The sequence below is a fragment of the Streptosporangium sp. NPDC023825 genome, from assembly GCF_040639575.1.
In the GTDB taxonomy this organism is placed as follows: Bacteria; Actinomycetota; Actinomycetes; order Streptosporangiales; family Streptosporangiaceae; genus Streptosporangium.
Genome location: NZ_JBFAAE010000007.1, coordinates 1 through 114645, shown reverse-complemented (window position 1 = coordinate 114645; position 114645 = coordinate 1). Strand labels below are relative to the sequence as shown.

Annotated in this window: 97 protein-coding genes (1 of these 97 only partly in view); 40 read left to right on the top strand and 57 right to left on the bottom strand. The window is 71.6% G+C overall.

Annotated features, from left to right (window positions below; all coding sequences use genetic code 11):
* From AB0G15_RS09165 to mshB, 3 genes are all read right to left on the bottom strand, one after another.
* Positions 1-135, bottom strand: the 5' end (the start) of a protein-coding gene (locus AB0G15_RS09165) for a hypothetical protein (RefSeq protein WP_362836907.1). 300 nt of this gene lie to the left of the window's left edge; 135 of the gene's 435 nt are visible here — the first part of the coding sequence; its start codon is at positions 133-135; its stop codon lies beyond the left edge, outside the window.
* 120 nt (positions 136-255) lie between these two features.
* Positions 256-756, bottom strand: coding sequence for a DUF6113 family protein (locus AB0G15_RS09160; protein WP_362836905.1), 501 nt, complete (start codon positions 754-756; stop codon positions 256-258).
* Positions 757-788: 32 nt separating this feature from the next.
* The gene (mshB, locus tag AB0G15_RS09155; protein WP_362836903.1) at positions 789-1838 is read right to left on the bottom strand and encodes an N-acetyl-1-D-myo-inositol-2-amino-2-deoxy-alpha-D-glucopyranoside deacetylase; all 1050 of its coding nucleotides are present in this window, start codon (positions 1836-1838) and stop codon (positions 789-791) included.
* 105 nt (positions 1839-1943) lie between these two features.
* Between mshB and AB0G15_RS09150 the strand changes: the two genes are divergently transcribed.
* Entirely contained in the window at positions 1944-4004 is a 2061-nt protein-coding gene (locus tag AB0G15_RS09150; protein WP_362836901.1) for a prolyl oligopeptidase family serine peptidase, read from the top strand.
* A gap of 42 nt (positions 4005-4046) precedes the next feature.
* On the opposite strand, the gene AB0G15_RS09145 is transcribed toward AB0G15_RS09150, so the two are convergent.
* Positions 4047-4427 carry a hypothetical protein gene (locus tag AB0G15_RS09145; RefSeq protein ID WP_362836899.1) on the bottom strand — a complete coding sequence of 127 codons (381 nt, stop codon included), beginning with the start codon at positions 4425-4427 and terminating at the stop codon, positions 4047-4049.
* A gap of 309 nt (positions 4428-4736) precedes the next feature.
* Between AB0G15_RS09145 and AB0G15_RS09140 the strand changes: the two genes are divergently transcribed.
* On the top strand, positions 4737-5678 hold the full coding sequence (locus tag AB0G15_RS09140; protein ID WP_362836897.1) for an SGNH/GDSL hydrolase family protein: 942 nt from the start codon (positions 4737-4739) through the stop codon (positions 5676-5678).
* Positions 5679-5748: 70 nt separating this feature from the next.
* Here the strand turns inward: AB0G15_RS09140 and AB0G15_RS09135 are convergent, their stop codons facing one another.
* Both AB0G15_RS09135 and AB0G15_RS09130 read right to left on the bottom strand, forming a co-directional pair.
* Positions 5749-7494, bottom strand: coding sequence for an ABC transporter ATP-binding protein (locus AB0G15_RS09135; RefSeq protein WP_362836895.1), 1746 nt, complete (start codon positions 7492-7494; stop codon positions 5749-5751).
* A complete protein-coding gene (locus tag AB0G15_RS09130; RefSeq protein ID WP_362836893.1) occupies positions 7491-9182 on the bottom strand; it encodes an ABC transporter ATP-binding protein in 1692 nt (563 codons plus the stop codon). Before AB0G15_RS09130 ends, AB0G15_RS09135 begins: the two co-directional genes overlap by 4 nt.
* A gap of 113 nt (positions 9183-9295) precedes the next feature.
* Between AB0G15_RS09130 and AB0G15_RS09125 the strand changes: the two genes are divergently transcribed.
* Both AB0G15_RS09125 and AB0G15_RS09120 read left to right on the top strand, forming a co-directional pair.
* Positions 9296-9529 carry an RNA polymerase subunit sigma-70 gene (locus tag AB0G15_RS09125; RefSeq protein ID WP_362685234.1) on the top strand — a complete coding sequence of 78 codons (234 nt, stop codon included), beginning with the start codon at positions 9296-9298 and terminating at the stop codon, positions 9527-9529.
* Positions 9530-9531: 2 nt separating this feature from the next.
* The gene (locus tag AB0G15_RS09120) at positions 9532-10092 is read left to right on the top strand and encodes a Clp protease N-terminal domain-containing protein (protein ID WP_362836891.1); all 561 of its coding nucleotides are present in this window, start codon (positions 9532-9534) and stop codon (positions 10090-10092) included.
* Between the two features lie 138 nt (positions 10093-10230).
* On the opposite strand, the gene AB0G15_RS09115 is transcribed toward AB0G15_RS09120, so the two are convergent.
* The 4 genes from AB0G15_RS09115 to AB0G15_RS09100 form a co-directional block, all read right to left on the bottom strand.
* A complete protein-coding gene (locus tag AB0G15_RS09115; protein WP_362836889.1) occupies positions 10231-10923 on the bottom strand; it encodes an SUMF1/EgtB/PvdO family nonheme iron enzyme in 693 nt (230 codons plus the stop codon).
* 114 nt (positions 10924-11037) lie between these two features.
* A complete protein-coding gene (locus AB0G15_RS09110; RefSeq protein WP_344749257.1) occupies positions 11038-11775 on the bottom strand; it encodes a succinate dehydrogenase/fumarate reductase iron-sulfur subunit in 738 nt (245 codons plus the stop codon).
* Complete coding sequence (locus AB0G15_RS09105; protein WP_362836887.1) at positions 11772-13700, bottom strand: fumarate reductase/succinate dehydrogenase flavoprotein subunit; 1929 nt, start codon at positions 13698-13700, stop codon at positions 11772-11774. Before AB0G15_RS09105 ends, AB0G15_RS09110 begins: the two co-directional genes overlap by 4 nt.
* Positions 13701-13806: 106 nt before the next feature.
* Positions 13807-14571 (bottom strand): succinate dehydrogenase cytochrome b subunit, encoded by a 765-nt coding sequence (locus AB0G15_RS09100; protein ID WP_362836885.1) that lies wholly within the window; start codon positions 14569-14571, stop codon positions 13807-13809.
* Between the two features lie 354 nt (positions 14572-14925).
* Here AB0G15_RS09100 and AB0G15_RS09095 point away from each other — a divergent pair, with 354 nt between their 5' ends.
* From AB0G15_RS09095 to AB0G15_RS09065, 7 genes are all read left to right on the top strand, one after another.
* Positions 14926-15858 (top strand): LysR family transcriptional regulator, encoded by a 933-nt coding sequence (locus tag AB0G15_RS09095; protein WP_362836883.1) that lies wholly within the window; start codon positions 14926-14928, stop codon positions 15856-15858.
* A gap of 391 nt (positions 15859-16249) precedes the next feature.
* Positions 16250-17404 (top strand): SpoIIE family protein phosphatase, encoded by a 1155-nt coding sequence (locus AB0G15_RS09090; RefSeq protein ID WP_362685214.1) that lies wholly within the window; start codon positions 16250-16252, stop codon positions 17402-17404.
* 122 nt (positions 17405-17526) lie between these two features.
* The gene (locus AB0G15_RS09085) at positions 17527-19158 is read left to right on the top strand and encodes an ATP-binding protein (RefSeq protein ID WP_362836881.1); all 1632 of its coding nucleotides are present in this window, start codon (positions 17527-17529) and stop codon (positions 19156-19158) included.
* Complete coding sequence (locus tag AB0G15_RS09080) at positions 19151-19600, top strand: response regulator (RefSeq protein WP_362685208.1); 450 nt, start codon at positions 19151-19153, stop codon at positions 19598-19600. Before AB0G15_RS09085 ends, AB0G15_RS09080 begins: the two co-directional genes overlap by 8 nt.
* A 441-nt stretch (positions 19601-20041) precedes the next feature.
* Positions 20042-20827, top strand: a complete 786-nt coding sequence (locus AB0G15_RS09075; protein ID WP_362685205.1) for a hypothetical protein — start codon at positions 20042-20044, stop codon at positions 20825-20827.
* A 9-nt stretch (positions 20828-20836) separates the two neighbouring features.
* Entirely contained in the window at positions 20837-22744 is a 1908-nt protein-coding gene (locus AB0G15_RS09070; protein WP_362836879.1) for a fumarate reductase/succinate dehydrogenase flavoprotein subunit, read from the top strand.
* A gap of 2 nt (positions 22745-22746) precedes the next feature.
* A complete protein-coding gene (locus AB0G15_RS09065; protein ID WP_362836877.1) occupies positions 22747-23508 on the top strand; it encodes a succinate dehydrogenase/fumarate reductase iron-sulfur subunit in 762 nt (253 codons plus the stop codon).
* 60 nt (positions 23509-23568) lie between these two features.
* Here AB0G15_RS09065 and AB0G15_RS09060 read toward each other — a convergent pair whose 3' ends face one another.
* Positions 23569-24051, bottom strand: a complete 483-nt coding sequence (locus tag AB0G15_RS09060; RefSeq protein ID WP_362836875.1) for a MarR family transcriptional regulator — start codon at positions 24049-24051, stop codon at positions 23569-23571.
* A 124-nt stretch (positions 24052-24175) separates the two neighbouring features.
* Here AB0G15_RS09060 and AB0G15_RS09055 point away from each other — a divergent pair, with 124 nt between their 5' ends.
* Positions 24176-25618: an MFS transporter gene (locus AB0G15_RS09055; protein ID WP_362836873.1), complete on the top strand. Its 1443-nt coding sequence runs from the start codon at positions 24176-24178 to the stop codon at positions 25616-25618.
* A gap of 34 nt (positions 25619-25652) precedes the next feature.
* On the opposite strand, the gene AB0G15_RS09050 is transcribed toward AB0G15_RS09055, so the two are convergent.
* From AB0G15_RS09050 to ychF, 11 genes are all read right to left on the bottom strand, one after another.
* On the bottom strand, positions 25653-27143 hold the full coding sequence (locus tag AB0G15_RS09050) for a hypothetical protein (protein WP_362836871.1): 1491 nt from the start codon (positions 27141-27143) through the stop codon (positions 25653-25655).
* Between the two features lie 118 nt (positions 27144-27261).
* Complete coding sequence (locus AB0G15_RS09045; RefSeq protein ID WP_362836869.1) at positions 27262-29310, bottom strand: hypothetical protein; 2049 nt, start codon at positions 29308-29310, stop codon at positions 27262-27264.
* A gap of 128 nt (positions 29311-29438) precedes the next feature.
* The gene (locus tag AB0G15_RS09040; RefSeq protein WP_362685190.1) at positions 29439-29852 is read right to left on the bottom strand and encodes a (deoxy)nucleoside triphosphate pyrophosphohydrolase; all 414 of its coding nucleotides are present in this window, start codon (positions 29850-29852) and stop codon (positions 29439-29441) included.
* A 14-nt stretch (positions 29853-29866) separates the two neighbouring features.
* A complete protein-coding gene (locus tag AB0G15_RS09035; protein ID WP_362836867.1) occupies positions 29867-30964 on the bottom strand; it encodes a bifunctional lytic transglycosylase/C40 family peptidase in 1098 nt (365 codons plus the stop codon).
* Positions 30965-31127: 163 nt separating this feature from the next.
* On the bottom strand, positions 31128-31784 hold the full coding sequence (locus tag AB0G15_RS09030) for a hypothetical protein (RefSeq protein WP_362836865.1): 657 nt from the start codon (positions 31782-31784) through the stop codon (positions 31128-31130).
* Between the two features lie 2 nt (positions 31785-31786).
* Complete coding sequence (locus AB0G15_RS09025) at positions 31787-34222, bottom strand: type IV secretion system protein (RefSeq protein WP_362836863.1); 2436 nt, start codon at positions 34220-34222, stop codon at positions 31787-31789.
* Between the two features lie 77 nt (positions 34223-34299).
* Positions 34300-36792: an ATP-binding protein gene (locus AB0G15_RS09020; protein WP_362836861.1), complete on the bottom strand. Its 2493-nt coding sequence runs from the start codon at positions 36790-36792 to the stop codon at positions 34300-34302.
* 355 nt (positions 36793-37147) lie between these two features.
* A complete protein-coding gene (locus AB0G15_RS09015; protein ID WP_362836859.1) occupies positions 37148-39811 on the bottom strand; it encodes a TcpE family conjugal transfer membrane protein in 2664 nt (887 codons plus the stop codon).
* 47 nt (positions 39812-39858) lie between these two features.
* Positions 39859-40134 (bottom strand): hypothetical protein, encoded by a 276-nt coding sequence (locus tag AB0G15_RS09010; RefSeq protein ID WP_329093688.1) that lies wholly within the window; start codon positions 40132-40134, stop codon positions 39859-39861.
* A 151-nt stretch (positions 40135-40285) separates the two neighbouring features.
* Positions 40286-41308: a conjugal transfer protein gene (locus AB0G15_RS09005; protein WP_362836857.1), complete on the bottom strand. Its 1023-nt coding sequence runs from the start codon at positions 41306-41308 to the stop codon at positions 40286-40288.
* Between the two features lie 706 nt (positions 41309-42014).
* Positions 42015-43103 (bottom strand): redox-regulated ATPase YchF, encoded by a 1089-nt coding sequence (ychF, locus tag AB0G15_RS09000; protein ID WP_362836855.1) that lies wholly within the window; start codon positions 43101-43103, stop codon positions 42015-42017.
* Positions 43104-43271: 168 nt separating this feature from the next.
* On the opposite strand from ychF, the gene rmuC reads away from it, so the two are divergent.
* A complete protein-coding gene (rmuC, locus tag AB0G15_RS08995; protein ID WP_362685602.1) occupies positions 43272-44576 on the top strand; it encodes a DNA recombination protein RmuC in 1305 nt (434 codons plus the stop codon).
* Positions 44577-44718: 142 nt separating this feature from the next.
* Positions 44719-45252, top strand: a complete 534-nt coding sequence (locus AB0G15_RS08990; RefSeq protein WP_362836853.1) for a DUF6542 domain-containing protein — start codon at positions 44719-44721, stop codon at positions 45250-45252.
* Between the two features lie 96 nt (positions 45253-45348).
* Here AB0G15_RS08990 and AB0G15_RS08985 read toward each other — a convergent pair whose 3' ends face one another.
* On the bottom strand, positions 45349-46317 hold the full coding sequence (locus AB0G15_RS08985) for a 4-hydroxy-3-methylbut-2-enyl diphosphate reductase (protein ID WP_362836851.1): 969 nt from the start codon (positions 46315-46317) through the stop codon (positions 45349-45351).
* A 112-nt stretch (positions 46318-46429) separates the two neighbouring features.
* Between AB0G15_RS08985 and AB0G15_RS08980 the strand changes: the two genes are divergently transcribed.
* A complete protein-coding gene (locus AB0G15_RS08980; protein WP_362836849.1) occupies positions 46430-48037 on the top strand; it encodes a hypothetical protein in 1608 nt (535 codons plus the stop codon).
* A 27-nt stretch (positions 48038-48064) separates the two neighbouring features.
* Positions 48065-49273 carry an exodeoxyribonuclease VII large subunit gene (xseA, locus tag AB0G15_RS08975; protein WP_362836847.1) on the top strand — a complete coding sequence of 403 codons (1209 nt, stop codon included), beginning with the start codon at positions 48065-48067 and terminating at the stop codon, positions 49271-49273.
* Here xseA and AB0G15_RS08970 read toward each other — a convergent pair.
* Positions 49251-49718 carry a GNAT family N-acetyltransferase gene (locus AB0G15_RS08970; protein WP_362836845.1) on the bottom strand — a complete coding sequence of 156 codons (468 nt, stop codon included), beginning with the start codon at positions 49716-49718 and terminating at the stop codon, positions 49251-49253. The two genes, xseA and AB0G15_RS08970, sit on opposite strands and share 23 nt — an antisense overlap.
* A 190-nt stretch (positions 49719-49908) precedes the next feature.
* On the opposite strand from AB0G15_RS08970, the gene AB0G15_RS08965 reads away from it, so the two are divergent.
* On the top strand, positions 49909-50139 hold the full coding sequence (locus AB0G15_RS08965; RefSeq protein WP_362836843.1) for an exodeoxyribonuclease VII small subunit: 231 nt from the start codon (positions 49909-49911) through the stop codon (positions 50137-50139).
* A 246-nt stretch (positions 50140-50385) separates the two neighbouring features.
* On the opposite strand, the gene AB0G15_RS08960 is transcribed toward AB0G15_RS08965, so the two are convergent.
* Positions 50386-50919, bottom strand: coding sequence for a DUF4245 domain-containing protein (locus tag AB0G15_RS08960; protein ID WP_362836841.1), 534 nt, complete (start codon positions 50917-50919; stop codon positions 50386-50388).
* A 38-nt stretch (positions 50920-50957) separates the two neighbouring features.
* Positions 50958-51563, bottom strand: a complete 606-nt coding sequence (locus tag AB0G15_RS08955) for a TetR/AcrR family transcriptional regulator (protein ID WP_362685143.1) — start codon at positions 51561-51563, stop codon at positions 50958-50960.
* Positions 51564-51645: 82 nt separating this feature from the next.
* Here AB0G15_RS08955 and glpX point away from each other — a divergent pair, with 82 nt between their 5' ends.
* Positions 51646-52680: a class II fructose-bisphosphatase gene (glpX, locus tag AB0G15_RS08950; RefSeq protein WP_362836839.1), complete on the top strand. Its 1035-nt coding sequence runs from the start codon at positions 51646-51648 to the stop codon at positions 52678-52680.
* Between the two features lie 93 nt (positions 52681-52773).
* Here the strand turns inward: glpX and AB0G15_RS08945 are convergent, their stop codons facing one another.
* Complete coding sequence (locus AB0G15_RS08945; RefSeq protein WP_362685137.1) at positions 52774-53376, bottom strand: DUF1707 domain-containing protein; 603 nt, start codon at positions 53374-53376, stop codon at positions 52774-52776.
* A 310-nt stretch (positions 53377-53686) separates the two neighbouring features.
* Between AB0G15_RS08945 and AB0G15_RS08940 the strand changes: the two genes are divergently transcribed.
* Positions 53687-54853 carry an MFS transporter gene (locus tag AB0G15_RS08940; RefSeq protein ID WP_362836837.1) on the top strand — a complete coding sequence of 389 codons (1167 nt, stop codon included), beginning with the start codon at positions 53687-53689 and terminating at the stop codon, positions 54851-54853.
* A gap of 81 nt (positions 54854-54934) precedes the next feature.
* Here the strand turns inward: AB0G15_RS08940 and iolD are convergent, their stop codons facing one another.
* From iolD to AB0G15_RS08905, 7 genes are all read right to left on the bottom strand, one after another.
* A complete protein-coding gene (gene iolD, locus AB0G15_RS08935; RefSeq protein WP_362836835.1) occupies positions 54935-56776 on the bottom strand; it encodes a 3D-(3,5/4)-trihydroxycyclohexane-1,2-dione acylhydrolase (decyclizing) in 1842 nt (613 codons plus the stop codon).
* Positions 56777-56795: 19 nt separating this feature from the next.
* The gene (gene iolB / locus AB0G15_RS08930; protein ID WP_362836833.1) at positions 56796-57614 is read right to left on the bottom strand and encodes a 5-deoxy-glucuronate isomerase; all 819 of its coding nucleotides are present in this window, start codon (positions 57612-57614) and stop codon (positions 56796-56798) included.
* A 124-nt stretch (positions 57615-57738) separates the two neighbouring features.
* Positions 57739-58620, bottom strand: coding sequence for a deoxyribose-phosphate aldolase (locus AB0G15_RS08925; RefSeq protein ID WP_362836831.1), 882 nt, complete (start codon positions 58618-58620; stop codon positions 57739-57741).
* Positions 58617-59582, bottom strand: coding sequence for a 5-dehydro-2-deoxygluconokinase (gene iolC, locus AB0G15_RS08920; RefSeq protein WP_362836829.1), 966 nt, complete (start codon positions 59580-59582; stop codon positions 58617-58619). Before iolC ends, AB0G15_RS08925 begins: the two co-directional genes overlap by 4 nt.
* Positions 59579-60598, bottom strand: a complete 1020-nt coding sequence (locus AB0G15_RS08915; RefSeq protein ID WP_362836827.1) for a TIM barrel protein — start codon at positions 60596-60598, stop codon at positions 59579-59581. Before AB0G15_RS08915 ends, iolC begins: the two co-directional genes overlap by 4 nt.
* A 50-nt stretch (positions 60599-60648) precedes the next feature.
* Positions 60649-61626 carry a Gfo/Idh/MocA family oxidoreductase gene (locus tag AB0G15_RS08910; protein ID WP_362836825.1) on the bottom strand — a complete coding sequence of 326 codons (978 nt, stop codon included), beginning with the start codon at positions 61624-61626 and terminating at the stop codon, positions 60649-60651.
* A gap of 143 nt (positions 61627-61769) precedes the next feature.
* Positions 61770-63308 carry a PLP-dependent aminotransferase family protein gene (locus AB0G15_RS08905; RefSeq protein WP_362836823.1) on the bottom strand — a complete coding sequence of 513 codons (1539 nt, stop codon included), beginning with the start codon at positions 63306-63308 and terminating at the stop codon, positions 61770-61772.
* A gap of 67 nt (positions 63309-63375) precedes the next feature.
* On the opposite strand from AB0G15_RS08905, the gene AB0G15_RS08900 reads away from it, so the two are divergent.
* The gene (locus tag AB0G15_RS08900) at positions 63376-64347 is read left to right on the top strand and encodes a DMT family transporter (RefSeq protein WP_362836821.1); all 972 of its coding nucleotides are present in this window, start codon (positions 63376-63378) and stop codon (positions 64345-64347) included.
* Here AB0G15_RS08900 and AB0G15_RS08895 read toward each other — a convergent pair.
* Positions 64253-64621, bottom strand: a complete 369-nt coding sequence (locus tag AB0G15_RS08895) for a hypothetical protein (protein WP_362836819.1) — start codon at positions 64619-64621, stop codon at positions 64253-64255. The two genes, AB0G15_RS08900 and AB0G15_RS08895, sit on opposite strands and share 95 nt — an antisense overlap.
* 250 nt (positions 64622-64871) lie before the next feature.
* On the opposite strand from AB0G15_RS08895, the gene AB0G15_RS08890 reads away from it, so the two are divergent.
* Positions 64872-66524 carry a fumarate hydratase gene (locus AB0G15_RS08890; protein ID WP_362836817.1) on the top strand — a complete coding sequence of 551 codons (1653 nt, stop codon included), beginning with the start codon at positions 64872-64874 and terminating at the stop codon, positions 66522-66524.
* Between the two features lie 26 nt (positions 66525-66550).
* Here the strand turns inward: AB0G15_RS08890 and AB0G15_RS08885 are convergent, their stop codons facing one another.
* Positions 66551-68020 carry an ATP-binding protein gene (locus tag AB0G15_RS08885; RefSeq protein WP_362836815.1) on the bottom strand — a complete coding sequence of 490 codons (1470 nt, stop codon included), beginning with the start codon at positions 68018-68020 and terminating at the stop codon, positions 66551-66553.
* Between the two features lie 112 nt (positions 68021-68132).
* On the opposite strand from AB0G15_RS08885, the gene AB0G15_RS08880 reads away from it, so the two are divergent.
* From AB0G15_RS08880 to AB0G15_RS08850, 7 genes are all read left to right on the top strand, one after another.
* Positions 68133-68333: a Fe-Mn family superoxide dismutase gene (locus tag AB0G15_RS08880; protein ID WP_362837101.1), complete on the top strand. Its 201-nt coding sequence runs from the start codon at positions 68133-68135 to the stop codon at positions 68331-68333.
* 69 nt (positions 68334-68402) lie between these two features.
* Positions 68403-69587 (top strand): serine/threonine-protein kinase, encoded by a 1185-nt coding sequence (locus AB0G15_RS08875; RefSeq protein WP_362836813.1) that lies wholly within the window; start codon positions 68403-68405, stop codon positions 69585-69587.
* 35 nt (positions 69588-69622) lie between these two features.
* Positions 69623-71434, top strand: coding sequence for a protein kinase (locus AB0G15_RS08870; protein WP_362836811.1), 1812 nt, complete (start codon positions 69623-69625; stop codon positions 71432-71434).
* Positions 71435-71567: 133 nt separating this feature from the next.
* The gene (locus AB0G15_RS08865) at positions 71568-72959 is read left to right on the top strand and encodes a class II fumarate hydratase (protein ID WP_362836809.1); all 1392 of its coding nucleotides are present in this window, start codon (positions 71568-71570) and stop codon (positions 72957-72959) included.
* A gap of 112 nt (positions 72960-73071) precedes the next feature.
* Positions 73072-73458, top strand: a complete 387-nt coding sequence (locus tag AB0G15_RS08860; RefSeq protein ID WP_362685086.1) for a tautomerase family protein — start codon at positions 73072-73074, stop codon at positions 73456-73458.
* A 158-nt stretch (positions 73459-73616) separates the two neighbouring features.
* Complete coding sequence (locus AB0G15_RS08855) at positions 73617-75488, top strand: tetratricopeptide repeat protein (RefSeq protein ID WP_362836807.1); 1872 nt, start codon at positions 73617-73619, stop codon at positions 75486-75488.
* 150 nt (positions 75489-75638) lie between these two features.
* Positions 75639-76385, top strand: coding sequence for a 3-hydroxybutyrate dehydrogenase (locus AB0G15_RS08850; RefSeq protein WP_362836805.1), 747 nt, complete (start codon positions 75639-75641; stop codon positions 76383-76385).
* Positions 76386-76631: 246 nt separating this feature from the next.
* Here AB0G15_RS08850 and AB0G15_RS08845 read toward each other — a convergent pair whose 3' ends face one another.
* Positions 76632-77738: an RNA-guided endonuclease TnpB family protein gene (locus tag AB0G15_RS08845; protein ID WP_362836803.1), complete on the bottom strand. Its 1107-nt coding sequence runs from the start codon at positions 77736-77738 to the stop codon at positions 76632-76634.
* A gap of 134 nt (positions 77739-77872) precedes the next feature.
* On the opposite strand from AB0G15_RS08845, the gene AB0G15_RS08840 reads away from it, so the two are divergent.
* From AB0G15_RS08840 to AB0G15_RS08825, 4 genes are all read left to right on the top strand, one after another.
* Complete coding sequence (locus AB0G15_RS08840) at positions 77873-79849, top strand: helix-turn-helix domain-containing protein (RefSeq protein WP_362836801.1); 1977 nt, start codon at positions 77873-77875, stop codon at positions 79847-79849.
* A 149-nt stretch (positions 79850-79998) separates the two neighbouring features.
* A complete protein-coding gene (locus AB0G15_RS08835) occupies positions 79999-81318 on the top strand; it encodes an MFS transporter (RefSeq protein WP_362836799.1) in 1320 nt (439 codons plus the stop codon).
* Between the two features lie 20 nt (positions 81319-81338).
* Positions 81339-82382 (top strand): alpha/beta hydrolase, encoded by a 1044-nt coding sequence (locus tag AB0G15_RS08830; RefSeq protein ID WP_362836797.1) that lies wholly within the window; start codon positions 81339-81341, stop codon positions 82380-82382.
* A gap of 357 nt (positions 82383-82739) precedes the next feature.
* Positions 82740-83963: a tannase/feruloyl esterase family alpha/beta hydrolase gene (locus AB0G15_RS08825; RefSeq protein ID WP_362836795.1), complete on the top strand. Its 1224-nt coding sequence runs from the start codon at positions 82740-82742 to the stop codon at positions 83961-83963.
* 189 nt (positions 83964-84152) lie between these two features.
* Here the strand turns inward: AB0G15_RS08825 and AB0G15_RS08820 are convergent, their stop codons facing one another.
* Complete coding sequence (locus AB0G15_RS08820) at positions 84153-86129, bottom strand: glycosyltransferase family 2 protein (RefSeq protein ID WP_362836793.1); 1977 nt, start codon at positions 86127-86129, stop codon at positions 84153-84155.
* Positions 86130-86189: 60 nt separating this feature from the next.
* Positions 86190-86822: a lytic transglycosylase domain-containing protein gene (locus AB0G15_RS08815; protein ID WP_362836791.1), complete on the bottom strand. Its 633-nt coding sequence runs from the start codon at positions 86820-86822 to the stop codon at positions 86190-86192.
* 424 nt (positions 86823-87246) lie between these two features.
* Here AB0G15_RS08815 and AB0G15_RS08810 point away from each other — a divergent pair, with 424 nt between their 5' ends.
* The 3 genes from AB0G15_RS08810 to AB0G15_RS08800 are packed head-to-tail and all read left to right on the top strand — an operon-like array spanning position 87247 to position 90031.
* Positions 87247-87921 carry a response regulator transcription factor gene (locus AB0G15_RS08810; protein WP_344921373.1) on the top strand — a complete coding sequence of 225 codons (675 nt, stop codon included), beginning with the start codon at positions 87247-87249 and terminating at the stop codon, positions 87919-87921.
* A gap of 41 nt (positions 87922-87962) precedes the next feature.
* Positions 87963-89369, top strand: a complete 1407-nt coding sequence (locus AB0G15_RS08805; protein WP_362685062.1) for an ATP-binding protein — start codon at positions 87963-87965, stop codon at positions 89367-89369.
* Positions 89370-89398: 29 nt separating this feature from the next.
* On the top strand, positions 89399-90031 hold the full coding sequence (locus tag AB0G15_RS08800) for a hypothetical protein (protein ID WP_362836789.1): 633 nt from the start codon (positions 89399-89401) through the stop codon (positions 90029-90031).
* Positions 90032-90263: 232 nt separating this feature from the next.
* On the opposite strand, the gene AB0G15_RS08795 is transcribed toward AB0G15_RS08800, so the two are convergent.
* From AB0G15_RS08795 to AB0G15_RS08735, 13 genes are all read right to left on the bottom strand, one after another.
* Positions 90264-91607 (bottom strand): PhoH family protein, encoded by a 1344-nt coding sequence (locus AB0G15_RS08795; protein ID WP_362836787.1) that lies wholly within the window; start codon positions 91605-91607, stop codon positions 90264-90266.
* A 221-nt stretch (positions 91608-91828) separates the two neighbouring features.
* Positions 91829-92596, bottom strand: coding sequence for an isoprenyl transferase (locus AB0G15_RS08790; RefSeq protein WP_362836785.1), 768 nt, complete (start codon positions 92594-92596; stop codon positions 91829-91831).
* 79 nt (positions 92597-92675) lie between these two features.
* On the bottom strand, positions 92676-93152 hold the full coding sequence (locus AB0G15_RS08785; RefSeq protein WP_362836783.1) for a hypothetical protein: 477 nt from the start codon (positions 93150-93152) through the stop codon (positions 92676-92678).
* A gap of 88 nt (positions 93153-93240) precedes the next feature.
* Positions 93241-94248, bottom strand: coding sequence for a hypothetical protein (locus AB0G15_RS08780; protein ID WP_362836781.1), 1008 nt, complete (start codon positions 94246-94248; stop codon positions 93241-93243).
* A gap of 121 nt (positions 94249-94369) precedes the next feature.
* Positions 94370-95140, bottom strand: a complete 771-nt coding sequence (locus AB0G15_RS08775; protein ID WP_362836779.1) for a TIGR04222 domain-containing membrane protein — start codon at positions 95138-95140, stop codon at positions 94370-94372.
* Between the two features lie 205 nt (positions 95141-95345).
* Positions 95346-95885, bottom strand: coding sequence for a hypothetical protein (locus AB0G15_RS08770; protein WP_362836777.1), 540 nt, complete (start codon positions 95883-95885; stop codon positions 95346-95348).
* A 4-nt stretch (positions 95886-95889) separates the two neighbouring features.
* A complete protein-coding gene (locus AB0G15_RS08765; protein ID WP_362836775.1) occupies positions 95890-96705 on the bottom strand; it encodes a DUF692 domain-containing protein in 816 nt (271 codons plus the stop codon).
* Between the two features lie 92 nt (positions 96706-96797).
* Complete coding sequence (locus tag AB0G15_RS08760) at positions 96798-97769, bottom strand: TIGR04222 domain-containing membrane protein (protein WP_362836773.1); 972 nt, start codon at positions 97767-97769, stop codon at positions 96798-96800.
* A 229-nt stretch (positions 97770-97998) separates the two neighbouring features.
* Positions 97999-99798 carry a phosphoenolpyruvate carboxykinase (GTP) gene (locus AB0G15_RS08755; RefSeq protein ID WP_362836771.1) on the bottom strand — a complete coding sequence of 600 codons (1800 nt, stop codon included), beginning with the start codon at positions 99796-99798 and terminating at the stop codon, positions 97999-98001.
* Positions 99799-100089: 291 nt separating this feature from the next.
* Entirely contained in the window at positions 100090-100617 is a 528-nt protein-coding gene (locus tag AB0G15_RS08750) for a hypothetical protein (protein WP_362836769.1), read from the bottom strand.
* Positions 100618-100734: 117 nt separating this feature from the next.
* A complete protein-coding gene (locus AB0G15_RS08745; protein ID WP_362836767.1) occupies positions 100735-102009 on the bottom strand; it encodes a C40 family peptidase in 1275 nt (424 codons plus the stop codon).
* A 199-nt stretch (positions 102010-102208) separates the two neighbouring features.
* Positions 102209-102709 carry a transcription elongation factor GreA gene (gene greA / locus AB0G15_RS08740; protein WP_344750139.1) on the bottom strand — a complete coding sequence of 167 codons (501 nt, stop codon included), beginning with the start codon at positions 102707-102709 and terminating at the stop codon, positions 102209-102211.
* Between the two features lie 112 nt (positions 102710-102821).
* Entirely contained in the window at positions 102822-103250 is a 429-nt protein-coding gene (locus AB0G15_RS08735; protein WP_362685025.1) for a DUF4307 domain-containing protein, read from the bottom strand.
* 226 nt (positions 103251-103476) lie between these two features.
* Between AB0G15_RS08735 and mca the strand changes: the two genes are divergently transcribed.
* The 3 genes from mca to AB0G15_RS08720 all read left to right on the top strand — a co-directional run bounded on the left by mca (position 103477) and on the right by AB0G15_RS08720 (position 105056).
* Positions 103477-104373: a mycothiol conjugate amidase Mca gene (gene mca, locus AB0G15_RS08730; protein WP_362836765.1), complete on the top strand. Its 897-nt coding sequence runs from the start codon at positions 103477-103479 to the stop codon at positions 104371-104373.
* A gap of 34 nt (positions 104374-104407) precedes the next feature.
* A complete protein-coding gene (locus AB0G15_RS08725) occupies positions 104408-104608 on the top strand; it encodes a hypothetical protein (protein WP_362836763.1) in 201 nt (66 codons plus the stop codon).
* A 130-nt stretch (positions 104609-104738) separates the two neighbouring features.
* Entirely contained in the window at positions 104739-105056 is a 318-nt protein-coding gene (locus AB0G15_RS08720) for a GNAT family N-acetyltransferase (RefSeq protein ID WP_362685016.1), read from the top strand.
* Positions 105057-105318: 262 nt separating this feature from the next.
* On the opposite strand, the gene AB0G15_RS08715 is transcribed toward AB0G15_RS08720, so the two are convergent.
* The 3 genes from AB0G15_RS08715 to AB0G15_RS08705 all read right to left on the bottom strand — a co-directional run bounded on the left by AB0G15_RS08715 (position 105319) and on the right by AB0G15_RS08705 (position 107964).
* On the bottom strand, positions 105319-106479 hold the full coding sequence (locus tag AB0G15_RS08715; RefSeq protein ID WP_362836761.1) for a hypothetical protein: 1161 nt from the start codon (positions 106477-106479) through the stop codon (positions 105319-105321).
* A 103-nt stretch (positions 106480-106582) separates the two neighbouring features.
* Complete coding sequence (locus AB0G15_RS08710) at positions 106583-107452, bottom strand: cytochrome c oxidase assembly protein (RefSeq protein ID WP_362836759.1); 870 nt, start codon at positions 107450-107452, stop codon at positions 106583-106585.
* The gene (locus AB0G15_RS08705; protein ID WP_362836758.1) at positions 107410-107964 is read right to left on the bottom strand and encodes a DUF2243 domain-containing protein; all 555 of its coding nucleotides are present in this window, start codon (positions 107962-107964) and stop codon (positions 107410-107412) included. The genes AB0G15_RS08710 and AB0G15_RS08705 overlap by 43 nt, the downstream gene beginning before the upstream one ends.
* 329 nt (positions 107965-108293) lie before the next feature.
* Between AB0G15_RS08705 and AB0G15_RS08700 the strand changes: the two genes are divergently transcribed.
* Positions 108294-110345 (top strand): thioredoxin domain-containing protein, encoded by a 2052-nt coding sequence (locus AB0G15_RS08700; protein ID WP_362836756.1) that lies wholly within the window; start codon positions 108294-108296, stop codon positions 110343-110345.
* Positions 110346-110509: 164 nt separating this feature from the next.
* Here the strand turns inward: AB0G15_RS08700 and AB0G15_RS08695 are convergent, their stop codons facing one another.
* Both AB0G15_RS08695 and AB0G15_RS08690 read right to left on the bottom strand, forming a co-directional pair.
* A complete protein-coding gene (locus AB0G15_RS08695; RefSeq protein WP_362836754.1) occupies positions 110510-112696 on the bottom strand; it encodes a transglycosylase domain-containing protein in 2187 nt (728 codons plus the stop codon).
* Between the two features lie 102 nt (positions 112697-112798).
* Positions 112799-113278, bottom strand: coding sequence for an Lrp/AsnC family transcriptional regulator (locus AB0G15_RS08690; protein ID WP_362837100.1), 480 nt, complete (start codon positions 113276-113278; stop codon positions 112799-112801).
* A 102-nt stretch (positions 113279-113380) separates the two neighbouring features.
* Here AB0G15_RS08690 and hppD point away from each other — a divergent pair, with 102 nt between their 5' ends.
* On the top strand, positions 113381-114490 hold the full coding sequence (hppD, locus tag AB0G15_RS08685) for a 4-hydroxyphenylpyruvate dioxygenase (RefSeq protein WP_362836752.1): 1110 nt from the start codon (positions 113381-113383) through the stop codon (positions 114488-114490).
* The last annotated feature ends 155 nt before the right edge of the window (positions 114491-114645 follow it).

The window sequence follows — 114645 nt, the reverse complement described above, 5'->3', positions numbered from 1 at the left end:
GTAGCCGTAGGCCAGGATCAGCCCGTCGGGCCCGGCGGTCACCCGGGCACGGCCGAGGCGTGCCAGGAGGAGCCCCAGTGGGGTGGACAGGTTGACGTAGTTGAGCGTCCGCCGTACCCGATGCAACCGCCGCATACCGGGATTGTGCGTCATCCGGCCGACCGGCGACAGTGGCTTTCCCCGGCCTTTCCCCGTCCTTCCCGTCTTTTCCAGCTTTTCCGGCTTTTCCGGCTTTTCTCGCGTGTGACGAGGTCGTCAGGAAGCGGTCGGGCCCGGCGGTACGGGTGGGACCTGCGGGCCGGGCGGTGTGTGCGGCGCCTGCGGCGCCTGAGGTACGGGCGAGGACCGCGGTCCGGAGCCGTACCCGTGCGGGGTGAGCAGCCACGACCCGGCCACGGCGGCCGACGGCGAGAGCAGGACCCCCGTCACGACCGCCACCAGGCCACCGTAGAGGTAGACGTAACCGGACAGGTCGTTGGCGATGACCAGGTCCCCCTCCGGCCGTGCGGAGACCCAGATCACGGTGACCAGCGCCCAGCCCGCCGTGAACGACAGGGGTGCCGCCTTGCCGTGCGTCAGCCGGCCGGCCCCGTAGGTCACCGCGAACAGCAGGGCGAGGCAGCCGATGGCGGAGACCGGGACGGGCCTGACGTACCAGGAGTGCTGGAACCCGCCGAGGACGCCCAGCAGGAGCCCGAGCATGACGAGCACGGCGTTGGCCGCCACGGTGACGACCGTCTCCGAGGGCTCACGCACAGCCGGCACCTGCTCCATCACAAGCATCGAGGCTAGTGGATCCCGGCGAAGAGGTCGTCCTCGCGGTCGTACGGCTCGCCGAGCCCTCCCGCCTCGATCGGCGCTCCGGGACCGGCGGGCCCCGGCACGCCGGAGCGGAGGATGAAGTGCTCGACCCCGAGCACCTCCTGCCCGACGTTGTTGGACAGGGCGAACCAGGGCGGGTCCACGCTGATCTGGGTGGCGTGCGCCCGCATCGCGTCGATCTTCCGGCCGACGTGGGCGCGGGCGTCGATCTCGGTGGTGACGTCCTTGTCCTCGCAGCCGAACGGCAGGTCGTCGACCGGCTCGACGAGGAAGGGGACGCCCCTCTCGCGCATCGCCTCCTCGGTCCTGTACATCACGGACCGGGGCATGGCGGTGTGGTAGATCTTGGCGACCCGCCACGGCCCGCCCGCACCTGAGCCCGTTCCGGCCCCCGCTCCGGACACCGGCTCGGATACAGCTCCGGACACCGGCTCGGACACCGCTCCGGGCCCCGACCCGGGCCCCGGCTCGGCCTTCGGTCCGGACACCGCTCCGGGCCTCGATCCGGACGCCGGTTCGAACGCCGGGTCGGCGGCCAGCTCGACGGCCCGCCAGGCGACGCGGTGGGCCTGGATGTGGTCGGGGTGACCGTAGAAACCGTTCTCGTCGTAGGTGACGAGCACCTGGGGCCGCACCTCGCGGATGATCCTCACGAGCTCGCCGGCCGCCTCGTCCAGGTCGGCCCGCCAGAAGGCGTTCGCCCTGTGGTTGGAGGCGACGCCCATCATGCCGGAGTCCCTCCAGCGGCCGGGACCGCCCAGGAACCGGTGGTCGGTGACGCCGAGCGCCGCGCAGGCCGCGGCGAGTTCCCCGACGCGATGCCCGCCCAGGGTGTCGTCGCGGTCGGCGGCCAGGTGGGCGAGCTCCGGGGGGATCACCTCCCCCTCCTCCCCCAGGGTGCAGGTCACCAGCGTGACGTGCGCGCCCTCGGCGGCGTACCTGGCCATGGTGGCTCCGCTGCCGATCGTCTCGTCGTCCGGATGGGCGTGCACGAGCATCAGGCGCCGATCAGTCATGCGTCCGAGGGTATCGATGCCGCGCGGCGTGCAGAACGCCGGATTCCCGGTCCGTCCGCGCCTCGGAAACAAGACACTCGATGCGGAACTGGCAAGATGGCTCGTATGAGTGAGAGCTTCCCTCGCCTGCACGCCAGAACCCGTCGATTCACCCTTGGAGTGCCGCGCGGCTTCACGATCGCCCCGGGCGGTGACCGCGTCGTCTTCCTCCGGACCAGGGGCGGCTTCGACCCGGTGACCTGCCTGTGGGAGTACGACGTCCTCAGCGGCGCGGAACGGCTGATCGTCGACCCGCGCGCCCTGGCGGCCGACGACGAGAATCTGCCGCCCGAGGAGCGGGCGCGCCGCGAGCGGAGCCGCGAACAGGCCGGGGGCGTCGTCGGGTACAGCACCGACGCCGCGGTGACCGTCGCGGCGTTCGCGCTCTCCGGCGGTCTCTACGTCGTCGACCTGAAGACCGCGCATGTGCGGCGGCTGAAGACCTCCGGGCCGGTGATCGACCCCCGGATGTCCCCCACCGGCGTCCACGTCGGCTACGTGACCGGCGGCGCGTTCCACATCCAGGACCTGGAGGACGAGGTCGACCACGCGCTGGCCCGCCCCGAGTCCCCGGAGGTGACCTACGGCCTGGCCGAGTTCATCGCCTCCGAGGAGATGGACCGCATGCGGGGCTACTGGTGGTCGCCGTCCGGCGACGCCGTCCTGGTCGAGCGGGCCGACGAGTCGCCGGTGCAGCGCTGGCACATCGCCGACCCGGCCAACCCGGCCCGGCCCGCCACCGAGCAGCGCTACCCCGCCGCGGGTACGGCCAACGCCGGGGTCGAGCTCTTCGTCCTCACCCTCAGCGGGGCCCGCGTCGCCGTGCCCTTCGACGACGAGTACCTGGTCAACGCCACCTGGGACGCCCACGGCCTGTCGATCGTCACCATGACGCGCGACCAGCGGACCATGCGGCTGCTCGACGTCGACCCGGCCACCGGCACCTCCACGGTCGTGCGCGAGGACACCGACCCCGCCTGGGTCGACGTCGTCACCGGCGTCCCCGGCCACCTGTCCGACGGCAGCCTCGTCTGGGCCGCCACCTCGGAGGGCGGTCACCGCCTCATCGTCGGCGACTCGCCCGTCACGCCGCCCACCCTCCAGGTCCGCGAGATCCTCGACATCGACGGCGAGACCGTGCTCTTCCGGGCGAGCGGGGAGCCCACCGAGATCGCCGTCTGGGCCTACCGGAGGGGCCAGATCACCCTCGTCAGCCCCGCCGAGGGCGGCGTCTACAGCGGCCACACCGCGGGCGGCACCCTCGTGATCACCGGCCAGACCCTCGGCAGCGAGGGCTCGGTCACCCGAGTCCTGCACAACGGCACGCCCCGCGGCCACATCACCTCGCACGCCGAGCGCCCCGGCCTGGACCTGCGGGTCTCCCTGATCAGGGCGGGCGAGCGCGACCTGGCCACCGCCGTGCTCCTGCCCTCCGGGCACGTGCCCGGCTCCGCGAAACTGCCGGTCCTCATGGACCCGTACGGCGGACCGCACGCCCAGCGCGTGCTGGCCGCGGCCGGAGCGCACCTGACCAGCCAGTGGTTCGCCGACCAGGGCTTCGCGGTGGTCGTGGCCGACGGCCGGGGCACCCCGGGCCGCGGCCCCGAGTTCGAGCGGGCCGTCCTGCACGACCTGGCCACCCCGGTCCTGGAGGACCAGATCGACGCCCTGCACGGCGCCGCCGCGCGGTTCCCCGACGACCTGGACCTGTCGCGGGTCGGCATCCGGGGCTGGTCGTTCGGCGGCTACCTGGCCGCCCTGGCCGTGCTCCGCCGCCCCGACGTGTTCCACGCGGCCGTCGCCGGGGCCCCGGTGACCGACTGGCGCCTGTACGACACCTGCTACACCGAGCGCTACCTCGGCCACCCGGACGAGGGCCACTACGACTCCTCGTCCCTGTTCGCCGACGCGGAGAAGCTGGACCGTCCCCTCCTGCTGATCCACGGCCTGGCCGACGACAACGTGGTCGCCGCGCACACCCTGCGCCTGTCCTCCGCGCTCCTGGCCGAGGGCCGCCCGCACAACGTGCTGCCGCTGTCGGGGGTCACCCACATGACCCCGCAGGAGGCCGTGGCGGAGAACCTGCTGCTGCTCCAGGTCGACTTCCTGAAGAAGGCGCTGTCCTGAGCTCTCCTCGGTAAGGCTCTGGTCTGAGCCTTACCGAGGGCGTCAGTGGTTCTGGCCGGGAGGGAGCGGAACGGTGTAGCCCTGCTGCTGCGGGTTGTACGCCTGCGGGGCGACGTAGCCCTGCTGGAGGTTGTGGCCCTGCGGGGCGACGTAGCCCTGCGGGGCGTAACCCTGCTGAGGGTTGTGCCCCTGCGGCGGGTAGTGCTGCGGAGCCGGGGGCTGCGGAGGAGGCTGCGGAAGGCGAGCGGTCCGGCGCTCGGCGGCTCCGCAGGCGGCGCCGGCGACCATCAACGCGATGCCCCCCAGCGCGAAGACCTGCGCCCGTGGCATGTTGTGGGGGTCCTGCTCCTCCATGGCCAGCAAAAAGGCTATGCACAGCACTATGCAGCCGAAGGTGAGAAAAAGGATGCGGCCTATACCCATGGGGCGAGAGTGTAGCTTCTCGGGCTGAAGCGCTTTCGGCCATGCCAGGCACGCCTCCCCGGCCATTACGGACGGACCGCTATACCGGATTTGCCGTCTTTCAAGATTTCGTCAACACGACGGTCCTAACATAAGTGCCCAAACCGGTCGCGAGTGGTCCGTACAGCCGACGGGATTTCTTGTCTTCAGACCAGGTTCCGGACCACGGACGCACCGGCGCGAATCCACGCTTCGCAGGGGGAGGCGCCACGGGGTGGGTAGTTCCTGTCGCCGTGGCCTTCGTCGTCTTCACGGGAGGATGCACCACTGATGATGGTCACTCGCACAAGAATCGTCGCGGGCCTCACCGGCCTCGTCATGGCCGCCGGACTGACGGCGGGCACGGCGGCCCCTGCCGCCGCGGCGGCCGGTGTCACACCGTCCTTCGACGTGGTGGCGCTGGGCGACTCCTACGGAGCCGGCACGGGGGCCGGGGACTACGAGCCGGGCACCGAGGGGATCTGCTACCGCAGCCGCAACTCCGCCTCCTCGATCCTCGTCGAGCGGCTCCGGCAGCGCGGCACGAATGTGAGATTCGCCAACGTCATGTGCAGCGGCGCGGCCGTCCAGGATCTGCGGCAGCCGTTCAAGGGAGAGCCCCCGCAACTTGACGCGCTCCGCCGGAGCACCGATCTGGTGACGCTGAACATCGGCGGCAACGACGTCGACTTCGCCGGATACGGCGGCGTGTGCGTCCAGGCGGACTGCACCGGCGAGCCCACCGAGGCGATCCTCGACCGCATGCCCGCCCTGAAGCGGTCCCTTAGCGGCCTCCTCACCGAGATAAGGCGCCGCAGCCCCCGCGCCCAGATCGTCATGACCGGGTACGGCAGGGCGGTCACCCGTGACCAGAACGCCGCCGGCATACCACTCGACCCGATCTGCGACGCCGGTGTCTTCAGCGCCGAGGAGCGTCTGGCGGGGGCGAAGGTCTCCGGCGCGCTGGACGCGACCCTGTCCAGGACCGCGCAGGCCGCCAGGGCACGCGGGGTCGACGTCCGGTTCGTCGGCCCGCACCTGAACTCGACGACCCTGCGCCCCGAGTTCGCCGGGCACTCGCTGTGCGAGTCGACCGACCCGTTCTACCGGGGATTCGACGCCCTCGCCCCCGGCCAGGAGGGCGGTGTCGCGGTGCTGCACCTCAACCGCCAGGGCCACGCCGCCCTCGCCGCCCTCATCCAGCGCAAGGTCCCGATCCTCGCCGCCCCCTGACCCGGCTTCCGGAAGGCGGGCGGAACGAATCAGGCACGGCGCCCCCAGGTGAGAGCACCGGAACCCGCTCTCACCTGGACGTGCCGTGCCAGCTGCTCCACAGCGCCGCGTACGAGCCCCCCGCCGCGACCAGCTCGTCGTGGGAGCCGAGCTCGCTGATGCGGCCGTCCTCCACCACCGCGACGCGGTCGGCGTCGTGGGCCGTGTAGAGGCGGTGGGCGATGGCGATGACCGTACGGCCGTCGAGGACGGCGGCCAGCGAGCGTTCCAGGTGGCGGGCGGCGCGGGGGTCGATCAGCGAGGTGGCCTCGTCGAGGACGAGGGTGTGCGGGTCGGCCAGGACCAGCCGGGCCAGGGCCAGCTGCTGCGCCTGGGCGGCGGGGACGGGCTCGCCGCCGGAGCCGACGGCCGTGTCGAGCCCCTCGGGCAGGGCCTCGACCCACTCCCAGGCGTTGACGGCCTCCAGCACCTCGCGGACCCGCGCGTCGTCGGCGTCGGGCCGGGCGATGAGCACGTTGTCGCGCACGGTGCCCCGGAAGATGTGGTGCTCCTGGGTCACCAGGGCGACATGGCCGCGCAGGTCCTCCAGGGGCAGCTCGACCAGCGGGGTGCCGCCGACCGTGACCGCGCCGGTGCGGGGGCCGTGGACGCCCGCGAGCAGGCGCCCCAGCGTGGACTTGCCCGCTCCTGACGGGCCGACCATGGCGAGCCGCTCGCCCGGCCTGACCGTGAGGTCGATGCCGTGCAGCACGTCGTGGCCCTCACGGTAGGCGTAGCGGACGTCGTCGGCCCTCAGCTCGCTCCCCTCGGGGGTGGTGGAACCGGTCTCGCGGTCGTCGGGCACCTCGGCGACGCCCAGCAGGCGGGCCATGGAGGCGCCGCCGACCTGGAGCTCGTCGATCCACATGAGCAGCCGGTCGAGCGGGTCGATGAGCTGCTGGACGTACAGCGTGGCGGTGGTGACCTGTTCCAGCGAGGCCCAGCCCTGAACGTAGAAGAGGCCGCCGATGACCAGCGTCGCCACGATCGGGATCACGTAGCCGAGCTCGACCGACGGGAACCAGACCGTGCGCAGCCTCATCGTGTAGCGCTCGGCCGCCCACGACTCGGCGATGTCGGCGTCGGTGCGCTGGTGACGCCGCCGCTGCAGGCCCAGGGCCTCCACGGCGCGGGCGCCGTTGACCGTCTCGGCCAGGCCGTCGGTCATGTCGGCGTACGCCGCGCTCTCGCGCAGGTAGCCGTCCCTGGCCCGCTTGAGATACCAGCGGGTGGAGATCCACAGGAGGGGGACGGCGAGCAGCGAGGGCAGCATGAGCAGCGGCCCGACCAGCAGCAGCGCGCCAACGGTGATCACGCAGGTGACCAGCGCGATCAGCGTCTCGGGCACGGCGTGCCGCACGGTGCGCGACAGCGAGTCGACGTCGCGCGAGGTCCGCGAGATCAGGTCGCCGGAGCCGGCACGCTCCACCGTGGACAGCGGCAGGCCGAGCACCCGCTCGACGAACTCCTCGCGCAGCTCGGCGAGGACCTTCTCGCCGAGCCTGGAGGAGGCGTAGACGGCGAACCTGACCAGCACCGCCTGGGCGACCACGAAGCCGCCGATGGCGAGCGACACCTGGGTGACATCGACCCCGGAGCCGGTGTGGACGCCCTGGACGAGGCCGCCGAGCAGCCACGGCACCGCCAGGCCCGCGACGGCGGCCAGGGCGTGCAGGAGCAGGGCCACGGTCAGGTCGCGGGGGTACTTCAGGGTGAGCCTGCGGGCGTACGCCCGGACCTGCGCCTGGTCGGCGACGGGCAGGATCTGCCTGCTCATGACGCCTCCCCCCGGGTGACGACGGCGGTGTAACCCGGGTGGGCGGCGAGCAGCTCCCGGTGCGTGCCCTCGGCGCGCACGACGCCTCCTTCGACGTAGACGACGTGGTCGGTGCGGTCGAGCACCAGCGGGCTGGTCGTGCAGACCAGCGTGGTCTTGCCGGCGCGCGCCTTGGCGAGCCGGTCGGCGATGCGCGCCTCGCTGTGGGCGTCGACCGCGCTGGTGGGCTCGATGAGGATGAGCACCTCCGGGTCGAGGGTGAGCGCCCTGGCGAGCCGGAGCCGCTGCTGCTGGCCGCCGGAGAACTCCCGGCCCGCCTCCGCGACGCGCCCGTCGAGACCGCCGGGCAGCGACTCGACGATGTCCTCGGCGCACGCGGCGCTCAGCGCCTGGTCGAGCTCCTCGGCCGTGGCACGGCCGGTGACGTCGAGCTCCTCCCTGAGCACCCCGGCGAACAGCTTGGCGTCGTTGTCGGCGACAAGGATCCGGCGCCGCACCTCGGAGATCGGCAGGGTCTCCAGCGCCACGTCGCCGAAGTCGACGTCGCCCTCGCTGTAGCGGCCGAGCCGGTCGGCGATGGCCGCCGCCTCCTCGGGGGTGGCCGCCGCGACGGCGGTGAGCACGCCGGGGCGCACGGCGACCCCGGAGGCCACGTCGCGCAGCAGGCCTCCCTCGGAGCGGCCGGCGCCGCCCTCCACCTCGGGCCGCAGCGAGAGGATGCGCACCACCCTGCGGGCGGCGACGTGCCCCTTGGTCAGCTTGTCGGCGGCCTCGGTGAGGGTGCGCACGGGGGCGATCAGGAAGGCGGCGTAGCCGTAGAAGGCGACGAGCTGGCCGACGCTGATCTCGCCGCGCGTCGCGAGGGTGGCGCCGAGCCAGATCACGCCGGTGATCAGCAGCCCCGGCAACAGGACCTGCGCGCCCTCCAGCATGGACTCGACGGAGGCCACCCGCACGCCCGCGTGCCGCACCCGCTGGGACTCGGCGCCGTAGCGGTCGGCGAAGACCCGCTCGCCGCCGATGCCGCGCAGCACCCGCAGGCCGGTGACGATGTCGGCGGCGCGGGTGGAGAGGTCGCCCTGCAGGTCGCGGTGGGCGTTCTGGCGGCGGTGCAGCGGCCTGAGCATGGGGGCGACGGCGACCGCCATGAGGGGCAGGCCCACCAGGACCGCCAGGCCCAGCGGCGGCGAGCTGCTCATCAGGATGACGGTCACGACGGCGATGGCGACGATCGCGCCGCTGCCCCGGATCAGGATGTCGACCGCGTTGCCGATGTGGGCGATGTCGGAGTTGCCGACGCTGACCACCTCGCCGGTGGACATGCGCTTGGGCAGGGTCGCGCCCAGCCGGGTCGACTGCCTGACGGTGACCTGGACGGTCCGGTAGGCGGCGGCCAGCCAGTTGTAGACGGCCAGCCGGTGGCGCAGGACGCCCGTGACGGCCTGCGCGACCCCCAGGGCGAGCACCACCCCGCCCCAGGTCGTCAGGGACGGCACGTCCCTGGCCCTGATGGCGTCGATCCCCTGGCCCATGGCGTACGGCACGAGCGCCATCGCGAGCCACCACAGGACGGCGTAGACGATGCCGAGAAGCAGCGGGCCCCCCTGCATGCGGGCCACCCACCGCAGGTATCTGATCGGGCTGCGGGCATCGGGAACGCCGGGATCGACGGCGGGTAAGGAGCGCATAGCCCTGCAAGGGTTACAAACTCCGCGCTGACCAGGCAAATCATTTTCGGCCCTCGGGCGTGTCGCCGTCAATCAGGGTTGACAAAAGGCTCACGTCAACTTAGATTGACACCATGAGTGATACGGCGCAACTGGCATCCGACGCCGGTAGCCGCGATCCGGCCGTGGGCCTGCGAGCCGTGCGGGCACTGCGGACGCTGGTCGACCGGCTGGAGGCCCTGCAGGTGGAGAACGCACGGGACCAGGGCTGGTCCTGGCAGGAGATCGCGCACTGTCTGGAAGTGACCCGGCAGGCGGTGCACAAGAAGTACGCGGGTGGCCGAGGTTTGCTGAGACGGGAGAGATAGCGATGTTCGAACGATTCCACCGTGAGGCCCGCCAGGCGGTGACCCTCGCGCAGGAGAACGCCCGCAGGCTGCGGCACGACGTCATCGGCACCGAGCACATCCTGCTCGGCCTGCTCGGCCAGCCGGAGAGCCTCTCCGCCCGGGTGCTGGGCCGTCACGGCCTCGACCACGAAGGCGCCTACCGGTCGGTCGTCCGCCTCACCCCGCAGAAGCCGGGCGACGCGCTCGACGCCGAGGCGCTGGAGTCGATCGGCATCGACCTGTCGGCCATCAGGGAGAAGGTGGAGGCGGCCTTCGGGCCGGGCGCCCTGGACCGCAGGCCCGGCACCGAGCGGCGGGGCCGCGTGTTCGGCGGCTTCCACGTCCCCTTCAGCCCCCGGGCGAAGAAGACCCTGGAGCTGTCCCTGCGCGAGGCCATCAGCCTCAAGCACAACTACATCGGCGACGGCCACATCCTCCTGGGCATCCTGCGCGAGGGGCAGGGCCTGGGCAGCAAGGTGCTGGCCGACGCGGGCCTCGACGCCGCGAGGCTGCGACAGGAGATCGTCGCCGAGCTCGGCTAGCCGTGCCGTACGTGCCGGACCGAGCCACCGGGCCAGAACGGCCGGGTACGCGGCCGGCGATCGGGCGCGTCCCCGCTCACCGCGTACCGTCCCCGCTCACCGCGCACCGTTCTCCTTTCGGCGCCGAGCACTCAGCGCTCAGCGCGATCGGGCGAGCCGGAACCCGAGGTCGTCGACGCGGAAGGTCGGGTGGCTCTTGCGGCGGCACGACGCCCGGCATCCCCGGGGGAGGTCGTACGCGCCTCCGCCGCGGAACACGCGGTACGGGCCGTAGACCTCGGGGTCGTAGACGTCCCAGCACCACTCCCACACGTTGCCGATCATGTCGTGGAGGCCCCACGCGTTCGGCGCCCTGGTCGCGACGTCGCGCACCTCGCCGCCGGAGTTCCCCCGGTGCCAGGCGATGTCGTCCAGCTCCCCGTAGCGGACGCCGGAGGTCCCGGCCCTGCACGCGTACTCCCACTCGGCCTCGGAGGGGAGGCGATAGCCGTCGGCACCCCGGTCGCAGACCACGTCCCGCCCGTCGCGGTCGTCGCCCGTCGAGTAGCAGGGGTCGAGCCCCGCCGCCCGGGAGAGGAGGTTGCAGAACCGGACCGCCTCCATCCAGGAGACCTCGGTCACCGGCGTCCGGGGACCCGCCGGGCTCGCGGGCACCTCGCCCAGGACGGCGCGGTACAGCTCGCGGGTCACGGGATGCGGTGCCAGCCGGAAGGCCTCGATCTCGGCCTTCCAGATCCTCTTCGTCCCCTCGTCCCGCAGGAAGATCCTCCCCGCGGGGACCTCGACCATGCGCTCGGCGACCGCCTGGGGCGACGTCGGTCCGGGGCTCATCGCGGGTTCTCTCCTCTGCGATCGGTTCGTGCCGGCGGCGGGCCGGGACGACCCCGATCCGGAACCGGAGACGGGAGCCGCCCCCGACAGGGGCGACTCCCGTCTCCGGGAAACCTACTTGGAGGCGCGCAGGTAGTCGCGGTTCATCTGGGCGATGGTGTCCAGCGGGATGCCCTTGGGACATACCGCCGTGCACTCGCCGGTGTTGGTGCAGCCGCCGAAGCCCTCCGCGTCCATCTGCTCGACCATGGCCTTGGCGCGGGAGTCGCGCTCGGGCTGGCCCTGCGGCAGCAGGCCCAGGTGAGTGATCTTGGCGGCGGTGAAGAGGGAGGCCGAGCCGTTCGGGCAGGCGGCGACGCAGGCGCCGCAGCCGATGCAGGTGGCCGCGTCGAACGCCGAGTCGGCGTCGACCTTCTTCACCGGGACGCTGTGCGCGTCGGGGGCCGAACCCGCCGGGACGGAGACGAAGCCGCCCGCCTGGATGATGCGGTCGAACGCCGAACGGTCCACGACCAGGTCCTTCACCACCGGGAAGGGCGCGGCGCGCCACGGCTCGATGGTGATGACCGCGTTGTCCTCGAAGTGCCGCATGTGCAGCTGGCAGGTGGTGGTCGCCACCTGCTCGCCGTGCGCGACACCGTTGATGACCATGCCGCACATGCCGCAGATGCCCTCGCGGCAGTCGTGGTCGAAGGCGACCGGGTCGTCGCCCTCCAGGATGAGCCGCTCGTTGAGGACGTCGAGCATCTCCAGGAAGGACATGTCCGGAGACACGTCCTCGACCCGGTAGGTGACCATGCGGCCCTTGTCCTCGGGGCCCCGCTGCCGCCAGACCTTGAGAGTGAGATTCACTTGTAACTCCGCTGGCTCATCTTGACGTACTCGTAGTCGAGATCTTCCTTGTGCAGGATCGGGCCCTGCTCCCCGTACTCCCAGGCGGCGACGTAGGCGAAGTGCTCGTCGTCGCGCAGGGCCTCGCCGTCGGCGTCCTGCGACTCGGCGCGGAAGTGGCCGCCGCACGACTCGGTGCGGTGCAGCGCGTCGATGCACATCAGCTCGGCCAGGTCGAAGAAGTCGGCCACCCGCCCGGCCCGCTCCAGCGCCTGGTTGAGCTCCCCGGCCTCGCCGGAGACCTTCACGTTCCTCCAGAACTCCTCGCGCAGCTCGGGGATCCGCTCCAGGGCCTTGCGCAGCGACTCCTCGGTGCGCTCCATGCCGCAGTGGTCCCACATGAGCTTGCCCAGCTCGCGGTGGTAGGAGTCCGCGGTGCGGTCCCCGTCGTTCGACAGCAGCCTGGCGATCTTCTCGCGCACCGCCACCTCGGCCTCGGCCGCGGCCTCCTCGTCGACCTCGCCGTACGGGCCGTTCGCGAGGTAGTCGCCGATCGTGGTCGGCAGCACGAAGTAGCCGTCGGCCAGGCCCTGCATCAGCGCGGACGCGCCGAGGCGGTTGGCGCCGTGGTCGGAGAAGTTGGCCTCGCCGATCACGAACAGGCCCGGGATCGTGGACTGCAGGTCGTAGTCCACCCACAGGCCGCCCATCGTGTAGTGGACGGCCGGGTAGATGCGCATCGGCTGGGCGTAGGGGTCCTCGCCGGTGATGCGCTCGTACATCTCGAAGAGGTTGCCGTACTTCTTCTCCACCGCGTCGCGGCCCAGGCGGCGGATCGCGTCGGCGAAGTCGAGGTAGACGCCCAGGCCGCCGGGGCCGACGCCGCGGCCCTCGTCGCAGACGTTCTTGGCGGCGCGGGAGGCGATGTCGCGCGGGACCAGGTTGCCGAACGCCGGGTAGATGCGCTCCAGGTAGTAGTCGCGCTCCTCCTCGGGGATCTCCGAGGCCGGGCGGGTGTCGCCCCGCTCGAGCGGCACCCACACGCGGCCGTCGTTGCGCAGCGACTCCGACATCAGGGTCAGCTTCGACTGGTAGTCGCCGCTGACCGGGATGCAGGTCGGGTGGATCTGGGTGTAGCAGGGGTTGGCGAACATCGCGCCGCGCCGGTGCGCCCGCCAGATCGCCGTGGTGTTGCAGCCCTTGGCGTTGGTCGACAGGAAGAACACGTTGCCGTACCCGCCGCTGGCCAGCACGACCGCGTCGGCTAGGTGCCGCTCGATCTCGCCGGTGACCATGTCGCGGACGATGACGCCGCGCGCCCGGCCGTCGGAGACGATCAGGTCGAGCATCTCGTGACGGGTGTGCATCTCGACGGTCCCGGCCGCGATCTGCCGCTCCAGCGCCTGGTACGCGCCGAGCAGCAGCTGCTGGCCCGTCTGGCCCCTGGCGTAGAAGGTGCGGGAGACCTGCGCGCCGCCGAAGGAGCGGGTGTCGAGCAGGCCGCCGTACTCGCGGGCGAACGGCACGCCCTGGGCCACGGCCTGGTCGATGATGTTCACGCTGACCTGGGCGAGCCGGTAGACGTTGGACTCGCGGGCGCGGAAGTCGCCGCCCTTGACCGTGTCGTAGAACAGCCGGTAGATCGAGTCGCCGTCGCCCCGGTAGTTCTTGGCCGCGTTGATGCCGCCCTGGGCCGCGATGGAGTGCGCGCGCCGGGGCGTGTCCTGGTAGCAGAAGGACTTGACGTTGTAGCCCAGCTCGCCGAGGGTCGCGGCGGCCGAGCCGCCCGCCAGCCCCGTGCCCACGACGATGACGTTGAGCTTGCGCTTGTTGGCCGGGTTGACCAGCTTGGCACCGAACTTGCGCTTCTCCCAGCGGTCCTCGATCGGGCCGTCGGGGGCCTTGGTGTCGCGGATCGGCGTGCCCTCTGTGTATCCCGTGGTCATGCCCCGCTCACCGCTCCTCGCTCGCCATGCGGAAGGTCCGCCTCTCGTCCGCCGTACGGGAGGTCCGCTCCTCGTACGCCGTCGTGCCCGTCACCCCGGGCCCCGCTCACTTGATCACTCCGATGACGACCGCGACCGGGACCGCGAGGAAGCCGGCGACCAGCAGTGCCGACAGGCCCGTGGCCGCGGCCCTCAGCGAGCGGTAGCTGCGGCGGCCCGCCAGGCCGAGCGTCTGGAAGGCACTCCACAGGCCGTGGCGCAGGTGCAGGCCGACCATGACGACCGCGAGCACGTAGAACAGGGTGATCCACCAGCGGGACGGCGCGAAGCCCTCGACCAGGCGCTCGTACGGGGTGGAGCCCCCGCCCGCCGGGTTGGCCACGCCGAACGTCAGGTCCAGCAGGTGGTAGACCACGAACAGCACGATGACGACGCCGCCGTAGCGCATGGTGTGGACCGCGTAGCCGCTCGCCCGGGACTTGCGCCTGGCCGCGTACCTGACCGGACGGGCCTTGCGCGCCCGCCGGGCCAGGGAGATCGCCGACCACATGTGCAACCCGACCGTGACGACCAGCCCGATCTCGATGGCGGTCAGCAGGGTGCGGTACGGGAGGATCGGCTCGCCCACGGTCCGCAGGAAGGCCGCGTAGGAGTTGAAGGACTCGGCGCCGAAGAAGCTCTTGAGGTTTCCGACCATGTGGCCGACAAGGAAGAGCACCATCAAGGCGCCCGTGACGGCCATCACGGCCTTCTTGCCGTTGGAGGAGCGGAGGAATCCGCCCCGCCGCCTGGGCGGAGCCGGCTTGGATGGGGCGTCCGCCGGGGGTTTCACCGACGCGGTGGCGGATCCGCGCTCAATCGTGGCAGTCACGCTTGTCACGCTAGGGAGGAGGGTTTACCGGCGTCCAAGTCATCGTGGATGTGGTTTCCATAGCCTGTGGCTATTAACTCTGCTTTCCTGCGGCTTCCGGGACCGCGGCCCCGGGGCGGTGCGAGCAATCTCACAACTTCCTCGCCAAAGCCTCACATCGTCTCGCACGCCACCGCCCGTCCCGGATCCGAGGCCGCGGGGCCCGTGCGCTATGGGTCCCGTATCCGGGATCCCAGGCGCTCGAGGTCCCCGGCGGATCCTCGACGCCCAGGACCTCACCCCCGGCGACTCGCACCCCCGGCGACGCGCACACCAGGGGAGTCGTACGCGGAGGAGCCCCTACGCTAGGGAAACGTGCAGCTCCAGCAACTCGCCTACTTCGTGGCGGTCGCCGAGGCCCGGCACTTCACCCAGGCCGCCGAGGGGATGCGCGTCGCCCAGCCTTCGCTGAGCAAGCAGATCAAGGCCCTGGAGGCCGAGCTCGGCGCGCCGCTGTTCAGCCGCGCCCGGGGGAACGTCACGCTGACCCCGGCGGGTGAGGCGCTGCTGCCGCTGGCCCGCAGGATGCTGGCCGACGCCGAGACCGCCAGGAGCGAGGTCGGCGAGCTCGCGGGACTGCGCCGGGGACGGGTCCGGCTCGGCGCGACCCCCTCGCTCTGCGCCGGGCTGCTCGCCGACGCGCTGGCCAGGTTCCACCACGCCTACCCCGGCATCGAGCTGTTCGTGGAGGAGGGCGGCTCCCGCGACCTGGTCCGCACCCTCGCCCGCGGCCAGCTCGACCTGGCACTGATCATCATGCCGCTGCACAGCGACGACCCCTCCCTCGTCACCGAGGAGATCCTGCGGGAGAACCTCGTCGTCGCCTCCCCCTCGAACGATCACCCTCGCCGGCCGTACGTGCGCATCGAGGAGCTGCGGCGACGGCCGATGGTGATGTTCAGGCGCGGGTACGACCTGCGGGAGGCGACGCTCAGCGCCTGCAGGCAGGCCGGGTTCGAGCCCAGGTTCGCGGTGGAGGGCGGCGAGATGGACGCCGTGCTGCGCTTCGTGGAGGCCGGGCTGGGCATCGCGCTGGTGCCCTCGATGGTGCTGGACGGCCGCCCGGGGCTGGCCGGGACGCCGCTGGCGCCCCCCGGGCTGCGCCGCACCATAGCCATCGCGCACCGCAAGGACGTCGAGCCCACCCGCGCCGCGCAGGCCTTCCGCTCGACCCTGCTCCTCTTCCTCACCGAGGCCGCCCGTGACGGCAGCCTCCCCCAGGGACTCGATCTGATCACCGAGAGCTGACCACCGAGAACCGGCCGCCGGCCACCGGTCGTCGACCCTCGACCCTCGACCCTCGACCGTCGAGAGCCGATCATCGGGGACTGGCCGCCGGGGGCCGGCCCCCGGCCGGCGGATCCGCTCCGGAAACCGTCACCGCGGCACGCGTGCGGTCGCTCGTCGCGTGTGACGGCGGGGATTTGCGGGCCGTCCGGCCGGGCAGCGGCCGTGGATGCCCGGCGGCCGGGGGGTGCTCGACGGGTGCTCGACGGCCGCTGTGGCGCGTTCCTGACGTGCGGCAGGTCACGATATCGGCCGCGTGGATCACGGGAACTGATCAACACCCTCTAAGTCCCGGTGTCACACTATTCTACGTAGCGTCGACAGGTTCTCCCGATCTCACGAAGAGGCGTCAGTGACCGCCCCCGCCAATGAAACGCTCACACTCCTCCTCATCGAGGACGACGCGGGCGACGCCTTCCTCGTGGAGGAACTGCTCAGCGAGGCGGACAACCCACCCAAGATCATTTGGGTGCGCAGCATGGCCGAGAGCCGGGAGCGCCTCACCGAGGACGTGCGGTGCGTGCTCGTCGACCTCTCCCTGCCCGACGCGACCGGTCTCGAGGCGCTTGAGCAGGTGCTGTCGATGGCTCCGCACGCCGCCGTGCTCGTGCTGACCGGCCTGAACGACACCCACGTCGGCGTGGAGGCCGTCGCCGCCGGCGCCCAGGACTTCCTGGTCAAGCAGGACGTGGAGGCCCGCCTGCTGGCGCGGGCGATCCGCTACTCGATAGAGCGCAAGCGCGCCGACCTGGCCCAGCGCAAGCTGGTCGAGGCCGAGCTGCTCACCAAGGAGAACTCCCGCCTCGAACGCGGGCTCCTGCCGGTCCCGCTGCTGGCCCCCGGGGTCCTGGACCACCAGGCCCGCTACCTGCCGGGGCGCAGGCGCGCCCTTCTGGCCGGTGACTTCTGGGACACCGTGCAGAGCCCCGACGGCGCCATCCACGTGGTGGTCGGCGACGTGTGCGGGCACGGCCCCGACGAGGCCGCGCTGGGTGTCGCGCTCAGGATCGCCTGGCGGACCCTGGTCCTGGCCGGGCACACCGGCAACGAGCTGCTCGGCACCCTGGAGTCGGTGCTCCGCCTGGAGCGCAAGTCCGCGGAGATCTTCACCACCTTGTGCATCGCCACGATCGACCCCACGCTCGACCGGGCGCGGATGCACGTGGTCGGCCACCCGCCGCCGCTGCTGATCCGCGACGGCGTGATCGGCGTGGTGCCCGGCACCCCCTCGGGGCCCCCGCTGGGAATCTTCCAGGACGTCGAGTGGACGGCGATCGACGTTCCGCTCGGCGACGACTGGTCGCTGCTGCTCTACACCGACGGCCTGATCGAGGCCACCGTGGGCGGCGGGCCCGACCTGCTCGGCACCGAGGGCCTGCTCAGGCTCGTCCAGGAGCAGGGCGGGATCGAGCTCGACCGGCTCATCGAACGCGTCATAGAGCTGAACCGCGACGCGCTCAGCGACGACCTGGCGACCGTGCTCATCTCCCGAAACGGAAAACGATGACCGGCCGTCCGGACCGTCCGGACCTTTCGGAGCGTCCGGACCTTTCGGAGCGTCCGGATCGCCGCCCCAGTCCTCGTCCCCTGCCCGCGTTCACCCCCGCGAAGGGGTTCGGGAACCTTCCGGTGGGACGCTGGTTCACGCTCGCCGGGGTGGGCATCGCGCTGGTCTTCATGGTCTCCGCCGTCGTCACGATCAAGTCGATCGAGGAGACGCGAGAGGCCAGGGAGGCGCTGGTCGACGTCGTCGACCCGGCGGCGCTGCGGCTTCTGGAGATCTCCAACGCGATGACCTCGCAGGAGAGCTCGGTGCGCGCGTACGGCAGGACCAACGAGGAAGTCTCCCTGCGGGACTACCGGAACGCGATCGCCACGGAGAAGACCTCGCTGGACACGCTCGTCGCGCTGCTCCCCCGGATGCCGGAACGGCAGGCGGTCACCGCCGAGGTGGCCCGGCTGAAGGCCGCGGGAGAGGCCTGGCGGCGCGACTACGCGGAGTCGGTCATCGCCGCCGTACCGACACTGAAGACCGACGCCGCCCGGCAGAACGCCTCCATCAACGCCACCCGGTTCAACGAGGTCCGCCAGTCCCTCTCCGGCCTCCAGAGCCACCTGAACCGGCTGCACGAGGTCGGCGTCGTCCGGCTCGACCGCGGCTGGCAGGCCTTCTACGTCGCGCTCATCGGTGTGGCCTCGGCGCTCGTCGTGGCCGGGATCGCCGCGGTGCTCATCGTGCGGTACGCGGTGCTTCGCCCGCTGGCCGAGCTGAACCAGCAGGTCCGCGCGGTCGCCCAGGGCGATTTCGACCACAGGCTCCGGGTGGATCGCCCGGCCGAGCTGTCCGAGCTGTCGGGCCATGTCGACGCGATGCGCCGCCGCATCCTCGCCGAGTGGCGCCGGTCCTCGGAGACGCGGCGCAAGCTGGAGGACCAGGCGGCGGAGCTGAAGCGCTCCAACGGCGAGCTCGAGCAGTTCGCCTACGTGGCCAGCCACGACCTGCAGGAGCCGCTGCGCAAGGTGGCCAGTTTCACCCAGATGCTCGAGCAGCGCTACGGCGACCAGCTCGACGAGCGCGCCAAGCAGTACATCGCCTTCTCCGTCGACGGCGCCAAGCGCATGCAGCTGCTGATCAACGACCTGCTCGACTTCTCCCGGGTCGGCAGGATGGGCGGCGAGCGCACCAGGATCGACGCCACCGTGCCGTTCAAGGCCGCGCTGAACAACCTCGGCGCCACCATCGAGGACGCCGGGGCGACGGTGACCCACGACGAGCTGCCCGAGGTGCACGGCAACCGGGCGCAGCTGACCCAGCTGTTCCAGAACCTCATCGGCAACGCGATCAAGTTCCACTCGCAGGAACCACCGGTGATCCACATCGGGGTGCGGCGCGACGGGGACATGTGGGAGTTCTCCTGCACCGACAACGGCATCGGTATCGACAGCAAATACACTGACCGCATCTTCCTCATCTTCCAGCGCCTGCACGGCCGGGACGTGTACGCGGGCACGGGCATCGGGCTGGCGCTGTGCAAGAAGATCGTCGAGTACCACGGCGGCCGCATCTGGGTGGACACCGGAGGCGGCGAGACCGCCAAGAGCGCCGAAAGCGCCGGCGCCACCGAGAACACCGATAACGCCGGGACCACCGAGAGCACCGCGATCACCGAAAAGACCGAGAACAGCGAGAACGTCGGGAAAACCGCCACGCCGGGCACGACCTTCCGCTGGACCCTTCCCACAGGAGACATGGATGAATGACCTGCGCTGGATCGACGTGCTCCTGGTCGAGGACGACCCGGGCGATGTCCTGCTGACGCGGGAGGCCTTCGAGCTCAACAAGGTCCGCAACAAGCTGCACGTGGTCAACGACGGCGAGCAGGCCATGGCCTTCCTGCGCAAGGAGGGCGACTACGCCGACGCGCCCCGGCCCGACCTGATCCTGCTCGACCTCAACCTGCCCCGCAAGGACGGCCGGGAGGTGCTCCAGGACATCAAGGCCGACGAGAAGCTCCGCGGGATCCCGGTGGTCGTGCTGACCACGTCGGAGTCCGAGGAGGACATCCTGCGCAGCTACAACCTGCACGCCAACGCCTATGTTTCCAAGCCGGTCGACTTCGACCAGTTCATCAGCGTGGTCCGGCGGATCGACGACTTCTTCGTGACCGTCGTCAAGCTGCCCAACTCCAGCCAGCACTACTGACGGCCCGCCGGGGCACGGGCGAAAGGCGAGCCCGCCGGAGCACAGACGACGAGCGAACCCGCCGGAACACGGACGAACGGCGAACCCGCCGGAGCACAGACGACGGGCGAACCCGCCGGGGCGCGGGCGAGGGGCGGAAACAGGGGTCGCCCGTTCGCCACAGCCGCCTCCACAACCTCCCGAGACCTCCCTGTGATCGTCCACCTCGTGAGACGTCGCAGGCGAGGGGCTCCTGCCAGGCGAACGTGACAGGAATCACACCGGGTCGGTGAAATTGTGAGAGACCCCTTACACACAACCCCTGGGCTCCGTCGTAACGTATCCCCCACCAACATGCGCGCGCACGTGTGAGCCGGCGCGACGATGGCCCGGACGCGCGGCACAACTGAAACAACCCGGACCCCTGGGCGAGCGGGGTCCGCGGGAGGTGGAGAGGTCTCGATGACCCAGACAACGGCCGAGAGCCCGGCCAGAAGGCAACGTGCGCAGATCAAGGAGCGCACTCTGCGGACCGACCAGTGGTGGCGCTATCCGCTGGTCACTTTCATCATTTTCACGGCATTCCTCGTCTACGCCACGTGGGCGATCTTTGATACAAAATACTTCGTATCGCCGTACCACGCGCCGTTCGCGTCGCCCTGTCTGGCGACTAGCTGTCCGCCGGACGCGCGGCTGTTCGGCCTCGCCCCCTTCGGCGACTGGTACACCCTGCCTCCCGGCCTGCTGATCCTCGGCCTTCCCGCGGGGTTCCGCTTCACCTGCTACTACTACCGCAAGGCCTACTACCGGGGGTTCTGGCTCTCGCCCCCGGCCTGCGGGGTGAACGAGCCGCACAAGAAGTACTCCGGCGAGTCGCGGTTCCCGCTGATCCTGCAGAACATCCACCGCTACTTCTTCTACGCGGCGATCGTCGTCGGCCTCGTCCTCGCGTACGACGCGGTGAAGGCCCTCATCGAGAAGCCGGCCGGTCTGGGCACCTGGATCCTGATCGTCAACGCGGTCCTGATCAACCTGTACACGCTGTCGTGCCACTCCTGCCGGCACATCACGGCCGGGCGCCTGAACCACTTCTCCAAGCACCCGATCCGCTACCGGGCCTGGGGCTTCGTCTCCAAGCTCAACGCCAGGCACTCGCAGCTCGCGCTGATCTCCATGTTCTCCGTCATGGGCGCCGACCTGTACGTGCGCCTGGTCGCCAAGGGCATCATCGCCTTCTCGTTCGCATAAGGATCTCCTGTGGAAATCGAGCGTCACGAATACGACGTCGTCGTCATCGGCGCCGGCGGTGCGGGTCTGCGGGCGGCCATCGAGGCCCGCCAGCAGGGCAAGCGGACGGCGATCGTCTGCAAGTCGCTGTTCGGCAAGGCGCACACGGTCATGGCCGAGGGCGGCGCGGCCGCCGCCATGGGCAACGTCAACAGCGACGACAACTGGATGGTGCACTTCCGCGACACCATGCGCGGCGGCAAGTTCCTCAACAACTGGAGGATGGCCGAGCTGCACGCCAAGGAGGCTCCGGACCGGGTCTGGGAGCTGGAGGCGTGGGGCGCGCTGTTCGACCGCACCAAGGACGGCAAGATCAGCCAGCGCAACTTCGGCGGGCACGAGTACCCGCGGCTGGCCCACGTCGGCGACCGCACCGGCCTGGAGCTGATCCGCACCCTGCAGCAGCGGGTGGTCGCGCTCCAGCAGGAGGACGAGAGGCTCCACGGCGACGCCGAGGCGTACATCAAGGTCTTCCAGGAGTGCACGGTGACCCGCCTGCTCAAGGAGACGGGGCCCGGCGGGAGCGGCGCGATCTCCGGGGCCTTCGGCTACTGGCGGGAGAACGGCAAGCTCATCCTGTTCGACGCCCCCGCGATCGTGCTGGCCACCGGCGGCATCGGCAAGTCGTACGTGGTCACGTCCAACTCGTGGGAGTACACCGGCGACGGCCACGCGCTGGCCCTGCTGGCCGGCGCGAAGCTGATCAACATGGAGTTCATCCAGTTCCATCCCACCGGGATGGTCTGGCCGCCCTCGGTGCGTGGCATCCTCGTCACCGAGTCCGTCCGCGGCGACGGCGGGGTGCTGAGGAACTCCGAGGGCAAGCGCTTCATGTTCGACTACATCCCCGAGGTGTTCAAGGACAAGTACGCCACCAGCGAGGAGGAGGGCGACCGCTGGTACACCGACCAGGCCAACAACCGCCGCCCTCCGGAGCTGCTCCCCCGCGACGAGGTCGCGCGGGCCATCAACTCCGAGGTGAAGGCCGGCCGCGGATCGCCCCAGGGCGGCGTCTACCTGGACGTCTCCACCCGCCTCCCCGCCGCGGAGATCATCAAGCGGCTGCCGTCGATGCACCACCAGTTCAAGGAGCTGGCCGACGTCGACATCACCAAGGAGGCCATGCAGGTCGGCCCGACCTGCCACTACATCATGGGCGGCGTCGAGGTCGACGCCGACACCGGCGCGGCGGACGTGCCCGGCCTGTTCGCGGCCGGTGAGGTCTCCGGCGGCATGCACGGCTCCAACCGGCTGGGCGGCAACTCGCTGTCCGACCTGCTGGTGTTCGGCCGCCGCGCGGGCGCGGGAGCGGCCTCGTACGTGGACGGCCTGGCGGCCCGGCCGAAGATCTCCGAGGAGGCCGTGGCCGAGGCGAGCGCGGAGGCGCTGGCCCCGCTGGAGCGCGCGGGCGAGAACCCGTACGAGGTCCACCACGAGCTGCAGCGGACGATGAACGAGCTGGTCGGCATCATCCGCAAGGCCGAGGAGGTCTCCGAGGCGCTGGAGGCGGTGGAGAAGCTCAAGGAGCGGGCCCAGGGCGTCGGCGCGGCCGGCAGCCGCATCTACAACCCGGGCTGGCACCTCGCCCTCGACCTGCGCAACATGCTCCTGGTCTCGGAGTGCGTGGCGAAGGCGGCGCTGCTGCGCCAGGAGAGCCGCGGCGGTCACACGCGCGACGACTTCCCCGGCATGTCGTCCGAGTGGCGGACCAAGATCCTGCGCTGCGGTCTCACCCCGGACGGCTCCGGCATCACGGTGCAGGAGCAGGTGCAGCCGCCGATGCGGGACGACCTCATCAAGCTCTTCGACCGCGACGAGCTGAAGAAGTACATCACCGAGGAAGAGCTGGCCGCCTTTGACGCGCTGGCCAAGGAGTAACCATGAGTTACAAGGCGAAGTTCCGCGTGTGGCGGGGCGAGGGCGGCGAGGGCAAGCTCGAGGACTTCACGGTCGAGGTGAACGAGGGCGAGGTCGTCCTCGACATCATCCACAGGCTCCAGGCCACCCAGGCCCCCGACCTGGCCGTCCGCTGGAACTGCAAGGCCGGCAAGTGCGGCTCGTGCTCGATGGAGATCAACGGCAGGCCGAAGCTCGGGTGCATGACCCGGATGTCCACCTTCACCGAGGAGGAGACGATCACCGTGACGCCCATGCGGACGTTCCCGGTGATCAAGGACCTGGTCACGGACGTGTCGTTCAACTACCAGAAGGCCAGGGAGATCCCGTCCTTCATCCCTCCGGCCGACGTGAAGCCGGGCGAGTTCCGCATGCAGCAGATCGACGTCGAGCGGTCCCAGGAGTTCCGCAAGTGCATCGAGTGCTTCATGTGCAACAACGTCTGTCACGTCATCCGTGACCACGAGGAGAACAAGACCAACTTCGCCGGTCCGCGTTTCCTGATGCGGATCGCCGAGCTGGACATGCACCCGTACGACGTGGCCGACCGCAAGGACTCCGCCCAGGAGGAGCACGGTCTCGGCTACTGCAACATCACCAAGTGCTGCACCGAGGTCTGCCCCGAGCACATCAAGATCACCGACAACGCGCTGATCCCCATGAAGGAGCGCGTCGTCGACCGCAAGTACGACCCGCTGGTCTGGCTGGGCAACAAGATCTTCAAGCGTTCCGGCTCGAAGACCTGACCCTCCCCACCGCTCACGACGGCGCCGTCTCCGGACTCTCCCGGGGGCGGCGCCGCCGTGTCACCCCGTTGTTTCCTCGCGCCCCGCCTCTCGGTCACGCCACAGCCGCTGTGTCTGCTTCCGCATGACCTCGTTGGCGCGGACGGCGAAGTCATGGATGATCGCCAGCTCCGCGTCGCCGTAGCTCTCGACGAGATCGGCGTAGGCCCGGTTGACGTCCGTCAGGATCTCCTGCAGCGCGCGGTAGGGCCCCTCGCGCACCAGCTCGACGAGGACACGGCGCCGGTCGGCGCCGTCCCGGCTGCGGCGCACGTACCCCGCTTTCTGCAGGCGGTCCACGACCGCGGTGATGGCGCCGCCGCGCGTCAGCCCGATCCGTACGGCGAGGTCGTGCGGGGTCAGGGGGCCCTCCTTGTCGAGGACGGCCAGGCAGTTGAAGTCGGTCACGTTGATTCCGGCCCGGCCGGCGACGCCGACGTGGAACAGCGCCGCCCGCATGGCCGTCAGGCGCCCCTGGTCGGACACGGCCATGATCATATCCATGCGGCTCTCCCGCTCCGTTGACACGGCGGACCCCTCTTCCTATTCTCTCTAAAATAGAGACACTCTAAATAAGAGACTCTCTATTTTGGCTACAGAAGGATAAGCGATCCTCCGGGAGGAAAGCATGCCCGCCGCCCCGCCCAGAACCGGTCCTCCCGTGTCGCGCCGGCGCTGGATCGCCCTCGGCGTCGTCCTGAGCGCCGCCTTCATGGACAACGTCGACGCGACCATCCTCGGCATCGCGCTGCCCCGCATCCAGCGCGACCTCGGCGCCGATCACACCACCGCGCAGTGGAGCCTCGCCGGCTACGCTTTGGCGTTCGCCCTGCTGCTGATCACCGGCGGGCGGCTCGGTGACATCTTCGGGCGCCGGCGCCTCTTCCTGATCGGCGTCGCCGGGTTCACCCTCGCCTCCGTCGCGTGCGGTGCCGCCACGACGCCGGAGGCGCTCGTCGGCGGCCGTCTCGCCCAGGGCGCGATGGCCGCGTTGATGGTGCCCCAGGTGATGTCGGTCATCGTCGTCATGTTCGCCCCCGCCGAGCGGACCCTGGCGTTCTCGCTTCTGGGCGCCGTTCTCAGCGTGGGCAGCGTCAGCGCTCCGCTGCTGGGCGGGCTGCTGACCGAGTACGACGTGCTGGGCTCCGGCTGGCGCGCGATCTTCTACGTCAACGTGCCCATCGGGGTCCTCGCCTTCTGCGCGGCGGTGCGGTTCATGCCCGAGACCCGCTCGGAGCGGCCGCTCCGGCTCGACCTGGCGGGGGTGGCCCTGGTGACGCTCGCCACGCTGGGGATCATGTACCCGCTCGTACAGGGTCATGCGGCGGGATGGCCCGCCTGGACGTTCGCCGCGATGGCCGCGGGGGTCGTGCTCCTGGCGCTGTTCGCCGCCCAGCAGCGGCGCCGTCACCTCCGGGACGGTTCCGCACTCGTACCGCCCACGCTGTTCCGGCGAAGGTCGTTCACCGCCGGGGTGACCGTGGTGCTGCTGCTCTTCTCCGGCGTGACGTCGTTCTTCCTCGTGCTGACCTACCAGCTGCAGTCCGGCCTGGGGTGGACGCCGCTGCACACGGCACTGGTGACGCTGGCCTGGCCCGTCGGCATCACCGCGACCACCCACCTCGCGTTGCGCCACGGTGCGGCACACGGCCGCCGCCTCATCGGCGCGGGCGCGCTCACGATGGCCGCGGGCACCCTCGCCGTGATCGCCTCCGTACGGGTCCTGGGATCCGATCTGGCCTGGCCGCACGTCGCGGCCGCCGAGCTGGTCATCGGTCTCGGCATGGGACTGTGCGTGCCGATCCTCACCGGCGTGGTGCTCGGCGACGTCCCCGCCGACGACGCCGGCGCCGGTTCCGGCGTCGTCAACACCGGCATCCAGTTCGGCACCGCCGTCGGGATCACGATCGTCGGGGCCGTCTTCTTCGCCCTGGCCTCCACGGGAACCGGTGACCTCGCGGACCGGTTCGGCACGGCGACCGCGACGACGCTCTGGTACAACGTCGGCGTCTTCACCCTGGCCGCGCTGCTGAGCCCGCTGCTTCCCGCTCCGTCCACGACCGGGCCGTAGGGATCCCTCCCCGGACGGTCAGGATCGTCCGGGGTCAGGTGGAACGGCGGAAGAGGCCGCGCTTCTTCTTGCCGGTGTCCTGGCCGGGGAGCGGATAGACCGCCGTCGGGGCCGGCTCGGCGGGAGGCCGCTCGTCCCCGGCGGGCCGGTCGCCGGGACCCGTCTCAGCGGGGCCCTGGGCGGGACCGCCCTGCGGCTCGGGCCCGAAGGGCTTGGCCCTCTCCCCCGCGGGACGCTCCGGCCCGCTCCGGTCGCCCTGCGGTTCCCCGCCGGACGGCGTGAAGCCGTCCTGGGGACCGCCGGAGAGGGGCCGGCCCGTTGAGGGACCCTGACCGGAGACGTCCTGGGGAACGGGAGCGGGACCGGGATCGGTGCCGAACGGCCGGAAGTCGTCTCGCGGACCGTCTGCTGCCAGATCGCCCCGGGCGGGCTCCTGCGGGAACGGCGCCCCGGGGAACTCCGGCGCCCCCTGCGGGAGGCGCCCCTCGCCGGAGTCGAACCGCGAGGTGCTCTGGAAGGCGGCCGGTGAGCCGTCCTGGGCCGTCGGGCCGTAGGACGCCGGCGCGGGCCTCCCCGGCTGCACGTGACCGGTCTGCGGGTCGTACGGGTCACCGTGGCCGGCGAGCGGCTGCTGCTCGTAACCGGGCGCGGGCAGGTACGCCGTCGTCTGGTCGTACCCGTGGGGGTACCGCTCGGGGGTGTAGCCCTCCGGATAGACCGGGGCGTACATCTGCATGGGCACGAAGCTGATGATCGGCGCGTAGGCCGTGCCGCCCTGGTAGGGGCCGGGACCGTAGCCGGGGCCGCCGGGGTAGGCCATCGGATCCATCGGGTCGCGGCCCATCCCGCGCGGACCGGCCCGGCGGATGGCCGCGGCGTGCGCCAGGCGGCGCAGCCTGCCCTCGAAGATCAGGACGGCGAACAGCACCAGCAGCACCAGGATCAGCGCCGGGATGCCGAGCTGGCGGCTCAGCGTGGCCCCGTCGAACTCCGAACCCGCGTTGCGGATCTCGTACACGGAGGTGCCCGCGGCGCTCTCGTCGAGCGTCGCGGTGTCGGACGGCGTGGGCGAGGCGGTGGGAAGCGGGGTCGGCTCGGGGCTGGTCGGCGGGAACTGGGGGTCGTTGTCCTCCGGCGAAGCGGTCTCGGCGGGCGGAGTCACCGGAGGCATGGTGTTCTGGACCGGCGGCGGCTGCACGGCCGTCTCCTGCGGAGGCGGCGGCGGAGCCGAGGACGTCTTGGGAGGCTTGGGGGGCTTCGGCGACGCCGGGACGGTGATCGTGGTGGTCACGGTCTTCTGCGGTACCGCGGTCTCCTCGGGGACGCCGCCCTCGGGATCCTCGGTGACCGTGACGGTGACGATCGGCGTGGGCTCCTCGCAGGGTCCGGCCGGATCGACGTCACAGCCCTCGATCTGCGACGGGTCCGGGTTGACGCTCATCACCCTGACGGTCGCGCCGGCCGCGGAGGATCCGGCGAGCGGCGCCAGGGCGAGCAGGACGGCGCCGCTGAGTCCCACGGACATCACAACGGCGGAGACAGCTGCCCTGTGCCGTGCTCGCGTCACCGGTGCCCTCCGCGAAATCAACCATGAACACGTCAAAGTAAATACTAGTTGGGCAAAAGTAACAGTAAACCGCGTTTTACAAAACGTGTCGCGACCGGCGGCGGCGCTGGATCCTCCTCTGCAGCCACAGGAGACCGAGCAGCGCTCCCACCGCCGCTCCCACCGCCGGGAGACCCCGGACCCCTGTCAGCAGCGGGCTTGACTCGGCGACCGGCTGAACCTGGTCGCTCGGGCCGTCGACGTCCTGCGGGAGGGGTGCGCCCTGCGGGCGCGGGTCCTGCGAAAGGGGCACCTGCGCGGCGGGGAAGGGACCCGCCTGCGGCAGCTGGAGACCGTTCACGAGGCCGGGCATCTGGCCCGCCCCCGCCATTCCCATCGAGACCGGCGGCATCATGGGCCCCTGCGCTCCCGGCGCTCCCTGCGCTCCCGGCATCTGCGGTCCGCCCGGCTGCTGACCCGCTCCCGGGTGGCCGGGGGGCAGGGGCCCGCCCATCGGCCCGCCCGCCCCCTGCGGCGGCACGCCGGGCTGTCCCATGCCCGGCTGCCCGACCCCCGGATAGCCCGGCATCATCGGCCGGCCCATGCCCTGTCCCGGCATGGCGGGCTGCGGGCCGACCCCCGGATAGCCGGGAACCATCGGCCCGACCACCGGCCGGCGCGCTCCGGGACGGCCGGCGATCTTCTGACCGCCCCCCGGGGGGACCGGGCCGAGCGTCTGGAGGCCAGGCCCTGTCTGCGGTCCCCCGGGCGGGCCGGTCATCGGCAGGCCGATTCCCGGCTGGCCGATGCCCGGCTGACCGAGGCCCGGCTGACCGAGGCCCGGCTGGCCGGGACCCGCGTGCCGGAGGGCCGACCGGCCCGCTCCCTGCCCGCGCGCACCGGACCGGCCGGCCGCGTGCCGTTGCCCGCGCGCCTTCCGCCCGGCCGCCTTGCGACCCGTCTGGGAGCCCACGGCCGAGTGGTGCCTGCCGTTCTGTCCCTGAAGCGTGGGAGCGGCGGGCACTCCCTCCGGCGGTACGGCGGCCTGCCCCTGACCCGGCACTCCGGTACCGGCCTCGGGCGTGACGCCCGGGGCCACGGTGCCGTCCGGAAGCCGCGTTCCCTCCGGCGGAAGACCAGGGGTGACCGGACCCGCGGGACGACCGGGAGCGGCGGCCGCCCCCGGGACCCGGACGGGGGCGGGAGCCGCGGGGGATCCGGCCTCCTGCCGTCCGCCCGGTGCGGTGACCCGCGTCTCGTCGGAGGCCGCCGGGCCTCCCGTCGCTCCCGCGTCCCCGGGGAGCGCGCCCGCCCGCGGGCTCACCGGCGCGCCGGCCCCCGGCGACGCTCCCGGCCCGGCGGGAAGCGTGGAGGCCGCCGGGCCCGGGAGCGCGGCGGTGCCGTTCGCCCCCGTACCCGCCGCGCCCGGCCCCGCGGCCGGGGGAACGAACGACTTTCCGAGAAGATCGAGCAGGAACGCCGACGTGCGCTGCTCGGCCCTCAGTGCCTCTGCGGCCTCTGCGGCCCGCGGGGTGTCCGGTGCGGCCAGGGGAGCGCCCTCGGCCTCCCCGGCCGTCCGGGGAACCCTGAGGACCATGCTGGCGGCACCTGGCGCCCCGATGCCGCGGGCGCCCGCGGACCTGTCCTCTCTCGCGGCGCGGGCGTGCTCCAGCGTCTCCGGCCCCGCGACGACCCCACCGCCCGGCCGCATCGCCGCGTCCGAGCTCTTGATCGTGCTCTGGGCCCGCTGCGTCACCGGCTTGCCGTCGGGCCCGCTCATCCGGGCCAGGGCGGTCACCGTGACGTCCTGCGGGCGCCGCGGCACGGCGAGCAGCACGTCGACGGAACCACCCCGGGCGGGCAGGGCGCCGATCACGCACACCCCCGCCCCCTTGGGTACGGGTGCCGAGGACCTGGTCTCCTCAGGGCACTCGATGCCCGCGAGCGCCTCGGCGGGGGTCGTCAGGACCGCCAGCCGCGCGTCGGAGCCCGGTCCCTGCAGGCGGATGCGGAAGCGGATCGCCTGGTCGGCGCGGCTTCCCGGCGCCCACGTGCCGGTGTCGGCGGCGGCGGCCAGGTCGAGGGGCGGCGCGCCCGGCCCGTCCATCTGGACGGCGTACACCCCCGAGGATCCGAGGATGAGCACCCCCGCTCCAACAGCGGACACTAACCCAGCACCACGCCACCATACGGTCACCGCATATCTCCGTTCCCCGGGTACGGACACGCGACATCGCCACGTCCAGTAGCAGTTATGTCACGTTGCGGAGTCGATCAATCCTTATTGAACCGACCTTGCCCATCGTTGAGACGACCTTGTACCGCCCGGACGATTGGAAGGTCCGCGGGGAGCCACGCCACCTCGTAAAGTTCGTCCGCGCCCAGCCAGCGCAGATCCAGGTGCTCCCTCGCCTCGGGCTTACCCTCGGCGACCACCGCGAGCCAGACCCGGAGGACGTAGCCGCCGGCGAGCTCCCAGTCGCCGCCGACGCGCTCGCCCACCTCGATCAGCACGCCGAGCTCCTCCTGGCACTCCCTGACCAGTGCCGTGTGCTCGTCCTCGCCGGGATCGACCTTCCCCCCGGGAAGCTCCCACCCTCCGGCCAGCTCGGGAGGGTCGGCACGCTGGGCGGCGAGCAGTTTTCCGTCACCGTCGACGATCGCGGCGCCCACAACGACCTTTTCCATGGCTCCCGATTCTGTCAGCCCTGCTCCCGCGCCTTCAGCTGCGCGAGGATCTGAGGATGTTGCAACGGCCGGGTGAATCCCACGATCCCGGTGCGTTCCCGGTAGGTGGTGACCTTGATCGGCCCGCACAACCGGCATCTCGCCTCGACCATCTTGCCCGGAGAGACCACCATTCCCACGTGCCCGGGACGGTCTGGGCCGGTTCCTGGCCCGGAGTTGAAGAAGACGAGGTCCCCGGCCTGCTCCTCCCCCTCGGGAACCTCTATGCCGAACGGCCACTGGCCGAACGTGGTACGCGGGATGGTCAGGCCGACGCTCCGGTAGGCCATGTAGATGATCCCCGAGCAGTCGTAGCCGGCCGGGCCCGTGCCGCCCCAGATGTAGGGCTTGCCCCGCTGGGCCAGCGCGTACTCGAGGATCGCGGCCACCGTGCTCGTCGGCGCCGCCTGCAGCATGGGCTCGTCGCAGCTCTCGTCCGCCTCGGGCGGGGTCGTGACCTCGCCGTCCTTGGCGTACTTCCCGGCGATCTCCATGACCTGGTCGACGTACCACCAGGCGCGGTTGTAGACGAACAGCGAACGCCGCACGTCCTCCGGCGCGCCGTTCCGCTTCAGCATCTTCGCCGCGCCTAGGATGGCGTCCGCCGGGTTGTACACGTCGGCCCAGCCGTCTCCGTCGCCGTCGGAGGCGTAGCCGTTGAACGTGGACGGGATCTTGATCTTGGCCTTGCCGCCCCACGTGCTGATGAGAAACTGCATCGGCCCGGCGGCGCCCGCGTAGTTGGTGCCGCTCCGCACGCCGGGGAGCGTGGAGCGGCCGTGGTTGGTCTCGCGCTTGCCGACGCCGGCGAGCACGTTCCACTGCACGCCGACCTTCCGGCCGTGCTCGCGGTACAGCTTCAGATACTCCTCGGGGATGTCGGACGTCGCGGTCTCCGACAGGTCCTCCGCCGCCCGCGCGTCCTCCCCGCAGTCGGGTTGCGTCTCCCCGGTGACCGACGGGAAGGACGGGAAACCGCTGATCATCATCATCGGTGCCATGATCAGCGTGACCAGGCAGAGCGCGGCGACTCCGAGGATCAGCGCGAGCCGGAGGTGTTTGCCGTCCCTCATGCGACCTCGCCGCCCGTCCCGCCATGCCCGTACGCGACCCCGCCGCGCCCGTATGCAACCCCGCCATGCCGGTACGCGACCCCGCCGCGCATCCGCTCTCGCCCGTACGCGACCCCGCCGCGCCCATACGTGACCCCGCCGCGCCGGTACGCGGACCCGCCGGTCATCCGGTCGCGCCGGTCTCGAAGGGCTGGTCGTCCCCCTCCTGGCCGGAGTCGGCGGGCTGGAGATCGTGGACCCGCCATTCGGCGCCGACCTGGATGAGCGTGACGGCGTACTCCGCGGTCCTCTCGTTCACCCCGCTTCTGGCCGTGACGTTCTGGGTGCCGACGACCACGAAGACCACCGAGGCGCTGTCGATCTGCCGGATGCCCTTCACGCGTGCCGTCCCGACGGAGACGATCTCGTCGGCCTTGTTCGCCTCGACGGTGCCCGGCGAGGTGACGGTCCGCAGCAGCGCCCCCGAGAACTCCGCCGTGACGTACCCCTTGAGACGGTCGCCGTAGACCGCCGGGTCCTCGTCGTAGCTGAAGGTGCCGTACTCGGCGGTGAACCGCTGCGCGTAGTCGGCGGCCGCGGCCAGTTCCTGCTTGGTCATCGGCAGGTAGGAGTAGACGTCGAAGGGCGCGTTGCTGGCCGTCGCCGCCGGGCGCGCCGGCTCCCGGCCCGACGCAACCGTGCGGGTGACGCCCGCCGGCTCCGCCCGGGTCTCCGGGCTCTCTCCGGTGTCCGACCACATGGTCACGTAGATGCCGACCGCGGCGAGTATCACGACCAGCACCGCGAAGACGGCTCCCCGCCGGCTGCCTCCCTCGATCATTGTCAGTCCTTGTCGCGGTTGGACGGGCGCAGCCAGAACGGCGGCGGCTCACCGGCCTCCCCGCCGCGCTCCGCCCGCCTGGTGATCCAGAGCGGCGGCGCCTCGGACGACCTGCCTGCGGAGTCCCGGTTCCGCGGACCACCGGCGCTCCGCGAGGAGCCACCGCTGCCGAAGATGCTCCCGCCGGAGCCGCCGGAGCCCGAGGAGCCACGCGAGGACCCGCCGCCGTTACGCGATCCCGAGCCGGAGCCGCCCCGCGAGGAGCCGGAACCCGAGGAGCCCCGGGAGGAGCCGCCGCCGAAGATGCTCGTGCCCGAGCGGCCGCCCCCCGAGGAGCCGGAGGAACCCGAGGACCTGCCCGCCGGGGGCGCCGAGGGCCTGACCGCCGGCGCACCGGACGACCTGCCCGCCGAGGATGACCCGCCGCCCGAGGAGGACCGGCCGCCCGAGCCTCCCTGCGGGGCCCAGCCGCCGGAACGGCCGCCGAACCAGCCGCTCGACCCGCCCGAGCCGCTCGACCCGCCCGGCCCGCGCCCGGAGGAGCCTCCGGACCTGGTGGGGGGCGCGCCGCCTCCCGTACCGGCTCCGGAGAGGTTGAGCGGCGGCGCCGCGCCGGGGCGGGCCGCGGTGACCGGCCTGCCGGTGCCCCTGCGCCGCCCGGCAGCCTGGGAGTCGGTGTCGAGCGGAGCCGGTTGCGCGCCCGCCGGGACCCGAGTGCCCGACGGCGTGGCCGGCGTGGCACCGCCGTCCTCGCCGCGGACCCTGCCCTGGGCGACCGAGGCGGCGGCCGCCGCGCCGACGGAGGCCCCGCCGGCCATCGCGGCCGCCTGCAGCATCGGCTCGGCCTTGCGCATGCCCCACCGGCCCGCCCTGGCCGCCGCGACCGGCGGCAGTACGGACGCGGCCCGCTGCAGGGTCGGCGCGGTCGCCGCGTCGCCGAGCATCCGGGTGGTGAGCGTGTGCCCGTCCATGGACGAGAACAGGTGCTGGAACGGCCGCCGGTAGAAGAACACCGCGATCGTCAGGATCGCCATGAACATGACCTGCATGCCCCACGGCATCGCCGTGGAGATGATCAGGGCGTAGCCGTACACGAGCACGCCGAGGACGAGGGCGAGCACGGCCTGTCTGAGCAGGGTGCCTATCAGCATCTCCACCCAGCGCATGGCGATGATCCGCCCGGATCCCGGATGGACGCCGATCAGCAGGAAGACCGGCGCGAGGATCAGCAGCAGCAGGAAGCCGACCTTGAGGACCAGCAGCGAGACCGCCACCAGGAAGATCAGCAGTCCCGCGACCACCGCGGCCATGAGGGCGCCGATCGCCACCCCCAGGCGGCTCGTCCAGTCCTTGCCCTGGAAAAGGGGGAAGACCGGCGTGTTCTGCAGCTTGTCGGCGACCTCGGTCTCATATCGTGCCTGGTGGGAGTTCGCCTCCGGCATCTGCTCGGCCTTCATCTCGGCCGCGTCGATCGTCTGGATCTCCAGCAGTTTCGCGCCGAACACCTTGACGATGGGGGCGTCGGCGTCGGCCGTGCCGAACTGGCCCATCAGCCACGGCTTGCAGACCAGGGTGGACCAGAGGGCGTCGGAGTTCTGCTCGACGCCGGGCACGCCGCTCTGGCCGTACCCGCCGCTCTTGACCTGCGGGTTGGTGTCGCCCTTGGCCGGCAGGCAGGAGGTCCCGCCCGCGCCGGGGAGCCCGGAGAAGGCGGAGTTGACCACCTCGCCCGTCTTGTCGGTGACGACCTTGCCCAGCCCCGTGAGGTCGCCGGGGCGGCTGAAGAACCAGACCGCCACGGTGACCGCGAGGACCATCCAGATGACGCCCTCGGCGGTGGTGGTGGCGCGCTTGCGGATCAGCCCGTACCAGGCCAGCCAGATGGCGCCGAGGATCACCAGCGGCCGCAGGTACGGCCAGTACATGGCGTCGGCCAGGCGGACCACCATGTCGTCGACGACGTTCTTGATCGATTCCAGCGGGCCCTCGGTGGCCGCCGCCTGGTAGGTCGTGATGGTCAGCCGGTCCAGCGCCTTGGCCCACAGGAAGACCGTGTTGGCCATCGCGTTGCCCATCACCGCCGCGATGTCGTCGCAGCCGAGCAGGTGGGTGTGCCAGAACTGGCCGCTCATGCCGTACGTCGCGTAGTTGCCCTGGACCGCCGGGGCCTGCGCCGCCGGGGCGCCCGGCTGGGCGGCGTCGGGAAGCGGCGGCTGGATCAGGCCGTCGACGCCTCCGGCGACCATGTCCGGGGACAGGTCGGGAGACATGTCGCAGGGAGCCGCGGCGACGGCCGTGGACGTGCCGGCGGGGAACACCAGCGGCAGCGCGAGGAAGGCGGCCAGCGCCACCAGCCCGATGGCGATCCGCCTGCCCAGCCGTCCCCTGCGGGAACCCCCTCTGCGGGAGCCCGTCGCCTCGCGAGGCCCACCGGGCACGCCAAGCCCGCGAAGACCTTTCGGCCCCTTGAGGGACCGTCTCTCACGAGAGCCCTCAAGCCCCTTGCGGGAGCCTTTCATGACCGCACCTCCAGCGCCGCAGCCCCCGGCCTACCGACTCTGTCGCCCCCAGGAAGATCATGCACTTTCTCGTCGGGTTTGTCGTGGGTCGGATTCGTGTCCAGCCAGCGCAGCAGCTCATCCGAGATCAGGTCCACCCCGATACGGCCCGCGCGACCGTCCAGATCCCGGAAGACGCATTCGCCGTTACCGAGCGAGCGCAGCACCGCCTTGTGCTCCTCGGACGGTTCGACCCCGAGGAGCGCCATCACGTGCTCCACCTCGACCCGTTCGGTGGAGCGGAACGCGAAGACCGACGACAGGCAGTTGGTCACCTGCTCGCTCAGCAGGTCTCCGGCGTTCTGCGAGACCAGGACCAGCGCCGTGTTGCGGGAGCGGCCCATCCGGCTGACCTCGGGCACCAGCTTGGCGCCCTCGGGAGTGGAGGTGATCGCCCACGCCTCGTCCAGGAAGATCGCCTTGGGCGTCCGCCGGTCCAGGCCGTTCATCAGACCCCGCGCGAACTGCGCGACGAGGTAGAGCAGCGCCACCGACAGCCTCTGTTCGTACGAGTAGTCGTCGCGGCCGGTGGAGGCGTCGGGCAGCGTCAGGCCGCCCAGGGTGAAGACCGTGGTCCAGCCCTCGGTGTCGATCTGGTCGCCGCCCGAGGGGTCGAAGCAGAGCCTGGCCAGATGCATGTCCGACATGGAGCGGAGCACCGCGCCCAGGTTCTTGGAGGCGGCGTCCTCGGTCCGCTCCAGGAAGTCGACGACCTTGCCCAGCGACGGGTCCTCGGCGTTGGACACCGCGGCGACCGCCTGGATCATCGCCGACTCGCGCTCCTCCGACATGCGAGGCAGCAGCAGACGCAGGGTCTCGGTGGCCATCGTCTTCTTGGCCGCCAGGTCGTCGCCGAACGAGAACGGGTCCAGCAGGCCGGGAGCCGCCGAGCCCAGGGGGATGATCCGCGCCTTCCTGCCCCGCTTCTTCAGCAGCTGCACCAGCGATTCGGCGTCGCCCTTGGGGTCGATGACCGCGACCGTCACCCCGCGCAGCGCCATCTGGTAGATCATCAGCAGCGCCAGCGTGGTCTTGCCGCCGCCGGGCTCGCCGGTGATGGCGATGGCCGTCGGCCGGTTGCGTGTCGCCGCCACCAGCGGGTCGAAGTGCACGATGCTGCGGGCCCGGCCCAGGGTCTCCCCGACGTACGGGCCCATCCAGCCCGAGGCGCTCTCGTCCACCCGGTCGCCCAGGTCGACGGTGGCGGTGGCCATGCCGCCCGCGATGGTGCGCAGCGGCTGCCGCTGCGCGTAGGCGTTGACCCGGACCCGCTCTCCCGGCAGCGTCTCGCAGAACAGCGAGAACTGGTCGCCGGTGGAGTTGACGATGTCGATGCCCATGTCGCGGTAGTGCTCCACGACCGCCTCGACCCGCTGCACGCAGATCTCCTCGGTCGGGGCCGACACGATCAGGCGGTGCCAGCCGTACACGAACGGCAGGCGCTCCTTGGTGATGCCGTGCTCCAGCATCCGGGCCGCGTCGATCTGCTCGGCAAGGGCCAGCGGCGCCTCCGCGCCCGCCTCCCGGATGTGGATGTCCATGTCGCGGGCGTGGGCGAGCTTGCGCGCCACGTCCTTGCTCGCCTTGACCGGCGGGATCAGCCGCATCCTCGAACTGATCTCCACGGGGAAGGGCAACTGGTCGGCGAAGTGCATCCACGGCTCGCCGTCGGGGAAGGGCATGAGGTCGGGGAAACGGGCGAAGGACATGTGCGCCACGTAGGAGTCGCCCTGCGGCTGCTCGATGCGCAGCAGCGCCCTGCCGTTGTGGATCTGCCCCTCGACGAGGGACTCGATCTCTCCCTGCCCCCACCGGCGCTTGGGGCTCGCCGAGGCCGGAGGGTCGCCGAGGGACCCGGTCGTGGCGTGCTGGAAGAGCCAGGCGAGCTCGACGGAGGTGGCGTGCCTGGCGTACAGCGCGCTGGCGGACAGCGCCCTGCCCAGCCGCTCCGCCTGCTCGGACCATTTGGCGATCTCGGCCTTGGGGACGTGGTCGTCCTCGATGCCCAGGGCCTTCTCGCTGCGCTGGTAGAAGCCGAAGAGCTGTGAGAGGACCCCGGTGCCCAGCTGCCGCCCGCGCGTGCCGAGCCGCACGCCGAGGTAGACCTCCTTGGTCCAGAAGTCCTTGGCCCAGACGTGGCGGTACATGTCCTCCAGGTAGTCGCGCCAGCCCGGCCCCTCGTCGGAGGTGGCGTTCAGCGCCATCGCCCACTCGGCGGCGGGGTAGGTGCGGTGCGCCACGCGCAGGTGGACCTCGGCGTCGGGCATGCGGATGGCGGCCAGCGCGATCGTGATGTTGGTGGCCAGCGCCTCCCGCTCCTCGGGGGTGATGAACTCGTAGCTCACGGTGGGAAGCCTGAAGTAGGCCCAGACCGACGAGTCGGTCAGCAGGATCCGATCGTCGAAGTATCGGACGGCCAGGCGGCTGCGCGTCCGGGAGGCGCGGCTCACAGCCCCTCCCCCACCGCGCGCGCGGTCCCGCCTCCGCGGCCTTCACGGCCCTCACGGCCTCCGCGGACTCCGTGGCTTTCGTGGCCTCCGCGGTTTTCGTGGCCTCCGGACCCCTCGCCGGCCCGGATCCCGTCGCACCCGCTCGCCCTCACCTCGCCCGGCCCACCCTGGCGAACCCCGCCGAGGCGGCCCGTACCGGCCCGCTCCGGTCCGGCCAGGCCCGGCCCGGTCGTACGAACCTCGTACGACCCGTTCACCCGCGCCCGGCCCAACCCGCTCGCCCGTACGCCGGCCTGCCCGCTCACCACCTGGACCTCGTCTCGCCCGTTCACCACATCTCCTCGCGCCCGGGGGATCACTGGGCTAGTTCCTCCTCGCTGGGTCGACCCGCCTGAACCGTTCCGAAGCCCGCCACGACGACACCGGCCAGGGCGAGGTACGCCCGGCGGCCCGGTGCCCTCAGGTGGGACGGTTCCACCCGATCGGCCCTGCCCGGGGCCAGCGCGTCCTCCCAGGGAACCCGGACGATCGCCCGGCACCTGCCCCGCGCGACCGCCTCGGCCTGCTCCACGTCGGCCATGCTGCGGCGGCTCACCCCGTTGACGACCATGACCGCCCGGTGGCGCAGGTCGGCGCAGCCGTGCCCGTCGAGCCACTCGTAGGTCATGGCCACCGCGTCCGGCCCGTCCTCGCTGGCCGGGACGACGAGGACGAGCTGATCGGCGTAGGGGAGGACCCGCGCGGCCAGGGCGGCCGCCGGGTCCACGACGATCGTCTTGTAGTGCCGGTCGAGCATGTCCATCGCCTGGCCGAGCCGCCGGTCGGAGAAGAGCGTGCGGTCCGACAGGCGCTGCTCGGCACCGGCGTCGCTGTCTCCGGCGAGGACCTCCAGCCCCGAGGCGCAGCGGCTGGTGTAGGCGCGCATGCCGAGGTATCCCTGGACGTTGTCGAGCCCGGAGAGCAGGGAGCTCAGGGTCTCGGGCGACTCGCCCTGGATCCTGCCGGACAGGGCGTGGGAGCCGGTGCTGGCGTCGACCGCGAGAACCCGGTCCTCCCGGTAACGGGCGAGGGTGTGGCCGAGCATGAGCGCGGTCGTGGTCTGCCCGGCACCGCCGGTGCATCCCAGGACCACCACCCGGCGGCTGCCGCTGAACACCGCCCTGGCCCGCGCCTCGTCGATCTCCGAGCCGTCCGTACGGCCACCGCCGCCGGGTCCGATCACCACCTGGGCGAGCCGCCGCCAGCCGCCCGAGGAGTCCCGGCCGACCACCGACTCCACCCGGCGGACCCTGGTCTCGGCCTCGCCGCGCTCGGAACCGGTCACCGGCACCGCGGGGGCGACCGGATCCGCCGTGGCCGATCCAGAAGGGACCGCGCGGATCGACACGCCGCTTCCCTGGGCGCCGGTACCCGCCGGGGCGCCGGGCCCTCCCTGCGCGCCCGCGTTCCTCTCCGGCGGCCACGCCTGCGAGGTGCCGGCCGGTCGCCCGATCGGCGCGGGCTGCCCCTTGCGGTGCTGGCGCCGCGCGCTCTCCTCGTCCTGCCTGTCCTGCGGGAGCCCGGCCGCCTCCGTGGCGCGGTGCCCGATCGGCGCCGGTCCGACGAACCTCGGCACGAAGGACGGAACGCCCGGGGCGGAGGGCTTCTCCGCGGGGCCGGGCACGACGGCCGGCCGCTCGGCGGGCACCTCACGGGCCGGGGCGGGCGTCTCCACCCGAGGCGGCTCGGGAATCGAGGGCGGCGGCACGGCCGGGGCCTCCGACCGCTGCCGGACGGAAGGCTTCGAGGTGGAGGTGACGGTCTCGGAAGGCGCGGCGGTCTCGGAAGGCGCGGCGGGCGTGGAGGGCACGGCGGGCGCGATCACCTCGGGGGGCGCGGCCGGCGGGGTCGGCACGGAAGGCGTGTTCGCCACGGCCGGGGCGGTGGCGGCGCGCTGGGCCTCGGCGGAGGCCGCGAGCCTGCGCAGGCGCCGCAGCGCCTCGGTGCCGATGGGAGCGGCCGGAGCCGCGGTCGCGCCGGACGCCGCCGGGGCCTCGTCCCTCGAATCGCCCGCCTGCCCCGCGGCGGATCCGGCCGCCGGAACACGGTCCTGCCGCCCCCCGGACCGTCCGGTGGAGGGACCGGCGGACGGATGCGAGACCGAGCCCACGACCGGCGTACCGGGCACGGACCCGGCGTCCTCGGTGGACGCGGCGACCTTGGAGCCGGGCGCGGAGGCTTCGGAGCCGGACGCGGAGGCTTCGGAGTCCTCGGAGGCGGGAACCTCGGAGGCGGCCCCGGGCTCGGCGAGATCGGAGGCGGGGGCCTCGACGGGCACCGAGAGGGACGACACGACGGGCAGGGGCGCGCGCGGCACGGAAGGCGCGAAAGGCGCGGGAGGCATCGGGAGGACGGCGGGGACGGTGACCGGGGGCGCCTCGACGGCCCGAGGCGCCTCGACGGCGGAGGGCCGGCCGAGAGCCGGGGCGGTGCCCTGGCGGGGGGCGTGGACTTCGGCCCAGGCGACGCGCTCGCGGGCCACCGGAGCGGTGGCGGCCGCCGCCGCAGCGGCGGCCACGGCGGGACGCACCTCGCGCGAGCGGGCGGCGGCGCGCTTGGACTGGGCGTGCCTGGCCTTGCGCGACGCCTTGACCCGTACGGCCGCGTGCTGCGGCGCGGCCCGCCAGATCCGGCCGCTCAGCGTGACCTCGGCGGGCTCGGAGAGAGGGGCCATCCGGCACCAGGTGCGCGGCTCCCCCACGTAGCGGGCCTGCGACTGGAGCAGCTCGGTGAGCCTCTTGCTCTCGATCACCGGCCGGGTGGAGAGCCAGGTGACGACACCGGGCGGCACCAGGTAGAGCACGTGCCAGGGGGCGGCGAAGGGCAGGCCGAGCAGGTAGAGAAGCAGCGACCACGGGGCCAGCACTCCCACGAACCCACCGATCCAGACGATCGGGAGCGGCATCGGCAGCCGTAGGTCGTACAGCTTGTAGAGCCGCTTCTCGATCCTCCAGATATTGGTGTACGTGGGCAGATCCACGTGATCCTCCTCTCCGCCTCTCCTTGTTTGACCGTTCGAACCCGGTCTCAACCCCCCGAGATGCCCAGTGCGCCCGCGATCGCCTTGGCAGTCACCTCGATGATGTTCGGCACGTAGAAGATCACTCCGATGGCGATCGCCAGGATGATGAACTGGACGAACCTGGTGATCTCACGGGTGAAGAGGAAGAAGAGGGCCACCACCGAGACGATGACCAGGAAGAGCGGGGCGAAGAAGCTGCGGAGGAAGTCGGCGAGGCCCTCGGTGTTGACGCCCGCCGGAGGAGCTGTGGGCTGAGCGAGCTCTATGGCGCTCAGCAGCATGGTCTTGAGAATCACTTCTTGTCCTCCGTACTCACGATCGTGCCCGCCGGGCGGCGACGGGCCCGCGGCGCGTAAACGCGGGGACCCGGACCGGCGGCTCATCGATCAAGGGGGGTCTGCTCACCGTGGACCGGCACCATTCGATCATGCGTTACCCCGCCACAGATCGATATGCGCCGCGGATGTCCTTGACGAACCATTTGTCGCCTTGCTTGACCATGGTGAGCAAGTAGGACTGTTCCAGCTTGCCTCCTGTTTGGCCGGGATCGGCGGGCTCCGGCTCGGCGGACGGCTCCGCCTTCGACGGGACACCCCACAGGACCGTCGCGGTCACCTTGCGGGTGGCCCCTCCGTCGAGGGGCACCATGAAGTCCTTGAGCTGCTGGAAGGTGAACGCGCCGCCGAACCCCTGCAGGGTGACCCCGGCGTCGGCGTACTGCTGCAGCGCGGTGGTGTCACCCGCGTACGCCCTGAAGAAGTCCTCGAGCGTGGTGCGCAGTTCCTGCTCCGCGGCCCGGTCGCGCTCGGGCGCGGCCTTGGGCGGCAGGTCGGCCACCCTCGGCGCGGGCAGGATGCCCGGACGCCCGGCGACGACGAACCTCTTCGCGGCCCGGTCGTGGTAGACGGGCACCGACAGGAGCTGACGGCGGTCATCCGACTGGTAGGCGACCGTGACGACGGCGTTGGCGGTGTCGACGACCTCGATCCCGTACGGTTGCACCGCTCCAGCGCTCATCCTGCCGAAACCGTCCCAGCCGAACTGCGCCTCGGCGCCCTCGGGCAGGTAGGGGGCGAGCCTCGCCTCCCTCTCCGAGAGGCGGGCCCCGTCGAAGTTCAGGTAGACCTCGGCGAACTGCGCCGCGAAGGCGGAGGCCTGGGCCGCGGGGAATCCGTCGTCCGGCACGGACGCCGCGCCGGAGGGGGCGTTCTGCTGGGTGAAGCGCTCGAAGGGCGCGCGGACCCCGTTCACCACGATGACGACGATCAGCGCCCAGAGCACGGCACGGCCGGTCCACACCAGCCAGCGACCGCCTCCACCGGACCAGCGTCCGCGCGACGCGCCCCGCCCGCGCGCCGGAGCGCGATCGAGATCGTCGGGAAAGTCCGGGTATGCCGACAGCTCGGGGTCGCCAGCGATCCGGGGATCACGCTGGACCGTCGACCTTCGAGCCATCACGCCTCCGCTCGCGTCAATCCTCGGCCGGTGCGGGGTCGTATCGCCGCCGATCCCATTGGCCATGGTGACGCACTTACTCTAGCCGCCCAGCCGATTCTTCCAGGAAAGCCACGCCTATGCTGCAGGCATCGCGATGACTGAGCAAACCCGGTCTGGAACGCCGACGAGGCCGCCGATGCCGCCGATGACCCGCGAAAAGCGCATTACCCCTGGCCAGCGCGTGGGCTGATTACTCAAAAGCCACCCATTGCTAACTGGACGGCCCCCGGACTGTCGCGACCTGCGCATTTAACACGAAATACGTCACCTAGGGTGACAACCCCCAAATAGCGTGACTCAGCACGTCCGGCCAGGAATGGATCATCGGATGTGGTGGGCAATCGTCCGGATCTGTCTGCGTCCGGATCTGTCTGCGTCCGGGTCTGTCTGGGCGGCGGAAAGCACGACGGGGTTGAGTGAGGGGTCCGGAGTGCCCCTGGCACGCGCGGCGCCGCGCCCCCTCGCCGGAACCCGGCCGGCCCATCCCGCCCCGCCCCGGGTGCCCGTACCGCACGCCCATGGACGTGACCCCCGACGGCGGGCAGGCCGCGTTCCCTCGGGTCCCCTCAGGTCCCCACGGGTCTCCTCGGAAGGGAACACCCGGCCGCCCCACCGGCGGGCCGGGGACTCCTTCGTGACCCGTGAGTTCGTGACACGCGAGCGGTCAGACGTTGAAGCGGAACTCCACCACGTCGCCGTCGCGCATGACGTAGTCCTTGCCCTCGATACGGGCCTTGCCCGCCTGGCGGGCGGAGGCGATGGACCCGGCCTCCACGAGCTCGTCGAAGGAGACGATCTCGGCCTTGATGAAACCGCGCTGGAAGTCGGTGTGGATGACCCCGGCCGCCTCGGGGGCGGTGGCGCCCTTGCGGATCGTCCAGGCCCTGGTCTCCTTGGGGCCGGCGGTCAGGTAGGTCTGCAGCCCCAGGGTCTCGAAGCCCACCCTGGCCAGCTGGGTCAGGCCCGACTCCTCCTGGCCGACGGACTGCAGGAGCTCCAGCGCCTCGACGTCGTCGAGCTCGACGAGCTCGGACTCGATCTTCGCGTCGAGGAAGACGGCCTCGGCCGGTGCGACGAGCGCCGACAGCTGGGCCCGGAGCTTCTCGTCCACCAGCTCGTCGGCGTCGAGGTTGAAGACGTACAGGAACGGCTTGGCCGTCAGCAGGTGCAGCTCGCGCAGGTCCTTCGGGTCGATGCCCGCGCCCTTGGCCCCGGCGTACAGGGTGGTGCCGCCGTCGAGGAGCTTGAACGCCGCCTCCGCCGCGTCGAGCGCGGCCTTGCGGTCCTTGTTGGTCCTGGACTCCTTCTGCAGGCGGGGAATCGCCTTCTCCAGCGTCTGCAGGTCGGCGAGGATCAACTCGGTGTTGATCGTCTCGATGTCGCGCCCGGGGGCGACGCCGCCGTCCACGTGGGTCACGTCGGGGTCGTTGAAGACCCGGATGACCTGGCAGATCGCGTCGGTGTCACGGATGTTGGCGAGGAACTGGTTGCCTCGCCCCTGTCCCTCCGAGGCGCCGCGGACCAGACCCGCGATGTCGACGAACTCGACCTTCGCCGGCAGGATCTTGGCGGATCCGAAGATCTCGGCCAGCTTCTCAAGACGCGGGTCGGGAACGCCGACGATGCCCACGTTGGGCTCGATGGTGGCGAACGGATAGTTCGCCGCCAGGGCGTTGGCGGTCTTCGTCAGCGCGTTGAAAAGCGTTGACTTGCCGACGTTGGGCAATCCGACGATGCCGATGCTCAGGCTCACGTGAGCCGAGTTTACGCGGAATGACCCACTGCTACCTGCCACGGACGGGTCACAGGTGAGCGTCACGGGCACGGACGGAGCCGGTTCCGGTCCGGGAGCGCGCCGGCTTCGGGAGCGTGTCGGCGCGCCAGGAGTGGCCGGGCCTGGAATCATGCCGGGGTGGATGTCATGGCGCTCTCCTTCCAGCTCGCGGTGGGCCTCGCCGCGGGACTCGCGATCGGGTTCCTGCTGGGCCGGGCGCGCGCCTCCTCCGGAGCCGCGGACGTCACGGCGCGCCTGGCCGACGCCGAGGCCCGCGCGAAGATCGCCGAAGAGAAGGTCGCCTACATCGAGGGGCAGCTCTCCGAACGGTTCCAGGCCCTGTCGAGCCGGGCGCTCGACGTCAACAACCTGCGGTTCCTGGAACTGGCGGAGACGAGGCTGGCCGCCAACCGGGCCGAGGCGGCCGGTGAGCTGGAGCAGCGCAAGCAGGCCGTCGAACACCTGATCGAGCCGCTGAAGGACACCCTGGCCCGCGTCGAGACGCAGCTGCGCGACACCCAGACGGGCCAGCGGGCCGCCCACGCCGAGCTGGCCAAGCACATCGACGTCGTCCGCGAGAGCAACGAGCAGCTCCGAGCCCAGACGAGCTCGCTGGTACGGGCCCTGCAGCGGCCCGAGGCCAGGGGCAGGTGGGGGGAGCTCCAGCTCCGCAGGGTCGCCGAGATCGCCGGGATGCAGCGGTTCTGCGACTTCGACGAGCAGGTGAGCGTCACCACGCCGGACGGTGTCCTGCGACCCGACATGATCGTGCGGCTGGCCGGCGGCAAGAACATCGTGGTCGACTCCAAGGTCTCGCTGTCCGCCTATCTGGAGGCCGCCGAGTCGGCCGATCCCGACCACCAGTCGGCCCGGCTCGACGCCCACGCCCGGCACGTGCGCGACCACGTCGATCGGCTCGCCTCCAAGCCCTACTGGCAGGCGTTCAGCCCGGCGCCGGAGTTCATGGTGCTGTTCATCCCCGGCGAGGCGTTCCTCGCCCCGGCCCTGGAACGCGACCCCGCCCTGTTGGAGTACGCCATGCGGCGCCGGGTTCACATCGCCACGCCCACCACGCTGATCACCATGCTCCGCACCGCGCAGTACGCCTGGCAGCAGGCCGCGCTCGGCGAGAACGCGCGGGCGATCTTCGAGGTCGGCAAGGAGCTGTACGAGCGGCTGAGCAGCATGGGGCGCAACGTCGACGCCCTGGGCCGCTCGCTGAGCCGGGCCGTGGAGTCGTACAACAGGACGGTCGGCTCGCTGGAGACCCGGGTGCTGGTGAGCGCCCGCAAGCTGAACGACCTGGGGCTGGTCGAGACCGACCTGGACACGCCGCAGGCGGTCGAGGACCTGCCGCGCGCCCTGACCTCGCCGGAACTGCTCGCGCAAGAGGAGCCAAGCTCACCTCTCGTATCCCGCCTGAACGGTAGGTTGGCCAACGACCTGCCCTAGAAACTGTTCCCTGAAGGCTCCGGCGGCCGGACACTGGAGACAGCGGGTTCGACGACGCGGGAGTCCGCGAGGGCCGGGCAGGGTCAAGGGGGCGAGTGGTGGACGAGCGAGGCGGCGTGCAGCCGGCCGGCGGGGTGATCGCATGAGTGAGCTTGACCGGGCCGCGGGCATCCGGCTGACCGTCCGGGGCGCGCTGGCCTTCGTACTGGCGTCCACGCTGGTGGGCAGCGTGCTGCAGGCGCTGCTGGGAGTGGCGGCGCTGACCGGGGCGGCGTTCGTGGCCGGTTGCGTGGCCGCCGCGGCGCTCGTCAACCGCCGGGACCTGCTGTCGCTGGTGGTGTCCCCGCCCCTGGTCTTCTTCGTGACCACCGCGTTCATCGAGGCGGTCCGCTCCCTGTTCGCGGCCACCCCCGTCCAGGCCTTCGGCCTGGGCATGTACACGGCGTTGTCGCAGGGAGCCCCCTGGCTGTTCGGCGGCTCGTTCCTGGTGCTGGTCATCGCCTGGCGCCGCGGCCTGACCCGCTGCGTCCGCGAGCTGCGCGAGGAGCTCAAGGCGACCAAGGCCTCGGTCCCCCGCCCGAGGAGCGGCGGCGACGGCGGCGGCACCGCCTTCGCCCCCGAGCCCGAGGGATACTTCGAGCCCAAGGTGTACGGCACCCCGCGCGAGGGGCAGTAGCGGCCGGGCGTGAGGCCTCGCCGGTGAGGGGTCCCTCGGGTGACGGTGTCTCCCGAGGGAGGCGCCTGATCGGAGCCGCGTGGTCCGGACCCGTGGTCAGACCGTGGCGCGCAGGTCCTTGCGCAGCTCGTGCGGGAGCGCGAAGCGCACGCTCTCGTGGACGGACTCGACCTCCTCGACGTCCTCGAAACCGTTCCGCGCCAGGCGGGCCAGGACCTCGGCGACGAGCTCCTCGGGCACCGAGGCGCCGCTCGTCACGCCGACCGTGGTGACGCCGTCGAACCAGGCGTCGTCGATGAGCGAGGCGTCGTCGACCAGGTAGGAGGCGTCGGCCCCGTGGTCGAGGGCGACCTCGACCAGCCGCTTGGAGTTGGAGGAGTTCTCAGAGCCGACGACGATGACCAGCTGGGCCTGGGCGGCGATCTCCTTGACCGCGACCTGGCGGTTCTGGGTGGCGTAGCAGATGTCGTCGCTCGGGGGGTCGATCAGGTTGGGGAAGCGCTCCTTGAGCCGGGTGACCGTCTCGGTCGTCTCGTCCACCGACAGCGTGGTCTGTGACAGCCAGACCAGCCGCTCGGGGTCCTTGACCCGCACCGTGTCGACCGAGTGCAGGCCGTCGACGAGCTGGACGTGGTCGGGCGCCTCGCCCGCGGTGCCCTCGACCTCCTCGTGGCCCTCGTGGCCGATGAGGAGGATGTCGTAGTCCTGGGAGGCGAAGCGCTTGGCCTCGTTGTGCACCTTGGTCACCAGGGGGCAGGTGGCGTCGATCGTCTTGAGGCTGCGCAGGGCGGCCTCCTGGTGGACCGCCGGGGAGACCCCGTGGGCGGAGAAGACGACGATGGCGCCCTCGGGCACCTCCTCGGTCTCCTCGACGAAGATCGCCCCACGCTGCTCCAGCGTCTTGACCACGTGGGTGTTGTGGACGATCTGCTTACGAACGTAGATCGGGGCGCCGTACTGCTCCAGCGCCTTCTCCACGGCCTGCACCGCACGATCAACCCCCGCGCAGTAACCACGGGGCTTCGCCACTAGTACGCGTCGGGTCGCGGGGGTGTCTGAAGTCATGCTCTTATGCTACGTGGACACGCCCGCGAGACAGCCCATACGTCCCACAGGTTCATGCGGCACAAGTCTTGCCACACTAGCCTTCTCGATACAGACCTCCCAGGGAGACGATATGTCAGTCCCCGACATGATCCGCAATGTCACACAAAAGGCAAAAGACCTGCCGCTGCACATGTTGCAGAGCGCGCTGAGCGGGGTCGGCCAGGCCCTGCTCCTGGGCGACCGCGTCCGGAACAGGTTCAAGGGCACCTCCGGCCAGGGCGAGACCGACGAGCCCTTCGGGACGGCCGGCGACAGGCCCGCGGAGACCGGTGAGAAGACCAAGGACCAGGCGGGGGAGCCCACCCGCCGCGAGCCCGTCATCTTCGCGCCGCGCCCGGAGAAGGCCGCGAGCAGGCCCGCCGCCGAGAGCAACGGGACCAGGACCGCCCCCGACCCGGTCATCTTCAGCCCCACCAAGCCCGACACCGCGACGCCCTCCGCTCCCGAGGTCAAGGCTTCCGAGGTCAGGGCTTCCGAGGTCAGGGCCGAGGAGACCGCCGACGCCCCGGCCACCGCCGGAACCACCGGCGCACCCACCGCTCCGGAGGCCGAGACCGCCACGGCGAAGCCCGCCGAGGCCGCCTCCGCGGAGGCTCCCGCCGCCGCGGAGACGGGGGCGAAGGCCGTGAAGGCTCCCGCCGCCGCGGAGACGGAAGCCCCGGTCGTCGCGGAGACCCCGGCCGCCACGAAGGCCGAGGCCGCGCAGGCAGCCGCCACCCCGGAGGCGAAGGCCACGGAGACCACCGCCCCCGAGACCGCTGAAGCCAAGGTCGCGGAGGCCCCGGCCGCCGAGCCCACCAAGCCCGCCGAGCTCGAGGTGACCGAGAGCGCCGCCACGAAGACCGCGAAGGCCACGAAGGCCGCGAGGGCCACGGAGACCACCGCCCCCGAGGCACCCGCCGCCGAGGCCAAGGCCCCCGCCAAAAAGCCCAGGACCACCCGGGCCAAGGCTCCCGTCGCGAAGCCCGAGGCCGCGGAGCCCCAGGCCGAGGCGAGCGCGGTCGCCGAGACCCCCGCCAAAAAGCCCAGGACCACCCGGGCCAAGGCCAAGGCTCCGGCCACCGAGGCCGCCGCGTCCGAGACCGTGGACTCCAAGGCCGTGAGTTCCAAGGCCGCGGGGTCGAAGGCCGGGAAGTCCGGGGCCGCGCGGTCCGAGAGCATCGCGCCCGAGGCCGCCCAGACCGCTCCGAAGGCCAGGGCGACCAGGACCCGCAAGACCACCAAGGCCGCCCCCGCGGAGACCGTGGCCGAGAACGCCGAGAACGCCGCCGAGGGCGCGGAGGACGGCGCCCTGACGAGCGCCACGGCGAGCAGCACGGCGAACGCCCCCGCGGAGGCCGTGCTCGAGACCCCCTCGGCGGTGAAGGTCGAGGTGACGAAGGTCGAGACCGCGAAGCCCGAGACCGCGGACGCCGCGGTGGTCGAGGTGACGCAGACCAGGGCCGCGGCCTCCGAGGCGGCCGGCGCGGCCGGTGCCCCCACGGCGGCGACCGGCACGCCCGCCGAGCCGCTGCCCGGTTACGCGGAGCTGACGGTCGCGTCCCTGCGGGCGCGGATGCGCGGCAGGACGGCCGGGCAGATCCTGGAACTGATCACCTACGAGCGGGCCACCACCAACCGCGAGACCGTCGTGCGGATGTACGAGAACCGCCTGGCCAAGCTGGAGACCGCGGAATAGTCACGTCCGGCGCGTAGGCTCCCGGCCATGAGCTCGAAGACCACCCCTGAGCAGCCCCTCCCGGTTCGCACGGTGTTGCAGATGGTCGGCGGCTGGATCGGCAAGCTCGGCACCGTCTGGGTCGAGGGGCAGATCACCGAGCTGACCGCCCGCGGCGGCACGGTGTTCCTGACGTTGCGCGACCCGGTGGCCAACGTGTCGGCCCGGGTCACCTGTCCGCGTGGCGTGTACGAGGCGACCCTCCCCCGGCCGGTGGACGGCGCCAGGATCGTGGCCCACCTGAAGCCCGACTTCTGGGTCAACAAGGGTTCCTTCGCGTTCACCGCGCTGGAGTTGCGGCCGGTCGGGGTCGGCGAGCTGCTGGCGCGGCTGGAGCGGCTGCGCCAGCTGCTCGCGTCCGAGGGGCTCTTCGGTGTCGACAGGAAGCGGCGGCTGCCGTTCCTGCCGGGCACGGTCGGGCTGATCTGCGGTCGTGACTCGGCCGCCGAGCGCGACGTGCTGGAGAACTCGCGGCGCCGCTGGCCCGCCGTGCGGTTCAAGGTCGAGCCGGTGGCCGTGCAGGGGCCGTACGCGGTCGGCGAGGTCACCGAGGCGCTGCGCAAGTTCGACGCGGACGGCGAGGTCGACGTCATCGTGGTCGCGCGCGGCGGCGGGTCGATGGAGGACCTGCTGCCCTTCTCGGACGAGTCCCTCGTCCGGGCGGTCGCGGCGTGCCGCACGCCCGTGGTCAGCGCGATCGGCCACGAGCAGGACAATCCGCTGCTCGACCTCGTCGCCGACGTGCGCGCGTCCACGCCGACGGACGCGGCGAAGAAGGTGGTGCCGGACGTCGGCGAGCAGATGACGCTGATCCGCCAGCTCCGCGACCGGGGCCGCAGGGTGGCGAGCGGCTGGCTCGACCGCGAGACGGCCTGGCTGGCGGCGGCCCGCTCCCGGCCCTCTCTCGCCGACCCGGTGCGCGAGGTCGAGCGCAGGGCCGAGCAGGCCGAGCAGCTCAGGGACCGGGCGAGACGCTCCCTCACCGCCTCCCTGGACCGCGCCCAGGACTCGCTGGAGCACCTGCGCGCCCGCCTGGTCTCGCTGTCTCCGGCCGCCACGCTGGAGCGCGGCTACGCGATCGTGCAGCGTCCCTCGGGCGATGTCGTACGTCTCGCGAGCGAGGTCTCCCCCGGTGACGAGCTGACGGTGCGCTTCCCCGACGATCGGGTGACGGTCAGGAGCGAGACCGCCACGTGAGCGAGGGGTAGCCGTCGTCGACGAAGCCGAACTGCCGGTAGAGGGGCTCGGCGTCGGAGGTCGCGTGCAGGTCGACCCTGTGGACCCCGCTGTCGCGGTACCAGTCCAGGAGGGCTCCCATGATCGCCCGGCCGTGACCCCGGCGCCGGTGCCGGGGGTCGGTGGCCATGCCCTGGACGTAGCCGTAGCGGCCGTCGGGCAGGGAGGGGCCGGGAAAGCGCTGGAAGATGAGGCCGATCCCGCAGGCCGCCAGTCCTTGGGGGGCGTCCACCACGTAGACGGCCGTGTCGGAACTGCCCAGCCGCTCCTCGAGGCTCTCCGCGTAGGCCCCCTGCCACTCCTCGTCGATCGGGTAGGTGCCGTCCTGGGCCATCCGGTCGGCCAGGACCTCACGGAGACGCACCAGTTCGGGGATGTCCTGCGGTGTCGCGTCGCGAACGTTCACCCGGGAATTGTCCCAGCCGTACGACGCGGTTGAGCGGCCGGGGAGGCGCCGGTGGACCACCCGTGGCGGGGCCGCGGGCGGTACGGCGAGGCGCCGCCGGGCTGACCTCGCCGGTGAGAGCGCGCCGGGACCACGCCGGGCGGACGGTCACGGGCTGAAGATCTCCGGGACACGACCTAAGGTGGGGTGCGTGGCCGATGAGAAGACACCGTCGTACGAGCAGGCGCGCGAGGAGCTGACCGAGGTGGTCCGCAGCCTCGAGGCGGGCGGGCTCACCCTGGAACAGTCGATCGAGCTCTGGGAGCGCGGCGAGAGGCTGGCCGCGGTCTGCGAGGAGTGGCTCCAGGGGGCCAGGGTGAAGCTCGCGGCGGCCATGGCGCAGCGGCGGCAGCCCGATGCGGCCGGAGACGCCCCCTTCTGAGCGGTCCGGCCCGAACGAGCGGCCCGGCCCGAACGCTTCCCCACCGCCGGCCCCTCGCGATCGGCGTCCGGGCCGCCGGGAGGGCCGGACGGTTGTGGAGCGCGGGAGACGACGACCCACCCGAAGCCGGACGGCGGGCGGGAATCCCCGCCCTTCCGGTGGAGCGAACCTCAGGACCTCGGAAGTCCTTCAGACGGAGCGGGCCTCAGGCCTCAGGCGCCCATCATGCGGAGCGGGCCTCAGGCCTCAGGAGGTTACTTTCGGCTGCTGCTTGAGGGATCCGGCCAGGGCGGACAGCTCGTCCCACGGAGCGGTGCCGGTGACGACGATCGTGACGTCCGGCAGGAGCCGGACGAGGGAACGCTGGTTCTTGTCCTCGCGGACGCGCTGCTCCCAGGTCACACCGTTGATCTGGACGGTTCCGGTGACCGTGGAGGTGTTGGAGAGCCGGTTGGCGAACCCGGCCGCGGGCTTCTCGTTGCTCTGCGCGAGCATCGCGTGGAAGCGCTTCGCGGTGGCGAAGCCGAGCCTCCAGGTCGTGACGCCGTTGGCGTTCGTGTTCCGGGAGCTGTTCGGGACCCATCCGGCGGCGACGGGCTCGGGTGCCCACACCTGGAAGGGAGCCGTGCGGCGCAGGTCGGCCAGGGCGATCGAGTAGTCGACCCTGGGGATGTGCTCGGTTCTGCTCTGCGGCGTGACCAGCAGGAACAGGCCGACGGCGCCCAGACAGACCGCCATCGCGAACACGTAGCCGTAGAAGCCCTGAGTGAACTTTTGCACGACTGCCGACACTATCCGTTCGGGAGGGCGGTCCGGCCTCAGGGGCGGCGGATCTGGGCGATGATGGTCAGCACGTCCTCGACCAGGACCCGGGAGGCGTCCTCGTCGTCGGACAGGGCGACCTCGGAGACCGCGGCGGCGAGCGCGCCGGTGAGGACCACGACCAGTGCTCCCTCGTCGCCCTCGAACAGGGCCGCGTTGCGCTTGGCCCACTGCCGGAGCCTGTCGCGCATGATGAGCTCGAACCCCGGCGGCCCGTCCCCGCGCAGGAACAGCGCGGAGATCTCCCGCTCGGTCAGGCAGCCCTCCAGGTAGGCGCGGGCCCCGGCGATGAACAGCCGCATCGGGTCGCTCTCACCGTCGGCCCTGGAGTCCTGGACCGCCTGCTTGGTCCGCTGGGTCTGACGGGTCTGGAACTCCTCGAAAAGGGTGAGGTAGAGGTCGGCCTTTCCGGAGAAGTGATGGTAAAGACTTCCGACGCTCGCTCCCGCGCGGGCGACCACGTCGGTGACCCCGGTCTCGGCGAAACCGCTCGTGACGAAGATCTCCCTCGCGGCGGACAGGAGCGCGACGCGCGTGGCGGCACCTCGCTCGGAGGTCCGCGCCCCCACACCTTTCACCAGTCGTTCCGTGTCGCTGCTCATGGTGGGCACATTATCCTCCGCCGACCGGTCAGAGGGGTGCCAACTACGATCGTTGCATTGACCACGAGAGGGGTTTCCCACCATGTCCGATGAGACGTCCGTTCCCGACGCCCTCGCCACGGGAGAACACGCACCCGATCGCAACCTCGCTCTGGAACTGGTCCGGGTCACGGAGGCGGCCGCGATGGCCGGTGCCCGCTGGGTCGGGCGGGGTGACAAGAACGGCGCCGACGGCGCCGCGGTGAACGCCATGCGCCAGCTGATCAACACGGTGTCCATGAGCGGCGTGGTGGTGATCGGCGAGGGTGAGAAGGACAACGCGCCGATGCTCTACAACGGCGAGCACGTGGGCGACGGCAGCGGCGCGGCGTGCGACGTGGCCGTGGACCCGATCGACGGCACCCGGCTCACCGCGCTCGGCATGCCCAACGGCATCTCGGTGATCGCGGTCAGCGAGCGCGGCTCGATGTACGACCCGTCGGCCGTTTTCTACATGGACAAGCTGGTCACCGGCCCCGAGGCCGCCTCGTCGGTCGACATCAACGCCCCGGTGGCCGACAACATCGCCGCGGTGGCCCGCGCCAAGGGCGGTGAGCCCTCGGACGTGACCGTGGTCGTCCTCGACCGGCCCCGCCACGAGAAGATCATTCGTGAGATCCGGGAGACCGGCGCCCGGATCAGGCTCATCACCGACGGCGACGTGGCCGGTGCGATCATGGCGGCCCGGGTGGGTACGGGCGTCGACCTGATGCTCGGCATCGGCGGCACCCCGGAGGGCATCATCGCCGCCTGCGCGCTCAAGTGCCTGGGCGGCGTCATCCAGGGCAAACTCTGGCCGCAGGACGACGCCGAGCGCCGCAGGGCGCTGGACGCGGGTCTCGACCTCGACGCCACGCTGAGCACCGACGACCTGGTCAGGTCCGACGACGTGTTCTTCGCGGCCACCGGGATCACCGACGGCGAGCTGATGCAGGGTGTCCGCTACCGCGCGGGCAGGGCCATCACCAACTCCCTGGTCATGCGCGGCCGTTCCGGGACGATACGGAAGATCGAGAGCGAGCACCAGCTCTGGAAGCTGCGGGCCTACAGCGCGATCAACTTCGACAGCGCCAGCTGAGCGGCGGCACCGGAGCCGGCCGGGGAGCGGCCCCGGGCGAGGGTTCTCGGCGAAGAGCCCTCTCCGGGGGATCGGTGACGCCGGGAAACGGCGTCAGCGGCGGAACCAGGAGCGGCGAGGACGCTTGGGAGACTTGGCCACGATGCTCCCGAGCGTGACGACGCCGGTGATCTCGATGACCGGCCCGTCGGGCGAGGCCGGGACCTGGTTCTTCTTCCCGCCCATGAACGCCGAGGCGGGCATCTCGATCCGCACGCCCTCGGGGACGATCAGGGTGAGGGTGCCGCCCATCACGGTGACGTGCAGGGTCACGTGGCTGGACTGGAGCAGCGCGTCACACAGGTCGAGCTTGACGTTGGCGCAGATCGCGGTGGCCGTGAACCGGGTCGGCACGACCCAGCGGCCCGAGCGCTCCTCGGAGCCGAAGAACGCCGTCACCGGGCGGACGTCGGTGCGGAGCGGCTGCGCCTCGGGCGGCAGCAGGTCGGCGGTGAGCGCGGAGAGCTCTCCCAGCGTGCGGGCGCGGTAGAGGGCCTCGGTGCGCTCGTCGTGCTCCTCGTGGTCGAGGCGCCCGTCGGCGAGCGCGTCGCCCAGCACGGCGGCCACCCTCTCGCGGTCGGTGTCCCCGGCCCTCAGATCGGCGGGGCGTGGCTCGGGGGCGTAACGGCGGACGGCGGGGGGACGGGGACTCTCCACCCTTCGACCATAATCCCTGCCGGGGCTCCGGCAGCGACGAGAGAGCGCCGGCGTGCCCCGGAAGGCCGGGCCCGCAGCACCGCGGGCCCTTTCCCCGGCGGGATTTCCGGTCGCCCCGATCCCGGGCACGGCGGACTTCGGCCCCTCACCTTCGAGCGCCCCGTCCGGTTCCCCCGGCCCCCGGCAGCGCCGGTCGCCTACCGGTCACCTGCCGGTGGAACCGGCAGGTGACCGGTCATTGACCCCCGGGTGACCCGCCCATAACCTGACGGGAACTTGAATCCCCCTCACGTTCCCCCCGGAGGTCGTCATGCCGACCCCACGTGACCGGCAGGCGCGCGTGGCGACCTGGGCGGCCTTCTTCGTCCAGGGCCTCTGCCTCGCCACCCTGCTCACCCATGTGGTCGACCTCCAGCACAAGTTCGCGCTCAGCGACGGCGACCTCAACCTGGTCCTGCTGCTCGTACCGGTGATCGCCGGGGTCGGCAGCGCGGTCGCGGGCCCCCTGGCGAGCCGGTACGGCAGCGCCCCGGTCCTGCGGATCTCCCAGGTCGGCGTCTGCACCGCGGTGATCCTGTCGGGCTGGAACGACCGGCTCGCCGGCCTGTACGCGCTCAGCGCGATGTTCGGCCTGTTCCTCGGCGCGGTGGACGCGGCGATGAACATGCAGGCGGTCGCGGTCGAGCGCCGGTACGGCATGAGCGTGCTGACCGGCTTCCACGCCGTGTGGAGCGTCGGCTCGATGCTGGGGGCCGGATTCACCTCCGCCTTCAGCGAGCTCGGCGTGGAACTGCGCTGGTCCTTCTCCGTCCCGGTGCTGATCGGCGCTCTGATCTCGGTGATCGTGCTTCCGCGCCTCTACGGGCGGGAGGAGGAGAGGTCCGCCGAGCGGGCCGCGCCCGCGGCGGTCAAGGTGCCGTGGCGGCCGATCATCCCGCTCTGCCTGGCGATGGCGTTCCTGTACGTCGGCGACGCGGCGGTCTCCAGCTACAGCACGGTCTACATGGAGAAGGCGCTGGCGGCGAGCGGCTGGCTGGTGCCGTTCGCCTACCTCGCCTACCAGGCGACCATGCTCCTGGCCCGCGTCCCCGGCGATCTCGCCGTCCGCAGGTACGGTCCGGCGCCGGTGGTCCGGGCGGGCGCGGTGATCGCGGCCGCGGGCACGCTGGGGGTCGTCGTGGCGCCCGGCGTCGCGGTGGCCGTCGTGTCGTTCGGCCTGATCGGCGTCGGCCTGTCCGTCATCGCCCCGCAGTCGTTCTCGGCCGCGGGCCGGTTGGGTGCCGGGGCGGAGACCGCGATCGCGCGGGTCAACATGTTCAACTACGTCGGCGTCCTCGTCGGCGTCGCCGTGGTCGGGACACTCAACGACACGGTGGACATCCGGGTGGCCTTCGTGCCCGCCGCCGTCCTGGTGGTACTGATCGTGTTCCTCGCCAGGGGCTTCCAGCCGGACCCGGAACCCGCCGCACGGCCGTGACCCCGGGGACCCCGGGGACCCCGGGGACCCCGCAGGTGCCGGAACCCGCCGCACGGCCACGGCCCCGGTCGCGGCAGGACCTCACAGGTAGGTGCGCTGGTCCCGTTTGGCCTGCTCGTAGGCGGCGCGGGCCCGCCGCGCCTCCGGCAGCCCCGACACCTCCGCCACCGGGACGTCCCACCAGGCCGTGGTCTGCGGAGCGGGACCCGGCACCGTCTCGACGTACACGACGGTGGTGCCGACGGCCTCCCTCGCCTTGGTGAGCGCCACCCGCAGGGACTCGGGGCCGTCGGCGCGGATCACGTCGGCGCCCAGGCTGGCGGCGTTGGCGGCCAGGTCGACCGGGAGCAGTGCCCCGTCCAGCGCGCCCCCGGCCCCGCGCATCCGGTAGGCGGTGCCCAGGCGCCCCGCGCCGACCGCCTCCGACAGCCCGCCGATGGAGGCGAAGCCCCGGTTGTCGACCAGCACGACGACGAGCTTGACGCCCTCCTGCACGGCGGTGGCGATCTCCTGGGCCATCATCAGGTAGGACCCGTCGCCGACCAGCACGAACACCTCGCGCTCGGGCGCGGCCAGCTTCACCCCGAGCCCCCCGGCGATCTCGTAGCCCATGCAGGAGTAGCCGTACTCGACGTGGTAGGACTTCGGGTCGCTCGCGCGCCACAGCTTGTGCAGGTCGCCGGGCATCGACCCGGCCGCGTTGACCACCACGTCCGAGGGCCGGGCCACCTCGTTGACCATGCCGAGCACCACCGGCTGGGTCAGTGCGTCCCCGGTCGTCAGCAGGGAGACCTGCTCCTGCCACTCGTGGGTCAGGCGCGTCGCCCTGGCGGTCCAGCCGAGATCGGCGCTCCAGTCGCCGAGGTCCAGGGCGCGCAGTGCCTCGCGGGCGTCGGCGACGAGCATCTCGCCGGAGTGCTTGGCGGCGTCGAAGGCCGCGACGTTGACGTTGAGGAACGCGGCCTCGCCGAACAGGGTGCGGGAGGCGGTGGTGAAGTCGGTGTAGCGGGTGCCGACCCCGATGACCAGGTCGGCGTCGCGGGCCAGGTCGTTGGCGGCGGCGGTGCCGGTGTGCCCGATCGCGCCGACCGCGCAGGGGTGGTCGTACGGCAGCGTCCCCTTGCCCGCCTGGGTCTCCCCCACCGGGACGCCGTGGTCGGCGGCGAACGCGGCCAGCGTCTCCCACGCCTCGCTGTAGACCACCCCGCCCCCCGCCACGATCAACGGCCGCCGCGACCGCCTGACCAGCTCGGCCGCCCGCGCCAGCGCGGCGGGTTCGGGGACGGGCCGCGCCACGTGCCACACCCGGCGGGCGAACAGCTCCTCGGGCCAGTCGTACGCCTCCGCCTGCACGTCCTGCGGCAGCGCCAGGGTGACCGCGCCCGTCTCGGCCGGGTCGGCCAGCACCCGCATCGCGGCCGGGAGGGCCGCGAGGAGCTGCTCGGGCCGGTTGATCCTGTCGAAGAACCGGGAGACGGGACGCAGCGCGTCGTTGACGGTCACGTCGGGGAAGCGGGGGTCCTCCAGCTGCTGCAGGACCGGGTCGGCGGCGCGGGTGGCGAAGACGTCGCCGGGCAGCAGCAGCACCGGGATCCGGTTGATCGTGGCCAGCGCCGCCCCGGTGACCATGTTGGTGGCGCCGGGGCCGATCGAGGAGGTGCAGGCGAAGGCGGACAGCCGGTTGCGGGCCCGCGCGTAGCCGACGGCGGTGTGCACCATGGCCTGCTCGTTGCGCGCCAGGTAGTACGGGAGGTCGCCGTCCGTGCCCGCCCCCCGTTCGGCCAGGGCCTGCCCGATCCCGGCGACGTTGCCGTGGCCGAAGATGCCCAGGCATCCGGCCACCAGCCGGTGTTCCACTCCGTCGCGCTCCGACCACTGGTTCGCGAGGAACCGCAGGAGCGCCTGTGCCACGGTGAGTCTCATCGCAACCCCTCAGAGGGCCTTACAAGGCCTTTGTCATCGGAAGCCTCGGGTCGATCGGCTGCTGTGCCCACGAGGCGCGGATCCAGGCGTGCCGGGGGTCGTCGCAGAAGGCCATCGACCGCTCGGGCGCGGGCCCGGCCAGCACGTTCAGGTAGTAGAGGTCGTAGCCGGGGGCCGCCATCGACGGGCCGTGGTAGCCGCTGGGCACGAGCACCACGTCTCCGGCGGCCACCTCGGCCAGGGTGTCGTGGGTGCCGTACACCCGCTGGTAGCCGGGACCGCCCTCGAAGTAGTAGATCTCCTCCAGCACGGCCTCGCGCTCGGAGGCCGTGTCGTGCTTGTGCGGCGGGTACGACGACCAGTTGCCGCCGGGGGTCAGCACCTCCACCGCGACGAGTTTGTCGCAGTCGAAGGCGTCGGGGGCGCAGAAGTTGTTGACCTGGCGGCTGGCCGGCCCCGTCCCGCGCACCTCGACGGGGACCGCCCGCGCGGGGCCGTACCGCACGGGGAGACGTCTGGTCGCGCGGGCGGCGGGGAGGGCGAAGCGGCCCTCGCCGGTGATCCGCGCGGTCGCGCCGACGGGCAGGTACGCGAAGTCGGTGACCGCGTGGAAGACAGAGGTCCTGCCGTCCAGCGTGAGCCGCTCCCCGTCGCACTCGACCACGCACGTGCCCGACAGCGGCAGGACCAGCATCTCCTCGTCACCGGTGCCGAACTCCACGCCCTCGCCGGACAGGCAGAGCACGCGGAGCCCCGCGTACGTCCACCCGGCCGCCTCCGGGGTGATCGACAGCGCCCACGGCGCCCGCGCGGTGCTTCCCGCGGGGATGAAGGTCATGGCCGCTCCTCGCCGTCGCCGTCGCCGCCCCGATCCGGTCTTTCGCGCGTGCCCTCGCCGTCGCGGTTCCGGTCCGGTCTCCCGTTCGTACCCGCGCCGATGCGGTTCCGGCCCGGTCTCCCGTTCATGTCACCTCCAGCATCGCCGCGGCGGTGTCGACGGCCGCGGCCACGTCGTCATCGGAGGGATACAGCAACGCGCGGCCCACCACCAGACCCCGCACGCCGGGAAGTCGCAGAGCCTCACGCCAGGCCGCGTAGGTGAGCTCCGGCGCGCCGCCCGGGTCGCCCCCGAGGAGCAGCGTCGGCAGCGTGGTGGCCCGCATCACCCGTTCCATGCCGTCCACGACCGGGATCTTCAGCCAGGTGCGCGCGGAGGTCGCGCCGAGCCCCTGGGCGACGTGCATGGACCGGATGACCCCCTCGGGCGACAGGTCGTGGGTGACCGCGCCGCCCGCCCGCCGGGACCAGAACGGCTCGACCATCGCGACCAGGTCGTGCGAGGCCAGCTCGGTGACGGCCCGGCCGCACGATTCCAGGGTGCGGGCGGTGGTGAGGTCGTCCATGCCGATCCGGCAGAGCATCTTGCCGCCGTCCAGGCGTGTCCTGACGATCGAGGAGGTGTCGTAGGCGGTGAAGCGGTCGTCGAACTCGAAGGCCGACCCGTGCAGGCCGCCCCGGTTCATCGACCCGATCACGACCTTGCCCTCCAGCACGCCGAGCAGCAGGAGGTCCTCGACGATGTCGGGGGTGCCGAGCACGCCGTCCACGCCGGGCCTGGCCAGCGCCACGCACAGGCGTTCCAGCAGCTCGACGCGGCTCTCCATCGCCCCGGGACGGCCGCCGACGCCGACGACGCCCCTGGCGGTGTGGTCCGCGGCGATGATCAGGAGCCGGTCACGCTCCTCCAGCGGTCTCCCGCGCCGCCGCGCCGCCGCCGCCTCGGCGATCCGCCCGGGAAACCGCGCCCGCGTGTCGAGGAGCGTCCGGTGCTCTCGCTCGTTCATGTGCCTCCCCGCCCTGTCCGGCCGTCACCGCTCGCGCCGAGCACGTCCATCACCTCGTCGATCCGTGGCATGGCCGGGGCGCAGGCCAGCCGTCCCGCGACGATGGACCCGGCCGCGTTGGCGAACCGCAACGTGGTCTCCAGGGGCCAGCCTTCGAGGAGACCGTGGCAGAGGGCACCGCCGAAGGCGTCTCCCGCGCCGAGGCCGTTGACCACCTCCACCGGCACCGGCGGCACCTCCACCGTCTCGCCCGCGGTCATGCCGAGCACCCCGCCCGCCCCCCGCTTCACGATCGCGAGCTCGACGCCCGCCGCCAGCAGCGCCGCGGCCGCCTCGTGCGGCTCGCGGGTGCCGGTCGCCACCTCGGCCTCGTCCCGGTTCCCCACCGCCACCGTGACGTGGCGCAGGGCCTCGCGCACCTGCTCGCGGGCCTCCTCCGCGCCGGACCAGAACATCGGGCGGTAGTCGAGGTCCAGCACGGTGTGCGGCACGCGTCCCCTGGCCCGCCAGGCCGCGAGGTGCGCGCTCCGGGAGGGCTCCTGGGACAGCCCGGTGACGGTCGCCCAGAACAGCCGGGCTCCTGCGACGGCCTCCAGATCCAGCTCCTCGGGGAAGATCTCCAGGTCGGGGGCCTTGGGGAAGCGGTAGAAGTAGAGGGGGAAGTCGTCCGGCGGCCGGATCTCGCAGAACGTCACCGGGGTGGGCAGGTGCGCGACCGGGGTGACGAAGCCGTCGTCGACCCCGTACTCGCGCAGCGCGTCGTGCACGAAGAGCCCGAACGGGTCGTCCCCGGTCCTGGTGATCACCGCGCTGGAGCGGCCCAGCCGGGCGGCGGCCACGGCCACGTTGGTGGGGCTGCCGCCCAGATACTTGCCGAAGGTCTCGACCTCGCGCAGCGACACCCCCACCTGCAGCGGGTAGATGTCGACCCCGGCCCGCCCCATGGCCAGAACCTCGATCATGCGCCTCCCCCGCCGGGCGGCTCACCGGGAGACACCCCGCCGATCCCGGCCCCGTCGATCCCGGCCGCGCCGCCCGCCGGCTCGCCGGCCCCACCGCCTCCGGACGGCCCGGTCTCGTCGCCGGTGAGCTTCCTCAGGTACGCCAGGCTCTCGCGGACGTTCTCCTTGGGGTCGCCGGAACCCCTGGGAGCACCGGGAGCACCGGGAGCACCGGGAGCGCCGTCGGCGGGACCCAGCACGACGTCCTGCTCCAGGACGTACCAGCCGCCGTACCCGGCCCTGGTCAGGCCGCCGACGATGGCGGGGAGATCCACGTCGCCCCGGCCCAGCGGGCGGTAGAGGCCGTCCTTCACCGCCCGGGTGTAGGTCAGCTCGCCCGCCCTGACCCGCCCGGCCACGGCGGCGTCCACGTCCTTGAGGTGGACGTGCGCGATCCGCTCCGCGGCGTGGGAGACCAGCTCCGCGGGGTCGGTGCCGCCCGCGAGGAGGTGGCCGGTGTCGAGGCAGAGCGGCATCGCGCTGCCGTCGAGCACCCGCTGGACCTCCTCCCGGTTCTCCACCACGGTCCCGATGTGCGGGTGCAGGGTGACGGTCCTGCCGAACTCCTTGGCGTTCTTGAGGATCCGGCGCAGGTTGCCCATGAGGATCTTCCAGGCGGCCGCGTCCAGCTCCGGCCTGGCGTCGTAGCTCTCACCGCCGGTGGAGGCGGCCAGCACGACCACGTCCACCTCGCCGTCCATGAAGGCGCGCATCGCGGCCCGGACGACCGGGAGCGGGTCGTGGTCGGCCTCGTGCAGGACGACGGGGACGAACCCGCCCACCGCCCGCAGCCCGTACTCCGCGAGAAGGGAGCGGCAGCGCGTCGGCGAGGGCGGCAGGAACCCCTCGGGGCCGAGCTCGGTGGCCGTCAGGCCCAGCTCCCGCATCTCGGCGAGCACCTGGGAACGATCCAGTTGCCGCCCCCAGCCGGGGACCTCGCAGACCCCCCAGGAAATGGGCGCGCCGGCCGTTCGCACCGGACCACCTCCGCCGGCGGAGCCGGTCTCTCTCACCGGGTCGCCTCTTCTCACACGATCACCTCCGTGACGCGCACCGGACGACCCTCGCGCCGGGAGAGCTCCGCGGCCTCGGCGAGATAGAGCGCCGCGAGGGCGTCCTCGACAGTGCAGGGACTCTCCGTCTCCCCTCGCGCCGCGCGGAGAAACGCGTCGAGCTCGGCGACGTAGGCGGATTCGAACCTGGCCGCGAAGTCGGGCCAGGGCTCGCCCGGCGGCTGCAGGCCCTCGGCGCTGGTCAGCGGCACGCGCGGGTCGAGGCCGACCGCCCAGGTCCGCAGGGTGCCCGCCAGCTCCATCCGCACGTCGTACCCGGCGCCGTTGTACCGCGACCCCTGAAGGGTGACGAGCGTGCCGTCGTCCATGGTGAGCAGCGCGGCGCTGTTGTCGACGTCCCCCGCCTCGGCGAAGAACGCCTCGCCCCGGTTGGCGCCGGTCGCGTAGACGGTGTCGGCCTCCCTGCCGGTGACCCAGCGCAGGATGTCGAAGTCGTGGATGTGGCAGTCGCGGTAGATGCCACCGGACATCGGGATGTATCCGGGGTCGGGCGGGCAGGGGTCGGCGCTCACCATGTGCACCCGGTACAGCGTGCCCAGCTCGCCGCCGGCCAGCGCCCTCCTCGCCGCGGCGTACCCGGCGTCGAAGCGCCGCTGGAAGCCGATGTGCACGACCGTGCCGCTCCGCCTGGCCGCGTCGAGCACGCGGAGGGTGTCCCGTACGCCGGGCGCCACCGGTTTCTCGCAGAACGCCGGCACCCCCTCGGCGCAGGCGCGCATCAGCAGCTCGGCGTGGGTCGCCGTGGGAGTGGCGACCACCACCGCGTCGCTGTCGAACGCGTCCCCCACCCGGGCTCCCAGCCTGGCGGCCACCTCCGCCGCCCGCCCGCCGTCCGCGTCGCTCACCACCAGCTCCTCGACCCCGGGATGCGCCGCCAGGGTCGCGGCGTGGAACGCCCCGATCCTGCCGAGTCCCAGTAGTCCAACACGCATCGTGCCTCCGAAGAAGAAAGCGGTCGATCTCCAGTTCTAAGCGAGGAGTCAGAAGCCGTCAAGAATTTGTCAGGACATCCAGACGATCCATCGGACCGTACCGGAAGCTCCGGCGTGAACGTGTTCGCAGGTGGGAGGCTTGCTCACGGGGCGGGGCGACGGCGCAGGGCGTCCGCGAAGGCGCGGATCGTCGCGTCGGCGCGGCGGGCGGGCAGGCGGGCGAAGCCCATCACCAGCGCGGGCGGGCCCGGGGCGTGCCGCATCGGGCCCACCGGCTCGACCGCGAGCCCGCACTCCTGGGCCGTCTCCGCCACCGCCGTCTCGTCCCACCCGTACGGCAGCTCGGCGAGCAGGTGGAGCCCGGCGGAGACGCCCCACACCGTGATCTCGGGAAGGTGCTCGCCGAGCGCCAGCGCGAAGGCGTCGCGGCGGGCGCGGTACTCCCGGCGCATCCTTCTCAGGTGCCGGTCGTAGCCGCCGGTCGTGACGAAGTCGGCCAGGACGTACTGCTCCAGGACGGGCGAGCCCAGGTCCAGCTCGCCGCGGGCCAGCCGCAGCGACTCGGCGATCTCGGGCGGCGCGGCCACCCAGCCCAGGCGGAGCCCCGGGGCCAGGGACTTGCTGACGCTCCCGATCAGGATCACCCGGTCCGGGGCGAGGCCCTGCAGGCAGCCCACCGGGTCGCGGTCGAAGCGGAACTCCGCGTCGTAGTCGTCCTCCAGGATCGCCGCTCCGGTCGCGGCGGCCCACTCGATCAGCTCGGCGCGGCGGCGGGGCGAGAGCACGACGCCCGTCGGGTACTGGTGCGCGGGGGTGAGCAGCACCGCGCGCGCCCCGGTCGCGGCCAGGGCCCCGACGTCGACGCCCTCGCCGTCCACCGGGACGGCGACCAGGTCCGCGCCCGCGGCGTGCAGCAGCGGGAGCTGTCGTCCCCCGGCCGGGTCCTCGACCGCCAGCCGGATCCGGCCGGGGGGCGGCGCCGGACGCGAGGCCCGCCGGACGAACCAGCCCAGATCGTGGGGCGAGGGGCCCTGGGGAAGCCTCCCCGCGAGCGCCTGGATCGTGAGGCTGACCCCCTGGGCCACCCCGCCCACGATCACCAGGTTGTCCGGGCTCACATCGGCCGCCCTGACCCTCCTGAGATAGGCGGCCAGCTCCTCGCGCAGCGCCGGGACACCGCCGGGATCGCCGTAGTCCAGGGCCTCCGCGGGCAGCGCGGCGAGCGTCCTGCGCATCGAGGCCAGCCACCGCTCCCTGGGGAACGCCCCCAGGTCGGGCGCGGTGGAGCGGCGCCCGTGGTACGGCTCGCGATCCCCTTCCGCGCCGCGGGCCTCCGCGGGCCGGGACCCGGCGCGCGGCGGACCCTCCGGCGTCCGGGAAGAGCCGTCAGGACCGGTGGGGCGCTCGGGAGGGACGGGGCGGGCGGCGGGACGGCCCGCGGCGGGGGCCACGGTGGTTCCCGCCCCGATCCGGGAGATCAGGAACCCCTCGGCGACGAGCTGCTCGTACGCCTCGACCACCACGCCCCGGGAGAGGCCGAGATCCCTGGCCAGCTCGCGGCTGGCAGGCAGCCTGACCCCCGCGGCCAGCCGCCCGCGGCGTACCGCCTCGCGGAGCTCGCGGGCGATCTGGGCGGCGACGCCGCCCGCCGCCCGGTCGACGACGAGGTGCAGATCGGCCAATTGGTCCTCTGTTCCGCTGCCGTATTGGACCCGACAGGGGTGCCATTGGCTTCCTAGCATTCCGCACATGAACGTGGATGTCAGTACCACCCGCCCCACCACCCGCCCCGCCGGCCTGCGGGAGTCGCGCGGTCCGGTCCAGGCCGCGACGGCGATGTTCCTGGTGGGCACCCTGGCGGCGGTCGCCGGGGTGATCGGGGACTACCCGGTCTACGGCGGCCAGGCTCTGCGCCACCTGCTGGCGGCCGCGGCCCTGCTCACCGTCGCCCGGGTCGCGGGACTGCGGTTCGTGCGGCTCACGGCCCGCGAGACGGCGCTGCTGGCGACGCTCTCCCTGACGGGACTGGTGATCTTCAACGTGTGCGTGGTCGAGGCCACCCGGTACGGCGGCCCGGCCCTGGTCGGGACCGTCCTCGGCACCGTGCCGCTCGCGCTGGCCCTGCTCGGCGGGCGCCCCTCGCCCCGGCTCCTCGGGGCGGCGGCGCTGGTCGCCGCCGGGGCGACGGTGGCCGCCGGTCTGGGCACCGGCGACCTGCCCGGGCTGCTCTGGTCGCTGGGCGCGCTGGGCTGCGAGCTCTGCTTCTCCCTGCTGGCCATCCCGCTGCTGCCGAAGCTGGGCGCGGTACGCGTCTCGGCGTACTCGGTGACGCTGGCCGTGCCGATGCTGGTGATCGCCGGCCTGCTCGCGGACGGCACCGCGATGTTCCGCGTGCCGACCGTCTCCGAGGCGGCGGGCCTGGGCTACCAGGCGCTGATCGTGACGACCGTGGCGTTCTTCCTCTGGTACGACGCCCTGCCCCGGCTCGGCCCGGGAAGGGCGGGGCTGTTCGCCGGGCTGATCCCGGTCGGCGCCATCGTCACCGGCGCCGTCCTCGGCATGGGCGCGCCGGCGGTGCCCGACCTGCTCGGCGCCGCGCTCGTGGTCACCGGCATCGTCGTCGGCCTCAGCTCAGCGGGCTCACCCGCTGCGGGGGCACCTCGACCGGCTGAGGCGGAGCGAGCCGCTGCCGGGGGATCTCGACCCGCTGGGGCAGGCTGATCTGCCGCGCGGACTCACCGGCCCGCCGCAGGGGCAGGGTCACCTGCTGCGAGGGCAGTCTCGCCCTGCCCGAGGCGACCTTCAGCCGCTGCCGGGAGAGGGTCAGCGGGGGCTCCGGCCAGCTCACCGGCCATTGGGGGGTACGGCCGTTGGATTCCTTGATGCTCGTCAGCGTGATGGCTATGAGTGACACGCCGAGGCCGGCCACCACGAAGATGGCCACGATCGCCAGCAGGACGATGTTTCCGGCCAGGACGGCGTTTCCGATGTTCATGGTGTCCCCCAGCTTCCGCCGGACGCTCGGCCCGGCTCCTCTCACCTTTCCCTGTACATTCGGACATATGTGCCCAAAAGACGCATAGCCCACTAATGCTTGTCCCAAATGTGCTGATTTAGCGTTATATGTCCACGCGCTGATATGCGGCTCGGAGGAGGGAGTCCACCGCACCGACCGCGAGGACGGAGCGTGAACGCGAGGCCGTACCCTCTAGGGAAAACAGCGCCCGCACGGAGGATCGACGACGATGCCCGAGTTCGACTACACCGACCTGCTTCCCATGGGACCGGACGAGACGGAGTACCGTCTGATCACCGCCGAGGGGGTACGGGTCGTCGAGGCCGCGGGCCGCAGGTTCCTGGAGGTCGAGCCCGAGGCGCTGCGGCTCCTCACCGAGAACGCGATCCACGACATCTCCCACTACCTGCGGTCGTCCCATCTCGCCCAGCTCCGCAAGATCATCGAGGACCCCGAGTCGAGCGGGAACGACCGCTTCGTCGCCCTCGACCTGCTGAAGAACGCGTCGATCTCGGCGGGCGGCGTGCTCCCGATGTGCCAGGACACCGGCACCGCGATCGTGATGGGCAAGCGCGGCCGCCACGTGCTCACCGACGGCGCCGACGCCGAGCACATCTCGCGCGGGGTCTACGACGCCTACACCCGGCTGAACCTGCGCTACTCCCAGATGGCCCCCCTCACCATGTGGGAGGAGAAGAACACCGGCTCCAACCTCCCCGCGCAGATCGAGCTCTACGCCGAGGACCCGGGCGGCCACCCCGACGAGTACAAGCTGCTGTTCATGGCCAAGGGTGGCGGCAGCGCCAACAAGTCGTTCCTGTACCAGGAGACGAAGGCGGTGCTCAACGAGAAGCGGATGCTCCAGTTCCTGGAGGAGAAGATCCGCTCCCTCGGGACCGCCGCCTGCCCGCCGTACCACCTGGCGATCGTCGTCGGCGGCACGTCCGCCGAGTTCGCCCTGAAGACCGCCAAGTACGCCAGCGCCCGCTACCTGGACTCCATCCCCACCGAGGGATCCCCCTCGGGCCACGGCTTCCGCGACACCGAGCTGGAGGCCAAGGTCTTCGAGCTCACCCAGAAGCTCGGCATCGGCGCGCAGTTCGGCGGCAAGTACTTCTGCCACGACGTCCGCGTCATCCGCCTCCCCCGCCACGGCGCCTCCTGCCCCGTCGCCATCGCGGTCTCCTGCAGCGCCGACCGCCAGGCCCTGGCGAAGATCACCCCCGAGGGGGTCTTCCTGGAGCAGTTGGAGACCGACCCGGCGAGGTTCCTGCCGGAGACCACGGACGACCACCTCTCGGACGACGTCGTCAAGATCGACCTCAACCGACCGATGCCGGAGATCCTCGCCGAGCTGACCCGATACCCGGTCAAGACCCGCCTGTCGCTGACCGGGCCGCTGGTGGTCGCCCGCGACATCGCGCACGCCAAGATCGGCGAGCTGCTGGACGCGGGCGGCGAGATGCCGGAATACCTCAAGAACCACGCGGTCTACTACGCCGGGCCCGCCAAGACCCCCGAGGGCTACGCCTCGGGCTCCTTCGGTCCCACCACCGCCGGGCGGATGGACTCCTACGTCGAACGCTTCCAGGCGGCCGGAGGCTCCAAGGTCATGCTCGCCAAGGGCAACCGCTCCAAGCAGGTCACCGACGCGTGCCGGACCCACGGCGGCTTCTACCTCGGCTCCATCGGCGGCCCCGCCGCCCGCCTCGCCCAGGACTGCATCAAGAAGGTGGAGGTCCTGGAATACCCCGAGCTGGGCATGGAGGCCGTCTGGAAGATCGAGGTCGAGGACTTCCCCGCCTTCATCGTCGTGGACGACAAGGGCGAGGACTTCTTCACCGACTCCACCGGCCCCGTCCTGACCATCGGCCGCCGCTGATCGCCCCCTGACGGGGCGCCGCCCTTTCAGGAGCCGCCGTACAGGCGCCCGAGGTCGACGAGTTCGACGTCGGAGCGCCGTGCGGCGGTGTGCGCGAGGTCGGCGGTGAAGCCCGACCGGGAGAACAGCAGGAGCTTGGGCGGCGCGGTGACCTTCGCGCCGGGAAGCAGCCCCCGCAGGTGTTCGAGGCGCTGGAGCTCGGCGAGGGGGATGGGGGTGGTCGTGCCTTTGGCCTCCCCGATCGCGATGATCCTGTCGGCGGCGAACGGAGCCGTCTCGGTCACCACGATGTCCAGTTCGTGGCCCTGCCGGTGCTCCTTGCAGGGGATCTGCGTGGGCTGGACGGCCGCCGCGACACCTCCGAGGGTTTCGGCGGCGGCGTGTTCGAGGCACCACTCCCTGGAGAGGTCCTCGAAGTGAGGACCGTAGATCTTCCCTGAGACCGTGTCCGCGTTGGCGGCCCAGACCTGGGCCGCTCGCCGTACGACCAGTTCCGGCTCGTGCCGCTGGATGAGCAGCTGATGAAAGCGGACGACGGGTTCCGCGACGCGGAACAGGGCGCGCTTGTCCCGCAGGGCGTCGTCGACCTGCTCGATCAGGCCGATGTCCTGAAGCCCCGACAGCAGGTGAGCCAGGGCGCTGCTCGGGCGGCCGAGCGCCGAGGCGATCTCCGAACGCCGATGGTTACCGGCGCTGAGAGCGCTCAACGTGGCGGCGTAAGAGGTCGGATCGGCGATCGAGGGCTCCTCCCTGAGCAGGAGCGCACCCTCGCGGAACATGGCCGAGGCCGGGTTGAGCAGACGGCGCTCCACCCATCTGTCGAACGCCGCGAGGTCGGCCGGCCCGGATCCACCGCACATCTCAAGGTAGGCCGGAGTCCCGCCGACCAGGGCGTTCAGCCGGAACGCGAGCTCGGGGTCGTGGCCGGCGTTCCAGAAGGCGGCGGCGTCGCGGAATCTGAACGGCCGGACGACCAGCTCCAGCGAGGCTCGTCCGCGAAGCGGCGCTCCACCACCGAGAAGCTGGGCCATGGTGGTGAGAGCGCTGCCACAGAGGATCATCCTGGTCCGCGTGCGCTCCTTCGCGTGGCCGAGCGGGCTGAGCGCCGCCTGGAGGTACGAGGGCAGGGCGGGGGTCGTCGCGGTCAGGTAGGGGAACTCGTCGACGATGACGGGTACGGCCCGCTCCTCGCCGAGACGCAGCAGTTCGTCCAGCGCGTCACGCCAGGTGCCGAAGACGACGGGCACGCCCAGTCCGCGAAAGGCCGCGTAGGCGGCACCGAGATCCGCGAGGTTCTGCCGCTCGCTCTGCTGGGTGGCCGCGAACAGGAATCCGCCCGTCTCTCTGGCGAGCAGTTCGAGCATCAGCGTCTTGCCCTGCCTCCGCCGGCCGTAGACCAGGCCCAACGTTGCCCCGGGAACAGGAGACATGACGAACTCCGAGAGCTCATCCCATTCCACGTCACGACCGAAGAGGCGGTCCGGTTTTGCGATCATCCACTCTCCGACACTGAACATGAGATTGGTAGTTCCAACTATCATAGTTGGAACTACCAATCTCATGTTCAGTCACGCCCAGTCCACCTCCAGGGGATAGCCGGGTCGCTGTCTGGTCGTCGAGCACGTCTACGACCACCACGGCAATGTCGGGACGAACTCCACCCCGCTGCTGGTGTTCGACGTCGGAGAGCACGCCCATTACCTCCAGTACCGCCACGTACGGCCCGATTATGGAGAGAAGCTGTGGAGCCTGGTCGATTGGTCAGATGTCACGCAACGTTTCTCAACAGTCACGAGCGCGAAAATCTGACCCAAGTTGGCAAGAAGATTCGGCCCCGTCTCTACTGGTCGCATTACGCAAATCGGTAAGCTGCACCACATGCGTGCGCCGCCCGGATACCTTCTCGCAGCGCGCTACCGGCTGTCGGAGCCGGTGGGGCGCGGTGGCATGGGCACCGTCTGGCGAGCACACGACGAGTTGCTCAACCGCGAGGTGGCCGTCAAGGAGGTCCGCCTCCCCCTGGTCCTCGACGAGGAGCTCCGTGCCGAGCTGTGCGCCAGGACCGAGCGCGAGGGACGCGCGACCGCGATGGTCGCCCACCCCTCCGTCATCACCGTCTTCGACGTCGTCACCGAGGACGAGCGCCCCTGGATCGTGATGGAGCTGCTCCGCGCCCGATCGCTGGAGCAGCTCCTCCAGGACCACGGACCGCTGCCGCCGCGCCAGGTGGCCGAGATCGGCAGGCAGGTCCTGGGGGCGCTGCGCGCCGTGCACGCCAAGGGGATCCTCCACCGCGACGTGAAGCCGAGCAACGTCCTGGTGACCGACGACCGGGCCGTGCTCACCGACTTCGGCCTGGCCGCGCTCGAGGGCGACGTGTCGATCACCCAGGCGGGCATCGTGCTGGGTTCCGCCGGATACATCGCCCCCGAGCGCGTGCTGGGGGCCAAGGCCAGCCCGGCCGGCGACCTGTGGTCGCTCGGCGCGACCCTCTACACCGCCGTCGAGGGCCGGGGCCTGCACGGGCGCCGTACGGCGGCGGCCGCGCTCGCCGCGCTGACCAGTGGCGAGCCGATCCCCATGGAGCGGGCCGGACCGCTCACGCCGGTGCTGCGCGGCCTCCTCACGATCGACCCGAACTCCCGGCTCGAGGCGGGACGGGCCTCGATGATGCTCGCCAGGGTGGCGGCCGGCGGGATGGCCGAGGAGTCCTTCCCCAGGCCCCCCGGGCGGCCCGACGGCAGGCCGTCCGCGGGCGGGTCCGACGGGGCGTCGGCTCCGCCGTTCAGCCGCCGCTCGCAGCACCGCGGGCTGCACCGGGTCGGCTCCGCGCCGCCCCCGGCACCGCGGCCCTCCTCACCCGGATCGCCCCCGCCGCCGTCGGGGCCCGCGTCGGGGCCGACACCCCAGCTTCGCGCGCACCGGCGTCCCGGCGAGGGCGTCCACCGGAAGCCGATGGAGATTTCGCCAACCTATCGCCCAATTGTCCGTTTTATGACACCCTTCATAAGGTTGGTCCTCCCGCGTCTTCTCTGGCCGAGGGAACTCCGTAAGCGCGGGTAAAGCGCTTCTCAAGGTGGAATGGCTATCTTCTTCTCATGCCGGAACAGCAGACGCGTGTGCTCGCGGACCGTTACGAGCTGATCGCGCCGCTCGGCCGGGGCACGATGGGCACCGTTTGGAAAGCCCACGACCGTTCCCTCGGCCGTGAGGTCGCCATCAAGGAGATCCGCCAGGAGCCCGGCCTCACCGAGGCGCAGCGCACCGAACTTCGGGAACGGATGATCCGCGAGGGTCGTACGGCCGCCCGCATCAGCCACCCCTCGGTGGCCACCGTCCACGACGCCATCGTCGAGGACGGCAGCCCCTGGATCATCATGGAGCTCGTGCAGGCGCGTTCCCTGGAGCAGGTGATCGAGGAGGAGGGTCCCCTCCCACCCCGCCTCGTCGCCGAGATCGGGGCCGACCTGCTGGGGGCGCTCCGCGCGGCCCACGCCCAGGGGGTCCTGCACCGCGACGTGAAGCCCGGCAACGTGCTGATCACCGAGAGCGGCCGGGTGGTCCTCACCGACTTCGGTATCGCCAAGGCGGAGGGCGACACGAGCCTCACCAAGACCGGCATGGTGATCGGCTCCCCCGGATACACCGCGCCCGAGCGGGCACGCGGCGAGCACACCGGGCCCGAGTCGGACCTGTGGTCCCTCGGCGCCACGCTGTACTTCGCGGTCGAGGGCCGCCCGGCCTACGAGCGGTCCTCGGTGGCGGAGACCCTGGCCGCGCTGATGAGCGAGCAGGTCGACCCGCCGACCCAGGCGGGACCGCTGCGCCCGGTGCTCGAGCAGCTGCTGGAGAAGGACCACACGACGCGGCTGACGGCCGCCCAGGCGGGCGCGCTGCTCCGGGCGGTGGCCGACACCCCCTCGCACCTGGCGGAGTCCCTCCCCCCGCCCCCGGCGCCCGCCGCGGCCCCTTCCTCCCCCGCCTTCGCACCGTCTCCCCCGGCCTCCGAGATCCCGCTCGTGGATGACGCCGGAGACACCGAAGACACGGGGGACGCCGAAGACGCCGAGGACACGGCGGACACCGGGCAGGAGCCGGAAGGCCCCGACGCCACCGAGGACGGCGCCGGTGGTTTCGACGCCGACCGCACCATGGTGGTCATCCGCCCCAAGGACGGTCTGCGCATCCCCGGAGGGGCGGCGCCCGCCGAACCCTCCGCCTCTCCGGCGCCGGCCTCCGGCCGTCCGACGACCTCGCCCTACCCGGACCGGCCGCCTCTCGGGGAGCCGGGCAGACCGGTCGCGGGACGGCAGGGTCCCGCCGGTCTCGGCACCCCCGTCGCGCGGGGACCCGCGACTCCCGGTGGCGCCTTCGGGAGGCCCGGGGCGTCCGGGCGGGGTGCCTTCGAGGAGCCGGCCGAGGAGACGGCGGCCTTCGGAGGTCCGGGAAGCGAGTCGGCGGCCACCCCGCCCCACGGGTTCCCGGTGAGCGGCAGACCCGATCTCTCCGCCACCCCGCCGCACGGCTTCCCCCCGGTCGATCCGGAGTTCGCGGCCTCCGGCGAGGGACGGCCGGGGTCCCCTGACTCCGAAGCGCCCCCTCCGCCGCTGAGGCTCTTCCCCGGCAACCGGCCGCCCGGCGCCGGCGGCCCGCCCGACCGGGGAGGGCCGGGGCCCGCGCAGCCCTGGCGTCCGCCGGGCCCCGAGGCGTCCGACGGCGCCTACCGTTCCCCGGGCCTGGGCACCGACCTGTTCGCGATCGCGAACCAGAACGCCCGGCCCGACCCAGGCCGCCCAGGGCCGAGGAAGCCGCCGTCGCAGAAGACCCGGATCGGCGTCCTCGTCCTCATGGGCGTGGCGGCGATCGCCCTCGTGGTGATCATGATTCTGACGGTGGCCGCCTTCTTCTGAGCACGGCCCGGAGCGCTTCCGGGCACGGCCACGAGCACTTCCGAGCAGGTCCTGGGCACCGCCCGCGAGGAGAACCCCGTACCCACCCGCTCCCACCCGGTTTGATTCCCCCTTCAGGACGCAGACTGGGTTCATGAGCGAGTATCGGATCGAGCATGACTCGATGGGTGAGGTACGGGTTCCCGCGGGTGCGAAGTGGCGGGCGCAGACCCAGCGGGCGGTGGAGAACTTCCCCGTCTCCGGGCGCGGGCTGGAGGTCCCGCACATCGCGGCGCTCGGCCTGATCAAGGCACTCGCCGCCGAGGTCAACGCGGAGCTGGGGGTGCTCGACAAGGAGCTGGCGCAGGCGATCGCCGAGGCCGCGACCGACGTCGCGGAGAACGAGTGGGACGGCGAGTTCCCCGTCGACGTCTTCCAGACCGGCTCCGGCACCTCCTCCAACATGAACGCCAACGAGGTGATCGCCACCCTCGCCGAGGAGCGGCTCGGCCGTCCCGTCCACCCCAACGACCATGTGAACGCCTCGCAGTCGTCCAACGACGTGTTCCCCACGTCCATCCACGTCGCCGCCACGACCGAGGTCTCGTACCACCTGATCCCCTCGCTGCGGCACCTGGCCACCGCGCTGCGGGACAAGTCGCTGGAGTTCGACGGCGTGGTCAAGGCAGGGCGCACGCACCTGATGGACGCCACCCCGGTCACGCTGGGACAGGAGTTCGGCGGGTACGCCACTCAGATCGACAACGCCATCGCGCGGGTGCGGAGCGCGCTCCCGCGCCTCGCCCAGCTGCCCCTGGGCGGCACGGCGGTCGGCACCGGCGTCAACACTCCTCCCGGCTTCGCGGCCAAGGTCATCGAGAGGCTGCGCGAGGCCACCGGGCTGCCGTTCTCCGAGGCTCCCGACCACTTCGAGGCCCAGGGGGCCCGGGACGCCGTCGTCGAGCTCTCCGGCCAGCTCCGCACGGTCGCGATCTCGCTCAACAAGATCGCCAATGATCTGCGCTGGATGGGGTCCGGCCCCCGGGCGGGACTGGGCGAGATCAACCTGCCCGACCTGCAGCCCGGTTCCTCGATCATGCCGGGCAAGGTCAACCCGGTCGTCCCCGAGGCGGTGACCATGGTCGCCGCCCAGGTCGTCGGGAACGACGCGGCCATCGCCTTCTCCGGCGCCTCGGGCACGTTCGAGCTCAACGTGATGCTCCCGGTCATCGCGCGCAACGTCCTGGAGTCGGTGCGGCTGCTCGCCAACGTCTCCCGGCTGCTGGCCGACCGGTGCGTGCACGGCATCACCGCCAACGTCGACCGCATGCGCGAGTACGCGGAGTCGTCGCCGTCGATCGTCACCCCGCTCAACCCGTACGTCGGGTACGAGGAGGCCGCGAAGATAGCGAAGCAGGCCCTGGCGGAGCGCAAGACCATCCGCGAGGTCGTCATCGAGCGCGGCCACGTCGCCAACGGCACCCTCACCGAGGAGCGGCTCGACGAGTTGCTCGACGTGCTGTCCATGACCCGGCCGCCCTCGTAGACCGTGCCCCCGGCCTGTCGCGGACCGGTGACCGGACCGGCGGTCCCGGCCGCCGGTCGTGGATCGGCGCCCCGATTGACGCCGTAGATCGGTTGCCTGGGAGACTCGGGACATGACCCAGATCAAGTTCTACGGCCGCAGAGATGTGTGGTCCGAGCGGCGTCAGGAGATCTCCGACACCGTCCACGGCTGCCTGGTTGACGTCTGGCAACTCCCCGAGGACAAGCGGTTCCACCGGTTCCTGCTGCTGGACGCCGAGGACATGATCTGCCCGCAGCGGAGCGAGCGGTACCTCATCGTGGAGATCGCCTGTTTCAGCGGCCGGTCGGACGAGGCCAAGCGCTCGCTGATCCGCGCCCTGTTCACCAGGGCCGGGGAGGCGCTCGACCTCCCCGCCGAAGACCTGGAAATCGTGATCATGGAGTCCCCCAAGGTCAACTGGGGCATCCGCGGCCTCCCCGGCGACGAGCTCACGCTCATGTACCCGGTCACCATCTGAGAGCCGCGCGACCCCCGTCGCGACGGGTACGGATCCGCGCAGGGAAGCCATGCTCTGTCGACACCTGCGGCTCAAGGACGCTCTGGGGCCTGAACGGGCGAGGTAACGGATTTGCGACATCGTGGTGCGATATCACCCTTGGGCGACAGGGTTGGGGAGTGCTGACTTCTTTGCCCCCCGCGGACGCCGTGAAGCTGCTGCTGACCACGATCGGCACCGCGACCGGCGCCGACCGCGCCCAGGCCACGGAACTGGCCGCGGAACTGGAATGGTCACACCCGGCGCTCCGGCAGGCCGGTGCCTACATCTCCCATACGCCTGGGGTGGACCTGCCCCGTTACCTGCACCTGCTGCGTACCGTCCCCGAGGACGCCCCGGACCCCGGATCGCGCCGGCGCTCCGACGCCGATCGAGCGGTGGCCCGCGTGTGGGCGCTGACGAGCGCGCGGATCGAGCACACCGATCCCCTGGCGATCCGCGTGCTGCGCGTACTGGCCTGCTACGCACCCGACGACCTGCCGCGCGCGGTGCTGAACGGCCTGGATGACGCCGGGGAGACCGCCCTCACCGATGCGCTGGAGCTGCTGTCCTCCTACGGCGTGGTCGACCTGTCGCCGGACGGCCCGGAGGTGAGCGTGCACCGTCAGGTCCAGGCCGCCGTCGTGGACGGGCTGACCGAGGACGAACACACCGCCGACAGGGCCCTCGCGGCCACCCTGCTGCGGGCCGCGCTGCCCCCGGAACCCGAGCATCCCTCCTCCTGGTCCACCTACGCCCGGCTGCTGGCCCACGCCCTTGCCGTCCTGCCACCCGAGTCCCCTGCCATCGGCTCCATCGTCGATTACCTGCACGCCAACGGTGACCACCACACCGCCCACCCCCTGCAATACCGGCGTCACGCCGTCATGCACGACACCTTGGGCCCGGAACACGCGGACACGCTGACCGCCCGCGTCAATCTCGCCTCATTGACAGGGGAGATGGGGAACGTGATCGAGGCCCGCGACCGGTTCACGGTGCTGGCACCGCTGACCGAACGGATACTGGGCCCAGAACACCCCACCACACTCGACGCCCGCGCCAACCTCGCCTCCTGGACGGGAGAGGCGGGAGATCCCATCGAGGCCCGCGACCGGTTCACGGTGCTGGCACCGCTGACCGAACGGGCACTGGGCCCCGAACACCTCACCACGTTGAGCGTCCAGATGAGTCTCGCCCACTGGACAGGGAATGCGGGGAACGCGCCCGGTGCTCGAGACAGGTTCGCGACACTGGCACCGCTGGTCGAACAGGTTCTGGGCTCCGGACACCCGTACACGTTGGGCGTTCAGACGAGTCTCGCCCGCTGGACGGGAGAAACGGGGAACGCCGCCGCCGCCCGGGACCGGTTCGCCTGGCTGGCAGCGGCGGCCAAGGATGCCCTGGGCCCGGAAAGCCGTACGACGTTGAACATCCAGAGGGGTCTTGCCCGCTGGATGGGAGAAACGGGAGACACGGCCGGTGCCCGGGACCACCTCACGCCTCTGGTACCCCTGGCCGAACGGATACTGGGCCCCGAACACCCGGTCACGCTGAACATTCGCAATGATCTCGCCATCTGCGTGGGAGAGACGGGAGACGCGATCGGGGCCCGCGACCAGTTCACGACGCTGGTACCGCTGCTCAAGCGGGTACTGGGTCCCGAACACCCGGACACGTTGACCGCCCGCGCCTGGCTCGCCGTGTGGATGAGCGAGGCGGGGGACGCCGCCGACGGGATGGATCAGCTGGCGGCGCTGGTACCGATGATCGAACGGGTACTGGGCTCAGAACACCCGATCACGCTGATCGTCCGTGTCCACCTCGCCGATCTGACGGGGGAGACAGGGAACTCGGTCGACGCCAGAAACCGGTTCGCGGTACTAGTACCGGTGATCGAACGGGTGCTGGGCCCAGAACACCCAGTCACATCGACCGCCCGCGTCAACTTCACTTACTGGAAAAAACACGCAAGACGGTCGCTTCTCACGCGGTGGATACCGGGACGTTGACCCCCTTCCCGCCTTTCACCGCCGAGGTCCTCCGAGCCGGACGGCAGGACGAGCCCGGGCCGAGACGGATACCCGCCACATAAACACACGGCGGAGTGTGGGGGTGGGCGACATGGGCCGGGATTCGGGTCATTGCCTAGATTCGGCAGCATGATTGACCTAGCGGGTCGGCAGGCCGTGGTGACCGGGGCGGGCAGCGGGATCGGGCGCGCCTGCGCGCACCGGCTGGCCGCGGCCGGGGCACACGTGCTGGCGGTCGACATCGACGCCGAGGCGGCGGCGAAGGTCGCCGCGGAGATCTCGGGAACACCCGTCGTCGCGGACCTGTCGGAACCGGACTTCGTACGGGCGATCCCGCCCGGCACGGACATCGTGGTGAACAACGCCGGGTTCCAGCACGTCGCCCCGATCGAGGAGTTCCCTCCGGAGGTGTTCTCCAAGATCCTCAAGGTGATGGTCGAGGCGCCCTTCCTGCTGGTCAGGGAGGTCCTGCCGGGCATGTACGAGCGCGGCTGGGGCCGGATCGTCAACATCTCCTCGGTCCACGGGCTTCGCGCCTCGCCCTACAAGTCGGCGTACGTCACCGCCAAGCACGCCCTCGAAGGGCTGTCCAAGACGATCGCCCTGGAGGGCGCCTCCCACGGCGTCACCTCCAACTGCGTGAGCCCCGCCTACGTCCGCACGCCCCTGGTGGAGAATCAGATCGGCGCCCAGGCCGGCACCCACGGCATCGGCAGGGACGAGGTGGTCGAGCAGATCATGCTCGCTCCCGCCGCCGTCAAGCGGCTGATCGAACCGGAGGAGGTCGCCGAGCTCGTCGCCTACCTCTGCGGTCCGCACGGTTCCTTCATGACCGGCACCTCCCTCTCCATAGACGGCGGCTGGACCGCCCGCTGACCCCGGTGAGGACGCCGTGAGGCCGCGCCGGGGACTGGACTGAGGAAGAAAGGAAGGAAGAAGCCGGGTCTGAGCGGCCTCACCGCGACACGAAGCGTCGCAATGAACGGAGAATGGTCGATTTGACATCCTCCTCCTCGTGAACGAGGGGGATTCCCACGGTCGCCCGCGAGGGTTCCTGCTTCGTTGCCGGTCGCCCGCCAAAGAGGACTCTTTGTGAGGTCTTACACCAGCTCCACAGGCGTTTCAGCTCTCCGCCAGCCCGGCGGCGAGTACGTTCTTCGCGGCGTTCACATCACGGTCGTGGACCGCGCCGCAGGCGCATGTCCACTCCCGGACGTTCAGCGGCATCTTCTCCTGCAGCGTTCCGCAGGCCGAGCACAGCTTGCTCGAGGGGAACCAGCGGTCCACGGCCACCACGGTGCGCCCGTACCATTGGGCCTTGTACTCCAGCATGGAGCGCATCTCCCGCCAGGAGGCGTCCGAGATTGCCCGTGCCAGACTCCGATTCCTTACCATGTTGCGGACGGTCAGGTCTTCCACGGCGATCACTTGGTTCTCGCGAACAAGCCGTGTGGTGACCTTGTGCAGATGATCGCGGCGGCGATCGGCGATGCGGGCGTGAACGCGGGCGACCGCGAGTTTGGCCTTCTGCCGGTTCGCCGAACCCTTCTCCTTGCGGGCAAGGTCGCGCTGAGCCTTGGCCAGCTTGCGCCGGTCGCGGCGTTCATGGCGCGGGTTGACGATCTTCTCTCCGGTGGAGAGCGTGGCCAGCGCGGTGATGCCCACGTCCACGCCCACGTTCCGCTTCACGGGCGGGAGAGGGTTGATCTTCTCCTCCACCAGCATGGAGGCGAACCAGCGGCCCGCCGCGTCCTTCGACACGGTGACCGTGGACGGCTCCGCCCCCTCGGGCAGCGGGCGCGACCACACGATCGCAAGCGGCTGATCCATCTTCGCCAGCGTCAACCGGCCCTCGCGCCAGCGAAATGCCGACCGGGTGTACTCAGCGCTCAACCGCGACTTCTTGCGGGACTTGAACGTCGGGTACTTCGCACGCTTGGCGAAGAAGCTCGCGAACGCCGTCTGCAGGTGGCGCAGTGCCTGCTGCAACGGGACCGACGACACCTCGGACAGGAAGTCGTAGTCGCCGCCGCGCTTCCACTCGGTCAGCTTGGCCGACGACTCCACATAGGAAACGCGACGGCCTTGCAGGGTGTAGGCGCGGGTGCGCTCTTCGAGGGCCTTGTTGTAGACCAGGCGGACGCAGCCGAACGTCCGGGCAAGCTCTTCGGCCTGCTCGGGGGTCGGGTAGAAGCGGAACCTGTAGGCCCGCTTCACTGTCTGCGCCATTCTCACATTCTATCGCACGATCAGCTAAGAATCGCGTGTACGTTCGATACGGCGAATCGCCTGCCCTTGTCCTGCTCCGCAGGGGTCCGGTTCCTCCCCCGCCTAAAAGGCGGGGGTTTCCTCGGAGGTAACTGATGAGCACGCGGGTCTTTCTCGAACTGCTGGCCAGGGAGGCTTCGGCGGTCGAGTTCGAGGGGCCCGTTCTCGCGGCGAGGACCGGCGGGGCCGGTGCGGAGACGCTGGCGGAGCTGGAGGAGGCCAAGCTCGCCGCGCTGAAGGTGCGGGCGCTGCTGCGGCGCAGGGCGAAGCGGGAGGCCGAGCTGTCCGCGCTGTTCGACACGGCGGGCGACCTGGCCGGGCTGCGGGACCTGGACGCCGTCCTAGAGGCCATCGTGCACCGGGCCAGGCAGCTGCTCGGCACCGACGCCGCCTACATGACGCTGCACGACCCCGAGCGGGGCGACACCTGGATGCGGGTGACCGACGGCTCGGTGTCGGCGAAGTTCCGGGCGCTGCGGCTGGCGATGGGCGCGGGGCTCGGCGGGCTCGTCGCCCAGACCGCGACCCCGTACTCGACCGCCGACTACTTCGCCGACGAGCGCTTCCGCCACAAGACCGACATCGACGACGCGGTGCTCGAAGAGGGGCTGGTCGCCATCCTCGGCGTACCGCTCAAGCTGGGCGCGCGGGTGATCGGCGTGCTGTTCGCGGCCAACCGGAGCGTGCGGCCCTTCACCCAGGACGAGGTCGTGCTGCTGGGCTCGCTGGCCGCGCACGCGGCGGTGGCGATCGACAACGCCCGGCTGCTGCAGGAGACCAGGAACGCGCTGGAGGAGCTCAGCGAGGCCAACCGGCAGGTGAACGCGCACAGCCAGGCCGTGGAGCGCGCCGCGCTCGCGCACGACCGGATGACCGGCCTGGTGTTGCGCGGCGGCGGGGTCGAGGACGTGGCGGCTGTGGTGACGGAGGTGCTCGGCGGCTCGCTGACGGTGCTCGACGACGCCGGGCACCCGATCGCCGGGGACGCGGGCGTGCTGGAGGAGGACGCGCTGGGCGAGGCGGTGTTCGACCGGCCGGCGTCCGGACCGGGGACGGAAACGGGCCCGGGGGCGGGCCGGAGACCGGGCTCGAAGCCGGGCGCCAGGCGCGGGACGCGGAAGGCCGCGGACGTGATCGCGGACGCCGCGCGGTCGTCGAGGGCGCTGGGACGCACCGTGCGGCAGGGAGACCTGCTGGTCGCGTCGGTGGACGTGGGCGCGGAGCCGCTGTGCACGCTGGTGCTGCGCAACGGCGGCCAGGTGTCGGACGCCGACCAGCGCATCCTGGAGCGGGCCGCGCTGGTGACCGCGTTGCTCCTGCTGTTCAGGCGTACGGTGGCCGAGGCGGAGGGCCGGGTCAGGGGCGAGCTGCTCGACGACCTGATCTCGCGGCCCGCCCTCGACGGCCTGGCCGACCGCGCCCGGCGGGTGGGGGTGAACCTGGACCACGACCACGTGGTGGTCGTGGTCCGCCACGGCGGCGGGCGGGAGCGGGCCGCGTTCTGGGCGTCCTCCCAGGCGACGTTGCACCACGGCCTCGCCGCGCAGCGCGGCGACGAGGTGGTCCTGCTGCTTCCCGGGGACCGGCCGGGACCCCTGGCCAAGCGGGTGGCGGCCGAGCTGAGCGCCTCGCTCGGCCACCCGGCCACCGCGGGCGCCGGAGGGCCCGTACGCGGCACCGCGGAGGTGGCCGCCGCGCACCGGGAGGCGCAGCGCTGCGCCGACGCCCTGGTGGCGCTGGGGAGGGCCGGGGAGGGCGCCGGAGCCAGGGAGCTGGGCTTCGTCGGCCTGCTGGTCGGCGAGGGACGCGACATCGGGGCGTTCCTCGCCTCGGCGCTCGGCCCGGTGATCGACTACGACGCCCGCAGGGGCACCGCGCTGATCCAGACGCTCACCGCGTACTTCGGCACGGGCGGCTCGCTGTCGCGGACGAGCGAGACCCTGCACATCCACGTCAACACGGTCACCCAGCGTCTGGACCGGATCGGCCAGTTGCTCGGCGACGACTGGCAGGCCCCCGAGCGGGCCCTGGAGATCCAGCTCGCCCTGCGCCTGCACCGCCTCAGCGGCTGATCCGGCCGCCGACCGGCCTCGCGGCGGTCGGCCTCACACATCCACATAGGGCGCCTGTCGGCTATGGCGGTCGTACCCATAGGAGTGACGCCGGTCACTACGTACGGTAGCCGGAATCCCCCCAACAGCGATTCCCCTTGGTGAGTGAGATGGCAGAGAAAACCCGTACCCCCATCGGAAAGATCGTGGGTGCCAGCCTCGTCGGCACCACGATCGAGTGGTATGACTTCTTCCTGTACGGCTCCGCCGCCGCGCTGGTCTTCCCGCAGCTGTTCTTCCCCCAGTCGGAGCCGCTGACGGGCACCCTGCTGGCGTTCCTGACCTACGCGGTGGGCTTCGTGGCCCGCCCGCTGGGCGCGCTGGTCTTCGGGCACTTCGGCGACCGGATCGGCCGTAAGAAGCTGCTGGTGGTCAGCCTGCTGATGATGGGCGGGGCGACCTTCCTGATCGGCTGCCTGCCGACCCACGCGGCGATCGGCATGGCGGCGCCGCTGCTGCTGACCCTGCTCCGGCTCGTCCAGGGCTTCGCCCTCGGCGGCGAGTGGGGCGGCGCGGTGCTGATCGTCTCCGAGCACGGCGACGCCGCGCGCCGCGGCTTCTGGGCCTCCTGGCCGCAGGCGGGCGCCCCCGGCGGCAACCTGCTGGCCACCGCCGTGCTGGCGGTGCTGGCCGCGGTCCAGACGGACGAGGCGTTCGTGAGCTGGGGCTGGCGGATCCCGTTCCTGCTCTCCGGCGTGCTGGTGCTGGTCGGCATGTGGATCCGGCTCTCCATCAGCGAGTCGCCGGTCTTCCAGCAGGCGGTCGCCAATGCCAAGCCCTCGAAGTCCCTGCCGATCGTGGAGGTCTTCAGGTACCACTGGCGGGACGTCCTCATCGCGATCGGCGCCCGCTTCGCGGAGAACGTCTCCTACTACGTGATCACCGCGTTCGTGCTGGTCTACGCGACGCAGCAGGCGGGACTGCCCAAGCCCCTCGTGCTCAACGCGGTGCTGATCGGGTCGGCCATCCACTTCGTCTCGATCCCGATGTGGGGGGCGCTCTCCGACCGGCTCGGCCGCCGGCCCGTCTACCTGCTCGGCGCCGCCGGGGTGGGACTGTGGTCCTTCGCGTTCTTCCCGCTGATCGACACGAAGAGCTTCCTCGCCGTCACCCTGGCGGTGACCGTCGGGCTGATCCTGCACGGCGCGATGTACGGCCCGCAGGCCGCGTTCTTCTCCGAGCTGTTCGCCACGAGGATGCGCTACTCGGGCGTCTCGATCGGCTCGCAGCTCGCCTCGATCGTCGCGGGCGCCCTCGCCCCGCTGATCGCGGTCGCCCTGCTGGACTCCTACAAGTCGTCGTTCCCGATCATGCTGTACGTGGCCGGGGCCGCCGTGCTCACCCTGATCACCGTGTACGTCTCGCGTGAGACCCGTGGCCGCGACCTCGTCACCATCGGCACCCACGACGAGGCCAAGACGACCCGCTGAACGGTACGGAGAGACATCTGATGCGCATCGAGAACCGGCCGGTGCCCACCGGCCGGATCACCCAGAACGTCCTGTCGGTCACCGGGACCGGCCGGGACGCCGGGAACGCCTCGGAGGGCGGCGAGACCGTGCTGTTCGTGCACGGGAACGTGTCGAGCTCCGCCTTCTGGCGGGGCACGCTGCTCGCCCTCGCGGGGGCGGGCCACCGGCCGCTCGCCGTGGACCTGCGGGGCTTCGGCGACACCGAGCCCGCCCCGGTCGACGCCACCCGCGGCCTGCGGGACTACTCCGACGACGTGCTCGCCCTCCTCGACGCCCTCGGGCTGGACGGCGTGCACCTGGTCGGCTGGAGCATGGGCGGCGGGGTCGTGCTGCAGGCGCTGCGCGACCGTCCGTCCGCCGTGCGGAGCGTGACCCTGGTCAACCCGATCTCCCCGTACGGCTTCGGCGGCACGCACGGTGCCGACGGCGCGCTGAACCACCCCGACGGCACGGGCGGCGGGGCGGGGGCGGCCAACCCCGACTTCGTGAAGCTGCTCGCGGAGGGGGACACCTCGGACGGCTCCCCGGTCTCGCCGAGGAACGTGATGCGGACCACGTACGTGAAGCCCGGCACGGTGATCGAGGACGAGGACGCCCTGGTCGCGTCGATGCTGTCCACGAGGGTCGGCGAGGACCACTACCCGGGTGACGCGGCGGCGTCGGAGGAGTGGCCGGGGGTCCGTCCCGGCACGCGGGGCGTGCTCAACTCGTTCGCCCCGACGCACTTCCGGATCGACGACCTGCACACGATCGACCCCAAGCCGCCGATCCTGTGGATCAGGGGCGAGGCCGACGTGATCGTCTCCGACACCTCGCTGTTCGACCTGGCCCACCTGGGCGCCCTGGGGGCCGTCCCCGGCTCGCCGGGCACCCCCGCGCAGCCGATGGTCACCCAGACCCGCGCCGCCCTGGAGCGGTACGGCCCGTACACCGAGATCGTCCTGGACTGCGGCCACAGCCCGCACATCGAGCGGCCCGCCGAGTTCCGTACCGCCCTCTCCGACCACCTGAAGCGGAGCTGACCAATGCGCAGTATCAATGGCGACGCTTCGCGTCGCGGTTCGGCCGCTCTTGTCCGGCTCCTTCCCTCGTCACTCATCCGCTTCGCTCCTGCTTACCTGCGACGCTTCGCGTCGCGGTTCGGCCGCTCTTGTCCGGCTCCTTCCCTCGTCACTCATCCGCTTCGCTCCTTCGCTCCTCAGTCCAGTCCCCGGCGCGACCTCACGGCGCTCCTCAGTCCAGTCCCCGGCGCGACCTCACGGAGCACCAAGATCGCCACCGTCGGGCTTGCCGTCCTGACGGTCCTGACCGTCGCCCCGGCGGCGAGCGCGGGGACCTCAGCGGGGACCTCACCGGCACACTGCGCGCGGCTGGACCGGGTGGCGGTGCCGGGTGCCGAGCGCCAGGTGAAGGCCTGCCTGGACGACCTCACGACGGCCGGCACGACCGTCTCCGGGCACACCGACCCGGCCGACTGGGCGGGCCTGCACCCGGCGGGGGCGGTCAACCCGAAGGGCGTGCCCGGCATCCAGGTCGACGGCTACTTCCCCGACACCTCGACCTCCAACACGACGCACGGCTGGAACCACGACTCGCAGTTCGTCCTGCGGCTGCCCGACAACTGGAACGGCGGGCTGGTGGTCACCGGCACCCCGGGCAACCGGGAGCAGTACGCCAACGACTTCACCGTCTCCGACTGGGCGCTGGCCAAGGGCTACGCCTACGCGGTGACGGACAAGGGCAACGTCGGCGTCACCTTCTACAAGGACGGCCGCGAGCCCGGTGACGCGGTCGCCGAGTGGAACGACCGGGTCACGCAGGTCGCGCTCGCGGCCAAGGCCGTCGTCGCCCAGCGCTACGGCAGGCTGCCCGAGCGGACCTACGCCGCGGGCATATCCAACGGCGGATACCTGGTCCGCTGGCAGCTGGAGAACCGGGCCTGGCTGTATGACGGCGGGATCGACTGGGAGGGCACGCTCTGGCGGGTCAAGGGCGACAACCTGGTCAACTACCTGCCTCCGGCGCTGCGGGCCTACCCGGCGGGCGACACCCAGGCGATGTACGACGCGGGCTTCGCCCGCGGCTCGGAGTTCCTGTGGCCGTTCCACTACCAGTACTACTGGGACCTGACCCAGCGCCTCTACCGTGAGGAACTCGACCCCTCCTTCGACGGCGACACCGAGGCGGGCACCCCCTTCTGCTCCTCGGGCACCCCGGCCTGCGACGCCGACTACGACTACGACGCGCGCAAGCCGTACGCTGCGGTGAGGAAGATCGGGCTCACCGGCCGGATCGGCAAGCCGCTGATCACGATCCACGGCACGCTGGACACGCTGCTGCCGATCTCCCGCTCCGGCGACGTCTACGCGGACATGGTCGGCGAGCACCGGCCGTTCCGCTACTACCGGATCACCGACGGCACCCACGTGGACAGCCTCTACGCCTCCTACCCCGACAAGCTCCGCCCGCTGCTGCCGTGCTTCCGCAGCGCGTTCGAGACCCTGGAGGGCTGGGTGGAGCGCAGGCAGAGCCCGCCGCCGAGCGCGACCCTGCCGAGGCCCTCGACCGGCGACCTGCCCAACGAGTGCCGGCTGGGCGTGTGACATCCCCACCCGCCGACCCACCACCCGTGTGACGACACCGCCGCACGGCACCACACCACCCGTGTGACGACACCGCACGGCACCACACCACCCGTGTGACGACACCGCACGGCACCACACCACCCGTGTGACACACCGCCGCCCGGTGCCGCACCGCCCCCCGACGGGCTGTGCGGCGCCGGGCGGTTGTCAGTTGAGCATGTAGCGCCGCTGGACGGTCCTGGTCACCCGGACCGCGTTCCTGACCAGCGGTATCCGCAGCGCGACCCGCTTCAGCAGCGGGTACCAGGGTTCGGAGAGCCTGGCGGCGGCGGACCTGTGGATCTCCACCCGGCCGCCGCGGTTCATCTCCACCTTGAAGCGGAGCCCGGTCTCCTTGCCGTCCACCCGCAGGAACGGCGCCCAGACGCCCGGTGCGAGAAACCCCTCCCGGTACGCCAGCCGGGTCGGGATCTTGGCGATCAGCCGCCCGGCCAGTTCCCCGGGGACGCCGGGCTCGACCAGCGCGGGGGCGGCGACCTCGCGTTCCCTGCCGGCGGTCTGGCGGAACACCAGCTCCGCGGGCGGCCCTCCGCTCGGCGGCACGTACGGCACGGGCACGACGACGAAGACGTGCTTGCGCTGCCTGATGACCGTCGTACCCGGTGAGACGAGGACGATCGACTCGGGGAACGAGCGCGGCTCCACGCAGATCCCCAGCTCCCCCCGGTCGGACCACCAGGGGACGATCAGCCGCCTGGAGCAGTCGGCGACCACCCCGGTGCAGTTCAGCGGCGACCCGGTCACCCGGGTGCGCGCCTGCTGCGCCCCTCCGTACATGCGCACGTGGATCTCCCACAGCCCCGGGGGCAGCGGGCCGCCCATGGCCGCCGAGTCGACGTCCAGCCGGGCCTCGCCGGTGACCTGGAGCCTGACCCCGTTGCGGTGACGGCTGCGGATCATCGAGCACTCCGAGGGCAGGAAGTGGACGACCCCGGTCTCCTCGTGCCTGATGTAGACCTCGAACCGCGCCCTGGCGGCGGCCTGGCTGACGTCGGCCATCTCGGGCGGCAGGCGGAGCCCGTCGAGGTGGACCGGGGGCTGCCAGAGCAGGCCGTCGTCTCCGTAGGGGACGAAGCGCATCGGGGTGCCGTCGGCCTGCATGATCTCCACGGTGAGCCCCAGGGCGAGCGCTCCGTCGTCCCAGGTGAGGGTGTCGAGGTCGGCCTGGAGGCGGATGCCGCGCATGGCCCCGGCCAGGACGACGAGCTGGTCGAGCCTGCCCGCGCGGAGCAGCGCGGCGCGGGCCCGCAGCGGGACGGGCAGCAGGAGGTCGAGGCGCGGGGGGAAACGCTGGACGACCAGCTCGCGCAGGGTGGTGAAGGTGGCCGCCCGGCCCGCGGAGGAGGTGACGAACCTGCCCCCGCCGAGCCGTCGCAGCACCGCGGTGCGGAACCACTGGGCGTACATCCGGTCGCGCCGGCGTCCCTCGGGCACCTCGTCGTCGATGATGTCGAGCAGCTCGCGCAGCTCCGCGGCCCAGACGTAGGGGTCCTCCGGCGGCTCGGGCCGCTCGGTGACGTGGCAGCAGACCTGGCCGGCCATGACGACGACCTTCCTGGCCCGCAGGTAGGCGCGGAGCGCGAAGGCCTGTTCGGCCAGGCACCCGCCGGGGTCGGAGAAGTTCAGCGCCTCGGCGTCGAGGAAGGCCCTGCGGAGGAGCTTGTGCGGGGTGAGCAGCGTGAGCAGCCGGTCCCCGACGATGTCGGCGTTCTCGCGGTCGGTGTCGAAGACCGTGGAGGGCGGCCTCCGGTCGCTGATCAGCCGCCCGAGGAGGATGTCGGCCCCGGTCTCCACGGCGCGCGAGTACATGCGCTCCAGAGCGGCCCGCTCCAGGCGGTCGGTCTGGTCCAGCATGTAGACGTACTCGCCCCTGGCGACCATGAGGGCGACGTTGCGGCCGCGCATCGGCGAGCCGGTCCGCTCGAGGTGGAGCACCCTGACGTTCGGCCGCGCCGCCGCCAGGGTGTCGAGGCGCTGCCGGATCCCGTCGTCGGAGCCGTCGTCGGCGAAGATGACCTCGTAGTCCTCGGAGGCCATCGACTGCTCCAGCACCGACCGGATACAGGCGTCGGCGCCATCACCGGGGTTGTGCACCGGCACCACCACGCTGACCTTCACGTCCATGCGGCCAAGGGTGCGGCGCGCGGCGCCGGGAGACGGTCAGACTTGCCGACTCCTGGTCTCTCAGTACCAGCCTTTGGCCTGGGAATGGGCCCAAGCGCCGCAGGGCGAGCCGTAACGGCCCTTGATGTAGCTGAGCCCCCACTCGATCTGGGTGGCCGCGTTGGTCTGCCAGTCGCTTCCGGCGCTGGCCATCTTGTGGCCGGGGAGGGACTGCGGGATGCCGTAGGCGCCACTGGAGGTGTTCATGGCGCGCTCGTTCCAGCCGCTCTCCTTCATCCAGAGCTTCTCCAGGCAGCCCCACTCGCCGGCCCAGCCCCTGGCCTCCAGCATCTGCTTGCCCAGAGCCCTGTTGCCGGTCGGGTTGGAGGTGCCCGGGGGGAGCTGCTGCGGGTTGAACCCGCCGCCGCCCGGCGCCTCGTCAACGATCTTGACCTGGTTCAGGGCCTTGCGGTTCTCGCGCTCGGCGGCGATCTTGTCGGCCTTGAGCGCCTGGGCCGCCTGGGCCTTCAGCATGTCGGACTTCAGGTCGGAGCCGAACGGGTCGGAGCCGAGCATCTTCGCCATCTCGTCCAGGGTGAGCGGCTCCGTCGGCGGCGCCGAGGCGTTCTGGACGGCGGTGTAGGCGGTGAAGGCGCCTCCACCCACCAGGACCACCAGCGCGGCGCCCAGGATCAGCACGCGCTTGGAGGTCATACCGCGCTTTGAACTGGGCCCGTCGAGGCCCTTGCCCTTGGCCGCCCTGCGGTTCGAGCGGCGAGGGCGGGGCGCCGAGCGCTCCTTCAGTTGCTGTGATCCTGGACTCACGACCTATGAGCTTGCCGTGGGGAGGGGGGTGGTCCGCAACCGGAACGGCGGAGTTGGTCGGCTTCGACCGGCGTCCGGCCAGGCTCGTCGAGGTTTCTCACGTCCTAACCGCCAGGCCACGAGCCCTTTCCCGGCAAGGAAAGCTTGGTAGTGATTTTGCTCACATTTTGCCGTACGGGGCCCCTTGACCCCCTTTGACGATCTTGGAATTGCCCGAATCGTGGTCTGACCACCACGTTCAGGTACTGTTTGCCTTATGTCTGGGTTTTGTGACCCGGCAGATCCATCCGAGCCTTGGGAGAATGATTACCCGGTGGCAGGCATCCTCCTCGTCGAAGACGACCCCTCGGTCCGTACCGGGTTGGAGCTCGCGCTCACCCGGCAGGGCCACTCCGTCACCGCCTACGCCAGCGGTGAGGAGGCCCTTGAGCACATCAGGTCCCGTCGCCCTGAGATCGCCATCCTGGACGTCATGCTGCCCGGCATCGACGGCGTCGAGGTGTGCCGCCGCATCCGCAGGCTCGACCAGCTGCCGGTGATCCTCCTCACCGCCAGGGGCGACGACCTCGACGTGGTCGTGGGGCTGGAGGCGGGGGCCGACGACTACGTGGTCAAGCCGGTCGAGCCCCGGGTGCTGGACGCCCGCATCCGCGCCGTCCTGCGCCGGATGGAGTCGGTCGCCTCCGACCGCATCACCTTCGGCGACCTGGTCATCGACCGGGGCGCGCTCAAGGTGGCGCTGGGAGGCCGCGAGGTCCACCTCACCCCCACGGAGCTGCGCCTGCTGCTCGAACTCGTCCGCCACCCCGGCCAGGTGCTCAACCGCAGGTACCTGCTGCGGGCCGTCTGGGACCACACCCACGTCGCCGACTCCCGGCTGGTCGACGCCTGCGTCCAGCGGGTCCGCGCCAAGATCGAGGCGGTTCCCGCCGAGCCCGAGTTCATCCACACGGTACGGGGATTCGGCTACCGGTTCAGCCCGCCGTGAAGCGGACGTTCTCCCCCTCGAGGCGGACGTTCCCTCCCTCGATGCGGCGGATGTACACCGGCCTGCGCGGACGCCTGGTGATCACCTTCACGCTGATCGCCGTCACCGCCTCCGCGGTCGTCGCGGGGATCGGCTACGAGTTCGTCAAGAACAGCATGATCAGGCGGGCCGAGCACGTGGCCGTGAGCGAGGTGCGCGACATCCTGGAGGGCAGCAGGCTGCCCGTCGGCGCGCTCTGGCCGGGAGACAGCCCGCCGACCGACGAGGAGATCAGCGCGCTGCAGAGAAGCCTGCGTCCCCAGGGCGGCAGGGTGGTGGTCCGCTACGAGAACTACCCCTACCCCGACGGCGACTTCGGCCCCAAGAACGTCCCCGCCGACCTCGCCGCCAGGGCCACCCAGCGGCTGGTCGCCAAGCGCATGACCATCGGCGGCGACATGTGGCTGCTCATCGGCACCCCTGTCTGGCGGATCGAGCCCATCCACACCGCCCAGCCCACCGGGATGACCGTCTTCGTGTTCGTCCCCCTCATCGAGGAGGAGCGGCTGCTGAACGGCCTGCGGCAGCCGCTCGCCGTCGCCGGCGTCGCCATGCTGATCATCGCGCTGTCCCTGGGCCTGGTGTCGGCCCGGCAGCTCCTGCTGCCGGTCAGGCGGCTCGGCTCGGCGGCCCGCGCGCTCGGCGCCGGCCACCTCGACACCCGCCTGCCCGTGCACGGCCAGGACGAGCTCGCCGAGCTCACCGCCACGTTCAACGACACCGCCGCCGCCCTGGAGCGGAGTGTCACCGAGCTGCGCGCGCTGGAGGCGATGTCCCGCCGCTTCGTCGCCGACGTCTCCCACGAGCTCAGGACCCCGCTGACCGCGATGACCGCGGTCACCGACATGCTCTCCGAGGAGGCCGACCGGCTGCCTCCCGAGCCCGCGGCGGCCGTACGGCTGGTGCTGCGCGAGATCGCGCGGCTGCGGACCCTGATCGAGCAGCTCATCGAGGCGAGCCGGTTCGACTCGGGGACGGCCACGCTGAACGTGGACACCGTGAACATCGTCGACGTGGTCTGCGACTGCCTGGAGATGCGCGGCTGGTCGGACCGGGTACGGGTGAACGTCCCCGAGGGACTGACCTTCTCCGTCGACCCCCGGCGCTTCGATGTCATCGTGGCCAACCTGGTGGGCAACGCCCTGCGCCACGGTGAGCTCCCGGTGATGGTGACCGCCCGCAGCACCCCGAACGGCCTGGAGGTGAAGGTGCGCGACCATGGCAAGGGCATCCCGGCGAAGGACCTGCCCTTCGTGTTCAACCGTTTCTACAAGGCCGGCGCCCGGGGCGACGGCAGCGGGCTCGGCCTGTCCATCGCGCGGGCCAACGCCCAGCTGCACGGGGGCACGATCTCGGTCCGCGCGCAGCGGCCGGGCACCCTCTTCACGGTCTGGCTCCCCCCGGCATGAGACGGCCCACCCGCCCGCACGGCCCGGGCATGAGCGAGCCCACCGGCCCGGCCGCCCCCGGCAGGAGAAGGCCCGCCTGCCCGGCCGTCCCCGGCACGAGACGGACCACCGGCGCGAGGTGGTTCGCCTGCCTGCTCGCCGCCGCCCTGGTGCTCTGCGGCTGCGGCATCTCCCCGACCGACGTCCAGGACTACGGCCACCCGCCGGTGATCAGCTACAGCCCCACGTGGGTGACGGTCTATCTGCTCCGCGACGGCAGGTTGGAGCCCGTCAAGGTCCCGGTGGTCTCCGACTCGGCCAAGAACATCATCGACACCCTGTTCCGGGCCGGCAAGCAGCCGCCGAAGGCGGGGCTGACCAGCGCGCTCAACGACTTCAGCCACTACGACACCAAGACGACCCGCTACTCGGACAACACCGACCAGCGCAACGAGCCGGACGACAACCTGGGCTATCGGCTGAACGTGATCATCACGGGTGAGGGCAAGGTCTCCAAGGAGGCCCTCGCCCAGATCACCTGCACCATCCGGCAGAACAAGCAGGAGAGCATCTGGAGCGTCGAGGTCACCCGCCTCTTCCCCGGCACCCCGGAGACGATGGGCGACCGGGGCTGCTTCGAGTACCGCAATCTCGCGGCGCCCGGCGTGCGGCTGCCGCCCTGAGGATCCCCCCGCCCCGGCACCGCGAGAGACCCGGCGCCGCGAGAGACCCGGAACCACGAAGGGCCAGGTACCGCGAAAGGCCCGGTGCCGCGAAAGGCCCGGCGCCACCAGGGGCCCGCACCGCGAAGGGCCCTGCGCCGCGAGAGACCGGCGCCGTGACGCGCGGAGCGCGGTCGCGGGTGCTCGTACGGCACCCGCGACCGCGCTCCGGCGGTGGCGTCGGGACGCCCCGTCACATCGTGATGTCCTCCAGCATCTCGGTGACCAGCGCCGCGATCGGCGAGCGCTCCGAGCGGGTCAGGGTGACGTGCGCGAACAGCGGGTGCCCCTTGAGCTTCTCCACCACCGCCACGACGCCGTCATGGCGGCCCACCCGCAGGTTGTCGCGCTGGGCGATGTCGTGGGTGAGGACGACCCGGGAGTTGGCGCCGATCCGGCTCAGCACGGTGAGCAGCACCCCGCGCTCCAGCGACTGCGCCTCGTCCACGATGACGAAGGCGTCGTGGAGCGACCGGCCGCGGATGTGGGTGAGCGGGAGCACCTCCAGCATGCCCCGGTCCATGACCTCCTCGATCACCTCGGGCGTGGTGACCGCGCCCAGGGTGTCGTAGACCGCCTGCCCCCACGGGCCCATCTTCTCGTTCTCGGAACCGGGCAGGTAGCCCAGCTCCTGGCCGCCCACGGCGTACAGGGGGCGGAAGACGATGACCTTGCGGTGCTGGCGGCGCTCCAGGACCGCCTCCAGGCCCGCGCAGAGGGCGAGCGCGGACTTTCCGGTGCCCGCCCGGCCGCCCAGCGAGACGATGCCGACCTCGGGATCCATCAGGAGGTCGAGCGCGATGCGCTGCTCGGCGGAACGGCCGTGCAGGCCGAACACCTCGCGGTCGCCGCGCACCAGCCGCACCGACTTGTCGGGCAGCACCCGGCCCAGCGCGGAACCCCTGCTGGACAGCAGGCGCAGACCCGTGTGGGTGGGCAGGTCACGGGCTTCGGCCAGGTCGGCCGTACCGTGCTCGAAGAGGGTCTCGATGTCCTCCGAGGTCACCTGGAGCTCGTCCATGCCGGTCCAGCCGGACTCCACCACGAGCTCGGCGCGGTATTCGTCCGCGGCGAGCCCGATGGAGGCGGCCTTCACCCGCATCGGCAGATCCTTGGAGACCAGCACCACGTCCGCGCCCTCCGCGGCGAGGGTCTTCGCCACGGTCAGGATGCGGGTGTCGTTGTCGCCGAGCCGGAACCCGACGGGCAGGATGGACGGGTCACTGTGGTTGAGCTCGACCCGGATGGTGCCCTCGCCGATCGGCATGGGCTCGTCCAGTCGTCCGTGCGTCACCCGGAGTTCGTCGAGGGACCTTAGCGCCTTGCGCGCGAAGTATCCGAGCTCTGGATGATGGCGTTTGCCCTCCAACTCGGTGATGACGACGATCGGGATGACGACCTCATGCTCGGCGAAACGGCTCATCGCCGTTGGATCCGCCAGGAGCACCGAGGTGTCCAGGACGTACGTGCGCCGCTGCACTGCCGGCGACGTGGGTGAGGACGAAGGGTTTGCCACGCGTTCTCCCCCGGGCGCCATGGACGGCGCCCTGCCATGAGCTGGGATGCGGACCGGCCCCGGGCCCGCTCACGAGAACGTCGAGCAGGGACCGTTGACCGGCCCTCCTCAGCAGGTCGTGACGCAAAGGCGGGCCCTCTCCGGCGTAGGTGAGCTGCGCTCTCCTACTTCTTACGGTACGTCCTGAATGCCCGACTTCCAACTGCTTAAGACTGACCGAAAGGGGCCGTTCATGTGGAGTTTCAGGAACCGTACCTGCGGTGCCGCGCGGCGTAGGAGCGGAGAGCCCGCAAGAAGTCGACCCTGCGGAAGTCAGGCCAGTAGGCCTCGCAGAAGTAGAATTCGGAGTGAGCGCTCTGCCAGAGCAGAAAGCCGGAGAGCCGCTGCTCTCCCGAGGTCCGGATGACCAGATCCGGGTCGGGCTGGCCGCGCGTGTAGAGATGCTCCGCGATGTGCTCGACATCGAGGACCTCGACAAGGTCCTCGATACTCGCGCCCTTGCTCGCGTGCTCCTGGAGAAGGGAGCGCACCGCATCAGCGATCTCACGCCTTCCTCCATACCCAACAGCAACGTTCACAATCAAACCGGGACGATGTGATGTCGCTTCTTTTGCGTTCTTGAGCACACGGGCCGTGTGATCGGGCAGAAGATCGAGCGCGCCCATGGGCTTGATGTGCCATCCGTCGGCCACGAGCTCCTGGACGACGTCCTCGATGATCTTCATCAGGAGGTCCAGCTCGTCCTTGGAACGGTTGATGTTGTCGCTCGACAGCAGCCACACGGTGACGACCTCGACACCGGCCTCGCGGCACCAGCCGAGCAGCTCCGAGATCTTGTCGGCGCCCTTGCGATGCCCGCGGCTCACATCGTCGATGCCCATCGAGCGCGCCCAGCGCCGGTTGCCGTCGACGATCACGCCGACGTGCCGGGGAGCCATGTCCCGCTGGCGGGACAGCTTCGCCTCAAGCCTGCGTTCGTACACCCGGTAGACGAGATCGCGCACGCCCATTGAAGCCCCTCCCTCAGCACCCGCCACGAATTGGCACTGACAGGCAATTATCGCCGCCCCGCGGACCCCTCCGCCCCCTCTACAGGGTTCTGGCGGGCTTGCCCGGCTTGCGGGCCCCCAGGCAGTCCTCGGCCTCCGCGACGAGCGCCTCCACGAAAACACCCAGCTCAGAGGATGTCAGAACGGCGCGCATCCCCATCCCGCCGCCGCCCCACGCCTCCAGGAAGGCCCTTCTGGTGAGCCGCCACTCCCCGCCGGGCCCCCGCGGCCCCGGGACCCAGACCGGGATGGTCCGCAGTTGGCAGCGGAGTTCGCCGCCGCCGACGACACCGTTCCTGGCCCGGTAACGAAAGGCGAACAGTTCCGTGTCGCCGGGAAAGCGGTCGTCGGGGTCGGGCCACCGGGCCTCGTGACCCGCGCGCGCCTCGGCGACCCCCCGCGCCAGCCGGGTGAGGAACCAGCCGCACCGCTCGCCCACCGTCCCGTACAGCGCGCCGTCGCGGTGCAGCTGCAGGGTGATCTCGTACGGCGTGCCGACACTGTCACGGCACGCCACCGGCGTAACGGTCAGATAAGAACCATCAAGACAACGCAGTCCCCCCACCTCAGAGAGGGTATCCCTGGCCCAGTCCGCCAAAACACGATCAACGCCATCCATGTCCCCGCCAGCCGGGCGGCTGATGCCATTCGGTCCAGCCGTACCCGGACCGCCCGTCCTCGGCCTCGAACCGGCACAGGGCGCGCGGGAAGCGGGCGACCTCCCCGTCGGGGGACGTCATGGCGACCGGGGCGAAGGCGAGCGGGACGACCGTCATCGGCATGCCCGGCACCTCCAGCCGCGCCCCGGACGGGAAGCCGTCCGCGCCGAAGTCGCTCGCCGCGGTGAAGCCCTCCCGCTCCTCGGTCTCACCGCCCGGCGGGACCGTGAAGCACGGCCAGGGCATCTCGAAGCCGACGTTGGCGCGCATGCCGTGGAAGAACGTGCCGTCGTCGAGCCGCCCCGAGCTCCACAGCCACGACATCCGCCACCAGTCGCGCTCCCCCCAGCTGTGGTCGCGCTCGCCGTACCCGGAGAAGGCGATCTCCTCACCCCCGCCGACCCGGATCGTCCCCGCGACCGCGCAGGGGATCTCGTAGCGGGACATGAAGCGGTAGGGGTACGGGTCGCCGCCGCTCCGCCACTCCAGGTCGAACGCGAGCGAGGTCGTCCCGGCGCCCCCGAGGTCCCCGTACGCCATGGCGGGGTCGTCCAGGACCGCCGCCGCCCCGGCGTCGAGGGTCACCCGGAAGGACCGCATGGGGTCGGTCACGTCGTGGGCGGCCCGGAACCCTCCGCACCCCTGTCCGCGCACCGTGTGGACGCCGGGACGCGTCCCCGCCCCGTTCCGCCCGGGAGGGCCGGGGACGGACAGCGGGACGTGGTGGTCGGCCAGCAGCACCGCGGGCCGGTCCCTGCCGACCAGGCACGCCCAGTACCAGGCGCGGTTCCAGTTGGGATACAGGCCGAGCCGGACGTAACCGGCGAGCGAGCCGTCCTCGGCCGCGAAGTCGAGATAGACGGACTCGCTCCACAGCGGCTCGGGGCCCGCCGGGTGCGGCCCCTCGTCCTCGGGCCGCAGCGGCCAGGTCTCGTGATCGACGAACTTTCCCACGGTCACTCCGATGCAGGGGCCCGATCAGGCGTCGGCATGTGTTCGACCGGCGCGTACCGGCATGTGCCGGCTCAACCTAACCGACCGGGCCCCGGCCGGACAGGCTCCTCAGGAGCTCTCCTCAGGAGCTGCCGCAGCCCCCGCCCCCGCAGCTGGAACCGGAACCGGAGTCGGAGCCGCCCCCGCCGTCACCGCCACCAGCGCCGTAGTAGTAGGTGCCCGCCGAGGTGTCGGAGGAGCGTCGGCGGGAGGAGCCTCGGCGCGGCGCCGGGGGCGGGCCCTTCATGGACAGGACGGTCGCCAGCCGCCCCTCCTCCCACTGGTTCAGGCCGTGCAGGGCGACGCCCAGGATGTTCAGCTCGTCATGGTCGACATGGCCTCCGGCGCGGGGCGGCAGGGACCTGTCCTCGCGGTGGCGCAGGCGGTAGTGGGCCAGCGCGGTCTTCCCCGCCCGGTTGGGGTGGGTGGGGTCGGCCCGGCCGGAACCGGGCGCGTCGATCAGCCCCAGGTCCCTCAGCCGCGCGATCAGCATGGTCACCGCGGCTCCCTGGGCCGCCCTGTCCCTGATCCCCCAGACCGGCACGCCGTCCCACCGCCCCTTGAACTGGTCGAGGATCTCGGTCTGCACCGGCTGGGTGAGCACGCCGACCTGGTCCGACACCCGCGTCAGCCGCCCGTCGCGCCGCGCCCTGAGCACCCCTCCCGCGGTCAGCGCGGCCAGCGCGGTGTCGACCACCCGGGACCGGCCGCCGGCGAGCAGCGCCAGCTCGTACGGCGTCAGCTCGGGCCCCTCGTAGACGCGCGAGGGGCGGGCGGCCAGGCGCAGCGCGATCAGCGTGGCCACCACCAGAAGCGAGACACCTACGACGACGACGATCAGTACGGTCTGCATGACGGCCTCCGGGATGACGTCCCTGCGCGAGGTTCACTACCCAGTGGACGAACGGGGAGGACCAGAAGTTTCGGCGACACCCGATCCGGTCTCGGCCCGGCGGCACCCCGCCCCGCGATCCCCGGTCCGGCCGCACCCCGCCCGGCGGTTCCCGGTCCGGGACCGGTCCGGGACCGGTCCGGCGTCCGGTTCAACGGCGTCCGGTTCAGCGGCGGCGGCCGAAGAGCGACCACCGGCGGGGCGCGGAGCCGGGCTCGGGGGCCACGGGCTCCTCCGGCAGCCGTCCCGCCGCGCGGAGGCGGTCGGCGAAGTCGCGGGCGTCGGCGTGGGAGCCGCCCGGCGGCTTGGGGCGGCCTCTCGCGTACGCGTCGAACTCCCCGGCGAAGCCGTCGCCGAGCAGCGCGGCCAGATCGGGCCGTAGCCTGGCCACCGTTCTGCGCCGCTTGGAGATCAGGCCGGTCTCCTGGATCCGCAGCCGCTCCCGGTCGAACCCCCGCGGCGCCTCCTGCCCGGCCACCAGGGCCGCCATCAGGGCCTCCTGAGCCCTGGCGAGCGCCTCACGCGCCGTGTCGCCGGTCTCCGGCTCCCGGACATCCTCCCGCCCCCTGCCGGCCTCCAGCGGCTCTCCAGCGGCTTCGCGCTCCTGGGCGGTCTCTGGGGTCCCTCCGGCCGCCGCCCGCCCCTCGTGACCGCCCGGCTCCCGAACCCGGCCGGCGGCGTCCCCGGGCACCGCGTCAGGGGCCACGCCGTCAGACACGGGCCATCGCGCCGCGGATCCGGCCGAGCTCCCCCTCCAGGGCGCCGTCGCTGGGGTAGTCGTCGTCCCATTCGAGCAGCACACCGGGCGGATCGACCCGGGCGCACAGCTCGGAGAGGATGTCCAGCACGTCCTGCGGGACGTGGGCGGTGTGGGTGTCGTGCCACACCCCATCGCGGGAGTGGCCTCCGGCGACGTGGACGTAGGCCAGCTCGGACAGCGGGAGGCCGTCCAGCGCGGCGGTGGCCGACAGGCCCAGGTTGACCTGGTTCGTATAGAGGTTCGCCACGTCGATCAGGAGCCCGACGCCGGTCATCTCCACCAGCTCGCCGAGGAAGGCGGCCTCGGTCATCTCGTCCTCCGGCCAGCCGAACAGGGCCGCGACGTTCTCCAGGGCCAGCGGTACGGGAAGCGCGTCCTGCGCCCGCCGCACGTTCTCGGCGACGACGGAGAGCGCGGCCCGGGTGCGCGGGACCGGGAGCAGGTGCCCGGCCTCCATCCCGCCCGCCCGCACGAAGGCGAGGTGCTCGCTGACCAGCGGCGCGTCCAGGGCGAGGGCGCAGTCCGCCAGGTGCGCCAGCCGCCGCGGGTCGGGAGGCTCGGCGCCGCCGACGCCCAGCCCGACACCGTGCGGGATCACCGGGACCCCGCGGGCGCGGAGCACCCGCAGCGACTCGGGGAGCCGGGCGGGGTGGACGTTCTCGGCGACGACCTCGACGAAGTCGACCCCGGGCAGCCGCTCCACGGTCAGGTCGATCTCCGGCCGCCAGCCGATGCCCACCCCCAGCGCCACAGACTCAGCCGCCATCGGAGGCACCCCCGTCCAGGCTCGCCCGCCGCCGGGTCACCACCGCCTCTCCGGCGGCTCCGGCCGTCCTCGCCGCCGGGGCCGGACGCCGCTCACCCACCGCAACCGCCACCGCCGCACCCTCCGCCGCAGCTGGACCCGCCACCGCCGTCACCCGACCCGCCACCGTCGCTCGACCCGCCCCAGCCTCCGGAGCCGAAGTCGCCGCCGCCGCCGAAGGACGAGGCGTCCCCCGAGCTCGAACCGCCGCCGCAGGCGCCCGAGGCACAGCTGCCCGAACCGCTCGCGGTCTGGCGCTGGAGCTCCTCCTCCAGGCCGGGCTCGTCGAGCTCGCTCAGGCCGTACAGGGCGACGGGGATGCCGACGGCGAAGGCCAGATCGGGTGCGACGGGGCGGGCGCCCCGCGCGTAGGTCCGGCGGGCGGAGGCGAGCACCTCGTGGCCGGCGTGACTCAGCACGTCGCGCAGCGCCCGCTTCTGCCGCGCGTAGACGGAGAAACCACCGATCACCGAGAACATGCCCACCAGCAGCGCGAAGGTGCCGAGTCCCCCGGTGGCCCCCGCCAGCAGGATGCCCGCCACGACGACCACCTCGATGATCGAGGTGATCTGGAGCCGGCTCAGCAGCACCTGAGCGTGGTCGAGCGCGCCCTCTGGCACCAGCAGGCCGAGTCCCAGCAGGCGGTAGCGCAGGCCGTCGACGCTCTGCCCCTCGGCCACCGCGCGGCGGACCTCGCCCACCGGGGCCGAGCCTCCGCGCTGGTGGAGCGACTCCATGACGGCGTGCTCGATCGGGTCGGGGGACGGCCGGGCGCCGGCGACCAGGCTGGCCTGGCCGCCTCGCGAGATCCGGATCGCCCCGGCCCTGGCCAGCAGGCCGAGCGCGGTGTTGATCACGCGGCGCGGCCCTCCGGAGAGATAGGCGAGCTCGTACGGGTTCGGTGGCCCGCCGTAGTGGCCGATCATGGCCGAGCGAACCCGGCGGTGCTCACGGTGCAACGCGAAGGCCGTGGAGAGGATGACCAGGCCGACGGCGAAGGCGATGACGAACAGCGAGAACTCCATGTCCGCCTCCTCGGGGGGAAAGGTGGGCCACAGGAGTGACGTCCCGTGTACCCAGGTAGACGCGCACAGCCTGGCAGAAGTTTCACCCGACTTCGACGGCGGCCCGGTGAGATGTCGGTCACCAGGCGAAATACACGTCACATACACGTCACCGGCCCCGGCACGGCCGGGACCGGTGAACCCGAAGGCGGGCGCCCAGCCCGAGCGGGCGCCCAGCCGAGGCGGGCACTCAGCCCAGGCGGGCGACGAGGGCCTCGTACTCCTCCCAGAGCTCCTTGGGCAGGTGGTCGCCGAAGGTCTGGAAGAAGGCGGGCATGAGCGACGCCTCCTGCCTCCAGATCTCCTCGTCGACGCTCAGCAGCGTCCGCATGTCCTCCTCGGAGATGTCGAGGCCCTCGGTGTCGAGGTGGGCGGGGAGCAGGCCGATGGGGGTCCGTACCGCCTCCGCCCGGCCGTTGAGGCGGTCGACGATCCACTTGAGCACGCGGGTGTTCTCACCGAAACCGGGCCAGATGAACCTGCCCTCGTCGTCCTTACGGAACCAGTTCACGTAGTAGATGCGCGGCAATCGGGCGTTCTCACGCCGGCCGATCCTGAGCCAGTGGGCGAAGTAGTCGCCCATGTTGTAGCCGCAGAAGGGCAGCATCGCGAACGGGTCGCGACGCAGCTCGCCGACCTTGCCCTCGGCGGCGGCGGTCTTCTCCGAGGCGATGTTGGCCCCCACGAAGACGCCGTGCTGCCAGCTCGTCGACTCCGTCACCAGGGGGACCGCGCTGGCCCGGCGCCCGCCGAACAGGATCGCGGAGATCGGCACCCCCTCGGGGTCCTGCCACTCGGGGGCGATCGTCGGGCACTGCGCGGCCGGGACCGTGAAGCGGGCGTTGGGGTGCGCGGCGGGCTCGCCGGAGTCCGGCGTCCAGGCGCGGCCCTTCCAGTCGGTCAGGCGCGCCGGGGGCCGGTCGGTGAGCCCCTCCCACCACACGTCACCGTCGTCGGTGAGTGCGACGTTGGTGAAGATGCTGTTGCCCCAGAGCGTCCTGATCGCGTTGGCGTTGGTGGACTCGCCGGTTCCGGGGGCGACGCCGAAGAAACCCGCCTCGGGGTTGATGGCGCGCAGCCGCCCGTCGTCGCCGAAGCGCATCCAGGCGATGTCGTCGCCGATCGTCTCGACCTTCCATCCGGGAAGGGTCGGCTGGAGCATGGCGAGGTTCGTCTTACCGCAGGCGCTCGGGAAGGCCGCCGCGACGTAACGCGTCTCCCCGGAGGGCGGGGTGATCTTGAGGATGAGCATGTGCTCGGCCAGCCAGCCCTCGTCGCGGGCCATCGTGCTGGCGATGCGCAGGGCGTAGCACTTCTTGCCGAGCAGGGCGTTGCCGCCGTACCCGGAGCCGTAGGACCAGATCTCGCGGGTCTCGGGGAAGTGGCTGATGTACTTGGTGGGGTTGCACGGCCACGGCACGTCCTCCTGGCCGGGCTCCAGCGGGGCGCCGACCGAGTGGACGGCCTTGACGTAGCCGCCGCGCTCCTCGATGAGCCGCAGGGCGTCGTCGCCCATGCGGGTCATGACGCGCATGGACACGACCACGTACGGCGAGTCGGTGATCTCCACGCCGAGCTGGGAGATCTCACCGCCCAGGGGCCCCATGCAGAACGGCACCACGTACATCGTCCGGCCGCGCATGCTGCCCTTGAAGATCTCGCCGAAGGTACGGCGCATCTCGGCGGGGGCGATCCAGTTGTTGGTCGGCCCCGCGTCCTCCTCACGCTCGGAGCAGATGTAGGTCCGGTCCTCGACCCTGGCGACGTCACCGGGATCGGAGGTGGCGTGGAAGCTGTTCTGCCGCTTGGCCAGACGCGTGAACGTGCCCTGCTCGACCAGCAGGTTCGTCAGGCGGGTCCATTCGGCCTCGGAGCCGTCGCACCATTCGATCCGGTCCGGCTGGGTCAGTCCGGCGATCTCCTTGACCCACCCGGCGAGCTCTTCATGGCTGGTCGGGCTGACGGTGGTGACATCTACGGTAACGGACACTACTGGGGCTCCTTTACACTTCTCCGGGCCAAAACATCATTGACGAACGAGCCGCACTCAATCCAATTGGCATAGACCAGTGAATTCGCACGGTCACGCGTCACGACGCTCCAGGCCCGGCGCCTCCTACGGCGTATGGCCTGGCAGGAGACGCAAGGTTTTGAAACCCCTACCCAAAAGAAGTGAATCCAAAAAAGCCGCCCCCGGCAGTGGTATAGGCCAATGAGAAAGGTCTAAACCAATCGGCGGACAGGTTCAGACCAATTCATTGGTCATTTCCGCTGCCCAGGCTCAGGAATTCACGTCCGGGCCCGCCGCCCGGACGCGATCGACGTGCTGGAGCGCGTCCCTCAGATCCGCCAGCCAGGTGTCGGTGTGGTTGCCCACCAGGCGCACGCACCAGGCGAGCGCGTCACTGCGGCTGCGGGCCACCCCGGCCGCGACGAGGGTGTCGAGCACCTGGCGCTCCGACTGCTTGAGCCGGGTCATGACAGGCACCGAGAGTGTGGTGAACATCACTGTCCTGTCGCCGACGGCGACCCCCCAGGAGACCTTTCTGCGGAAGCGCTGCTCGGCCTCGATCGCGATCTCGACGCGCCGCTCCCTGGTCTCCTCGCGGAAACGCAGGATGCCGCCCTCCATGGCGGCGGAGTGCTCCACCTCCGAGACGTCGTCATCGAGCGCGGGAGCCCGGAGCCTGCCGACCACCGCGATCTCCTCGCGGTCCAGCACGATCTCGACCCCGCCCTCGAACCACTCCTCGGGCAGCCTCCCCGCGAACCAGCCGCGCAGCTTCGCCACCGCTTCATCTTTTTCCATGTAATTTAGATTACAACGCTTCATCGGACGAGGCCAGCATCGCGCCGCGCCGCACGCGGGCGTAACCCCGCAGGGACGCGTGAGACGCCTGGGACGTGTGGGAACGGAGGGAGCGGGCTAGCGGACCCGGGCGGCGACCTGCGGGCTGATCCGTACGGCCCCGGCGAAGTTGCGGGTGGTGACGGGGACGAGCTTGACCACGTCGCCGGTCCTGGGGGCGTGCAGCATCTTGCCGTCTCCCCAGTAGATGGCCACGTGCGAGACGTACCCGGGGTTGGTGGGGTCGTGCCGCCAGAACAGCAGGTCACCGGGCTGGGCCTGGGAGAGCGGGATCTGGGGACCGGAGACGAACTGCTGGTGCGTCACCCGGGGCACCTTGATCCCCGCCTGCTCGTACGCCCACTGGACCAGGCCCGAGCAGTCGAAGGTGTCAGGGCCCTCGGCGCCCCACACGTACGGGCGGCCGAGCTTGCCGATCGCGGCAGTGAGCGCGGTCGTGATCTGAGGGGCGGTCATGAAGGAGCTCGCGGACCAGGTCACGGCCTTGCCGACGGTCTCCGCGGCGGTCTTGCCGGGGGCCTTCAGCACCGGGTTGATCACCGCGACCTGCGACCCCCTGGGGAGGTTGCGCAGGAGGGTGAGACGCAGCTTCGCGGAGTCGGCCTTCGGCGCGCTCACCACGAGCGCGTTGTTCTCCGGGATGCCCAGCGCGCGGGCGGTCGGCCGGGAGACCACGGCGTCGATGGCGCCCATGCCCATCGTGGCGTAGGCGCCCACGCGCAGGTTGCGCCCGGCGGTGGTGAAGGTCTTGCCCAGCGGCATGCCCCCGTCGTTGCCCAGGACGAAGGAGACGGCGACCTCCCCCGCCGAGACGTTCCGCCAGAGCCTGTCGGAACGCGCGGTCGGCTTGGGGGTGTACGCGCGGAACGTCGAGGGGTTCACCCCGAGCGTCTGCACCGGCTTGCCGTCCAGGACCACCTCCGCGGCGTCGGCCCGCTCCACCGCCCGTACCCCGGAGAGCTGGGCGATCCTGGCGACCACGGTCGCGCTGAGCGGCCGGTGCGCGACGACGAACAGGTGCGGCTGCCGCATCGAGGCGAGCGGTGCCACCGGTTCCGGTGTCGCCGGCCCGCCCTGGGCGGGCTTCGCCACCTGGGTCGGCAGGGTGGCGACGGACCTGCGCATCGTGATCGTCTCCGGCTCGGCCTCCGGCATCTGGGCGAAGACCATCAGGCCGGTGGCCAGCACGCCGACGAGCAGGACGGCCAGGACGGGGACGACCCGCCTCGTCAGGCGGGCGGTGCGGTGGCTGTGGCGGAGGCGGGGGCGGTAGGCGAGATCCTGCCGGGCCTCCCGGATCAGGTCGGAGACACGTGGCCGCCGATCGAACACGACATCTCCCCTTCCCCGCGGACTCCAGCCCTACGAGGGTGCCGTAGAGCGCCCTCCAATGCACGCAAACTCATCGAAAAGCGCCCTATCTGCAATGTGGCCGCGCGACGTGCGAAACCCCGCCGGCTCCTCTGACACACGGCGATCCGCCGGGACGCCCGTCCCGGCGGATCAGCGAATCGATCGGAGTATGGGGAGGTCAGTTGCCGATGTACGGCACGGCCTCAAGGATCTCGACCGTGTTGGAGCGGCCGTTCGGCATCGTGTAGGTCGCCTTCTCGCCGATCTTCTTGCCGTTGATCGCCGCACCGAGCGGCGACTTGGGCGAGTAGACGTCGATCGGGGCGCCGCTCTCCTCGCGGGAGGCCAGCAGGAAGGCGACCTCCTCGTCGTCGCCCTCGAAACGGACGGTGACCGTCATTCCAGGACCGACCACACCTTCGGTGCGGGGCGCCTCGCCGACCTTGGCACTGTCCAGGATCTGGCGGAGGTGGAAGATGCGGGCCTCCATCTTGCCCTGCTCGTCCTTGGCGGCGTGGTAGCCGCCGTTCTCCTTCAGGTCGCCTTCCTCGCGTGCCGCCTCGATCTTCTTGGCGATGTCGACGCGCCCGGGCCCCGAGAGGTGCTCGAACTCAGCCTTCAGGCGGTCGTACGCCTCCTGAGTGAGCCAGGTGACGCTCTCGCTGTGGGAGTCGGCCACGGGTTCTCCTTGCTTCCTCGGGGGCTTCGTGCTTGATGCTTGGGGGGTTGCGGTCGGTCGAATTTCGAAAGGCTAACAAGTTAACCCCTCTACCGCCTCCCCAAATGTCTCACTATACGAGATAGCAGTACTGGACGTGGACGGAAGTTGCGGGAGCACTGGTCTCTAGCCGTTCGGTAAGCCGAACATACCCCTCACCAGCCGGAATATTGACCTCCTTGCTGCCGACCTCGACGTGGCGGACGTCGGTGGCCCGCAGGCGGCAGAGCGCCGCGCGATCGGATGGTTTGACCGCTTCAAAGGTGATCTGCGCAGAATCGCCGCGACTGGTGTCGAACGCGATGACCTGGTCGATGACCTCCGTGTTGCCCTTCGCAGCCCACATCACGTAGCCCCATCCCCCCGCGCACACGGCACAGAGGATCGCGATCACGACGTGCACGACGAAGCGCCCCCTGCGCTCCGGGCGGTCGGGAAAGTCGCCCGGGGTGCCGAGGACAGGACCGTCCTGACGGCCCTTCTCGGCCTCGCTGGTGGCCATGACGGAATCTCCCTGCACTACCTCGGTGTTATCCGAGACAATTGTCCCCTGCGGGGGCCTCGCCCTCGCGACCGCCCAAGAGAAACTAACCTCTCCCTAGAGTGACGTAAGCCGAGGGCGCGCGGGGCACCACGTCGAGCGGAGCGGAAGACACGGCCAGGCGGGCCGTCCGCGAGGCGACCGGCGACGATCCGACGCGCGACCGACATAAGGAGACACCGAGCCCGTGAGTGCACCGCTCAGGCTGATGGCCGTTCACGCGCATCCCGACGACGAGTCGAGCAAGGGCGCCGCCACCATGGCGCGCTACGTGGCCGAGGGCGTGGACGTGCTGGTCTGTACGCTCACCGGAGGCGAACGCGGGTCGATCCTGAACCCCAAGATGGAGCGCCCGGAGATTCTCGAGAACATCGGCGAGGTCCGGCGCCTGGAGATGGAGCGCGCCCGGGAGATCCTCGGTGTGCAGCAGCGCTTCATGGGATTCGTCGACTCCGGCCTGCCGGAGGACGAGAGCGAGCCGCTGCCCGAGGGCTGCTTCGCGCTGCAGCCGCTGGAGGTCGCCTCGGAGCCGCTGGTGGCGGCCGTCCGCGAGTTCAGGCCGCACGTGATCCTGACCTACGACGACGACGGCGGCTACCCGCACCCCGACCACATCATGACCAACCGCGTCTCGGTCGAGGCCTTCGAGGCGGCCGGCGACCCCGACCGCTATCCGGACGCCGGCGAGCCCTGGCAGCCCCTGAAGCTCTACTACCACATGGGTTTCACCAAGGACCGGTTCGAGGCGCTGCACGAGGCGATGAACGACCGCGGCATCGGCTCCCCGTACGCCGAGTGGATCTCCCGCTGGGAGGACCGCCCGCAGAAGTGGCCGGTGACCACCCGCGTCCCCTGCGGCGACTACTTCGAGCTCCGCGACGAGGCACTGCTCGCGCACGCCACCCAGGTCGACCCGGACGGCTTCTGGTTCGTCTGTCCGCGCGACCTGCAGCGCGAGGTCTGGCCGACCGAGGACTACCACCTGGCCCGGTCGCTCGTGGACGTCGAGCTTCCCGAGGACGACCTGTTCACCGGTGTCCACACGGATGTCCCGGCCGACTCGGTCTCGCACGCCTGCCACTGACGCGACCATGGGGTGACGGTGGCAAACTTGACATGTGATTGCATTCGACACCGTCACCAAAGGTGACGTCAGCCCGGGTCTCCTGGGCTTCCTCGTCGTGGCCGGCCTGGGGCTCGCCCTGTACGTGCTGGTCAAGTCGATGAGGAAGCAGATCTCCAGGATCGAGGTCCCCTCAGAGGCCGAGCTGAGGGAGCGGAAGGACGCCGGCACCACCACCACGCCGACCGCTCCCTAGCCCCGGCCCCGCCGAATCCACGGCTCAGCCCCCGGCCCCGCCGGATCAACGGCTCCGACCGGCCACCGCGCGACACGCGCGAGGGGCGGGATCCGCCGAGCCGAAACCCCGACAGCGAGCAAGGACGACCATGGCCGACGACATCGAGGTCTCCGACAACCCCGGGGCCTCCCGCTTCGAGATCCTGCTGGACGGCGGGGTCGCCGGGTTCGCCGCGTACCGCCTGCGCGCCGGAAAGATCATTTTCACCCACACCGAGATCCTCCCCGAGCACGAGGGCAAGGGCCTGGGCGGCCGGCTGGCCTCCGCGGCTCTCGACGCGAGCCGCTCGTCCGGCCGGTCGGTCGTGCCGCTCTGCCCGTTCATCGCCCGCTACATCCGGCGCCACCCCGAGTACAAGGATCTGGTGCCCGAGGGCTACCTCGACCTCCTCGACGAGGAGGCCTGACCTTACGGCTCCCGTCCGGGAGCCGCGCGAGAGCCGGACCGTCCGCCGATCGGCGGACGGTGCCCTCACGAACCGTCGTCAAGGGTCGCCGTCACTGACCGTCGTCACACGGACCGTCGTGATACGGACCGTCGTCACAGGGCGCGACCGCGGACCGTGACGGCTCACCGGCCTCTTCCCGGCCTCTTGCCGCAGCCTCCTCCCTGCCCCTTCGGGTGCCACAGCCTCCTCCCGGCCCCTTCGGGCCGTACGGGAACGCCCGTCAGTCACCGAGGGTGTCCGTCGAGGACCAGGCGCGCTCCAGCGCCCTGGGCAGCCCCCAGCGGCCCAGCGAGGTGAGCACCTCGGTCCTGTCGACGATCCCCAGGCACGCCCAGAGCGGGGTGACCGAGCTGAAGAGCGTCTCGGCCGCCTCCAGGTCCTCCGGCTCGTCCAGATCGACGTCGATGTCCTCCGACTCGGCGATGAGCCTGGCGATCCGCTCGGGCGACGCCAGCACCCCGGGGCCGCGTCTGGCCAGGGCGGCGACCACGGCCAGCCAGTCGGCGTGATGGATCGCGCACAGGGCGGCCAGCACCGAGTCCTCGTGGCTGAGCTCCCCGTCCAGGTCGGAGAACACCTCCAGCCGGTCCTCCTCGTCGGGCAGGTCGGAGATCGGCCCCGCGATGCCCGCCGTGACGGTCAGCCAGAGCTCCTCGTCGTCGGCCGGCAGCGGCTCCCCCTCGTACCCGGCGCAGGCCCGCAGCACGTTGCCGGGATAGCCGGGCCTGCCCAGCACCTCACGCAGCCGGGTGGCCGCGGCCCGCAGCTCCCTGACGGGCCGCTCGGGGTCGGGCAGCTCGGCCAGGATGCGCCGCAGCTCGGCCAGCGCGAACGCCTCCTCCTCGTCCCAGGCGGCGAACAGCTCCTCGTCCTGCTCGTCGGAGACCGCGGTTCCGGGGATCCGCCCGTCGGGCAGCGGGCCGGTGAGCCAGCGCTCCTGGAGATCCGCGTAGGCCTCCCTGGCCTGCTCGTCGCCGCGGGCGAGCGCGTCCGGATCGACCTCCCCTGCGGCGACCCGCTCCTCCAGGTAGGCGACCAGCCTGTGGAACATCTCCTCGCCGACCGGTCCTCGCTCGTCCTCCTCGGGCCAGACGAAGAAGCTCGGGGTGAGCAGGAGCGGCTCGGTGCCGGTGGACTCCATCCAGCGCTGCACGTCTCCCACGGTCGCGCCGCCGGACTCGATCGCGCTGAGCGTCGCCTTCGCGGAGTCCCAGAAGGGCACCGACAGCGGATTGCCCGCTGCCAGCAGCGCCCGCCTCAGATCGGGCAGCGCCACCAGTGCCACGCCGGACGGCACGGCGAGCAGCGCACGGGCAACATCACGCCGGGTCAGCTCGGAAGCCGCCCTTCCGGCGTGCACACACACGAAGTCGAGATCCACGCCCAGTGAGCCTACGCCGGAAGCGCGGTGAACACACCTTCCCGCCCGGTGTCACTCTCGCGCACCCGGGGCACCGCGTCCGTCCGGGCAGCCACGGCAGGGGTCAGGAGACGCCGGACGCGGCGGCCGGAGCGTGCGTCCGGCGCGGGGCGGGGGCCCGGACGGGACGCCAGGTGCTCACCAGCGCGAAGGCCAGCAGCAGCTCGGCGATGTCGCCGCCGTAGTACATGATCTCCGCGGCTCCGCGCAGCTGCGCGGCCGGCACCGGCACGTCGACGACGAGCCCGGCGTACATCAGCTGTGACAGCGTGGCGTGCACGGCGATCGCCACCCCCAGCACGACCAGCCGCAGGGGGACCGGCGGGCGCCGCGGCGCCGGGTCGGGACCGGCGATCACCCAGGCGAACAGGCAGCCGGACAGCAGGAAGTGCACGTGCACCAGGTGGTGCGGCAGCGCGCCGGTGGAGACCGTCCGATACAGCGGGGTGCAGTACAACGCCACCATGGCGCCCACGCTGAGCAGCAGCGCGATCCACGGGTCGGCCACCAGGTGCGTCGCCCGGCAGCGCAGCACGGCGACGAGGCGCCGTCCGTGGACCGGCGGCAGCGAGCGCAGCAGCAACGTCACCGGGGCGCCGAGCACCAGGCCCAGCGGCGCCAGCATGCCGATCAGCAGGTGCTGCAGCATGTGCCCGCGGAAGTCCGTCTCGGCGAGCGCGGCGACGGGCCCGGTCACGGCGGCGGCGACCAGCGCGACGCCCGCGACGAAACCCGCCGTCCGCCACCGGCTCCAGCCCCTGGGCTCGCGGCCGCGCCGCGCCGCCAGCAGCACGTATCCGCCCGCCACCACGGCCAGGACCGCCGGCGGCAGCGCCGCCACCAGGCCGCCGCCGTGCTCGTGGACCCCGTGGACCCCGGGCGCCAGGGCGATCACGACGTCGGCGCGGCGGGAGCGCGCCCGCCCTCGTCGCACAGCTCGACCGGGCCGCCGCCGCGCTGCAGCAGCCACCCTCCGGCCACCAGCGCCGCGCCCAGGAGCAGGAATCCCAGATCCCACCAGGTCTGGTACGGGCCGGTCCGCACGTGGTGGATGCCCAGCAGGTGGTGATCGATGATGCCCTCCACCAGGTTGAACGCCCCCCACCCGACGAGGATCCAGCCCCACAGTTCCCGCGATCTCCACACCCGGCCGCGGGAGTGCAGGACCCGCGAGTACAGCAGGCCGAGGCCGATCAGCACCGCCAGCCAGGTGAACGCGTGGAACAGCCCGTCCCACAGCGTGTTCATCCGCAGCCCGGGAACGGTGTCCGCGGGGTAGTACCTCACCCCGATGTTGTCGGTGTCCGTGCTGGTCAGCATGTGGTGCCACTGCAGGATCTGGTGCAGCAGGATGCCGTCGACGAACCCTCCCAGCCCGATGCCCAGGATCGTTCCCGGCCCGGCGATCCGCCCGGCGCCGATCTTCCCGGCAGACCTGTTCGTCATCACGGCCCCCTCGTTCCCGGCTCGCGCCCGGTTAGTCCTGTCCGCCTCACGTACGGGTCAGGCCGGTCCGGAGCCGCGTGCCGCCCGCCGAGGAGAAGGGCACCGCGGGGGTCCCCCGGCAAACCCCACCAGAACCACCGGCGGGCGTACGGGAGCGACGCACCCGCGCACGCCATCCGCGGCCTAAAATTTCGGCCGCCCGCCCATGCTCGCGGCCTCGTCCCTCTCCCGGTTTAGTGTGAGATGGATCGTGTGGGTACAACCGCGACGCGCGATCTCCGCGCACCTCGCGAGGAGGACGCACGCACCGTGTACGCAGAAAGGTCGTCATGAACCGCTTGAAGGACGCGACTAGCCCCTATCTGCTGCAGCACGCGGACAACCCCGTCGACTGGTTCGAATGGGGCGAGGAGGCGTTCGCCGAGGCCGTCCGGCGGAACGTGCCGCTGCTGATCAGCGTCGGCTACTCGGCGTGCCACTGGTGCCACGTGATGGCCCACGAGTCCTTCGAGGACCGGGCCACGGCCGCGCTGATGAACGAGCGCTTCGTCAACGTGAAGGTCGATCGCGAGGAGCGGCCGGACGTCGACGCGGTGTACATGGCGGCCACCCAGGCCATGACCGGTCAGGGCGGGTGGCCGATGACGGTCTTCGCCACCCCGGAGGGCCACCCCTTCTACACCGGCACCTACTTCCCCAGGCAGCAGTTCCAGCGGCTGCTGGCCGGGGTGTCGGGCGCCTGGACCGACGAGCGGGAGGCCGTGCTGGAGCAGGGCTCGAAGATCGTGGAGGCGCTGAACGAACGGTCGGCGCTGCCGTCCGGGCCGCTGCCCACGCCCGACACGCTCACCCGGGCCGTGCACAGCCTGGCCGAGTCCTTCGACCCGGTCCGCGGCGGCTTCGGCGGAGCGCCCAAGTTCCCGCCGTCGATGGCCCTGGAGTTCCTGCTGCGCTACGGCGCGGCGGCCACCGGGACCGCGCGGGACGAGGAGCGGCGGGCGACCGCCGACGCGGCGACGTCCATGGCCGGGCGGACGCTGGAGGCCATGGCGCGGGGCGGCATCTACGACCAGCTCGGCGGGGGGTTCGCCCGCTACAGCGTGGACGCCGACTGGGTGGTCCCGCACTTCGAGAAGATGCTCTACGACAACGCCCTGCTCCTGCGGGTCTACACGCACTGGTGGCGCTCCACCGGCTCCGCCCTGGGCAAAAGGGTGGCGCTGGAGACGGCCGACTGGCTGCTGGCCGAGATGCGCACCCCCGAGGGAGGCTTCGCCTCCGCCCTGGACGCCGACAGCGAGGGCGTGGAGGGCAAGTTCTACGCCTGGACCCCCGAGGAGCTCCGCGAGGTCCTCGGGGAGGAGGACGGGCTCTGGGCGATCGAGCTGTTCGAGGTGACCGGGACGTTCGAGCACGGCACCTCGGTGCTGCAGCTCCTCGCCGACCCCGACCCCGGCGACGCCGAGCGGTTCGCCCGGGTCCGCGCCGCGCTGCTGGCCGCGCGGGCCCGCCGGGTGCGGCCGGGGCGGGACGACAAGGTGGTGGCCGCCTGGAACGGCCTGGCCGTCGCCGCCCTCGCCGAGACCGGTGCCCTGTTCGAGCGGCCGGACCTCGTCGAGGCGGCCCGCGCGGCGGCCGTGCTGGTCGACGAGCTCCACCTGGACGGCGACCGGCTGCTGCGCACCTCCCGCGACGGCAGGGCGGGGACCAACGCCGGGGTCCTGGAGGACTACGGCGACCTCGCCGAGGGACTGCTCGCCCTGTACGGGGTGACCGGGGAGGTCCGCTGGTTCCGGCGGGCCGAAGCGCTGCTCGACGCCGTCCTGGCGCGGTTCTCCGACGGCTCCGGCGGGTTCTACGACACCGCCGACGACGCCGAGCGGCTCTTCCAGCGCCCCCGGGACGCGACCGACAACGCCACCCCGTCCGGCCAGTTCGCCGCCGCGGGCGCGCTGCTCTCGTACGCCGCGCTGACCGGCTCGGCCCGGCACCGGGAGGCGGCCGAGGCGGCCCTGGGCACGGTCACCGTGCTGGCCGACAAGCACGCGCGGTTCGCCGGGTGGGGGCTGGCCGCGGCCCAGGCGGCGCTGTCCGGCCCGATCGAGGTCGCGATCGTGGGCCCGGCGGGCGACCCGGCGACGGCGGCCCTGCACAGGGCGGCCCTGCTGTCACCCCTGCCCGGTCTGGTCCTGGCGCTCGGCGAGCCCGATCCCGCCGGTGCCGGTTCCGATGTCGACGCCGGTGCCGGGGAGGTCCCGCTCCTGGCCGGCAGGGGCCTGGTGGGCGGCGAGCCCGCGGCCTACGTGTGCCGCGGCTTCACCTGCAGGATGCCCGTCACCACCCCGGCGGCCCTGCGAGCCGAGCTGGCGGGCGGGGCGTGACGAGCCCGGCGTGACGGACCGGGCGTGACGGACCGGGCGGGGGCCGCCGGGACCGGGGCGGGGACCGCCGGAGCGGCCGGGGGCCGTCGTCCTGAACGGGGTCGCCGGGCCGGGCGCCGTCCGCGTGACCGCGCCCGGCCCCTCGCCGGTCGCCCCGGATCCCGTCAGTCGCCCTGGATGGGGTCGCCGAGCCGGTGGCCCAGATCGTCGAGGCCGAAGTCGTCACCGCCCCCGTCGCCGCCCTCGCCGCCGCGCCCGTCCGGGTCGTCACCCCTGCCGGGTCCGGGGCCGTCGCCGGGACCGCCCGGTCCCTCGCCGGTGTCCTCGGGGGCCGTGGTCTGGTCGGGTCCCGGGGTCTCCTGGTCGGGGGTGGCGCTCTGGCCGGGGCCGGGAGTACCCGTCTCGTCGGGGCCGGGCGTGCTCCTGTCCTGGCCGTCGCCCTGCTCGTCGCCGTACTCGTCGTCGGGGCCGTAGCCGCCGTACGAGCCGGAGTAGCCGTAGTTGGACGGCTCCTTGAACTCCTTGACCGGCTTGCCCTCCATCGCCTCGGTCATGAAGGCCCGCCAGATCTGCGCGGGGTAGGAACCGCCGTACAGGGCGCTGCCGTTCACCGTCACCGGCTTGTTGTCGTCGCGGAACATGTCGACCGCCACGGCCAGCTGCGGGGTGAACCCGGCGAACCAGACGGCCGCCGACTCGTCGGTGGTGCCCGTCTTGCCCGCCACGGGACGGTCGTAGAGGCGGGCTCCGGAGCCGGTTCCCGCCTCGACGACCTGGGTCAGCGCGTAGGTGGCGTCGATGGCGGCCTGCTCGCCGAAGGCGCGCTTGCCCTTGGTGGAGCTCTTGACGACCTTGCCCTCGGCGTCGGTGACCGAGCGGATCACATGAGCCTCGCGGTGGACGCCCTCGGCGGCGAAGGAGGCGAAGCCGGAGGCGTTCTGGACGGCGCTCACCGACGCCACACCGAGCGGGAGCGTGGCGGCGCCCCGGTGCGGGGCGAGCTGCTCGGCGGGGATTCCGGCCTGCTCGGCGACCTTGACGACCTTGTTCAGGCCGACCTTCTGGGCGAGGTCGACGAACGCGGTGTTCACCGAGCTCTGGGTCGCCTTCACGAGGTTGACCTCGCCGTAGGAGTAGCCGCCGGAGTTGGGGATGTCGGCGGAGGCGATCCGGAGCGGCGAGTTGCCGTTGACCCTGGTCTCGAGGCCGAAGCCGTTGTCCAGGGCCGCGGCCAGCGTGTAGGCCTTGAACGTCGATCCGGCCTGCACCTTGGCCGAGAAGGAGTTGTCGAACTTGTTGGCGGCGTAGCTGCGCCCGCCGTAGAAGGCCACGACCTCACCGGTGGCGGGGTCGACGGCGGCCAGCCCGGTGCGGACCTTCTTCGGGGTGCCGTCCGGCAGGACCGAGGTGACGGCGCGCTCGGCGGCGGCCATCAGGTTCTTGTCGAAGGTCGAGACGATCTTCAACCCGCCCTGGTTGATGACCTCGTCGGTGTAGCCCCTGCTCTTGAGCTCGGCCGTCACCTGGTCGAGCATGTAGCCCTCCTGCCCCTTGGGCGCGAAGATCGCCCTGGGCTTGCGGAGGGTGGGGAAGGTCACCTCGGCGGCCTCCTGGGAGGTGATGGCCCCGGTGGTCACCATTCCGTCGATCACCGACCTCCAGCGCTCCCTGGCCGCGTGGAGGTCGGGGCCCTGCGGGTCGGCGAACCTGGAGGGCTGCTGGATCACCGCGGCCAGGTAGGCGCCCTGGGCGAGGGTGAGCTTGCCGACGTCCTTGCCGAAGTAGGCTCCGGCCGCCGCCTGGACCCCGTCGGCGCCCCGGCCGAAGTAGATCGTGTTGAGATACTGCTCCAGCACCCAGTCCTTCGACTTCGACTGGTCCACCTTCAAGGAGATCATGACCTCCTTGAGCTTCCTGATTATGGAACGTTCCTGGCTGAGGCCGCTGTAGTAGTTGCGGACCATCTGCTGGGTGATCGTGGAGCCGCCCTGGAGCTGCTGGCCGCTGACCGTGGACCACATCGCGCGGAAGGTGCCCGAGAGGGAGACGCCCTGGTCCTCGTAGAAGGAGCGGTTCTCCGCGGCGATGACCGCGTTCCGCAGGCTCTGCGGCACCTTGTCGAGGGCCACGCTCTTGCGGTTGACGCCCTGTCTGGCCAGCACGGTCTTGCCGTCGCGGTAGTAGATCACCGACCCCTGCGCGGTGGCCCTCGGCTGCGTGCTGTCGGGAATGGGGGTGATCGCCCACACCACTCCGAGCAGGCCGATCGCCGAGATCAGCCCGACGCCGAAGACGACGAGTGTGATCCTCAGGAGCTTCCTCCTGGGACTGCCCGTCCCGCCTTTTAACACGCGTGACCCCCCGATAGGACCCGCCGCTGACCCCCGACGGTTGCGGACCGTTAAGGGTAAACGATGGATAACGGTGTCTGGCCCCTGCTTGGCATGGTACGGCTAGCCCTTCCCCTTGCGCGGGACATCGGCCACCAAAGGCAGAACACGGTATGGCACAGGGGTGTCCAAGGCGATCACCGAGGAGGTCCTGACCACGCCCCGGACATCAACGATCAGGTCAATTACCCGCTGCAGGTCGGCATTGCTGCGCGCCACCACCCGGCAGTGCATGTCGTCGCCGCCGGTGATCGTGTGCACCTCCAGCACCTCGGGAATGGCGGCGAGCTGGTCGGCGACCGGATCGTGCCCGCTCACCTGGCGGATCTGCAGGGTCACGAACGCGGTCACGTCGTAGCCGAGCGCCGCGGGGGCGATGTCCGGGCCGAACCCGGTGACCACCCCGCGGGCGACCAGCCGGTCGAGGCGCGCCTGCACGGTCCCCCGGGCCACGCCGAGCCGCCGCGAGCACTCCAGCACCCCGAGCCGGGGCTCCGCCGCCAGCAGGGCGATGAGCCGGGCGTCGAGCTGGTCGATCGTCATGATGTACAGATACTCCGCGGTGACCGGCGAGTAGGTGTGCAGTTTGCGCAGTAGTTGAAGACAGTGTTGCACAAACAGCCCATAAAAACAGACAGTATTCGCATGAGCGACATCTTTCCTGTGAACGGTATGGACTGCGTGGTCTTCGCTGTGGGCAACGCCAAGCAGGCCGCCCACTACTACTCCAGCGCTTTCGGCATGCGGCTCGTGGCCTACCGGGGGCCGGAGAACGGCAGCCGCGACGAGGTGGCGTACGTCCTCACCTCGGGCTCGGCCAGGTTCGAGTTCCGGGGGGCGGTGCGTCCCGGCACCGGCGTGGCCCGCCATGTCGCCGAGCACGGTGACGGCGTGATCGACCTCGCCATCGAGGTCCCCGACGTGGAGGCGGCCTACGCCCACGCGCTCGCCCAGGGCGCGCGGGGTCTCGTGGAGCCGTATGTGACGGAGGACGACCACGGCAAGGTGGTGTCGGCGGCGATCGCGACCTACGGCGAGACCCGGCACACCCTGGTCGACAGGTCCAACTACAGCGGCCCGTACCTGCCCGGCTACGTCGCGGCGGAGCCTCTGGTGGCGGCCCCCGACGTGCGCAACGGCCGCCTGTTCCAGGCCGTCGACCACTGCGTCGGCAACGTGGAACTCGGCAAGATGGACGAGTGGGTGGAGTTCTACAAGCGGGTCATGGGCTTCACCAACATGGCGGAGTTCATCGGCGACGACATCGCCACCGAGTACTCGGCGCTGATGTCCAAGGTGGTCGCGGACGGCACCCGCAAGGTGAAGTTCCCGCTCAACGAGCCGGCGATCTCCAAGAAGAAGTCGCAGATCGACGAGTACCTGGAGTTCTACGGCGGCCCCGGCGTGCAGCACATCGCGCTGGCCACCAACGACATCCTCACCACCGTCGACCACATGCGCGCGGCCGGTGTGAGCTTCCTGAACACCCCCGCCTCCTACTACGACGACCCCGAGCTGCGCGCCCGCATCGGCGAGGTCCGCGCGCCGATCGAGGAGCTGAAGAAGCGCGGGATCCTGGTCGACAGGGACGAGGACGGCTACCTGCTGCAGATCTTCACCAAGCCGGTGCAGGACCGCCCGACGGTGTTCTTCGAGCTGATCGAGCGGCACGGCTCGCTCGGCTTCGGCAAGGGCAACTTCAAGGCGCTCTTCGAGGCGATCGAGCGCGAGCAGGACCTGCGGGGCAACCTGTGACCGAGGTCCGCTCGGACTGACCGGGCCGCCGGCGACTCACACCTCGGGACCGCCGGCGACCCACGTCCCGGGCCCAGGGCCCGGCCGGCCCCCTGCGCGGGCGGGGGGCGGCTTGGGGGGCGGGGGGCGACCACGAACAAACACAGCAAAGGCCC

Coding starts and splice junctions, on each gene's coding strand:
- hppD (WP_362836752.1), top strand. CDS start 113,381: ATGAGCGACATCTTTCCTGTGAACGGTATGGACTGCGTGGTCTTCGCT.
- iolB (WP_362836833.1), bottom strand. CDS start 57,614: ATGACCTTCATCCCCGCGGGAAGCACCGCGCGGGCGCCGTGGGCGCTG.
- AB0G15_RS09140 (WP_362836897.1), top strand. CDS start 4,737: ATGATGGTCACTCGCACAAGAATCGTCGCGGGCCTCACCGGCCTCGTC.
- AB0G15_RS09105 (WP_362836887.1), bottom strand. CDS start 13,700: ATGACCACGGGATACACAGAGGGCACGCCGATCCGCGACACCAAGGCC.
- AB0G15_RS09040 (WP_362685190.1), bottom strand. CDS start 29,852: ATGGAAAAGGTCGTTGTGGGCGCCGCGATCGTCGACGGTGACGGAAAA.
- AB0G15_RS08870 (WP_362836811.1), top strand. CDS start 69,623: ATGCCGGAACAGCAGACGCGTGTGCTCGCGGACCGTTACGAGCTGATC.
- AB0G15_RS08835 (WP_362836799.1), top strand. CDS start 79,999: ATGGCAGAGAAAACCCGTACCCCCATCGGAAAGATCGTGGGTGCCAGC.
- AB0G15_RS08955 (WP_362685143.1), bottom strand. CDS start 51,563: ATGAGCAGCGACACGGAACGACTGGTGAAAGGTGTGGGGGCGCGGACC.
- AB0G15_RS08895 (WP_362836819.1), bottom strand. CDS start 64,621: ATGAACATCGGAAACGCCGTCCTGGCCGGAAACATCGTCCTGCTGGCG.
- AB0G15_RS08900 (WP_362836821.1), top strand. CDS start 63,376: ATGAACGTGGATGTCAGTACCACCCGCCCCACCACCCGCCCCGCCGGC.
- AB0G15_RS08990 (WP_362836853.1), top strand. CDS start 44,719: ATGAGTGAGCTTGACCGGGCCGCGGGCATCCGGCTGACCGTCCGGGGC.
- AB0G15_RS08940 (WP_362836837.1), top strand. CDS start 53,687: ATGCCGACCCCACGTGACCGGCAGGCGCGCGTGGCGACCTGGGCGGCC.
- AB0G15_RS08865 (WP_362836809.1), top strand. CDS start 71,568: ATGAGCGAGTATCGGATCGAGCATGACTCGATGGGTGAGGTACGGGTT.
- AB0G15_RS09060 (WP_362836875.1), bottom strand. CDS start 24,051: ATGGATATGATCATGGCCGTGTCCGACCAGGGGCGCCTGACGGCCATG.
- AB0G15_RS08805 (WP_362685062.1), top strand. CDS start 87,963: ATGCGGCGGATGTACACCGGCCTGCGCGGACGCCTGGTGATCACCTTC.
- AB0G15_RS08840 (WP_362836801.1), top strand. CDS start 77,873: ATGAGCACGCGGGTCTTTCTCGAACTGCTGGCCAGGGAGGCTTCGGCG.
- AB0G15_RS09050 (WP_362836871.1), bottom strand. CDS start 27,143: ATGTCCGTGGGACTCAGCGGCGCCGTCCTGCTCGCCCTGGCGCCGCTC.
- AB0G15_RS09130 (WP_362836893.1), bottom strand. CDS start 9,182: ATGCGCTCCTTACCCGCCGTCGATCCCGGCGTTCCCGATGCCCGCAGC.
- AB0G15_RS08890 (WP_362836817.1), top strand. CDS start 64,872: ATGCCCGAGTTCGACTACACCGACCTGCTTCCCATGGGACCGGACGAG.
- AB0G15_RS08795 (WP_362836787.1), bottom strand. CDS start 91,607: ATGGCGCCCGGGGGAGAACGCGTGGCAAACCCTTCGTCCTCACCCACG.
- AB0G15_RS09055 (WP_362836873.1), top strand. CDS start 24,176: ATGCCCGCCGCCCCGCCCAGAACCGGTCCTCCCGTGTCGCGCCGGCGC.
- AB0G15_RS08910 (WP_362836825.1), bottom strand. CDS start 61,626: ATGCGTGTTGGACTACTGGGACTCGGCAGGATCGGGGCGTTCCACGCC.
- AB0G15_RS09115 (WP_362836889.1), bottom strand. CDS start 10,923: ATGAGCCCCGGACCGACGTCGCCCCAGGCGGTCGCCGAGCGCATGGTC.
- AB0G15_RS08705 (WP_362836758.1), bottom strand. CDS start 107,964: ATGACGAACAGGTCTGCCGGGAAGATCGGCGCCGGGCGGATCGCCGGG.
- AB0G15_RS09080 (WP_362685208.1), top strand. CDS start 19,151: ATGAATGACCTGCGCTGGATCGACGTGCTCCTGGTCGAGGACGACCCG.
- xseA (WP_362836847.1), top strand. CDS start 48,065: ATGAGCTCGAAGACCACCCCTGAGCAGCCCCTCCCGGTTCGCACGGTG.
- AB0G15_RS08860 (WP_362685086.1), top strand. CDS start 73,072: ATGACCCAGATCAAGTTCTACGGCCGCAGAGATGTGTGGTCCGAGCGG.
- iolC (WP_362836829.1), bottom strand. CDS start 59,582: ATGATCGAGGTTCTGGCCATGGGGCGGGCCGGGGTCGACATCTACCCG.
- rmuC (WP_362685602.1), top strand. CDS start 43,272: ATGGCGCTCTCCTTCCAGCTCGCGGTGGGCCTCGCCGCGGGACTCGCG.
- AB0G15_RS08980 (WP_362836849.1), top strand. CDS start 46,430: ATGTCAGTCCCCGACATGATCCGCAATGTCACACAAAAGGCAAAAGAC.
- AB0G15_RS08800 (WP_362836789.1), top strand. CDS start 89,399: ATGAGCGAGCCCACCGGCCCGGCCGCCCCCGGCAGGAGAAGGCCCGCC.
- AB0G15_RS09150 (WP_362836901.1), top strand. CDS start 1,944: ATGAGTGAGAGCTTCCCTCGCCTGCACGCCAGAACCCGTCGATTCACC.
- AB0G15_RS08775 (WP_362836779.1), bottom strand. CDS start 95,140: ATGCAGACCGTACTGATCGTCGTCGTCGTAGGTGTCTCGCTTCTGGTG.
- iolD (WP_362836835.1), bottom strand. CDS start 56,776: ATGAGACTCACCGTGGCACAGGCGCTCCTGCGGTTCCTCGCGAACCAG.
- mshB (WP_362836903.1), bottom strand. CDS start 1,838: ATGACTGATCGGCGCCTGATGCTCGTGCACGCCCATCCGGACGACGAG.
- AB0G15_RS09075 (WP_362685205.1), top strand. CDS start 20,042: ATGACCCAGACAACGGCCGAGAGCCCGGCCAGAAGGCAACGTGCGCAG.
- AB0G15_RS08850 (WP_362836805.1), top strand. CDS start 75,639: ATGATTGACCTAGCGGGTCGGCAGGCCGTGGTGACCGGGGCGGGCAGC.
- glpX (WP_362836839.1), top strand. CDS start 51,646: ATGTCCGATGAGACGTCCGTTCCCGACGCCCTCGCCACGGGAGAACAC.
- AB0G15_RS09030 (WP_362836865.1), bottom strand. CDS start 31,784: ATGATCGAGGGAGGCAGCCGGCGGGGAGCCGTCTTCGCGGTGCTGGTC.
- AB0G15_RS09035 (WP_362836867.1), bottom strand. CDS start 30,964: ATGAGGGACGGCAAACACCTCCGGCTCGCGCTGATCCTCGGAGTCGCC.
- AB0G15_RS08875 (WP_362836813.1), top strand. CDS start 68,403: ATGCGTGCGCCGCCCGGATACCTTCTCGCAGCGCGCTACCGGCTGTCG.
- AB0G15_RS08765 (WP_362836775.1), bottom strand. CDS start 96,705: ATGGCGGCTGAGTCTGTGGCGCTGGGGGTGGGCATCGGCTGGCGGCCG.
- AB0G15_RS08720 (WP_362685016.1), top strand. CDS start 104,739: ATGGCCGACGACATCGAGGTCTCCGACAACCCCGGGGCCTCCCGCTTC.
- AB0G15_RS08750 (WP_362836769.1), bottom strand. CDS start 100,617: ATGGAAAAAGATGAAGCGGTGGCGAAGCTGCGCGGCTGGTTCGCGGGG.
- AB0G15_RS08985 (WP_362836851.1), bottom strand. CDS start 46,317: ATGACTTCAGACACCCCCGCGACCCGACGCGTACTAGTGGCGAAGCCC.
- AB0G15_RS08845 (WP_362836803.1), bottom strand. CDS start 77,738: ATGGCGCAGACAGTGAAGCGGGCCTACAGGTTCCGCTTCTACCCGACC.
- AB0G15_RS09145 (WP_362836899.1), bottom strand. CDS start 4,427: ATGGGTATAGGCCGCATCCTTTTTCTCACCTTCGGCTGCATAGTGCTG.
- AB0G15_RS08820 (WP_362836793.1), bottom strand. CDS start 86,129: ATGGACGTGAAGGTCAGCGTGGTGGTGCCGGTGCACAACCCCGGTGAT.
- AB0G15_RS08790 (WP_362836785.1), bottom strand. CDS start 92,596: ATGGGCGTGCGCGATCTCGTCTACCGGGTGTACGAACGCAGGCTTGAG.
- AB0G15_RS08885 (WP_362836815.1), bottom strand. CDS start 68,020: ATGATCGCAAAACCGGACCGCCTCTTCGGTCGTGACGTGGAATGGGAT.
- AB0G15_RS08815 (WP_362836791.1), bottom strand. CDS start 86,822: ATGACCTCCAAGCGCGTGCTGATCCTGGGCGCCGCGCTGGTGGTCCTG.
- AB0G15_RS08830 (WP_362836797.1), top strand. CDS start 81,339: ATGCGCATCGAGAACCGGCCGGTGCCCACCGGCCGGATCACCCAGAAC.
- AB0G15_RS09065 (WP_362836877.1), top strand. CDS start 22,747: ATGAGTTACAAGGCGAAGTTCCGCGTGTGGCGGGGCGAGGGCGGCGAG.
- AB0G15_RS09135 (WP_362836895.1), bottom strand. CDS start 7,494: ATGAGCAGGCAGATCCTGCCCGTCGCCGACCAGGCGCAGGTCCGGGCG.
- AB0G15_RS09010 (WP_329093688.1), bottom strand. CDS start 40,134: ATGCTGCTGAGCGCCATAGAGCTCGCTCAGCCCACAGCTCCTCCGGCG.
- AB0G15_RS08760 (WP_362836773.1), bottom strand. CDS start 97,769: ATGGAGTTCTCGCTGTTCGTCATCGCCTTCGCCGTCGGCCTGGTCATC.
- AB0G15_RS08700 (WP_362836756.1), top strand. CDS start 108,294: ATGAACCGCTTGAAGGACGCGACTAGCCCCTATCTGCTGCAGCACGCG.
- AB0G15_RS09125 (WP_362685234.1), top strand. CDS start 9,296: ATGAGTGATACGGCGCAACTGGCATCCGACGCCGGTAGCCGCGATCCG.
- AB0G15_RS08735 (WP_362685025.1), bottom strand. CDS start 103,250: ATGGCCACCAGCGAGGCCGAGAAGGGCCGTCAGGACGGTCCTGTCCTC.
- AB0G15_RS09005 (WP_362836857.1), bottom strand. CDS start 41,308: ATGGCTCGAAGGTCGACGGTCCAGCGTGATCCCCGGATCGCTGGCGAC.
- AB0G15_RS09120 (WP_362836891.1), top strand. CDS start 9,532: ATGTTCGAACGATTCCACCGTGAGGCCCGCCAGGCGGTGACCCTCGCG.
- AB0G15_RS08690 (WP_362837100.1), bottom strand. CDS start 113,278: ATGACGATCGACCAGCTCGACGCCCGGCTCATCGCCCTGCTGGCGGCG.
- AB0G15_RS08925 (WP_362836831.1), bottom strand. CDS start 58,620: ATGAACGAGCGAGAGCACCGGACGCTCCTCGACACGCGGGCGCGGTTT.